Here is a 114296-nt window from a genome sequence, read left to right on the forward strand (position 1 = left end):
CCTTGACGGCATCAGCATCGAAATGCAACCAGGCCGCGCCGGCACCCGCGCGCCGCACCAGGCGCAACTGCAAAACCTGCGCACGCGCCTGGCCATGGTGTTCCAGCACTTCAACCTGTGGAGCCACATGACCGTGCTGGAAAACATCACCATGGCCCCGCGCCGGGTGCTGAACGTGAGCGCCGCCGAAGCCGAGAAACGTGCGCGGCTGTACCTGGACAAGGTCGGCCTGCCCAGCCGCGTGGCGGACCAATACCCGGCGTTCCTGTCCGGTGGCCAGCAGCAGCGGGTGGCGATTGCGCGAGCGCTGGCGATGGAGCCGGAGATCATCCTGTTTGATGAACCCACCTCGGCCCTGGACCCGGAGCTTGTAGGAGAAGTGCTCAAAGTCATACAGACGTTGGCCGAGGAAGGTCGTACCATGCTGATGGTCACCCACGAAATGGGCTTTGCCCGCCAGGTGTCCAGCCAAGTGCTGTTCCTGCACCAGGGCCGAGTCGAGGAACACGGCGGCGCCGAGATCCTCGACCATCCCACCAGCGAACGCTTGCAGCAATTTCTTTCCAACCGTTTGAAGTGAACTCATGGATACCAAGGCCAACGGACCCCATTCTTCCCCTACGCTGGATCGCATCGACGAAGCGATCATCGACGTACTCAGGCATCAGGGGCGTATCACCTACGAAAAGCTCTCGTCACTGGTGCACCTCACCCCCAGGCCCTGTCTGGAGCGGGTGCGCAAACTGGAGCGACGCGGGGTGATCCGTGGGTATGGGGCGATCATCGATGTGCAGATGGTCTCACCGGGGCTGTCGCTGCTGGTGCTGGTGGCCTTGTCCAACCAAAGCGGGCGCTCGGCGCAAAAAGCCTTCGAAGCCTGCGTCAAAGCCTGCCCGCAGGTATTCGAATGCCAGTTGATCAGCGGGCCGTTCGACTACAGCCTGCGCATGCGTTGCCGGGATATGGAACATTACCGGGTGCTGACCGAGACCTGGTTGAACAATGATGAGTTGCACATTGATAAGTTGGTGGCGCATCCGGAGTTGGCGGTGGTCAAGAACACCGCGACCGAACTGGCTTGATCCAGCTGGTTTGTGTGGGAGCTGGCTTGTGTGGGAGCTGGCTTGCCTGCGATGGCGGCCTGACAGCCGACACCTATCTACCTGACACCTTGCGATCAAACTGTGGGAGCGGGCTTGCTCGCGAAGGCGGCCTGACAGTCAACACAGTTGGACCGGGTACATATCCGTTATTTAGGTAACGGCCACCTAGGGTTCCGCCCTGACGTGAACTGCCCCCCGAAAGTTGGACAGGGGACGCTATTGATTTAATGCCTGAGTCCGAAATTGTACCGGGCTCAAGCCATTTAGTCTGAGGCTTATGCGGTCTTGGTTGTAGTAGGCGATGTAATCCTCTATGCCTGATGCCAACTGCTCCACACTCTCAAATGACTCCAAATAGAAAAACTCGCTCTTGAGCGTGCCGAAAAAACTCTCCATGGCGGCATTGTCCAAGCAATTACCCTTGCGCGACATGCTCTGCTCGATGCTCTTTTCGGCCAGCATGTGTCGGTAGATAGGCTGCCTGTACTGCCAACCCTGGTCGGAGTGCAGTATCGGTTTGTCACCTTGATTCAGTCGCCCGAAGGCTTTTTCCAGCATCGTCGAAACCATCCTGAATTCGGGACGTCGGTTGATCTGGTAAGCCAGGATCTCGCCGTTGTACAAATCCATGAGAGGCGAGAGAAACAGCTTTTGCCCCTTCACCTTGAACTCCGTCACGTCGGTTGCCCATTTCTCGTTAGGGGCTTCTGCCTTGAATTCGCGCTTTAGTAGATCAGGCGCAACAAGCCCTTCAGCACCTCGGTAAGAGCGATATTTCTTCACTTTGACCAGCGACTTGAGGCCTATCACCTGCATCAGTCGATACACCTTTTTGTGATTGATCAACTCACCACTGTTTCCAAGGGTCGCGGCGATGCGGCGGTAGCCGTAACGCCCCTTATGCCCGTGATAGACGCTGCGGATGCGATCTTTAAGGCCGGCATGCTTGTCGGTTAGCAGTGTTTTGCTTTGGTAATAGAAGGTGCTGCGTGCCAGTGCCGCAGCACGTAGCAACAGAGCAAGTGGATGCTCATGCCTCAATCCTTGGACGGCCTGCGTTTTTTTGGCTGCGCAGTACGGGGATCCGCTTGGATTAAGGCATCGAGCTTTTTTAGATAGGCATTCTCCGCGCGCAGATAAGCCAGTTCTGCGAGCATTTGTGCAGGGGTCAGTTCTGCGTCCGCAGGAAGAGCAGGACTTGCTTTGGGTTGCCTGGAAGGTTTGCGGGGCATACTGGACTCTTTAAGACGCTGCGGTTGTAGTGCTTCTACACCGCCTTCATCGTACAGCTTTCGCCACTGCCTGATACTACTTGGACCACGGATATCAAACCGTATACAGGCCTGTTGGTCCGACAGTCCATCTTGTTTGATGCACTGCAAAACCTTTAATTTAAACTCGGCATCGTAATGGCTGTACTTGGCGATCAAGCCAGAGGCGCCGTGCTTTTCAAAACCCTTGACCCAGCGTCGCAGGAGCGATGGACTCAAGTCATGCTTAAGGGCCACCTCATGGATGCTACTGGCAGACAGGCACTCTTCAATCAATGATTGCTTGAGCGCTAGGTTGTATTTCGTCATGGAACACTCTCCCGAGGGGGCAGGTGTCCAACATTCGGGGGTCAGTTCAACGGCGGCTCACTTTTGAAAAGCGCAAAAGTAAGCAAAACGCTCATGCCCCACCACTCGGCACCTCGCTTGGGCTCGGTGTGCCCGCAATCCGCCAGTGATTTGGGGGGCCGCCGCCACGCGCCATCCATGGCGCGGGGCGGCTAAACCGGCATCCCTGCCGGTTTACCCCCCAAATCCCTGTCGAATTCCGGCCAGCGTGGTTTAACGGGGCGCCTAAGATCAAGATCAAAAGCAGATCAAAAGCAGATCAAGAGCGGCTCGCTTCGCATCGTGGTTAGCGTTGAGCGCTACAGAGTTATGTAGATACCTATGTGCGATAGCGGTGCATCAGTCACCCCACGTCTGACTGGTCGACCGCCATCACAGGCAAGCCAGCTCCCACATTGACCGGGTTTGCAATTCTTTTGCCTGGCTTGGCCCCTACCAGCTTCGCCTGCCCGTCCTTCTGCTTGCCCGTACGCGCTTCACTGATCAGCCCCGGGATCAACTTGCCCTCCGGTAAATTCTTCCAGAAGCGGCTGGGCAAATGCCCTTCCATCACTTTGGGATTCAACCGCGCCGGGTTGAAGATGTGGCTGTAGTAGGTCAGCCACATGGCGCTGTGGGGGTCTTCGACATTCTGTGCCAATTGCTGCCAGGCCTCGGGGCACTGGCGCTGATGAATCAGTTGCTCGCCGTCGTAATACACCCCGTCGATGGGCGTGGCGATCATCCAGCGATGGCGGCCCATGCGCCCGATAAAATGCTCGCTGGCGCTCTTGAGAATGTCATGGGCCGGCTCATGCCAGGCCACGTACTCCGGCAGTTCCGGCCCCGCCCCGGCCGGCAGCGCGATGAAGCGCACAAACGCGTGCAAGTGGTGAGCCTCCCGGCTGACTTGCTTGATGCGCCGCTGCAATTCGCTGCCAAGCTTGTCCCCCGCGAGCATGGCCGTGCGATCACCATGGCTGACCCGCCACAGCACTTCATACAACAGGCTCCAGCGTTGATCACCGTGATAACAGGCGGCGGACTCCAGTAATTGCAACAGCGCCTTGGGTATGCGCGCCTGAAACGGCCCCAACTCCGGCGGGATCGGTTCATCGGTGGCGAACAGGTCCGCCGCCTGCACCTCGCCCCAGCTCACCTGGCTGGGGTCGACCTGATGGCTGAGCAACCAGCGCGCCTGTTCGCGCCAGGTGCTGAACAGGTTGTCGCATTCCAGGCTGATCATCCCCACAGCCCCATCTGTTGCGGCTGCGGGCGATCACGCAGTTGTTCACGCAGCAACACACTGGTGCTGTCGGCCTGTTGCGGGTGGTAGTCGCTGGTGATGAAAAACGGCTTGGCCTTGGCCAGCACGCAGCGCATGCGCGCCAGGTCTTCGAAGCGGATCTTGCGTTCACGGCGCAGGTCGAGCAGGCGCTGGGTGGTGCGCAGGCCGATGCCGGGGATACGTGCGATCAGGGTAGGCTCGGCGCGGTTCAGGTCCAGGGGGAACACCTCGCGGTGCTCCAGAGCCCAGGCCAGCTTGGGGTCGATATCCAGCGCCAGGTCGCCGGGGCCGGCGAACAGCTCATTGGCGCGGAAACCGTAACTGCGCAGCAGGAAGTCGGCCTGGTACAAGCGGTGCTCGCGCATCAGTGGCGGCGCGGCTAAAGGCACGCTTTTCGGACTGTTGGGGATGGGGCTGAACGCCGAGTAATACACGCGGCGCAACTTGAAATTACCGTACAACGCCTCGGCACCGTGCAAGATGGTGCTGTCGTCGGTGTCGTCGGCGCCGACAATCATCTGCGTGCTTTGCCCGGCCGGAGCGAAACGTGGCGCGCGGGGTTCGTTGAGCACCGTCTGCTCGCCAGTGTAGATGGTCTGCATGGCCTGCTTGATCGAGCCGATCTGCTTCTCGGGCGCCAGGGTTTGCAGGCTGGCGTCGGTGGGCAGTTCGATATTCACGCTGAGGCGATCGGCATAACGGCCAGCCTCGGCGATCAGGGCCGGGTCGGCATCGGGGATGGTCTTGAGGTGGATATAACCGCGAAAGTCATGCTCTTCGCGCAGCAGTTTGGCGACCCGCACCAGTTGCTCCATGGTGTAGTCCGACGAACGGATGATGCCGGAACTGAGGAACAGCCCACTGACGCAATTGCGCTTGTAGAAATCCAGGGTCAGGGTGACCACCTCCTCCGGGCTGAAGCGCGCACGGGGCACGTCGCTGGAGCGGCGGTTGACGCAGTATTGGCAGTCGTAGAGGCAGAAGTTGGTGAGCAACACCTTGAGCAACGACACGCAACGGCCATCGGGCGTGTAGCTGTGGCAGATGCCCATGCCATTGGTGGAACCCAGCCCCGCCTTGCCCTCGGAACTGCGCTTGGGCGCGCCACTGCTGGCGCAGGACGCGTCGTACTTGGCGGCGTCGGCGAGGATGCTGAGTTTTTCAATTAACTGCATGGAAGGCTACCGATACTGGTTTTTTGTACAGTACCAATAGCCACACCTTGTCACAAGTGCCGTCTGTAGGAGCGAGCTTGTGTGGCGAGGGAGCTTGCTCCCGCTGGGGTGCGAAGCGCCCCCAAAAAGCCGGCTCCAGCTGCGCTGTCGAACGGGAGCAAGCTCCCTCGCCACAATAAGGGGATCGGTCAGCTGGCGGTGGCCAGGAGCAAGTCCTGCACCGAACGTCCCTTGTCGCGGTTTCGATCGTTCTCATACAACGACGCCGCAATCTCATCCGCGCGAATCGGCAGCACCGACAGCAAGGTATCGCTCAAGCCATGACTGGCCTGGCTGAAGCCCTGGATGTAGATGCCGGCCTTGCAGCGCTCGTCGGTGACGATGCGGTAGTCGCGGGCCACTTCGAAGTCGCCCATGTAGGCCTCCAGGGGCGCCAGCAGTTCACGGTGCATCTGGCGCTCGTAGCCGGTGGCCAGGATCACCGCGTCGTAATGGTTGAGGCTGGTTTCGCCGGTGGCGGTATTGCGCAGGGCCAGTTCGATGCCCAGCGGGCCCGGGGTGGCTTTCTCCACTACGGTCAGGGTTCGGAACGCCTGGCGGGCGATGCCGGAGACTTTCTGGCGGTAGAAAATCCCGTAGATGCGCTCGATCAGGTCCAGGTCCACCACCGAGTAGTTGGTGTTCTGGTACTCGGCGACCAAACGCTCACGCTCGGCACCGACTTGCTGGAACACCAGGTCAGTGAAAGCCGGTGAGAACACTTCGTTGACGAACGGGCTGTCGTCGGCCGGCTTGAGCGCCGAGCCGCGCAGGATCATGTCGACCTGCACCGACGGGAAGCTGTCATTGAGGTCGATAAAGGCTTCGGCCGCGCTCTGGCCACCGCCAATCACGGCGATTCGCATCGGCTTGCCGTCTACGCACGGCTGGTTGGCCATGCGCTCCAGGTACTGGGAATGGTGGAACACCCGGCTGTCGCCCTTGAGCGCCTTGAAGGCGTCGGGGACACGCGGCGTGCCACCGGCGCTGACCACCACCGAACGAGTGGTGCGCACATGCTGCTCGCCGTGGGCATCGCGGGAGATCACGCGCAACGCCTCGACCTGCTGCTGATGCAGGATCGGCTCGATGGCCAGCACTTCTTCACCGTAGTTGGCCTGGGCCTGGAACTGCCCCGCCACCCAGCGCAGGTAGTCGTTGTACTCCATGCGACAGGGGTAGAAAGTGCCCAGGTTGATGAAGTCCACGAGGCGGTCGTGGGCCTTGAGGTAGTTGACGAAAGAGTACGGGCTGGTGGGATTGCGCAGGGTCACCAGGTCCTTGAGGAAGGAAATCTGCAGTTCGCTCTGGGTGACCAGGGTATTGCCGTGCCAGCGGTAGTCGGCTTGTTTGTCGAGAAACAGCACGTCCAGCTTGCCCTGGGCCTTTTCACGCTCCTGCAGGGCGATGGCCAGCGCCAGGTTCGAAGGGCCGAAACCGATCCCGATCAGGTCATGAACCGCGGGCGAAGCAATTGCCTGTGTCATTCCAGTGTCCTCTGGATAAGCCCCTTGGCGATGGGGCGGGAATACCTTCATGGCCTGAACAACAGGCCGTGTGTTGATAGGAAACGAGGACAGTGAAATAAAATTTAACTAACTGGCGATCAGTGCGCTTCCCACTCGCGCATGCGCACCCGGCAGTGCTTCATCGCGTTGACGATGTGTTTTTCCACCAGGCTGCGGGAAATGCTCAGGCGTTCGGCGATTTGCAGGTGGGACAGGCCTTCGAGTTTGCGCAACAGGAAACTGTCGCGACAGGCCGCCGGCAACTCGGCCAGGGCGCGTTCGAGCATCTCCAGGCGCTGGCCCTGGTCGTGGCTGGCCTGGGGTGAACAGGCGGCGAAGCGCTCTTCGCTGTCCAGCACCTCCAGGGGTTCGGCCTGGCGCAAGGCGTTGCGCCGATGGCCGTCGATCACCAGGTTCAAGGCGGTGCGGTACAGGAAGGCGCGGGGTTGTTCGATCGGGGTGTCGCTTACGCGCTCCAGCACCCGCACATAAGCGTCATGCACCACATCTTCGGCCACCTGACGGTTGCCCAGCTTGGCGTTGAGGAAACACACCAGCTCGCGATAGTAGTTTTCCAACATGACTCCTGACCCCACGGCCTTATTACCAACGACACCCACCCCCTGTAGGAGCGAGCTTGCTCGCGAAAAACCCAAGAGCACATCCCCTTACCTGAATGCACCCGCAACCATTGGCGGTGTTGCCATCACCGATGATGGCAGTTTGAGCATGTGCAATTTATAGTAATTCTCATCTACTTTTAAAGAACTCTCTCGTCAGCGGTCGAATTTTTTCTCCCACTGAGCTGTAACTACTTATGTAACAGCCTAAATTCCCGGGCATTTTCCTCGTTTACCTGTCAGCTCTGCGCGACTGCGCCCCGAACTTTCCTGGCTGGAAGCTACCGATGAAACGCCCTCGACCTGCCCGACGCGCCCTGCTTGTGGTGGCGTGCCTGATTCCCATCGTTGCGTTTGCCACCTGGCAGGGCCTGACGCCGGGCCGCGACGCCCTGGCCACCGTCACCGTGACCCGCGCCGACATCGAAAACAGCGTCACCGCCCTGGGCACCCTGCAACCGCGCCGCTATGTGGACGTCGGCGCCCAGGCCTCCGGGCAGATCCGCAAGATCCACGTCGAGGCCGGCGACCAGGTCCAGGAAGGCCAATTGCTGGTGGAGATCGACCCCGCCACGCAAAAAGCCAAGCTCGACGCCAGCCGCTATGCCATCGAAAACCTGCAGGCCCAGTTGCAGGAGCAGAAAGCCCAGCACCAACTGGCCCGCCAGAAGTACCAGCGCCAGCAGCGCCTGAGTGCCGGCAACGCCACCCGCGAAGAAGACGTGCAGACCGCCAAGGCTGAACTCAACGCGACCCAGGCGCGGGTCGAGATGTTCCAGGCACAGATCCGCCAGGCCCAGGCCAGCCTGCGCAGCGACGAGGCCGAGTTGGGCTACACGCGCATCTACGCGCCAATGACCGGCACCGTGGTGGCCGTGGACGCGCGCGTCGGCCAGACCCTCAACGCGCAACAGCAAACCCCGCTGATCCTGCGCATCGCCAAGCTGTCGCCCATGACGGTGTGGGCGGAAGTCTCCGAAGCCGACATCGGCCATGTCAAACCCGGCATGAGCGCGTACTTCACCACCCTGAGCGGTGGCAGCCGGCGCTGGACCAGCACCGTTCGCCAGATCCTGCCGATCCCGCCCAAGCCCTTGAACGAAACCCAGAGCAACGGCAGCCCGAGCAGCACCAGCAAGAGCGGCACTGGCCGAGTGGTGCTGTACACGGTGCTGCTCGACGTAGACAACGCCGACAACGCGCTGATGGCCGAGATGACCACCCAGGTCTTTTTCGTCGCAAGCCAGGTTAAAGATGCCCTCACCGTACCGGTCGCAGCCTTGCAAGGCGTGCCTGGCTCCACAGCGCAAATCGCCCGGGTGGTGGCCAAAAACGGTGCCATTGAAGACCGCGAAGTACGCCTGGGCATCAGCGATCGCCTGCGCGTCGAAGTGCTCGGCGGGCTGAACGAGGGCGACCACCTGTTGATTGGCCCGGCTGACAGCCATGGGGGCTGAATTGACCACGCCGCTGATTGAACTCAAAGGCATCCGCAAATCCTACGGCGGCGGCGACAGCCCGCAGGTCGATGTGTTGCGCGGCATTGACCTGTCGATCCATGCCGGCGAGTTCGTCGCCATTGTCGGCGCGTCGGGTTCGGGCAAATCGACACTGATGAACATCCTCGGCTGCCTCGACCGCCCCACCGAGGGCGACTACCTGTTCGCCGGGGAAAACGTCGCCCACCTGGGCAGCGACGAACTGGCCTGGCTGCGCCGCGAAGCCTTCGGTTTTGTGTTCCAGGGCTACCATTTGATTCCCTCAGGCTCGGCCCAGGAAAACGTCGAGATGCCGGCGATCTATGCCGGTATCAGCGCCGCCGAACGCCATGCTCGCGCCAACGCCCTGCTCACCCGCCTGGGCCTGGCCGAACGCACCGGCAATCGGCCGCACCAGTTGTCCGGTGGGCAGCAGCAACGGGTGTCCATCGCCCGCGCACTGATGAACGGCGGCCATATCATCCTCGCCGACGAACCCACCGGTGCCCTCGACAGCCACAGCGGCGCCGAGGTCATGGCCTTGCTCGACGAACTGGCGAGCCAGGGCCATGTGGTCATCCTGATTACCCACGACCGTGAAGTGGCAGCGCGGGCCAACCGCATCATCGAGATTCGCGACGGCCAGATCATCAGCGATTCAGCTGACACCCGCGCGGCCACACCCAGCGTGGCGGCCGGCGCCTTGCACGCCGTAGACCTGCGCCAACGCCTGGCCGACGGCGCCGAGCACAACGGTGCCTGGAAAGCCGAATTGCTGGACGCGGTGCAAGCCGCCTGGCGGGTGATGTGGATCAACCGTTTTCGCACGGCGCTGACGCTGCTGGGCATTATCATCGGCGTCGCGTCGGTGGTGGTGATGCTGGCGGTGGGCGAAGGCAGCAAACGCCAGGTCATGGCGCAGATGGGCGCGTTCGGCTCCAATATCATCTACCTCAGCGGTTCTTCGCCCAACCCGCGTACGCCGCTGGGGATTGTGTCCCTCAACGACGTCGCGGCCCTGGCGACGCTGCCTCAGGTCAAGCGCATCATGCCGGTCAACGGCACCGACGCGGGTGTGCGCTTCGGCAACGTCGACTACATGGCCTACGTGGGGGGCAACGACACCAACTTCCCGGAGATTTTCAACTGGCCGGTGGTCGAGGGCAGCTATTTCACCGAGGCCGACGAATGCGCCGCCGCCACAGTCGCCGTGATTGGCGCGCGCATCCGGCAAAAGTTGTTCAAGGACGTGGCCAACCCCATCGGCCAGTACATCCTGATCGAGAACGTGCCCTTCCAGGTGGTCGGCGTACTGGCGGAAAAAGGTTCCAGCTCCGGCAACAAGGACAGTGACGACCGTGTCGCCATTCCCTACAGCGCCGCCAGCGTCCGCCTGTTCGGCAGCTACAACCCCGAATACGTGGCGATTGCCACCACCGATGCGCGCAAGGTGCATGAAGCCGAACGCGCCATCGACCAGTTGATGTTGAAGTTGCACAACGGCAAGCGCGACTACGAGCTGACCAACAATGCCGCGATGATCCAGGCCGAAGCGCGCACCCAGAACACCCTGTCGCTGATGCTCGGCTCGATTGCGGCGATTTCGCTGTTGGTGGGCGGCATCGGCGTGATGAATATCATGTTGATGACCGTGCGCGAACGCACCCGTGAAATCGGCATCCGCATGGCCACCGGAGCACGCCAGCGCGACATCCTGCGCCAGTTCCTCACCGAAGCGGTGATGCTTTCGGTGGTCGGTGGCCTGTTCGGTATTGCCCTGGCCTTGCTGGTGGGCGGCGTGCTGGTACTGGCTGACGTGGCGGTGCAGTTTTCCCTGGTGGCGGTGCTCGGTGCGTTTGGCTGTGCGCTGGTCACCGGTGTCGTATTCGGCTTTATGCCGGCCCGTAAAGCTGCCCGGCTCGATCCGGTTAAGGCGTTGACCAGTGAATAAACGATCCATCACCCCGCCATTGTCAGCGCTCAGCTTGTGCCTGTTGCTCACGGCTTGTGGCGCTAACCCGCCCGCCATCGACAGCGGCATCGCTGCGCCCGCCGCCTGGCACTATGCCGAGCGCGAGGCAAACCAAGCCACCAACCAACGCTGGTGGACGCAGTTTGGCAGCCCGGCGCTGAACCGCCTGATCGACCAGGCCCGCCGTGACAGCTTCGACGTGGCGGCGGCCATGGCGCGTGTCCGCCAGGCCCAGGCCACGGCGGTGATTGCCGGCGCACCGTTGTTGCCGGAGCTGAAGTTCAACCTCGGCGCCAGCCGTCAACGGCTGTTGCGCGGCAGCGGCAACTCGGAGCTGGACGCCACCGAGAGCAACAGGACCGTCACCAACTATGACGCCAACCTCACAGCCAGCTACGAAATCGACTTCTGGGGTGGCCGCGCCGCTGCCCGCGACAGCGCCGTGCACAGCCTGCAGGCCAGTGAGTTCGATCAGGCCAACGTGGAGCTGACCCTGCTCAGCAACGTCGCCGACCGCTACGCGCAAACCCTGGCCGCACGCCAGCGCTTGCAGATTGCCGAGCTCAACCTGGCGAATGCACGCAATGTACTGAACCTGGTGCAGACCCGCTTTGATGCCGGTTCCGCCACGGCCCTGGAACTGGCGCAACAGAAAAGCCTGGTGGCCGGTCAGCAACGGCAACTGCCACTGATCCAGCAATCGGCGGAAGAATCGCAAATCACCCTCGCCGCCTTGCTCGGCCAGCCCGTGCAGGCCCTGGAGCTGGGCACAGAACCCTTCCAGACACTGAGCTGGCCAAGTATCGGGCCCGGCGTGCCCAGCCAGTTATTGAGCCGGCGCCCCGACCTCGCCCAGGCCGAGGCCCAGTTGGCGGCGGCCAGTGCCGACGTCACGGTAGCCCGTGCAGCCATGCTGCCGACGGTGACGTTGGGCGCAACGCTCGGCTCGGGCGCGTCCAAGGCCGAAGAGATTCTGCGCAGCCCCTTCTACACCCTGACGTCGGGCCTGATGGCGCCGATCTTCAACAATGGCCGGCTGAGCGCCGAACGCGACAAGGCTCGGGCGCGCCAGGATGAACTGCTGCAAACCTACCGTGGGGCGATCATCAACGGCTTTGCCGATGTAGAAAAAGCCCTCAGCAGCATCACCCGCCTGGACCAGCAACGCCACTGGCAAACCGAGGAACTGCAACAGGCGCAGAGCGCCTTCCAGATTGCCCAAAGCCGCTATGAAGCCGGCGCCGAAGACCTGCTCACGGTACTGGAAACCCAACGCACCCTCTACGACGCCCAAGACCAGAACGTGCTGCTGCGCCTGTCGCGTCTGCAAGCCAGCATCGCCCTGTACAAGGCATTAGGCGGTGGCTGGAACACCGATATCTGATAAACGAAACTCATATTTCATACACGAGCTGTTTCTTCACCTTACATTTTCCACCCCAAGGTCCTTGGTAAAAAAGCCGTTATCACACGGATGCCCGGGACCTCATGATGAAACCCAGCGTTGTTGTAAAAAGCCTGGCCTGCGTTGGCGGCTGGCTGATCACACACCTGGCGCTGGCCGAGCCCTTGATCGCGCCCACCGCGATCGACTGGCTGCTGGACTGCCCCCTCACTGCAACAGCGCGCCTGGACCCGGAAGTGGTTGGCCGCACCCAATGCGGCCTGGTCAGCGTGCCCCGCGACCATGCCGCCCCCCAGCGCGGCCGCATTCGCCTGAGCGTGACACGGGTAGGCGCACGGCAGCCGCTCAACCGCGAAGGTGTGGTGTTCATCCAGGCAGGCGACCCTCAACAGGCCAAAGACGCACCGTTCGTCCTTCACCTGGCCAGTCGCTGGGAGTCGCTTGCCACCCAGGCCTATCGCACCCTGGTCGACCGTTATGACGTGATCGAGCTGAGCACCCGCGACCTGCGCCAAGGCAACGGCGTGGAACAGGCCGCGCAGGACATGGAGTTCGTGCGCGGGCAACTGGGCGAGGCACGCCTCAACTACCTGGGCAACGCCGCGGCCACCCGCCTGGGCAGCCGCTATGGCACGCTGTTTCCCGAGCGCGTCGGGCGCATGGTGCTGATCAATACCGAACCTGGCGAACCACTCGCCACCGGTGTCGAGCAACTCTTGCTCAAGGAGTCGGCACACGCAGGCGCCGACGGCTGTGTGAGCCGTTGGTTGGGGGATTTCCTCGCTTACGGTAAACAGCCGCCTTCGTCCGCACGCTGCCTGGACTTGGGCGCCTGGGAATAACCTGCGCATTTACGACCCCTATTCACCGAAAACGACCCCTTGCGTTGACGCCCCTGCCCAATCGTTATTAAGTGCTATTTATCCGCATTAATACGATAAATCACCACCATGCTGAGTCGACCGCTACGCCGCAAACGCCAGAAGCTGTCCGATGTGATTGTCGAGTCGGTCAAGCGCTCGATCGTCACCGACGCCTTGAAGCCCGGCGACCGCCTGCCCACTGAACGCGAGCTGATGGAAAGCTTCCAGTGCTCCAAGGGCTCGGCGCGCGAAGCGCTCAAGGCGCTGGAGGTCGAAGGCCTGGTGAGCACACGCACCGGCCCCAGCGGCGGGGCGTACTTGAACCAGGCCGGCACTGAACCGGCCAGCCGCGCCTTGCGCAATTACCTGCACTTCCAGCACCTGGACGGCGAGCAGGTCTACCAACTGCGCAAGGTCATCGAAGTGGAACTGGCAGTGTCGGTGCTCGGGCGTTTGAGCGAAGACGATTACATCGCCCTGCAAGCCAACGTGGATTTTTGCAGCGCCCCCGAAGACAGCGAAGCCGGCCAGCGCGAACAGCGCCTGGCGGAACTGGAGTTTCACAACCTGTTGGCCCAGGCGTGCCCCAACCCGCTGCTGAGTTTCATGGCGCAGTTTCTCAACGACCTGCTGCGCGACCTGGTGGTGCTGAAAAAAGCCTACAAGCCCAAGCGCAAGCAATTCGACGCGGCCAACCTGGACTATCACAAGCAACTGCTGATCGCCTTTCGCGCCGGGGATGAAAGCGCGGTGCGCAGCTTGATGCATGAACACATGTGCGATGCCGAACACCATATGACCGCGCTGGAAGGCCAGGTGAGCCCGCACTTCCTACTGGAGTTCGACCACTCATAAGCACACCAAAAATCCAATCTGGGAACCCGATCAATGTGGGAGCTGGCTTGCCTGCGATGGCATCGCCTCGGTCCCCCCTGTAACACCGAGGCGCCTGCATCGCAGGCAAGCCAGCTCCCACATCCAATAACAAGCCTGCCCACAGGCCCTTGCTCCACCGTATCGCCCTTGCCGCTCCTGCCAATAACTAAACCAGGGAGTCACCCCATGCAGCGTCGTACGTTATTGAAAGCCAGCCTCACCGCAGCCGCCGCCCTCAGCCTTCCGCTGAGCGTGCGTTCGGCATTCGCCGCCGAGCCCTTTACCTTTTACGGCCTCAAGTCCATGTCTGGCGCCTTTGCCAGCTATGGCAAATTTGCCGACATGGGTTCGCGCCTGGCGGTGCAACAACACGCCCAGTTGCTCGGCCGCCCGCTGAACTACAAAGTCATCGACACCGAAGGCAACGCCGGCAAGGCGGTGCGCAAGGTGCAGGAGGCCATCGCGCAGGACGGCGCACGGTTCTTCCAGGGCTGCACGCTGTCGTCTTCCGCCCTGGCAGTGGCCAAGGAGGTGGACAAGGCCAGCGGTGTGTTCATGACCCCGGTGGGCGCCGATGAAGTTACCGGCAAGGACTGCAACAAGGCGACCTTCCGCTGGTCGGTGCCCACCTACGGCGCGATCCGCGAGACCATGGTACCGCTGATCAAGTTGCTGCCGGACGCCAAGCGCTGGTACACCATCACCCCGCAATACGTGTTCGGCGAAGCCTTGCTTGAAGGCGCCAAAAACGTGCTCAAGGAACATGGCCTGGAACACGTGGGCAACAGCTACCACTCGCTGCAGGAACAGGAATTCTCCGGCTATCTGACCAACGCCATTTCTACCAAACCCGATGTGCTGGTGCTGCTCAACTTTGGCAGCCAATCGTCCAACACCCTGCGCCAGGCCGTGAACTTTGGCATCAAGGAGCGCATGAAGGTCTTGCTGGTGTGGTCTGCCGGCCTGGATCAGTTCCAGGAACTGGGCAGCGATGTGCTCGAAGGCGTGTACCTCGGCGCGCAGTACTGGCACCAGGTCGACACCCCGCTCAACCGCGAACTGGTCAAACTCACCCAGGCCACCTACGGCATCAACCCCACCTACCCGCTGGCCGCCGATTACATCAGCACCAAAGTCATGCTCGACACCATCATCGCCACCGGCAGCTTCGACGGCCCGACCGTGGCCAAGGCCATGCAGGGCTTGAGCTACGAAGGCCCCACCGGCAAGGAGTCGATCCGCGCCGGCGACCACCAGGTGATCAAGGATTACTACCTGCTGATCGGCAAGGCCAGCGGCGACATGGCCGACAAGGACGACCTGGCCAAAGTGCTCAGCGCTGGCCAGTCGTTCCCTGCGGTCGAGGCGACGGGCTGCACGCTCGGCTGACCGTTTAATTTTGTCGCGCAGGGCCGTGCAAGCGGCCGTCTGCGGAGGGTGCCTGCATGCTTAATCTGTACCTGTTCCAGATTCTCAACGGCCTCGGGTTGGGGATGATCTACTTCCTGATCGCGGTGGGGCTGACGATCATTTTCGGCCTGCTCAACTTCGTCAACTTCGCCCACGGCGCGTTCTTCCTGCTCGGCGCCTACATCTGCTACACCGCCGTGAGCCTCACCGGCAGCTTCTGGCTGGCGCTGCTGATCGCGCCGCTGGTGGTGGCCGCGCTGGCCTGGGTGATCGAGCGCTTGCTGATCCAGCGCATCTACCACTTGCCACACATGTTCCAGATTCTGGTGACCTTGGGCATCGCCCTGATCATCCAGGAAGCCAGCGTGATGATCTGGGGGCCGGTGGGCAAAAGCGTCGCCGTGCCGGAACTGTTGCGCGGCGTGCTGGTGGTGGGGGATTTCGTCTACCCCTACTACCGCCTGTTCCTCATCGTGTTTTCCGGGCTGGTGGGCCTGGGCCTGTGGCTGCTGCTGGAACGCACGCGCTTCGGTGCCTTGGTGCGCGCCGGCAGTGAAAGCACCGAAACCGTGTCGCTGCTGGGCACCAATATTTTCCGTTTGTTTTCCATGACCTTCGCCCTTGGCGTGGCCCTGGCCGGTGTCGCCGGGGTGCTGTTCGCGCCCTTGCGCGGCGCCCAGCCCTTCGTCGGCCCGGAGATTCTGGGCATCGCCTTCGTGGTGGTGGTGATCGGCGGCATGGGCTCGTTCAGCGGTGCGCTGGTCGGCGGTTTGCTGGTGGGCGTGGTGCAAAGCCTGATGACCACACTCTGGCCCCAGGGTGCGAGCCTGATGATCTACGGCGCCATGGCCGTGGTGATTCTGGTGCGCCCTTACGGCCTGTTCGGGAGAGCCTGACATGAGCGAGAAAAACCCCCTGCCGTTCGCCAAGACCCAATCCAGAGCCATGTTGCTGTGGGTGCTGGCCGTGCTGATCGGCCTGCCGTTGGTGCTGCCCTCGGCGACCCTGGCCACCGAGATCCTGATCTTCGCCATGGCCGCCCTGGCCTGCAACCTGCTGCTGGGCTACACCGGGCTGCTGTCCTTCGGCCAAGGCATCTTCTTTGGTGCCGGCGCTTATTGCGCAGCGCTGCTGATGATCCACCTGCAACTGGGCCTGTTCACCGCATTGCTGGGCGCAGCGTTGGCCGGCGGCGTGCTGGCCTTGCTGGTGGGCGCCCTGGCGATTCGACGCACCGGCATTTACTTCGTGATGCTCACGTTGGCGTTCAGCCAGATGGCTTACTTTGTTGCCTACACCCTGAGCGACTGGACCGGTGGCGACAACGGCCTGCTCAGCGTGCCGCGCCCGGAAATCCGGGTGGGTGACACCGTGCTGCTGTCTCTGGCCGATGCCCGCGCGTTCTACGGTTTCGTCGCGGTGCTGTTCCTGCTGATCTTCATCGGCGCACGCCGGGTGATCGCCTCACCGTTTGGCAGCACGCTGATGGCGATCCGCGAAAATGAAACCCGCGCCTCGGCCATCGGCTACGACACGCGGCACTTCAAGATCCTGGTGTTCGTGCTGTCCGGCGCGGTCACCGGGATTGCCGGGGCGCTGTACGCCATGCTGCTGCACTTTGTGCCGCTGTCGAATATCGACCTGGCGATGTCCGAGAACATCCTGATCATGACCATCGTCGGCGGCACCGGCTCGCTGTTCGGCTCACTGCTGGGCGCCGGCTCCATCGTGCTGTTGGGGGATTTTCTCTCCGACCTGTGGCCGCGCTGGCTGATGCTGCTGGGGGTGATCCTGATCCTGGTGGTGATCTTCATGCGCGGAGGGTTGTGGGGCGGCTTGGCGTCGCTGTTCGAGAAGCTGCGCGGCACGCGCAAACCCGCAGTCGTCGCCAAGGAGGACGGGCTATGAGTATCCTGCTGGAAACCACAAATCTGGAGCTGGCCTACGGCGCGTTCCATGCGGTCAATGGCGTCAACCTCAAGGTCGAAGCCGGCACCATCCACACCATCATCGGCCCCAACGGCGCTGGCAAGACCAGCCTGTTCCACTGCCTCACGGGTGAGCGCCAGGCCACCGCCGGGGCGATCCATTTCGACGGCAAGAACCTGATGCGCAAGCCCGCCCACGGCCGCGTCGGCCTGGGCATGGCGCGTTCGTTCCAGCTCACCAGCCTGTTCCAGAACCTCAGCGTGCGCGAGAACCTGCGCCTGGCCGCCCAAGGCCGCGACGGCGTGCGCGCCTTGAATTTCTGGCGTCGGGTAGACAGCAAGCGCGAGCACCTGGAGATGGCCGACAAGGTGCTGGAACGCCTGCAACTCACGGCCCGCGCCGACACCCTGGCCGGTGAGTTGTCCCATGGCCAGCAACGGGTGCTGGAGGTGGGCATGTCGATCTGCTCCAAACCCAAACTGTTGATGCTCGACGAGCCCACCTCGGGCATGGGCATCGACGACATCCCGATCATGACCCAACTGATCAGCGACCTTGGCCGCGACCATACGGTGCTGTTGATCGAACACAACATGAGCATTGTCATGTCCATCAGCCAACGCATCACGGTGATGAGCCACGGGCAGATCCTGGTGGAAGGCACGCCGGAATTCGTGCGCGCCGATGAACGTGTGCGCACTGCCTATCTTGGGGAGGCTGCCTGATGCTGATCGTCGAGAATATCCATTCCTACTACGACAAGAGCCATGTACTGGAGGGTGTGTCGCTGCGCGTCAACCCCGGCGAACTGGTGACTCTGCTGGGCCGTAACGGCGCCGGCAAGACCACCACCCTGCGCAGCATCCTCGGCATCATCTGCCCGCGCCAGGGCCAGATCCACTTCAACGGCCAGGCGCTGGTGGGACAAAAGATCTTTGAAATTGCGCGCCAGGGCTTGGCGCTGGTGCCGGAAAACCGCGGGATTTTCCGCCTGCTTACGGTGGAGGAAAACCTGCGCATCGCCGCCCGCAAGCACAGCCGCTGGCAACTGGAAGACGTGTACGCCATGTTCCCGCGCCTCAAGGAGCGGCGCAAAAACGCCGGCCACGCGTTGTCCGGCGGCGAACAGCAGATGCTCGCCATCGCCCGCGCCCTGCTTAACGACCCCAAGCTGCTGATCCTCGACGAACCCACTGAAGGCCTGGCCCCGGTGATCGTCGACGAACTGGTGAAGATCCTGCGCAAGGTCAAGGACGAGGGCCTGCCGGTGTTGCTGGTGGAACAGAACCTGATGGTCTGCGACAAGCTCGCCGACCGCCATTACGTGCTCGAACAGGGCCGCGTGGTGTACGAAGGCAGCGCCGCTGACTTCCGCGCCGACCCGAGCATCAAAAACCGTTACCTGGCCTTGAGTGCCTGAGTGGAGATTCCTGATGAACAGTCTTGCGCAACCGCTCCAGAGCAATGCCCCGCTGATCAACCGCGACCGCTTGTGGCGGTCACTGATGGACCTGGCCCAACTCGGCGCCACGGCCAAGGGCGGCGTGTGTCGCCTGGCCCTCACCGACCTCGACCGCCAGGCCCGCGACCTGTTCGTGCAGTGGTGCGAAGCCGCCGGGTGCAGCGTCAGTGTGGATGCCATCGGCAATATTTTCGCGCGGCGCCCTGGACGCGACCCCGCCCTGCCGCCGGTAATGACTGGCAGCCATATCGACACCCAGCCCACCGGTGGCAAGTTCGACGGTTGCTACGGGGTGATGGCCGGGCTGGAAGTGATCCGCACACTCAATGACTTGCAGATCGAAACCCAGGCGCCCATCGAAGTGGTGGTATGGACCAACGAAGAAGGTTCACGCTTCCCGCCGTGCATGATGGGCTCCGGGGTATTTGCCGGGAAGTTCGACTTGCAGGACACCCTCGACAAGCTCGACGACCAGGGCCTGTCGGTGGGTGCCGAATTGCAGCGCATCGGCTATGCCGGTTCGCGTGCGGTGCTGGGCCATCCGGTGGGGGCGTATTTCGAGGCGCATATCGAGCAAGGCCCGGTGCTGGAAGACCAGGCCATTACCCTGGGCGTGGTGATGGGCTGTTTGGGCCAGAAGTGGTTCGACCTGACCCTCACCGGCGTGGAGGCGCATGCGGGCCCTACGCCCATGCACCTGCGCAAGGACGCCCTGGTGGGCGCTGCCGAGGTGGTCAGTGCGGTCAACCGAATCGCCCATCAACACCAGCCTCACGCCTGCGGCACCGTCGGCTGCCTGAACCTGCACCCTGGCTCGCGTAACGTGATCCCCGGCCAAGTAAACATGACCATCGACCTGCGTCACCTGCACGCCGACAAGCTGCAAGCCATGGTCGATGAAGTGCGCGCAGTGATCGAAGACTCGGCCGCCCGCCACGGCTTGACGTTTGAACTGACGCCCACCGCCGACTTCCCGCCGCTGGACTTTCACCCGACCTGCGTCAATGCCGTGCGCGAGGCTGCCCAGGCATTGGGCTTGAGCCATATGGACATTGTCAGCGGCGCCGGGCATGACGCGATCTTCGTCGCAGAATTGGGCCCGGCAGGGATGATCTTCGTGCCGTGCGAAGGCGGCATCAGCCATAACGAAATCGAAAACGCCGCACCGGATGACCTGGCAGCGGGTTGCGCAGTATTGCTACGCGCCATGGTCAATGCGGCCCAGGGGGATCTGGCATGAGTGAGATTGGCCAACTGACAGCGGTGCAGCTGTTGCAGCATTTTCGCGACAAAAGCTTATCCCCCGTGGAGGTCACTGAAGATGCGCTGCTGCGCATCGAGCGCTATAACCCGGTGGTGAATGCCTACTGCCATGTCGACCCGCAAGGCGCACTGGACGCTGCGCGAGCGTCGGAACAACGCTGGTTGAAAGGTGAACCCTGCGGCGCGCTGGATGGCGTGCCGGCGTCGATCAAAGACCTGACGCTGACGGTCGGCATGCCCACGCGCAAAGGCTCACGCACCTCATCCGCCGACGGCCCATGGGACTTGGACGCGCCCTTCGCGGCCTTCATGCGCAAGGCCGGCGCAGTGCTGCTGGGCAAAACCACCACCCCGGAATTCGGCTGGAAAGGCGTGACCGACAACCCGCTGTACGGCATCACCCGCAACCCCTGGGACACACGCACCACCGCCGGCGGTTCCTCCGGAGGCGCCGCGGCGGCAGCGGCGTTGAACCTCGGCGTACTGCACCAGGGCAGCGACGCCGGCGGCTCGATCCGTATTCCCTGTGCGTTTACCGGCACCTTCGGGATCAAGCCGACCTTCGGCTATGTGCCGCAATGGCCAGCCAGCTCCATGACCATCCTGTCGCACCTGGGCCCGATGACGCGCACCGTGGAAGACAGCGTGCTGATGCTGCAAACCGTGGCGCAGCCAGATGCACGGGACGGCCTGATCGGCGCGCCGCGAACCACGCCCTGGCTCGTTCCAGGAACGGACTTGAAGGGATTGCGCGTCGCCTACAGCCCCACGTTCGGCTATGCGAAGGTCGACCCGCAGGTCGCCCAGGTGGTGGATCAAGCCGTGCAGGGCCTGGTGCAACTGGGCGCCCATGTCGAACAAATCGACCCTGGCTTCAGCGACCCCCTGGAGGTGTTCAGCACCCTATGGGCTGCCGGCGCAGCACGCCTGACCGGCACAATGAGCGAGGCGCAAAAGCAACAGCTCGACCCCGGTTTGCTGCGCATTGCACAGCGGGGCGAACGCTTGAGCCTGAATGATTTCAACACGGCCCTGGAAGCCCGAGCGGCGCTGGTGGCACGGATGGCCGCGTTCCATGAGCATTACGATGTGCTGGTGTCGCCGATGATGCCAATCACCGCGTTCGAAGCCGGACACAACGTGCCGCCGGGGTCGGGGATGACAGAGTGGATGCAATGGACGCCGTTCACCTACCCCTTCAACCTCACCCAACAACCGGCGGCGTCAGTGCCCTGTGGGTTGGCAGCAAATGGCTTGCCGGTGGGCTTGCATGTGGTGGGCGCGCGGTTTGCCGATGAGCAGGTGTTGAGGGTGTGTCACGCGTATGCCAAAGCATTCCCCACAGAACACTTGCACACACCGAGAAGCCCGACCTGAAATACCCACAACTGTGGGAGCTGGCTTGCCTGCGATAGCCATAAGTATCTACACAACTTAGTGGACTGTAGCAGCCCACGGTAACCACGATGCGAAGCGAGCCGCTCTTGATCTGCTCTTGATCTGCTTTTGATTTTGATCTTAGGCGCCCCGTTAAACCACGCTGGCCGGAATTCGACAGGGATTTGGGGGGTAAACCGGCAGGGATGCCGGTTTAGCCGCCCCGCGCCATGGATGGCGCGTGGCGGCGGCCCCCCAAATCACTGGCGGATTACGGGCACACCGAGCCTAAGCGAGGTGCCGAGTGGTGGGGCAAGAGCCCTTTTGGTTACTTTTGGGGCTCTTTTCCAAAAGTGACCCGCTGTCAGAGCGGAACCCTAAGTGGCCGTTACCGCAGGAATGGATATGTACACAGTCCAACTGTGTTGACTGTTAGGCCGTCTTCGCGAGCAAGCCCCACAGTTTGACCGCGGGATGTCAGGTAGATAAGCGTCGGCTGAAAGGCCGCCATCGCAGGCAAGCCAGCTCCCACAGGTTTGACCGCATTCCTTTACACTGCCCCCCATTCATCACCCGGGGGACTTCATGGACATCGAACTGGCACGCACCTTCCTCGAAATCACCCGCTGCGGCAGCCTGGCCGCAGCGGCCGAGAAACTGCACGTCACCCAGACCGCCATCACCGCCCGTGTGAAGAACCTGGAAAGCCAGTTGGGCAGCACACTGTTCGTGCGCAACCGTGCCGGTGCGCGGCTGACCGCCGACGGCGAGGCCTTCGTGGTGTACGCCAACCAGTTGCTGCAAACCTGGGAAGCGGCGCGCCGTGACCTGCCGTTGCCCGACGGCTATCGCAACGTGCTGCATATCGGCGGTGAAGTCAGCCTGTGCAACCCGTTGATGCTCGGCTGGGCCAAGGCGCTGCGCGAGCACATACCAGGCCACGCGCTGCGCACCGAAGTGCGTGAAGGCGAGTACCTGCTACGCCAACTGGAGCTGGGTGTGCTCGACGCCGCCTTGGTGTTCCAGCCGCAATACTGGCCGGGCTTGCAGGTGGAGCAGGTGCTGGAAGAAAAACTGATTCTGGTGCAACTGGCGAGCAAACCCGAGCCTTACGTGTATATCGACTGGGGCCAGGGTTTTCGCCAGCAGCACGACGCCGCCCTGCCCGACCGCGCGCGTGCTGCGGTGAGTTTCAACCTGGGGCCGCTGGCGTTGCAGTACATTCTGGAAAACGGCGGTGCGGGCTACTTCCGCACACGGGTGGTGCAGAGCTACCTAGACAGCGGCGTGATGCAGCGCGTGCCCAAGGCGCCGGAATTCAGCTTTCCGACCTACCTGGTGTATTCGCGGGCGCGGGATTCGGCGGTATTGCAACAGGCTTTGGAGCTGCTACGCGCAGTGGTGAAAGCCGAAGGCGACTGGTCGCAACGCTGGGACCCGCTGATTTGAATCACTCTACGCCTGCGCACATGCTAGCCTGCTGGTGTTTCCCCTCGCAGCCTTACCGATGAACAAGAAAAAGTCCGTCACCATCAGCGACATTGCCAAACGGGTCGGCATGACCACCATTACGGTGTCCCGGGCCTTGAGCAAACCCGACCTGGTCAAACCCGCCACCCTGGCGCGCATTCTGGAAGTGGCCCGCGAGCTGGACTACGTGCCCAACGCCTTCGCCCGTGGGCTCAAGCGCAGTGAAAGCCTGATCATCGGGGTCATCACCGCTTCGGTGGACAACCCGTTCTACAGCGAGATGATCAAGGCGATTTCCCGCGAGGCCAAACAGCACGGCTACACCATCATGCTGGTGGACACCGATGAGCTGGAGGAACTCGAAAGCAAGGCGGTGGATACCCTGCTGGGCTACCGCGTGGCCGGTATCATCCTGTCGCCGGTCTCCGACGAGCCCAGCTACCAGCCCGATTATCTGGAACGCCTGAGCAACGGCAAAACCCCGGTGGTGCTGCTCGATCGCACGATCCACGACAGCCCGTTCAGCCGCGTGGTGCTCGACAATTACCACAGCGGCCTGCAAGCCGCGCACTACCTGTTACGCCAGACGCCGAACCTCAAGCGCCTGCTGGTGCTGACCGGCCCCGAGCATTCGCGCATCAGCGTGGAGCGCCTCAAGGGCCTGCGGGAAGTGCTGGCCGCGCACCCCGACATTCAGGTCGAGGTGCAGGCGGGCGACTACACGCTGATGCCGGCGTACCTGCATACCCTCGATTACCTGGCCGCACACTCGGCGCCGGATGCGATCATGGGCTTCAACCAGTTGATCACCCTCGGCGCCCTGCGCGCCTTGCGCATGCACAACATCGCCCATGACAGCCTGACCATCTGCGGCATCGACCGCCTGCCCTTCGCCGATATCTTTGGCGTGCCCATCGCCTGCGTGGCCCATGACGCATCCCTGGCCGGCAGCAGTGCCGTGCGCTTGCTGCTCGACCGCCTGCAAGACCCGCACAAGCCACGGGACAAAGTGGTGATCGCCGGGCAGTTGGAAAACGGCTAGCGGCTGGTGTAGCCGCCGTCCACCGGCAGGCTGACGCCACTGATCATGCTCGCCGCGTCACTGAGCAGGAACAGCACCGGCAGCGCCACTTCCGCCGGTTGCGCAAAACGCCCCAACGGAATCGCAGCCAGTGCTGGGTCGCGCTTGGCCGGGTCGGACCAGGCCATGGCTGCCATCGGGGTCAAGGTCACGGTGGGGTTGACGCTGTTGACGCGTATGCCAAAACGGCCCCACTCGGCGCATTGCACACGGGTGATTGCATCCAGCGCGGCCTTGGAGGCGCAGTAGCTCAGGTGATCGTCCAGCGCCACCAACGATGCCTGGCTGGAGACGTTGACGATGCTGCCGGCAATGTCCGCCTCGATCATCTTCGCCGCGACCCGGCTGGCCACTTGCGCAGCGGGGCGGGCGTTGACGCTCATCACCTGATCGAAGGCGTCGGCGCTGATGGCAGCGGCGGGTTCCAGGCGTGAAATCCCGGCGCAATTGACCAAGCCGTGCAGGGGCGGCAAATCTTGCAGGGTTTTGTCGAGGGTGATGCTGTCAGCGATGTCCACGCACAGGGTGTGGCACCCCAATGTCGCCAACGCCTGGGCGTCGCGACCAAGGGCGAAGACTTCGGCGCCGCTGGCGATCAGTTGCTGGGCGATTTCGCGACCGATGCCGCTGCTGGCACCGGTGACGAGGATGCGCTGGTGCGAGAAGTCGAAGGTAGTGGTCATAAATAAAGATCTCAAAACCAATGAAGATCCACTGTGGGAGCTGGCTTGCCTGCGATAGCGGAGTGTCAGTCTCCTTATCAGGTGCTGATACACCGCTATCGCAGGCAAGCCAGCTCCCTCATTTTTGGACCGTGTTGAATCAGGTGGCTTGCAAGTTATGCATGACCGGTTTCAGGGCCGGATACAGCTTCAGGTACTCGGCAAACGCCCGGTCATAAGTCATGACATTCTCCCGCTTGGGCTGCGCTCGCAATTGCAACTGCACCCAGCCGGTGTCCATCTGCCCATCACTCACCAGCCCCACCGTATGCGCCGCCAACAACGCCGCGCCCAGGGCCGCTTCTACCTCCTGCACGATGGTGTACACCGGGTAGCGTGTGACATCGGCGATGATCTGCATCCACAGGTCCGAATGGCTCGCCCCGCCCACCACAATCAGGCGTGGGTCCAGGGAATGCGCGCCCTGGGTGCCCGCCTCGATATTGTGACGCAGGGCAAAACTCACGCCCTCCAGCACCGCGCGGTACAGGTGCACGCGGCTGTGGTAGAGGTTGAGCCCGACAAAACTGCCGCTGGCGCGGTCATCCCACACCGGGCTGCGTTCGCCCATCAGGTAAGGCAAAAACACCACGCCTTCGCTGCCGGCCGGAATCTTCATCGCGCTCTGCTCCAGCAGCGCCAGGCTGTCTTGGCCCGTGGCCTGGGCCTGCAGTTCTTCGGCCTGGCAGAACTGCTCGCGAAACCAACTGACCGAGGCCCCGGCGGTGATCGCACCGCCGAAGATGTACAGGTCGCGGTGGCCGTTGTAGACATGGGGCATGCTCACCAAACCATGGCGCGCATCCACCTGCTGGTTCAGGTAGCCCCAGCACATGCTGGTGCCGATCATCGCCACATGATTGCCTGGCTGAGTGACACCCGCCGCCAGGGTCGCCATGGCCGCGTCCACGCCCCCAGCAAGGATCGGCGTGCCCGCCTGCAAGCCCAGGCGTGCGGCCCAGTCTGCGCGCAAACCACCCACCACCTCGCCGGAATACAGCAACCGCTCGGGCATCATCGACTGCTCGATACCCAGCGCATCCAGCATCTCGCCTGACCAGTTGCGCGCCGCCACGTCGTAGACGCCGCCGATATTCCCGGCGCTGCTGTGGTCCACCGCCAACTCGCCGGTCAGGCACCAATTGATGTAGCTGTTGGGCGGCAACAGGTAGCGGGTATTCGCCCACACCTGCGGTTGGTGCTGCTTGAGCCAGAGCATTTTGGTGAAGCCGTAGTAGCTGTCCACCGAGTTGCCGGTGATGGCGAACAAGCGCTCCAGGTCCACGTGCTCGCGCACCCAGGCCACCTGCTCGCCGGCGCGGCGGTCCATCCAGATCAGGCACGGGTGCAGCGGCGTCATCTGCGCATCCACGGCAATGCCCGAACCGCCGTACAAACTGCTGATGCACAGCGCCTTGACCTGCGGCGCCGGCACCTCGGCCTTGGCCATGCACTGGGCCACGCAGGTTTGGACGGCATCCAGCCACACCTGCGGCCACTGCTCGGCCCAGCGCACTTTCGGGGTGTCCACCCGGTAGCCGTGGCTGTGCTGGGCGATGATTGTGCCCTGGGCATCCACCAGCAGCGCCTTGGTGCTTTGGGTGCCAATGTCTACACCGATGACGTAGTCCATCTCAGAGCACCGGCTTCAACAGCACCTTGATCGACTTGGTCGAATTGGCCAGTTCAAACGCCTCGGCCCAGTCGTCCAGCGGGAAATCATGGGTGACGATGCCTTGGGAGGTGACCAGGCCGCGCTCGAACAGGTCGATGGCGATCGGGTAGCAATACGGGCCGAGGTGCGCGCCGCGTACGTCAAGTTCCTTGCGGTCGCCGATGATCGACCAGTCCACGCTGGTCTCGGCGCCAAACACGCTGAACTCGACAAAGCGCCCGAGCTTGCGGATCAGGTCCAGGCCCTGGGTGACGCCGGCCGGTACGCCGGTGGTTTCGATATAGACGTCGCAGCCGTAGTTGTCCGTGAGGCCGTTGATGATCTCGCGGGCGTTGTCACGGGCCGGGTTGATTACCACATCGGCGCCGAATTTTTTCGCCAGTTCCAGGCGCTCGTCGACCATGTCGATCACCACCAGTTTTTTCGGGGTCTTCAGCGCAGCGACCTGGACCATGCACAGGCCCAGGGTGCCCGCGCCGGCAATCACCACCACGTCGTCGAGCTGGATATCGCCACGGTTGACGGTGTGGATCGAACAGGCCATTGGCTCCACCAGCGCCGAGTCTTCCAGGGACACCGACTCGGGAATCTTGTGCACGATGGCAGTCTTGGGAATGCGCATGTATTGGGCCATGCCGCCTTCGGCCACTTCGCGCTGGAAGCCGAAGATGTTGTGCACTTCGCACATCCAGTACTTGCCCGATTTGCAGAAGCGGCACTTGCCACACGGCACGATCTGTTCGGCGATGACCTTGTCACCCACCTTGACCTCAAAGTGCTCCTCGGCGCCCTCGCCGGCTTCGACCACGTAGCCGAAAAATTCGTGGCCCGGTACCACCGGCGCCTTGACCCAGGGGTTGTCGCCGCCCCAGAACATCGCCGCGCCCGAGTGGCACTTGCAGTCACTGGCGCAGATGCCGCAGGCGGCGATACGGATCACCAGCTCATTGGCGCGGGCCTGGGGTTTGCCGATGCGCTCCAGGCGGTAGTCTTTCGGGCCGTGGCAGACGACGGCTTGCATGTGAGTGTGCTTGTCCATGTGTTCGGTCCTGTGTAGTGAGGTATTAACGATGGCGCTGACGGCTGATAAAAATCGCCAGCAAAATGATCCCGCCCTTGATCACGCTCTGCACGTAAGGCGACACGCCAAGCATGTTCAAACCGTTGTTCAAGACGCCCAGCAGCATGGCGCCGAGCAAGGTGCCGACGATCACCCCGCGCCCGCCGGCAATCGACGCGCCACCCAGTACCACGGCGGCAATCGCATCCAGCTCGAACGACACGCCGGCATTCGGCTGGCCGCTCATCAGGCGCGAGGTAAGCACCAGCCCGGCAATCGCGGCGGTGAAGCCGCTGATGCCATACACCAGCAGCTTGAAGCGCGCCGCACGCACCCCGGACAAGCGCACCGCTTCTTCATTGCCGCCGATGGCATAGATGTAGCGGCCGATCCGGGTGTGCTGCAGCAGCACATAGGCCGCCAGGTAAGTGATCAGCATGATCAGGATCGGCACCTGCAGGCCAAACACACTGGCGCGACCGAAGAACGCGAACCACTCTGGCAAGCCGGAAATCGGGTAGCCGTCGGTGTACATCAGCCCGAACCCACGGGCGATGCCCATGGTCGCCAGGGTGACGATGATCGGCGGCATGTGCAGGTACGCCACGAACAGCCCGTTGCCGATGCCGAAGGCCACGCCCACCAGCAGCCCGACGCCAATCGCCAAGCCCGGCGGCAACCCGGCGACCATCAGCCCGGCGGTCAAGGTGCCGGACAACGCCATCACCGGCCCCACCGACAAGTCGATGCCGCCGGTAAGAATCACGCAGGTCATGCCCACCGCGATGATTGCGTTGATCGACACCTGGCGAGCGATGTTGGAGAGGTTGCTGGCGGTGAGGAAGGTGTCGCTGGCGAGGATCATCACCAGGGTCACCACCACCAGCCCGACAAAGGGATAAAACGCGGGCGAGCGCAGCAGCCGCGCCAGGTTCAGGCGCAACCGGCCGGTGCCGGCGGTGTTAATGGACGTATTCACTTGAGCCCCCTGTTGCATGGCGCATGACCTCTTGAGGATTGACGGCGGACGCTTCCAGTACCTTGACGATCGCGCCCTTGTGGAACACGGCGACGCGGTCGCACATGCCGATGACTTCGGGCAGCTCGGAGGAAATCATGATGATCGCGTAGCCCTGTTCGGTAAGGCTGCGCATCAACGCGTAGATCTGCGCCTTGGCACCCACGTCGATGCCGCGGGTGGGTTCGTCGAACACCAGCACGTCGCAGTGATGGTTGATCCAGCGGGCGATCACGACTTTTTGCTGGTTGCCGCCGCTGAGGTTCACCACAAGGCTTTCGCCACTGGGCGCCTTGATCGACAGCTGGCGCATCAGCGCGTCGACACTGGCGCATTCCTTGGCCTTGTCGATCAGGCCGGAGGCGTGCTGATATTTGGGCAAATTGTTCAGGGAGATATTTTCGCGAATGCTGAAGGCGGTGATCAGCCCTTCGCTCTTGCGGCTCTCCGGCAGCAGGCCGATGCCGTGGGCCAGGGCTTGGGCCGGGTCGTCGAGGCTGACTTTTTCCCCGCGCAGCCACACGTCTTTGCTCACCGTGGGCAGCGCGCCCATCATGCCCAGGGCCAGCTCGGTGCGGCCCGAACCCACCAGGCCGGCAAAGCCCAGGATCTCGCCCTTGTGCAAGTCGAACCGGTTGTGAGGGCCGTTGCGCACCAATTGGATGTCCTTGACCTCCAGCAGCAACGGGCCGCGTTCGCTGCTGGGCTTGGGTGGAAAACTGCACTCCAGGCGGCGGCCGACCATCATCTCGACCAGGTGATCGATATCGCTGTCGGCCACTTCGGTAACGCCTGCATTGCTGCCGTCGCGCAGCACGCTGATGCGGTCGCAGACCTGGAAAATCTCTTCCAGATGGTGGGAGATAAAAATCACCGCCACGCCCTGGCGCTTGAGTTCGCGCATGATCTCGAACAGCAACTCGGCCTCACTGGGCGTCAGCGTCGCGGTCGGCTCATCGAGCACCAGCAGGCGTGCATCCAGGGCCAGGGCCTTGGCGATTTCGACAAACTGCTGCTCGGCCACACTCAGGTGCTTGACCGCGCAGTGCAGGTCAATGCTCACCCCGAGGCGCTCGAACAACGCCTGCGCGGCCTCGGCCATTTCGCGCTTGCGCAACAGGCCGAAGCGGTTGCTCAGCTCATGGCCGAGGAAGATATTTTCTACCGCCGTGAGGTAGGGAATCAGGCTGAATTCCTGGAACACAATGCCAATGCCGGCGGCAATCGCATCCCGATAGGTCGCAAACTTTCGAGCCTGCCCGTCGATAAGAATCTGCCCTTCGTCCTGATGCTCGACACCGCCCAGAATCTTCATCAGGGTGGATTTGCCCGCGCCATTTTCCCCGAGCAACGCATGGATTTCGCCGCGCTCCACATGCAGGTTGATGGCCTTGAGGGCCTGTACCCCCGGGTAACGCTTACAGATATTTTCCAGCTTCAGAAGACTGCTCATACCGCCGACCTCGCACTCAGAAGGAAGACCTGGGCCCCACGCATTGCGTGAGGCCTGGGGGATTTACCAGCTGAAGTCCTTGGCCTTGGCCTGATCGATCAAGGTGATGTCCACCGGCACGCTGGCCGGTACCTGGGCGCCCCACTTCTTGGCCAGGGCAATGCCCAAGGCAAGGCGGATCTGGTCGCGGGGATATTGGGCCGAGGTGGCGATGAAATGGCTGCCGGGTTTCTGGATCGCCTTGATCGCTTCCGGCGCCCCGTCGACGCTGACCAGCTTCACGTCCATGCCGCTGGCTTCGATGGCCGAGAGTGCGCCGAGGGAGCCATTGTCATTCACGCTGAAGATGCCCTTGAGGGTGGGCTGGGCCTGCAACATGTTTTCGGTGACGGTCAGGGCCTGGTCACGCTCCTGCTTGCCGTTCTGGATGCTGACAATCTTGATGTCCGGGTGCTTGGCCACCGCCTCTTTGCAGCCGCGCACACGTTCGAGGATCGGCACCACAGCGATGCCGTCGAGAATGGCGATATTGCCTTTGTCACCGATGGTTTTAGCCAGGTACTCACAGGCCTGGAAACCGGCGTCGAAGTTCTTCGAGCCCACGAACGAATCCAACGGGCCATCTGCCTGGGCATCCACCGCCACCACTACGACGCCGGCAGCATGGGCCGACTTGACGGCCGATTGCACGCCGACCGAATCAGTAGGGTTGATCAGCAGGATGTCGATGCCCTTTTGCAGCATGTCTTCGACATCACTGACCTGCTTGGACACGTCGTGGCGGGCGTCGGTGATGATCAGCTTGGCACCGATGGTCGCGCCGGCTTCTTCCAGGGCGTTTTTCATGGTGACGAAATAGGGGTTGTTGATTTCCTGGAACGAGGCGCCGATGCGGATGGGCTTGGCAGCGTCGGCAAACGCGGGGCTCGCGCTGCCCAGGGTGATGCTGGCAGCCAGTAAACACAGGGTTTTTGGGAGCATTTTCATGGCGTGGGTCTCTGTTTTGTTTTTATTTTTAGAGCAAATGTTATCGTTAACATTTTGTCAGAAACTAACAAGTAAATCGGACCTGTGCAAGCCTCCACTGGTCGGTCGTGGTCAAAATGTGGGAGCTGGCTTGCCTGCGATGGCGCAGTGTCAGTCTCCATATCTGGCACTGATACACCGCTATCGCAGGCAAGCCAGCTCCCACAGGGGTATAGGTTGCCGGTCAAAACTCGCACACCTCCGTTACGCCAACTAAGCTCAGCCTCAAATAAAAACACAGCGAGCAGCCGGCCATGCCCCACCCCACCGAGACTTTCCGCGCCCGTTATCGCGCAAGCGTCAACCCGCATTACAACCCCTGGCTGCACGCCGCATTCGTGCTTGGCTACGGCATCGCCTGCATCACGCTGGCCTGGTCGTCCACCGCCGATATCACCGCCCTGCAGTGGCTGACCGTGCCCTTGACCCTGCTGTTCTTCAACTTGTGCATCTACCTTGTGCACCGCCACCTTGGCCATCACAAACATGCGTTCTCCAGGCTGTTCTACGCACGCCACACTGGCGATCACCATAGTTTCTTCACCCCCGATCACATGACCTACGACAGCCCCCGGGACTGGCGCGTCATCCTGTTTCCAGCCTGGCTGATCGTGCTGCACAGCCTGGCCATCACCCTCCCCGCCTGGTGGCTGCTCAGCCAACTGAGCGCCAACGTTGCCGGGTTGTTTGCAGGCTGCATGATCCTCGGTTACCTGCTCTACGAAGTGTTCCATGCCTGCGAACACCTGCCTGCAGAACACCCCGTGGCACGCCTGCCGTGGATTCGCCAGATGCATCGCCTGCACGCCTTGCACCACCGTCGTGAGCTGATGCAGGGGCGTAATTTCAATATTGTGCTGCCGTTGATGGACTATCTGTTTGGCACTTTGCATTGGGAACCCACGGAAAAAAAAAGGGGCAGTCCAACTGGACTGCCCCCCGCTTCACACACATAGATCAATCAGCGCACGATGGTCTGGCTGCAGATGTGGCCGAGGCTGACGTATTGGACGTTATTGCCACCCACGCCCACACCTGGGAACTCCCTGAGCTCGATGCGCCAGCCGCCCTCGTTGAACCAGGTTTCCCAGTTGTAGGTCTGGCCCGAGGCGCTGTCCGGGTAGCGCACTTTGTAGTCGCCAGAGCAGGTGCCCAGCGCGACATTCCCCGAGGCTGCACCGGTGATGCCGGTCTTGGCCTCATAGTCGACCCAGTTGTAAGTGCCGCCAAAATGCTTGTCGACCCGCAGCACAGGGGTGACGCCGCGCAGGGGTTCGCCGGTGCTGTCTGACCACTGGGTGCTCCAGCTCAGATTGCGGGCCGCCTGGGTGGCCAGTTGGAAGATCGAGCTGGGAATCCGCACCACGTTATCGCCGTTCACATTGTGCTGGTTCAGGCGTGGCGCCGAGCCGAGGGTCAGCTTGTATTGAGCCTGAGGGTTCAATGCCACCGCCGGGTTGGCCCGCACGCGCACCTTGACCGTGTAGCCCGGCGTCAGGTTGGGATAGGTAGAGGTGGAGCCCTGCGGGACTTCCACCCACTGGGTGCCATCGAACCGCTCGAAGATCCACTGGTTACGCGTGCCCGCACCGTCATCGCCCAGGAACATGCCCACACCTTGGCCACGCAACGAGACGAAGGAGAAGTAATCCACGTCATTGACGCTGTCGAGGTTACCGGTCACCTGGTTCAAGGCATCCGGCAGCGCGAACGCGGTTTGCTCGGTGTCGTTAGGCTCGTAGGCATCCACATTGCTGTCCACCGCCACACCAAAACTGAACTGCGAGTTGCTCGCGGCATTGGCCACCATGAACCAGTAGTAGTCACCGGCCGGCAACACGCCGTTGAGGTATTCATCGGCACTGCCGGGGTTATCCGAGGTGCCCAGCGGCGTCAGGTTGCCTTGGCCGTCGTCATGGAACAGCGTCAACGACATATCCGTGCCGGCACTCTGGTTCAGCAGCTGTACCTGGATTCGCGCGTTTTTCGGCAGGTTGAAGTGGTAAGCGATTTGCGCGCCGGTCTCCACACCGGTGAGGGTGTAAAGAGTGTTGATATCCAGGGTAGGAAACAACGGCGTGAAGGCTGCAACCGCGGCCTGTTTCATGTGCGCCGAGTCAGGTTTTTCCAGCTGGCCAACCGGGGAGTCAATCGCCACATTAGCGGCGGCCGCCTTGCTTTTTTTGACGACGTTGGACTGCCCGGCCTTGGCAGCATTGAGCTTTTGCTTGAGCTCGCCCGAGACGCTGGCCTTTTCCAGCGTGCCGCCAGGTTTCAATGCTTTGTCCACGGCCTGCTTGACCGCCTGCGCGCTGAGTTTTGCCGGGGCTTGCTCGGCCAGGGCAAAGGCCGAAACGAAGCAAGAGGCCGCCATGGCCGCGCCCAGAATGAAGGCTTTTTTCGATTTCATTTTTTATCCATCCATAGTTAAAAAATTGAAGCTCAGGTAACCGGTGACATCCGGTCACCTGGGATGGGCTGTAGGATAATACTGTATTCATGTACAGTATTTTTTAAAAAATGTGAGCCTCGGAATTCAGGCTCAAGAAGCGAGAGCATCTCTAAAGCCAGGTACACCAATAGCCCCAACTGATCGCCCAAATCATCGCGAGCCGATAGGGCCATACAGCCCAACGCTTGAGCGCTGGCGGAATGACGGCTAACTCTGCCTCGGTCATGTAACCGTCTTTGACGGAGCGTTCTGGCGCGCGGAGGATATCAATCACGAGACACATGCGATGAAACCTGGCAAACCGCTGGTGTCGTCCCCAGCGTTGCTGATATTTACGCACCTGCACGTTTTCAATGAAGTAACTTTCCAACTCCTCGAGTTTTGTTCGTTCGACAAAAAGTATCAGTCCTAAAACCACAAACGTCCCGATGATCATCACAGCGGTATAGGCGACAAAAAAATCCACGCTTAAGCCCCCTCTGGCTGGAATATCAAATCACCGTTGTGCTCTACAATTTTTCCGCCGAGGAACGCCCCGCCATCCCCGCCCTTCTTACCGCCTATATACCCTGCCGTCGCCCCTCCAATTATTCCGCAGGTCAGAGCACCGGATCCTCTCGTGGCGACACCTAGAAAAATGTGGCAGGCCCGGCGTGTTAATTCAGCCCCTATTACCCCTGCGCCAGCCGCCCCTGCCACACCCCCCACCAACCTCCCAGTCTCCACATACTTCGCTCTGTTGCATTGCGCCTCCCTTCCCACCACACACGCCTCCTTCATTTCCAAACCCGCCACGCCCACATCCAACGCCAACCCCAGATATGTTCCTTGCTTTAACCATTTCGACATCTGCGTAATCGTTTGAACCCGCCGCACATACCCCACAATTTCGCCTTGATGCAGATAGCTGTTGGTCGAGATCCCAAGCGCTCCCTTCAGCGGTTGATTGCCACGCAACCCCGAGCCAAATCGTGCAGCCCCTTGCAGTTGCATATCCAAAACGCCAAACATTCTTTGACGCTGTCGTATGAACGACTCTCTGTCCAAACCACCGTCCTTCAATTGGCGATGCAGTTGCTCGATTTCCTTCAAAGTCTGTGCAACCGCCTGCAGGTGCCGGCTCCAAGCCGACGTCGCACTGCCGATGCCTATCGAGCCATACCCCAGAATGCTCTGCGCCAAATCGTAATTTGTGTTTCCTGCTCTATCGAGCGGCACGTTCTGGTCCAGTTGGCGACTAATCGCTTCAGCGTGGCGCATCAACCAGGCTTCTTCGATTGAGCAATAGGCACTGGACATTTCTGGAACGATCACCAACTCACCCGGCCTCACCATTCCTTGGCGCAGGTGTTTATTCAGCACATCAAAATGATCTGCGCCCTGCAACAAGCCTGCGTGCCATAGCTGTGATTTCAAAAATGAGTAGGGTGTAGCCTGTTGATTGATGTAGCCGTACGCCATGTCCTGGATTCCGATACCGAGAGAGATGGCATCGAAATATAAGCAAGCGCCTACAGCCCGGACACAAGCAGGCGGGGGTCAAAAAGTACGTTTGGGAAGTTGCCTACACAGCAAAAGATGAACGCCTACAGAAGCGCCCCTAATACCCCGTCATCTCCAAATACCCCACCCCACCCTCAAACCGCACCGGCCCTTCCCAGTACGGAATACCCAGGTCCATCCACGCCTTCGGGTTGACGGCCTCGGTGGTGATATCCAGCTGTTTGCCGGGAATTTTCAGCGACCAGCGTGTGGGAATGTTGCGCCCGTCGATGGCCGTGGTGGTCAGCGGTGTGAGTTGGATATCGCTGTTGTGCAAGGTCTCGGTGTGGCCCTGGGCGTCGATCCAGGTGCCGGTGAGGTAACCGTCGCTGTCTTTCTCCCGCACGCGAAACAGCATCAATTGCTCGCCGCAGTCCAGGTGCAGGGAGAACCAGTCCCAGCCGGTCTGGCTGGCGGCCAGGGGCTGGCTGCTCCATTCGCGGTCGAGCCAGGCTGGGCCGCTGACCTGGTAGGTGTGGCCGTCGAGGCTGACGCTGCCGCTGGCGGTGAAAAACGGTTGGCTGTAGTAGTACGACGCCTGGCCCTGGTCGGATTTGCGGCTGTAGCCGCCATCGCCTTGCAGTACCAATGGACGGCTGGAGGTGAGGCGCAGGTCGTAGGCAAATTGCGCGCCGCTGGCCTTGAGTTGCATGTCGGCCAGGGGGCTGGCGGTGCCGGGGCGGCTGGCGAAGTTCCAGTCGTCGATCCAGGCGTTGAACGGCTCTGCCTGAGCCCCAGCCTGGCCGACGCCACCCCGAGCCAGGCGTTCGGCGGCGTAGTGGTGGGTGGCCGAGGTGACGGCGGCGTGGCCGAGCCACACGGTTGAGTCGCGCCAGCCAGGTTCAACAGGGCCGGCCTTCAACGCGTTACGAAACAGCGTCCATTGCACGCCGAAGACATTGCCCTGGGCGTCCTTGAGGTTGGCGGTGACGTACCACCATTCGATACGAAAGCCGTCATGGGGCCCGTGGTCCTCGGGGAAGCTGAAGACTTTGCCGGGCACCACCTGGGCAAAGTCCGCCGCATCGCTGCCCAGCCCGGCGAAACTATCCTCGGGTGCGGGCGCCTGGTCGCACCCGCTCAACAGTAACCAGGCGATGCACGCCAGTGCCTTAATCTTCATGGGCGAACGTCCTCAACAAATCCGCCGGGCGGCTGCGGTACAGCTGCCATAACGGCCAGGCCGACGCGAGCAAGGTGGCGAGCATCGCCAGCCCCAGCAATTGCGCAAGCTGGCCGGGGAATACCTGCAGCGGCAGGCGCCAGCCGAAAGCCTGCACGTTGATCACCGCATCCAGGCACCACGCCAGCAACAGCCCCAGCGGCAACGCCAGGATCAACGTGAGTACCGCCAGCAGCCAGGTCTGGCCGAGGTTGAGCAGCATCAATTGTCGGCGCGTCACGCCCAGCGCCCACAACGGCGCGAGCTGGCCCAGGCGGCTTTGGCTCTGGGTCAGCAGGCTGATGAACAACGCCACGCCGGCGACGCCAAGGGTCAGGCTGTTCAACGCCGCGGTGGCGGCGAAGGTGCGTTCGAAGACCTGGCTGGACCAGCCCTTGAGTTGCTGTTGATCGACGATGCGGCTGTCTTCTAGGGCGAACTCACGCTGTACTTCACGGATCAGCGGCGGCACGTCGGCGGGGGCCACCCGCAGGTTGAAGCGTGCCGGTGAGAGCGTCGGCCAATGCGCCAGCAAGTGCTGGGCATTGACCAGCAGATGGCCCTTGGGGTTGCCGTAGTCGGCGTAGATGCCGACGATCTTCGGCGCCCAGGTGCCCTGCGGGGTGGGGATGGAAACCGTATCGCCCAGTTGCACCTTCAGGCGTCGCGCCAGTTGTTCGCTGAGCATGAGGCTGTCGTCTTGCAGCAAGCGATCCCAAGGCGCGTCCGCCGCCTCCAGCAGCGGCCAGTGTTGACGATAAGTGGGGTTGTCGACCACGCCGAACACCTCCGCGGGCCAGCCTTGCAGTTGCACCGATACTTGCCAGGCGGGCAATACGGCCTGCACCAAGGGCTGGCGGGTCAGCCATGCTTTGAGTTGTTCGGCCTGCTGCGGATTTTGCGGGTTGAGGTACAGCTCGGCGGTGAGGCGCTGCTCCAGCCAATGGGTGAAGGTCTGGCGAAAGCCCGAGGTCATGGAGCCGGCGCCGATATTCGCCGCCAGGGCCAACAGCAACGCCATCAGCGCCAGGCTCAAGGCCGGCAGTTGCTGGCGGCAATCGGCCAGGAACCACTGGCCCAGCACCGAGCGACTGCGCCCCAGCACCGCTTTCAAAAAACCGTTGAGCAGCACCGGTAACGCCAACGCCGCGCCCAACAATAAGGCCGCCATCAGCACAAACCCGGCGGCCAGGCTATCGCCCAGCCACAGTGCCAGCACCGCGATCACCAGGGCCGCGGACGCCACCCACCCTTGGCGCCGCAACCAGCGCCCATGGGCTTGATGCCAGGCCTGGGCGTTGGCCAGCGCCAGTAACGGCAAACGCGCCGCGCGCCACAGGCTGCTGGCCCCGGCGAGCAGTGCGCCCAGCAGGCTCACGCCCAAACCAGCCAGCCACCACCAGGGGCTCAAGTTCAATTGGCCGGCGACTTCGGCGCCGTACAGGCCGCGCAAACTGGCGGCGACATCCGGCAGTAACAGACTGGCCAGCAAGTAACCGCTGGCGATACCGAGCACACCGCTCAACAGCGCCAAACACCCCAGTTCAATGCCCAGGCTCAGGATCAGCATGCGTGCGCTGACCCCACAGGCACGCAAGGTTCGCAGCAGGCCACGGCGCTGCTCCAGGGCCAGACCGATGGCCGCATGCACGATAAACAGCCCCACCACAAAGGATAAAAACCCCACCGCATCCAGGTTCAGGTGAAAGCTTTCGGTGAGGCGTGACAGGTTGTTGTCCTCGCCCTGCTTCAGTTGCAACGCGGCGGGTGGCGTGGGGTGGCGCGCGGCGAAGGTGTTGTCCACCAGTAAGCGCGACAGGCGCCCAGGCATATTGAGCAGGGGTTGGGCAAAACTGATATCGGTCAGCAGCAGGCCAGGCGCCATATCGGCCTCTACCTGCAACGGTGGCAGGCGTTGCCCGGTGGACGTCAGCGGCTGCTCGCCCGCCTGCAACCCCAGCGCCTCTAACGTTTGCGCAGCGACCCAGGTACGCCCTGGCGGCTCGAAAAACGCCAGCATCTGCGCCTGGCTCAAGCGTTGCCCCGCCACGCTGCCGCTGCCGGGCAACGACACCGGCTCGATACCCATCAGTTGCAGGCGCTGTTGATCATGCCCCTGGAGCACCACCCGGCCCTGCACCACCGGGGAGACCGGCCACCCGGCGCGGCGCAGCTCGGCAAACAGTGCTTGGGGGAAACTGGCGGCGTCCGGCGCAACCAGGCTGGCTTGGGGTTCGCCACCGATCAATTGGCTGGCGCGTGCGTAGCTGTCCCGCGCCTGGCTGTTGAGGGCCTGCACGCCGGTGAGGAGCGCGGTGGCCAGCCACAGGCCGGTGAGCACGCTGAAAAACTGCACCGGATGGCGCCGCCAGTGGCTCAGCAATGCGCGCAGCGTCCAGTAAAACAGCGCCATCTCAGCGAGCGTCCATCGGCACGACACGGCCACGGTGCAGCATCACTTGCCGGTCAAGCCGTGCGGCCAGGCGCGGGCTGTGGGTGACCATCAGCAGGCTGGTGGGGCTGTCACGCAACAGGTCCAACAGCAGTTGCAGCACTTCATCGCTGGTGGCTTCGTCGAGGTTGCCGGTGGGCTCGTCGGCCAACAACAAACCCGGCCGCGAGGCCAGCGCCCGCCCGACGGCAACCCGTTGCTGCTGGCCACCGGAGAGTTGTTCGGGGTAACGCCGCAGCAAGTCACCCAGCCCCAGGCGCTCCACCAATTGCGCTTGCCAGTGCGGATCAAAACGCCCCGCCAGCCGCGCCTGGAACGCCAGGTTGTCTTCCACGCGCAAGCTGCCGATCAGGTTGAACTGTTGGAAAACCAAGCCGATTTGCGTACGGCGCCAATGGGCCAGTTGCCCCTCGTTGAGCTGGTCAAGGCGCTGCTCGCCGATGCGGATGCTGCCGCCGTCCACTCGATCCAGCCCGGCCACCAGGTGCAGCAAGGTGCTTTTGCCGCTGCCCGATTCACCCATCAGCGCCAGGCTGCTGCGCTCGCCCAGGTGCAGGTCGACGCCGGCCAGGACGGCCAGCGGGCCTTGCGGGGTCGCGTAGTTTTTAACAACACCTTGCACCTGCAACATAAGAACGCTCATCTGAAGGACCCGCAATGAGAATAACGGCTGATGCTCCTGCCCACGCAAATTTTTCACACGGATTTCACCGCCTGCCCATCCAGCGCACTTTAAAGTGCCCGCCAACTCGTGGTAACCCACAACTTTCTTAGTTAACCCAAGTGACACTCTTAACATGCACGTGTTCAGCAAAAAGACAGCAGCGCTGTGACAGTCTCCTGCCTCACTAAGGGCAACTGCCCCGTCATGCAGCCGTTTTATAAACACAATAAACAGTGCCGAGGGTGAACCGCGTGGCAGACATGATCCTGGCCAACCGCCAACCTAAAAGGTCTAGGTTAAAACGCCTGAGAAAATACCGCCTGCACCTGCTTGGCCTCAGCGTCACCGCCTTGTTGTTGGCGGGCTTTTTAATGTGGCCCAGCTCACCCCTTGACCTGGGCGTGGGCAATCGCCTGCTGACCTCCGGGGTGCTCGCCAGCTGGCGCGAGGGTGAACTGGTGGTGTTGGTGCGCCATGAAGAGCGCTGCGACCGCTCGGCCAACCCCTGCTTCGGCCCCGCCGATGGTCTGACCATCAACGGCACTCAACGCGCCGTCGAACTGGGCAAAGCCTTTGATTCATTGGGCATGGCGGTGACCGACGTGCTCAGCAGCCCCACCACGCGAACCGCCCAGACGTCACTGTTCATGTTCGGCAAGACCGAGCTGTCCCCCGGCCCGCTGGCCATCTGCGGCGACGCCATGGGCGATGAAATCCTCGGCCACAAACAGCCGGGACGCAACCTGATGCTGATCACCCACAGCGCCTGCATGAGCGACTTCCAGACCAGCCTCGGCTTCCCCCACGCAGCCGCCGCCGAGTACGGCAGCGCACTGTTCGTCAAGGTGCTGCCCAACGGCACCTTCAAGGCCATGGGCACAATGAATATCGAAGAGTGGACCGCCGCACTTAAACAACTTTAATTACACTTGTTTACATATTAAGCCACAACGTGTTCAGCAAAACGACAGCCCCGTTATGGCATGTTTAGTCGCGCCTGTAAGTTATGTTTTCCTACAACTATTTAGTGACCCTTTACGATGCTTCACCCTATTAAGTTAATACCGCCACTGCCCGTATTTGAACGTTATGGAGCGATGTGCGCATGCCCCGCATAAACCCTCTGGCCTGGCTATTGCTGGGCGTTGCTGTGTTCATCTTGTTGCCCCTGGGTTTTCACGGTTTATGGGCGCCAGACGAAACCCGCTACGCCCAGGTCAGCCAGGAAATGCTGATGAGCGGCAACTGGGTGGCGCCGCACTTCATGGGCGTGCGTTATTTCGAGAAGCCCGCAGCCGGCTATTGGTTCATCGCCCTCGGCCAGGCAGTGTTCGGTGAAAACCTCTTCGGCGTGCGCATCGCTTCAGTGCTGAGCACCAGCCTGAGCGTGGTGCTGGCCTACCTGCTCGCCCGTCGTTTGTGGAACGACCCACGCAAGAGCTTTGCCTGTGCCCTGCTCTACATGAGCTTCGGCCTGGTGGCCGGGCAAGCCGGGTATGCCAACCTCGACCCGCAATTCACCCTGTGGGTGAACCTGAGCCTCGTGGCGTTGTGGTTTGCCCTGGACTGCCGCACCTCACGCGAACGCCTAGGTGCCTGGGCAGTGTTGGGCGTGGCCTGCGCCATGGGGTTCATGACCAAGGGCTTCCTGGCCTGGCTGCTGCCGGTCTTGATCGCCGTGCCCTACCTCGTCTGGCAGCGGCGCGTCGGTGAGTTGATGCGCTACGGGCCGTTGGCGGTACTGGTTGCCGTGCTGGTATGCCTGCCCTGGGCCCTGGCGATCCACCTGCGCGAACCGGATTACTGGCATTTCTTTTTCTGGCATGAGCACATCCGCCGCTTTGCCGCCGACAACGCACAGCATGCGCGGCCGGTGTGGTTCTTCCTGCCGATCATGGTGGTGGCGTGCCTGCCGTGGGCTGCCTTGTTACCTGGCACCCTGCTCAAGACCTGGCAGGAAAGGCGCCAGCCGGCGATTGCCTTTCTCGCCCTGTGGCTGCTGCTGCCCCTGGGCTTTTTCAGCCTGAGCAAAGGCAAGTTGCCGACTTACATCATGCCGTGCCTGTTGCCCCTGGCGTTGTTGATGGGCCACGGTTTGATCGACCTGATCAAGCAAGGCAAGCCGCGTACGCTGGTCATCAACGGCGCGCTCAATTTCGTGCTTGGCATGACGGCCATGGTGGCGCTGATTTACCTGCAAATCACCCGCCCGCTGTACGCCAATAGCCACGCAGAGATGTTCAACCTGTCGCTGACGTTTATCGTGCTGCTGGGCTGGATCCTCGCCAACCTGCTGCAAGCGGTGCGCCCGTTGACGTTGTGGGCAATGCCCGCCCTCGGCATTGGCTTGCTGGTGGCACTGCTGCCGGCGGGCATGCCGGCCCTGATCGAAGATAACGAAATGCCCGACCAATTCGTGCTGGAACATCTGGCCGAACTGCAACCTACCCGTGCTTTGCTGAGCAATGACCTGGGCCTGGCATCGGCCTTGACCTGGCGCCTGCGCAGGCCCGACGTGGCGTTTTATAACACCCAGGGCGAGCTGCGTTACGGCTTGAACTACCAAGACGCGGCACAGCGCAAGGTCACACCGGACAGCGTCCAGGCCTGGTTGGCCGAGGCACGCCAGCAGGGTTCGGTCGGCGTGCTGATGCAGGTCAAGAGCACCAGCGAACACCGCGAAGAAGGGCAATTGCCTCCCGGTGGAAAACGTTATCGCAAGGGCGACCTGGTGCTGACGATTTACCCCCAACACCCTTGAATGCAGCGCCTGCCACAGGGAACATCCCATGAGTTTCTGGAAAACCGAACGCGGCGCCCTGGTGTTACTGCTGGGCGTCTCGGCCTTGCTGCTCTTGCTGGGCCTGGGCAGCCGCGACCTGTGGGGGCCGGAAACGCGCTGGGCAAATATCGCCTTGCAGATGCTGCAAAGCGGTGACTATTTCGACCCGTACCTCAAAGGCACGCCGTATTACGACAAACCCCTGCCCTCCTACTGGCTGATCACCGGGTTTGCCCACCTACTGGGCGGCCTCGGCCCGTGGTCGCTGCGCCTGTCATCGGTGATTGCCGCGTGGTTGAGCATCTGGCTGGTGTACCTGATCGGTGAACGCTTGTTTCGCAAAGGCACCGGGCTGATCGCCGGGTGGATGCTCGCCACCACCTTCTACTTCCTGTTCTGGGCCCGCGTGGCCACCGCCGATGTACTCACCGTGTGCGGCGTGCTGGCCGCGGTGTGGTGGTATTGGCGCGGGCCGGATGACACACGGCTGGGGCGCTACACCGTATTTTTCCTGTTGCTGGCCGCCACCTCACTGTTCAAGGGTTTGATCGGTGTGGTGCTGCCGGGGCTGGTGCTGTTGCCACACCTGCTCAGCGAACACCGCTACAAACGCCACCTCAACCTGCGCCTGGTGCTGGCCCTGCTCATCGCAGGCATCGTGTACGCGATACCCTTTGTGCTGTCCCACCGCTACGGCGCCCCCACTTACGGCGAGAGCGGCCTGGAGCTGGTGTTCCGCGAAAACGTGGTGCGCTTCTTCGACCCCTTCGACCATATGGGGCCGATCTACACCTACCTGATCTACCTGCCGGCCTACACCCTGCCCTGGGCACCCTGCTGGTTACTCGGCCTGTGGCTGGCCGTGCGCAACTGGCGCAAGGCGCCGCCCAACGTACGCTGGCTGGTGTGGGGCCTGGGCCTGTTGTTTATATTCTTCACCGCCAGCGGCAGCCGCCGCAGCTACTACGTGTTGCCGCTGGTGCCCTTTGCCCAACTGCTCGGCGCCTGGTGGCTAAGTGAACGCCTGCACAAAAAACCTTCGAGCTGGCCGCGCTGGCAAACAGGCTTTGGCCTTAGCGCAGGCCTGCTCTTGCTGGTGCTGGGCGTGATCTACCCCTGGACCAACGGCAACGGCGGCGTCACCCGCTTCGCCACCGACCTGCAAGCCCAGGCAGAAAAAAGCGCGCCCTGGAACCAATGGCAGCTGGTGCTGGTAGAGGTCGACAACAAACTGCCCATGTACCTGCAAAACCACGGCAAGCCCTTCTACTACGTGAGCGAAACCCAGGACTTCCCGCGCCAGGGCAACAGCGCCGCGTTCATGGCCTGGCTGGAAAAAACCAGCGGCCAGGGCTTTGATCCGCAACGCACGATAATCGTCGCGCAGTATTCCAAGGACGAGCCGGCGCCGTTGGCGTTTCTGGGGGTGGATCATCAAGTGGTGACGACGCAGCCGGATAATGGGGAGCGGTTGTTCAAGGCGCGTGAGGGTGGGAGTGTGGCGTTTGTTCCGGGGATGCGCTGAGGCACTGTGCTTGCTGGCCTTTTGTCATGGTTTGTAAAGGGCCAGCAAGCCGTGTCCCTTTAAATTGCAGGACGTTTCCGAGACAATCCCCGCCGCCTTGTGCCGGTTGGAATCGGTGGCTAGTCTGCGGTCTGTCACTGCTCATCAGTGATCGGGTTTAGTCGCTCGTATCTTCCAACACGGCATGGTCTCCATGAGTTTTATGGTGGCTGTGCGTAGGGCACCTTCGGGTGCGCCGGATGTTTCGTGTTGGGCCGGTCGACTAACCTGCGTACAGCCGCCACCCTCGTTTAGTCGCGACGGGTGTCGTCTCCTAATCCAACGCGGAGCTACACCATGAATAAAGTCCTACCCGATCCACCCCTCGACCCTGCAAAAGACCGTGCCGCGTTCAACCGCGCCATCGACCACTACCTGCCCAGCCAGGGTTTCCACAACGTCAACGACGATCTTAGTTTTGAAGATGCCTTGCTCTACACCGCCAGCTTGCTCGACAGCGCTTCGGCAACGGCGCTCGACTGTGGCGAGCTGCTGGATAGCCCGGGGCGGGCGAAGATTCTGGCGGTGTGGCATTTGTTGGAGATTGCCAAGACCACGGTAGATCGCTCTATTGAGTGCGTGAAGCCTTTGAAGCCAACAACTTAAAATGTAAAAGCGGGCCTAGCCCCATTTTGTAGGAGCGAGCTTGCTCGCGAAAAACCTCAACGATAACGCGCGCCTCCTGAATAAACGCCGCGCCTGTGAGTTTTTCGCGAGCAAGCTCGCTCCTACAGTGGTATTGATGCAAATACCTTGGTAGTTCAGGCGAACCGAGTCGATGCCATCGCGCGCTAGCCAGTTCCCACATGGGTTCGCAGGGCATCAATCGAATCAATATCGCGGAGAAACCCGTTCCCATTTCGCAAGCGTTCAGACACAGCTACCAGCCTCTCAAGTTCTGGGCAGACTCGCCGCGTGAATAAATGCCTCATCCAAAGTACTGCCGCCGTACCTGCTCAAAAATCCCTCGGCATTGGAAAACCGATTAAAGCGTTGTTGGCTTAGCATGTAAAAGTCATCGCAGTGAGTGGCGATCTCGTCAATGTTATGCGACGACACAAGTATCGCCACACCTTCCGCCGCCGCGCCCTCCAGACACCGCCAAATGTGATACCGGAATTCCGGGTCAACCCCTGCAGTGGGCTCATCCAAAATCACAAGGTCTGCGTTAACGGACAATAACGACAAGGTGAAAAACCAACGCTTTTCGCCATAGCTGCAAAGGGATGATTTCTTCTTCCAGATTTCGCAATAGCGTTCAGCGATACCAGGGCTCCACTTTTCAATTTTTTCCAAGGCGTGCCGCTGGGTAACGCGCGTATCGGAGCAAAAAAGCATCATCATGTTAAAAACATCGAACATTCGAAATACGGGAGGCGTTGCGATGATCTGTGACAGGTAAAGTAGCTTGGAAAATGAATGTTGCACTTCACCGCCATTCAATTTCTTCAGGCCACAGATTACGTCAAAAAACGTAGTTTTTCCGGAACCATTAGGCCCCAACAAACCTGTCATTGTGCCGGCGTCGACTTCCAATGAGGCACTCTTGAATAAAATATGCTGACCATACCTAACGTCCAGTGCATCCACGATTAGCCGTTTCATCAGTACCGACTCCAAACGGGGTTGATGAGTAAAAACCGGAACACAAACCACCCTGTGACAATGATCATTCCTAAAATCGACGCGACCAACATAGCGGACCCGGTCACCCCCACCAACATCAGGCGATTGGCCCACACCATCGGATTAAAAAGGCCGATTACGTTAAATAGTGAATACGAGGTGCTAAGGCTACCGATACCCAGCGCCAACATAGAGACTGATAATATGGAGAAAAGAGTATTAGTATTTTGAAAGCCTATGGGCACCAGCGTCAACAATAAGGATGGCGTAGAAAAAAGCAAAAAACACATATAGAAACGACCAACAATAACCAACCACTCTTCTAGGACCATCAAACCAAAATAGCCCCGCGTCAGCACATAAAACACTGAGCAATAAATCACCGACATAAATGAGTACGCTAAAAACTGCCCAGTGAGAAAGGTGATCTTGGTACGCTTTGTATACACAAAGGAACGCAAAAAACCACTCTCTCTTCGCCCCACTATATAAAACGCCAAACCAAAAAGTGCCACGCTTGAAGAGATGAAAGCGTAAAACCATGAAGTGGCAGATGCGTAGTCGCGAACCTGCTCTTCGCCAGAGTACTTGGCATACGTTATCAAGTAGAACGTTACTACTGGGGATATCACGACCCACAGAAGCGCAACCGGCTCCTTTAACTGTTCTTTGATAAAAAGTTTAGCCAGCAAGAAAGGCAGAGATAATAGATAGATACGCATAGCTCACCTCATGAAAACGGTACCATTTCATCCAAGCGAAACGAAAACAAAGAAATGCAGACTGAAGTAACATCCATAATTTAGTAGACAAAGAGAAAGATGCAACGAAAATAATTTTCTACTGTAGGAATCAAGACACATCCGATTAGGAAATTTCACTCATTAAAATCAGAAAACCAAAAATTTCCAAAAAGAAAAGTGAATAAATCAACTTTCACAGACCCAATTATCCTTTCACAAAATAACAACTTAGAAATCTTCAACCTCTAGACTCAACAAACATTCTGGTGAGTTCTGCGTAGGAAACCGCGCAAAGCCCCAATAACAAGGATTGATAAATCCGACAAATGGTCCGCACCTAACCATGTCGAGTTACACAATGAATAAAGTCCTACCCGGTCCACCCCTCGATCCTGCAAAAGACCGTGCCGCGTTCAACCGCGCCATCGACCATTACCTGCCCACCCAGGGTTTCCACAACGTCAACGACGACCTGAGTTTTGAAGATGCCTTGCTCGACAGCGCTTCGGCAACGGCGCTCGATTGCGACGAGCTGCTGGATAACCCAGGGCGGGCGAAGATTCTGGCGGTGTGGCATTTGTTGGAGATTGCCAAGACGACGGTAGATCGCTCTCTGTAGGAGCGAGCTTGCTCGCGAAAGACTCACAGGCGCGGCGTTTATTCAGGAGGCGCGCGTTATCGTTGAGGTTTTTCGCGAGCAAGCTCGGTCCTACAGTGGTATTGATGCAAATACCTCGGTAGTTCAGGCGAACCGAGTCGATGCCATCGCAGCATAGGTATCTACACAACTTTGTAGGTTGTAGCAGCCAACGGTAACCACGATGCGAAGCGAGCCGCTCTTGATCTGCTTTTGATCTTAGGCGCCCCGTTAAACCACGCTGGCCGGAATTCGACAGTGATTTGGGGGGTAAACCGGCAGGGATGCCGGTTTAGCCGCCCCGCGCCATGGATGGCGCGTGGCGGCGGCCCCCCAAATCACTGGCGGATTACGGGCACACCGAGCCTAGGCGAGGTGCCGAGTGGTGGGGCAAGAGCGTTTTGCTTACTTTTGCGCTTTTCAAAAGTGAGCCGCTGTCAGAGCGGAACCCTAAGTGGCCGTTACCGCAGGAATGGATATGTACACGGTCCAACTGTGTTGACTGTCAGGCCGTCTTCGCAGGCAAGCCAGCTCCCACATTTGGATCGCAGTGCGTCAGTTAGAACAGCGTCGACTATCCGGCCGTCACGGGAGCAAGCTCCCTCGCCACAGGTCCCGCGTTGGCTCTAAATTGTGTAGATGCCTATGGCAATCGCAGGCAAGCCAGCTCCCACATTGGATCGCAGTGCCTGAGTTAAATCCGTCGACGGCGGTTGAGTTGGGGGATGGCGGTTTGGGGTGCTTCTACACGCGGGGCCTGCGCCGCTGTTTTTGCGGCCAGTTGCGCCAGCGTGGGCTGGCTGAACAGGGTGCGCGCATCCACGTCCAGCCCGGCCTTGCGCAGGCGGGCGACGAGGTTCACGGCCAGTAGGGAGTGCCCGCCCAGTTCAAAGAAGTGGTCATGACGCCCTACCCGTTCGAGTTTCAACACCTCGGCCCAGATCCCGGCCATCAGGCTTTCCACCTCGCCCACTGGCGCTTCGTAGGCTCGGCTGAGCACGGCTTCCAGCCCCGGTGCCGGCAGGGCGTTACGGTCGAGTTTGCCGGCGGGGTTGAGGGGCAGTGCCTCGAGTTGCACGAAGGCGGCCGGCACCATGTATTCCGGCAGTTGCTCCAGCACATGCTCACGCAAGGCTTGCAGGCTCGGCGCCTGGCTACGCAGGGTGAAGTAGGCCACCAGGCGCTCATCGCAAATCAATACGGCCACCTCATGCAACGCAGGGTGGGCGGCCAGGCATGCTTCGATCTCGCCCAGTTCCAGGCGCACGCCGCGCAGTTTGACTTGGAAGTCGTTGCGCCCGAGGAACTCAAGATTGCCATCGGGCAGGTAACGCACCAGGTCGCCGGTGCGATACAGGCGGTCGCCGGGCACGAAGGGGCTGTCGATAAAACGTTCGGCAGTCAGCTGTTCCAAGCCCAGGTAGCCACGGGCAACGCCGACGCCGCCGATGTGCAACTGGCCGCTGATGCCCATGGGCACCGGTGCATCATGGGCGTCCAACACGTACAGGCGGGTGTTGTTGATGGGGCGGCCAATCGGCAGTTGCAGGGCAGGCACCGGCGCGCCAGGTTCGAGGGTCCAGGCGCTGCTGTCCACCGTGGCTTCGGTGGGGCCGTACACGTTGTGCAAACGCACCCTCGGCAAGCGCGCCTGTACGCCCCGGGCCAGGGCGGCGGTGAGTTCACCGCCGCCGCACAGCACATCGGTGAGGCTGGTGCACAGGGCCGATTCGTCCAGGTCGAGAAACTGCTGCAACATGGCGGGCACGAACTTGATCACGCTGATCTGCTGCGTGCGAATCACCTGCGCCAGGTACGCCGGTTCACGGTGCCCATCGGGCCGCGCCAACACCAGGCGCATGCCGTTGCTCAACGGCCAGAACAGCTCCCACACAGAACCGTCGAAGCTGAATGGCGCGCGCTGCAACAAGGCGCCGCCTTCGGCGTTCGGGCACAGCTGCGAGCCCCACTGCAGCAGGTTGCCCAGGCCGCGATGCTCGATCATCACGCCCTTGGGTGTGCCGGTGGAACCCGAGGTGTACATCACGTAGGCGAGGTTGGCGACGCTCAAGCCTGGCACTTGTGGGTTGTCGATCGGTGCATGGTTCCAGGCGCAGTGGTCGAAGTCGATCAGCGGGATCGAGACATCGGCCACCACTTTGCGGGTGGCGGCCTGTATCAGCAACGCCACCGGCTGGCTGTCGGCGAGGATGTAGGCCAGGCGCTCGCGCGGGTAACCGGGGTCGAGGGGCACATAGGCACCGCCCGCCTTGAGAATGCCCAGCAAGCCCACCACCAGATCCAACCCTCGCTCTACGCACAATGCCACTCGCGCGTCAGGCTGTACCCCGTGCTCGCGCAAGTGGAAGGCCAGTTGGTTGGCGCGTTCGTTGAGCTCACGGTAGGTCAATGCCTGCTCATCCGTCTGCACCGCGATGGCATCGGGGATTCGCCGCGCATGGGCTTCAAACAGCGCTTGCACGGTCAACGTGTGCGGGTAGTCGGTGGCGGTCGCGTTGAAGTCCACCAGCAACCTGTGCAGTTCGCTGGCGGGCAACACTGGCGCCTCGCGCAAAGGCATTTTCGGCGTGTTTTCCAGTGCGTCCACCAGGCCGTTCAGCGTGGTGTCCAAGTAGTCCAAGACCCGTTCAGCGCCGACTGCGCGCGGCGTCTTGGCCTTGAGCCGCAAGCCGCTGCCCAGGTCATCCACCGTGAGCATCAACGGGTAACTGAGGATGTCTTCACTGCTGAGCAAGGCAATGCCCGGCACCAGGTTCAGTTCGGGGTCAGCCGAGGTGTGACGGTAGTTGAGCAGGCTGTTGAACAGCCCGGTCACCCCACTGCAGCGCTGGGCCAATGCCAGCGATGCCTGTTCATGGGCGAGCAAGGCGCTCAGTTGTGCGTGGGTGTCGTGCAGCGCCTGCGCCACGTTTTGCCCGGCCAGGCGCAGGCGCAGCGGCAAGGTGTTGATGAACATGCCCAAGGCCCGCTCGGCGCCCTCGCCGGCTTGCAAACGGCCAAGCAGCACGGTGCCGAACACCACGTCTTCGCGGCCCGCGACACGGCTGAGTACCTGCGCCCAGACCAGGTGGAACAGGCTCGCAGCACTCACCCCCAGGGCTCGGGCCTGGCTGCGCAGGCGCAGATTGAGCGTGTCGCTGAGCGCACGCTGCGCCTCTTCGGTTTCGTCGCGATTGGCCTGGCGCTCCTGCAGGCCGAACGCCAAGGTCGGCTCATCCACATCCGCCAGACGCGCTCGAAAGAACGCCTCGTGCGCTGCCTGGCGAGCCGTTGAACGGCTCTGCGCCACCATGTTGCGATAAGGCACGGGCGCGGGCAGTTGCGCCTGTTGGCCCAGCAAATGGGCGCGAATCTCGTCCACCAGCAGCGTGGTCGACGTGGCATCGTTGACCAGATGATGAAAGCGCAGCCTGGCGACCCAGCGCTGGTGCTGGGGCTCCTCGGCGTAATCCAGGGCCATCAGCGGCGCCTGGCGCAAGTCCAGCGGTTGCGCCGGTTCGCGCAGCGCTTCGACCCGCAGCTGCGCCTGGCGCCACACCACCTGCATCGGTTGCTCAAGGGCATCCCACGCCAGGCTGGTGCGCAAAATATCGTGGCGATTGATCACCTGTTGCAGGGCACTGGCGAAGGCCTCCAGTTGCTCGCGGCGCGCAAAGCTGAACAGCGCCTGTTGCTGGTACGGGTCGTGCGCGTCGGTGAGGTGGTGGTAGAGCAACCCTTCCTGCAACGGCGCCAGCGGGTAGATGTCCTGCACGTTGGCGGCGCCACCGGGGATGCCGGCGACGATGCGGTCGAGGCTGGGCTGATCGAGTTCGGCCAGAGCGAGCAAATCCTGGGTGATATGGGTGCAACCGGCCGGGATTCGATTGGCCGGCACCGCCTGTTCGTGACCACCACACGCCGCCGCCAGCGCCGCCACGGTAGGCTGGCCGAACAGCACCTGCACATCGGCGCGCAGGCCGGCCTCGCGCATGCGCTGCACCAGCTGCACCGCTAACAGTGAATGCCCGCCCAGCTCGAAGAAATGGTCATGGCGGCCCACTGGCTGCACATTCAGCAACTCGGCCCAGATCTGCGCCAGTGTGGTTTCCACGCCCTCCCGTGGCGCTTCGAAGCGGCGGGTAATAAAGGCGTCCTGGGTCGGCGACGGCAAGGCTCGGCGGTCGAGCTTGCCGTTGGCGGTGAGGGGCAACGCGTCGAGGCGCACATAAGCCGCGGGCAGCATGTAGTCCGGCAACGAAGCTTGCAGGTGAGTGCGCAGTGCTTCGATTTCCACAGGCTGACGTGGCACACACCACGCCCATAATTGCCCGTCGCGAAACTGCACCACTGCATCCTGAAGCGCCGGATGGCTGGCCAGGGCCGACTCGATTTCACCCAGTTCGATGCGCACGCCACGGATTTTTACCTGGTCGTCGTTGCGCCCCAGGTAGTCGAGATTGCCGTCTGGCAGCCAGCGCGCCAGGTCGCCGGTGCGGTACAGGCGAGCGCCGCTGAATGGGTCGTCGAGAAAACGTTCGGCGCTGAGTTCCGGACGGTTCAGGTACCCCCGCGCCACGCCCTTGCCGCCAATGTACAACTCCCCCGCTACGCCAACCGGCACCGGGCGTTGTTGCGCGTCCAGCAGGTAGACCTGGGCATTGGCGACCGGCGCGCCGATATGCAACGGCTGGCCCACCTCGACACGTCCCGAGGTCGCCACCACCGTGGCTTCCGTGGGGCCATAGTTGTTCACCACTGCGAACGTCTGCGCCTGGGTGAAGGTGCGCAGGCGGTCGCCGCCGATCAGCAAGGTGCGCAAGGTGGGATGCCCCTGCCCCTGGCTGAACGCGTATTCGGCCACCGGCGTGGGCAGGAAACACACCTCCAACGGTTGCGAGCGCCACCAGTGAAGCAACGCGTCGATATCTTCTGCGCCTTCATGGGCTGGTGGCAGGTGCAAGGTCGCACCCACGCACAACGCCGGCCAGACCTCCCAGGCCATGGCATCAAAACCAAAGCCTGCGACGCTGGCGGTGTGGCTGCCCGCGTGCAGGTCGAATGCCTGGCAATGCCAGTCCACCAGGTTCGACACGCTGTGATGTTCAACCATCACGCCCTTGGGCAAGCCGGTGGAACCCGAGGTGTAAATCACATAGGCCAGGTTCGACGGCGTGACCGCAACCTGAGGGTTGCTGTCGATGGACGCATTGCCAGGCTCCAGCGCGATCACCGGTACCGTCGAGACGGGCAGACGCTGGCGTAAATCGCGCTGGGTCAGGATGGCCACGGGCGCGCTGTCGTGCAGCAGGTACTCCAGGCGTTCGGCGGGATGGGCCGGGTCCAGCGGCACGTAGCAGGCGCCGGATTTGAGGATCGCCAACAGCCCCGCCAGGGTGTCGAGGCCACGCCGAGCCAGGATCGCAACACGGTCATCGGGCAGTACACCGAGCGCCACTAATTGGTGGGCCAGCGTATTGGCCTGGCGGTTGAGTTGGGTGTAGCTCAGTGCGCGGTCCTGATACACCGCCGCAATAGCGTGGGGCGTACGTACGGCCTGGGCTTCAATGCGTTGATGCAGGGTTTGCGGCATGGCGTTGGGCTGCGCAGTGGCGTTCCAGTGCTGCAATCGGGCCTGCTCCTCGGGCAGCAGCATACAAAACTCACCGATGGGCAGCGCAGTGTTCTCCAACCCCTGCTCCAGCAGCCCGATGAAGCGCTGGGCCAACGCCTGCACGTCGCCCGCCTGGAAATACGCTTCGTTGTAGACGCAATGCAGCCACGCATTGTCCTGGTAACGATGGCTGCGCAGGTGGATGGCGAGCGGTAGCGCTTCATGCTGATTGGAGACCTTGATCGCGCGGGCCTGGACTTGGCCAAAGCGCAGGTCGTGGTCGTCCTGCTCGAACGATACCGACACGTCAAAGAGTTGCCCGCGATCCGTTCGGCGCAGGCCCAGCTCACGGTTCATCTCACTCAACGGGAAGCGCTGATGACGAAAGTCCTGCTTGAGCTGATCACGGATGCCCCGCACCAGGGCGCCGAAAGACGCGCCCTCGCTGAACGCAAAACGTACCGCGCTGACCTGGGTGAACAGGCCCACAGTGGCGCGAAAACGCGCGTTGGAGCGGTTGAGAATCGGTAGCCCCACCGCCCATTCCTGCCGTTGGCTGGTGCGGGTGAAATACACATACATCGCCGCCAGCAACACATGAAAGGCCGACGCCTGGTAGTGGTGGGCGACCTGCTCCATGCGGCTCTGCAACTGCACCGGGAAGCCTTGCACCCAGGTGTTGCTCGACGTCTTGGCGTTGTGCCTGGGGGTGAGCAGTGGTTCGGGCAGCACTTGGTATTTGCCCAGCCAATAGTCGCGGTCGCGGGCGTAGCGAGCCGATTGCAGGTAGCGCTGGTCGGTGTCGATAAAGTCGATGTAGGACGGCGCCAGCAGCTCGGTGTCGCGTCCCTGTTCCAGGGCGCTATAGAGCTGCGCGAGGGATTGCAGCATCTGGCCGAAGCCCCAGCCGTCGAGGATCAGGTGATGGGCCTGGGTGCCAAGGCGGTAGTGATCATCGTCAAGTTTGACCAGGAAAAACCGGCACAGTGGTTCGCCGCTCAGGGCGTAGGGCCGGGCCATTTGCGCCTGCATCAAGGCTTGGGTTGCCGCCGATGGGTCGGGCAGCGCGGAGAAATCATGCAGCGCCATTTCCACCCTCAGCTCAGGGGCGAATGTTTGCCCAGGCAGGCCATTGGCGTCGGTGTGCAGTTGAGTGCGTAGTGCATCGTGACGGGCCACCAGCAGTGCGACGGCACGCTCCATGCGCTCGGGCTCGACGGTGCCGGCAAAATCCAGGTAGCCGCCAATGTTGTACAGCGGCGAATCGCCCACGCGCAGTTGGTCGAGCCAAATGTCTTGTTGGGGGCCAGTGAGGGGGAAGCGGGCCGGCAGGCTGGAGGAATGCTGCATAAGATCCTTCTCATGGGGGGCAGGCACTGGCCGCGCAGAGGTGGCCCATTACACCGAAGTGGCCGGATTTGAGCATGGGCGCCGGGGGGTGTCTGACACCCGAAACCCGGACATTCAAATGGATGGATAGGCCTTGGCCGAACGTTCATGACTGGAACGATTAAAGCGCTGTAGGAGATTGGCTATAGCTGATCCTTACAGCGCCTTTGGATAACCCCTTTAATTTATAAATTCTTCATTTCAATCAACATGTTAAACAACACTAAAAATAACTTACGCCTGTACGTAGCCGGCTTTAATCATGAGAAACGTCGGTTTAATGGCGCAGTTTTTATGGCAGCTTGTGTCCCTCGTTTCCGCTACATACGTAGGACAAATCCCTATGGCTAAATAACATCTCGAACGCCGAGTTACGTTCAAGCAGTACGGAGCGCCCTGTGCAGGCCCTGGGCAACCGTTGACGGTTTTCGACATCAAGGATGAGATGGCTATGAGTCTGAGCTCAAGTATTGGCGACACATGCGGCCCGCATTTTTATGCCGAAATGGGCGAGTTGATTTCAAACAGCGGCGACGAACATTTCGCCGCCACCATGCTGCAGCTGGTGGGCAAGTGGGTACCGGTTCATCTGGTGGACCTCAGCGAATGGACCCTGGATGAACTGCGCGACCGCGTGATGGACATCAAGTTACTGGGCAGCGCCGGGGTGAAAAAGGATTTATCTGTGCCCCAGACCCTGCATGCGCTGAATGACCACCCGTTGCTGCAGCAGATGCTGCACATGCAAGACCCGCTGCTGATCCAGATGAACGCCAAGGCCAACAGCACGCACCCACGCGGCACCTCGCACCAGTGCAACCTGGTATCGCGCCAGGGCAATCGACGCTGTGTGATTTCGTTCTACCGCCCGCCAACCCTGCAAGGGTTTTCCCTGGCTGAGTTGTCGTTTCTCAAGTGCCTGTCGGACACCCTGTTGCCGCTGATGGAGCGACACGCCCAATGCCTGCGCCAGGCGCCACACGCCGAGACAGAGCCGGCCCATACCCTGCTGGAACAATCGCAGTTGCAGCGCGAGTTCTACAAGCGCTTGTCTTTAAGCGACATCACCCTTTCGGCGCGGGAACAGGAGGTGTGCCTGGGCCTGCTGACCGGCGGCACCGTGCCGCAAATCGCACAGAAACTCAGCGTCAAAAACAGCTCGATCGAGACCTACCTCAAGCGCGCCGCCGCCAAGCTGGGCGTGAGTGGCCGGCATGGCCTGGCCAAATGGATGGTGGGCGCCTGATGAACAAACAGACGCTGTGCACCCTCGGCATGGCCTGGATGCTCGGCGGTTGCTCGCTGATCCCCGAGTATCAGCGGCCAGCGCCGCCGACGCCGGCGCAGTACCCTCAAGGCGGTGTTTACCGACTGGCGCAGGCTGGCAGCTTGGCGCAGAACCCGGACTGGCAGCAGCTGTTCCACGACCCGGCGCTGCAACAGCTGATTAATGATGCGCTGGTCAACAACCGCGACCTGCGGGTGGCAGCCCTGAATGTGCAGGCGTTCCAGGCGCAGTACCGTATCCAGCGCGCGGATTTGTTCCCGGCGATCTCCGCCACCGGCGCCGGCAAGCGCCAGAAGTTGCCAGGAAGCGTGACCGGCACCGGCAAATCGGCGATTACCTCTAACTACTCCGCCACCTTGGGCCTGAGTGCCTATGAACTGGATTTGTTCGGCCGCGTGCGCAGCCTCAGCGAACAGGCGCTGCTCACTTACCTGGGCAGCGAACAAGCGCGGCGCAGCGCGCAATTGAGCCTGGTGGCCAACGTCGCCAATGCCTACCTCACCTGGCGGGCCGATCAGGAACTGCTGGCGCTGGCCGAGCAAACCTTGATGGCCAACGACCACAGCTGGCAATTGACCCGCCGCAGTAAAAGCGCAGGCAAAGCCTCGGCGCTGGACGTGGTACAGGCGCGCACAGCAGTAGAAAGTACTCGCGCCAGCGTGGCCCGCTATGAGCGCCAGGTGGCCCAGGACCTGAACAACCTCACCCTGCTGGTGGGTGGCCCAGTGGATGAACACTTGCCCGCGCGCCCGCTGGCCGATGACCTGGTCGCCCGCGTCCCCGCCGGTTTGCCCTCCGACCTGCTGCAACGCCGCCCGGATATCCTCCAGGCCGAATACCAGCTGCAGGCGGCCAACGCCAATATCGGTGCGGCCCGTGCTGCGTTCTTTCCTTCCGTGACCCTCACGGCAAACGCGGGCAGCACCAGCACGGAGCTGTCGGGGCTGTTCAAGGGCGGCTCGGGCAGTTGGACGTTCCAGCCGCAGATCAACCTGCCGATCTTTAACGCCGGCAGCCTGCGCGCCAGCCTGGATTACGCCAAGCTGCAAAAAGACATCACCGTGGCCCAGTACGAAAAATCCATCCAGGCTGCCTTCCAGGAAGTGGCCGACGGCCTCGCCGCACGCCAGACCTTCAACGACCAACTGGCGGCGCAACGGGATTTCGTCGAGGCCAACCAGACCTATTACAACCTGGCCCAGCACCGCTACCGCAGCGGCGTGGACAGCAACCTGACGTTCCTCGATGCGCAGCGTTCGCTGTTCAGCGCGCAACAGGCGCTGATTGTGGACCGACTGGCGCAGTTGGTCGCCGAGGTGAATCTGTATACGGCGCTGGGTGGCGCGTGGACGCAATGGCCAAACCTGGCGGCTGCGCGTTAGAGCAACTTGAGTCCAAACTCGGCATGACGATTTGGGTCGCGCTTATCCAGTGGCTGTTTGTGCCCATAACTGTCCAGGAAGCCGCCCACAGCGGCCATCGAGTGAAACCCGCTGTTGACCGTGCCGATGGCGCCGTTGAGGAAGTCCTGGAGGGTTGCGGGCGCCACGAAGTCTTTCAAGCCCAGGCGACGCAACGCCTGCCCCGGATACTCGCCATCATTGAGGCTACGTATGGCGGCGGCAAAACTCTTGTTGGCCTCCCCGTCATTATTTTCGAGGTAGGCGCGCTTGGCACTGACAGCGTATAAAAACTGCGCATTGACCAGAACATCGTTGGGCCGGTCGGTGCCGAAGTTGGCGCCGGCCTTGGCCTGCTTCAGTTCGTCATGGGTGATATGCAGTTTGAACCCATCGCGCATGACAATGCGATAGCCGCTATCGGTGGCCTCAATGGTTTTGTAAATACCGTAAGGGTTATGGCCGAACCTCATCATCGCGGCCTTAATCGCGGATATCGTCACGCAATTACCTTCGGCTAGTTGGTAAAAGTCTTTGAAAATATCAGTGGGCTTGATGCCGGTATTCGCAGGCGTACCTTTCAAGAATTCGTCACGTCTGACGGTGCGCTTATCGGGGACCTGCACAGGCAAAGGGGGTGGATCGACTTCAGGTTTTAACCGTGCGGATAACAGCGCCAACAAGCGCTCCAATTCGCCGACCAGGCGACTGAGTTGTTCAGAAGCTCCAGTTGGGGCAGATGCGTTGGCGGAGGGCAAAACACGTGCAGAAGTGACGGCGTCGCTTGCCCTGGCATGACCAAAAGCAGCAGTGTTAACAGAAGACACTAACATGTTGAATAACCCCTATTATTCACTAAACACTTTAAATCACCCGCGAAGCGTGACCACCTTCAATGACGGTGAAACCGGCGTGTTATATAACTGCCCCTCCATCACGCCTTCAATAATCACGCCGTTCTTGTTTCTTGCGCCCTTGTCCAACGGGACTCCGACCTGCGTGCCCAATGCACTGGCATCGATGACCTGCAGATGTTCTTTAAGCCCCAGATAGGACAGCGCCGTATCACCGTCGATGCCGCCTCCGGCCCCCGACAGCACACCGGGATAAGTGCGATGGGCGTGGTACGCACTGTCTTTGCCGTACAGGCTCATGAAGGGGTCCGTTGCGCTGTCGCGCTCAAGCTCCAGGTATTGACGCTTGCTCATCACAGCAAACAGAAATTGCGCATCCTTGACCATGCCTTCATCGCCGCCACTGAACTTTGCCGCCTTGGCCGCCAGTTCAAGTTCTTCAACGGTGATTGACAGTTTGAAGCCGTCGCGCATCGTCACGTCATAGTGGTCACCCTGTTTGACGACGTGCTTGAAAATCCCGGCTGGGCTTTGCCCGAACGTGGCCATGGCAACCTTGATCGCGGCCACGTGCTCCTCTCGGCCCAAGGCGCCCAGATAAGGAAAGTTCTCATACGTGGCACGCAACCCATTGCGCAGATCGTCAGGCTTTTGACCTTTGGGTTTTTCAGACATAAACGCAGTGATTGGCTCATAGTTTTTATCTGAGAACATCTCAATAAGTTCGGTATCAAACGCGTTACGGGTACTGGCCAGGTTCAACCGATTCATGAACGGGGCCAATTGTTCTTTCCACTCACGCCTGATGGTTGGCACGGTCTGCGGTACAGGCACGGTATTAACCAGTGGCCTATGGGGCGAACTCACAACAGGGGTTGGGTGAGCCGCAACGGGTGGCTGGGGTTTCGGTACTTCATTCTCCCTGCTCATCCAGGTTTTAAGTGCCACGACTAATGTGCCCAGCAACTTCAACAGCTCTCCCAGTTCTGCATCACGGTTTGAGTTAACGCTCGGGGCAATCGGATAATGTGCCGGTAATTTGCCAAAGTGATTGGGTCGATCTGTAACTGCCTGATCAAGGCTTTTATCAGGCGCTGTGAACGTTGAGTGTGCAGGCGAATAAGCAAGCTGAGTGTGCGTGAGCATGGTAGGAAGTCTCATTTGACCGAAGGAGGAGAATCGAAAACCATCGAGCGTTACTTGCCCACCGCCGCTGCGGAAAGCCTGCACTGAACAAGTACTCATGCGTGGCCAGGCGGTCGGAAAAGTTCCTGCCAGACAGGTAACAACATCCTTCTCGTTCAAAGGACCACTATCAGAAAATTCCGCAGCGTTGCGCTTTTTTTCCGAACAGTCCTCAGCGCATCGCCGACTGACGCAACCGATATTCCCCCGGCGTCATCTGCGCGTGCCGCAAGAAAAACCGGCTGAAATACGCCGGGTCCTTGAACCCCAGTTGGTAGCAGATTTCATTTGCCGAACTGCCGGTAAACAACAGCAGGCGCTTGGCTTCCTGCATCAGCCGCTCAAGGATCAGGCGCTTGGAGGGCAGGTCGGCGATGCGCCGGCACACTTCATTGAGCCGCGCCTGGGTCACGCCAATACCCTCGGCATAACGCGCCAACGGCCAATGTTCCAGGTAGTGGGCTTCGATCAGCTCGTTGAAGCGATGGAAGATGCGCAGGTCTTCATGGGCTGTCGGGCGTGCCGGCTGGGCGTGGGCGCACAGGCGCAGCAGGCGGATCATGATCAGCCTTGTGAGGCTGTCGAGGGCGGCGGCGCGCCCTGCCCGATCAGCGTTGATCTCACTGCACAGCGCCTCGAAGAGTTGCTCCAGCCCCTCGGCGTCGCCAGTCAAGGCGACACAGGCCGCACCGGAGGCAAGGCTGGGGTCGGCGTCGATCAAACTCCATACCAGCTGCTGGCGCACCGTCAACACATGCCCATCGGCATCGGCTTCGGTGACAAAAGCGTGAGCCACCGTGGGCGGCGTGAGGAAAAACATCGGCCCCGATTCAACGTACTGACGGTCATCCAGATACACCCGCACCGCGCCACTCTTGACGTAATGCACCTGGAAAAACCGGTCATGGCGATGCACGGCCATATTGCGCCCGAAAAAACCCGCCAGGTTGCCGAGCTTGTCGTAATGCACCTCGGCGTCGCTGTAGCGCTGGTCGTAGACCTGCCCGATGTTGATGTTGGGGATCGGCTTCACGGGGTTCACTTCTTGTTGTTTTGAGGCCAGCGCAGTGTGCCACGCTTGACGGTAGTTAACATATTAATTATAACGTTAACAACTTAACGAACTGCCTATGCAGCCGTCGTCACCGCCAGGAGAAACGCATGAGCCGTACCCTGCATGATGTTGCCAGCGGCACCCTGTTCGGCGTTGCGCTGAACTACCAGGGCCTGCTGGACCAGCATCTCGCCGCCTTCCAACAGGCGCCCTACCAGAAGCCGCCGACCAAGCCGGTGTTGTTTATCAAGACGCCCAACACCCGCAACGCCCATGGCGGCATCGTGCTGCAGCCTGCGGGCGAGCGCCTGCAACCGGGCCCGGCGCTGGGCGTGGTGATCGGCCAGCGCGCCAGCCGTGTCAGCCTGGAGAACGCCATGGCCCATGTGGCCGGGTATGTGGTGGTGAATGAATTCAGCCTGCCGGAAGACAGCTACTACCGCCCCGCCGTCAAAGCCAAATGCCGCGATGGGTTTTGCGCCCTGGGCCCGCAGCTGGTTGCGCGGGATCAAGTCGCCAACCCCAATCAACTGAGCCTCAAGCTGTTCGTCAATGGCGAGCTGCGCCAGGAAAGCTCCACCGCTGACTGGGTACGGGACATCCCGCAATTGATCGCCGAGATCAGCGAGTTCATGACCCTGTACCCCGGCGATGTGCTGATCACCGGCACCCCGGAAGGCCGCGTGGATGTACAGCCAGGCGATCAGGTCGAAGTCGACATCACCGGCATTGGCCGCCTGAGCAACACCATTGCAGCGGAGGCATCGGCATGAAACGCGCACGTATCCGCTTTGAAGGTGCAACCCACAACGTGCTGGTGCAAGCCGACTGCAGCGTACGCCTGGAGGATGGGCGGTTGCTGGCCGAAGACCAGGTGCAATGGCTGCCACCCGCCACCGGCAACATGTTCGCCCTGGGTTTGAACTACGCCGACCACGCCGCCGAACTGGCCTTTACGCCACCGACCGAGCCGCTGGCCTTTATCAAATCGGTGGGCACCTACACCGGCCACCGCCAAGTTACCTGGCGCCCGGACAACGTCGCCTACATGCACTACGAGTGCGAGCTGGTGGCGGTGATCGGCAAGACCGCGCGCAACGTCAAACGCGCCGACGCCCTGGACTACCTGGCCGGTTACACGGTGTGCAACGACTATGCGATCCGCGACTACCTCGAGAATTACTACCGCCCCAACCTGCGCGTGAAAAACCGCGACGCCACCACCCCGGTCGGCCCGTGGATCGTCGACGTGGCCGATGTGCCCGACCCAGGCAACCTGAAGCTGCGCACCTGGATCAACGGCGAACTGCGCCAGGAAGGCAGCACGAAAGACATGATTTTCGATATTCCCTACCTCATCGAATACCTGTCCAGCTTCATGACCCTGCAACCGGGCGACATGATCGCCACCGGCACGCCCGAGGGCCTGGCCGATGTGGTGCCGGGCGATGAAGTGGTGGTGGAAGTCGAAGGTGTGGGCCGCCTGGTCAACCGTATTGTCAGTGAAACGGAGTTTTTCTCCGCGCGCAAAGAGGCTTGAGCACCATGATCAAACACTGGATCAACGGCCGTGAGGTCGAAAGCAAAGACACCTTTATCAACTACAACCCGGCCACCGGCGAGGCCATCGGCGAAGTGGCCAGCGGCGGCGCCGAAGAAGTTGCGCAAGCGGTAGCGGCGGCCAAGGCGGCGTTTCCCAAGTGGGCCAATACGCCAGCCAAAGAGCGCGCACGCTTGATGCGCAAACTGGGTGAGCTGATCGAACAGAACGTGCCCCACCTGGCCGAGCTGGAAACCCTGGACACCGGCCTGCCGATCCATCAGACCAAGAACGTGTTGATCCCGCGTGCCTCGCACAACTTCGATTTCTTCGCTGAAGTCTGCACCCGCATGGACGGCCACACCTACCCGGTGGACGACCAGATGCTCAACTACACCCTGTACCAGCCGGTAGGCGTGTGCGGGCTGGTGTCGCCGTGGAACGTGCCGTTCATGACCGCCACCTGGAAGACCGCGCCGTGCCTGGCGCTGGGCAATACGGCGGTGTTGAAGATGTCGGAGCTGTCGCCGCTGACCGCCAATGAACTGGGGCGTCTGGCGGTGGAAGCCGGGATCCCCAACGGCGTGCTCAATGTGATCCAGGGCTACGGCGCCACCGCCGGCGATGCCCTGGTGCGCCACCCGGACGTGCGGGCGATTTCCTTTACCGGCGGCACCGCCACCGGCAAGAAAATCATGCAGACCGCCGGCCTGAAAAAGTACTCCATGGAACTGGGCGGCAAGTCGCCGGTGCTGATTTTTGAAGACGCCGACCTGGAACGCGCCCTCGACGCCGCACTGTTCACGATCTTCTCCCTCAACGGCGAGCGTTGCACCGCTGGCAGCCGGATCTTTATTCAGGAAAGCGTCTACCCGCAATTTGTCGCCGAGTTCGCGGCGCGGGCCAAGCGCCTGATCGTCGGCGACCCCCAGGACCCGAACACCCAGGTCGGCTCGATGATCACCCAGGCCCATTACGACAAGGTCACCGGCTATATCAAGATCGGCCTGGAAGAAGGCGCCACGCTGCTGGCCGGCGGCCTGGAGCGCCCGGCCAACTTGCCTGCGCACTTGAGCCGCGGCCAGTTTATCCAGCCCACGGTGTTTGCCGACGTGAATAACCGGATGCGCATCGCCCAGGAGGAAATCTTCGGGCCGGTGGTGTGCCTGATCCCGTTCAAGGATGAAGCCGAGGCCCTGCAACTGGCCAACGACACCGAATACGGGCTGGCCTCCTACATCTGGACCCAGGACATCGGCAAGGCCCACCGCCTGGCGCGCGGTATCGAAGCGGGCATGGTATTTATCAACAGCCAGAACGTGCGGGATTTGCGCCAGCCGTTCGGGGGGGTCAAAGGCTCGGGCACCGGCCGTGAAGGCGGCCAGTACAGCTTCGAAGTGTTTGCCGAGATCAAGAACGTGTGTATTTCCATGGGCAGTCATCACATTCCGCGCTGGGGCGTCTGAAGCCCGCATTGCCTGTAGGAGCGAGCTTGCTCGCGAAGCACCCACAGGCACCGCTGGCTAACTGAAGCGCTGCGTTATCGTTGACGTTTTTCGCGAGCAAGCTCGCTCCTACAAAAAAACAATTATTCAGGAGAGTCATCATGGGCGAAGTGGTTCTGGCAGCGAAGATCTGCCACGTACCGTCGATGTACCTGTCGGAACTGCCCGGCAAGCATCACGGCTGTCGCGAAGCGGCGATTGCCGGGCACAAGGAAATCGGCCGGCGTGCCCGCGAACTGGGGGCCGACACGGCGGTGGTGTTCGACGTGCACTGGCTGGTCAACAGCGGTTATCACGTCAATTGCGGTGAACAGTTCCAGGGCACCTACACCAGCAACGAGCTGCCGCACTTCATCAAGAACATGGACTACGCCTACCCCGGCTGCCCCGAACTGGGGGAGCTGATCGCCGCCGAAGCCAACCTGGCCGGCGTGCGCAGCATGGCCCATAACATCCCGAGCCTGGAGCTGGAATACGGCACCCTGGTGCCCATGCGCTACATGCACATGGGCGTACCCGACGCAGAGAAATTCAAGGTGATTTCCATCGCCGCCTGGTGCGCCTGGCATCGCCTGGAAGACAGCTTCGCCTTCGGCGCCGCCGTGCGCCGGGCGATTGAAAAGAGCGACCGCAAGGTGCTGGTGCTCGCTTCCGGCTCGCTGTCCCATCGGTTCTCGGACGACCGCGAGGCTGAGGCGAATATCCACAACTGGACCCGCGAATTCGACAAGCAGGTGGACCTGCATGTCGTGGAAATGTGGAAGCAAGGCCGCTTCAAGGAGTTCTGCGCCATGTTGCCCGACTACGCCGAACACTGTTTTGGCGAAGGCAAGATGCACGACACCGCCATGCTCCTGGGCCTGCTGGGTGGGCCGGATTATGCCAAGCCGGCCGAGATCATCACGCCGCCGTTCGGCAGTTCGGGCACCGGCCAGATCAACGCGATTTTCCCGCTTTAACCCTGGGAGAGCCCCATGCCGCACTTTATCGCTGAGTACACCGACAACCTCGAACCGCAGGCCGATTTGCCCGGCCTGTTTGAAAAAGTCCACCGCGTGCTGGGCGACAGCGGCGTGTTTCCGTTGGGCGGCATTCGCAGTCGCGGCGTGCGCCTGGACACCTGGCGCATGGCCGACGGCAAGCACGACTATGCCTTTGTGCACATGACCCTCAAGGTTGGCCATGGGCGCGACCTGGCAACCCGCGAGGCCGTCGCCCAAGCAGTGTTCGCGGTGATTACCGAGCACTTCGCCCAGCTGCAGGCGCAGCGCTTGTTGGCGCTGTCGTTCGAGATGATAGAGCTGCACCCGCAGCTCAACTTCAAGCAGAACAATGTGCACGCGTTTTTGAACAACCCGGCGAACTGAAACGGCCCCGCGGATCCAAGCGCGCTGCGTTTTCGTTGACGTTTTTCGCGAGCAAGCTCGCTCCTACAACAACAAAAAGAACACCACCATGAGCACAGCCCATTCCACTGCAAGCCTGCAGCTTGCCGAGCACGACCGCACCCATCGTTTGGTGACTTGGCGCCTGATGCCCTTGTTGCTGGTGTGTTACCTGTTTGCCCATCTGGACCGCATCAACATCGGCTTTGCCAAGATGCAGATGAGCAGCGACCTGCACTTCAGCGACACCGTGTACGGCTTCGGCGCCGGCCTGTTCTTCATCGCCTACGCGCTGTTCGGCGTGCCCAGCAACATCGCCCTGGACCGCGTCGGGCCACGGCGCTGGATCGCTTGCCTGATGGTGGTGTGGGGCCTGCTCTCCACCGGCATGCTGTGGGTGGAGAGCGCGCGCGGGTTCTACGTGCTGCGCTTTTTGCTGGGGGTGGCCGAGGCCGGGTTTTTCCCCGGGATCCTGGTATTTCTCAACCGTTGGTACCCGGCACGCCGTCGCGCCCAGGTCACTGCCTTGTTTGCCATTGCGGTGCCCATGGCCGGGGTGTTGGGCGGGCCGATTTCCGGGGCGATCCTGGAGAACTTCCACGACGTCGGCAGCCTGCGCGGCTGGCAGTGGATGTTCCTGATCGAAGGCGCGCCCGTGGTGCTGCTGGGGCTGGTGGTGCTCAAGTGGTTGCCGGACAGTTTCGAGTCGGTGCACTGGCTGAGCGCCGAGCAAAAACAGCAACTGCGCACCCAATTGAGCAACGAGGAACAGCGCAAGACCATCACCTCATTCGGCGGCATCCTGCGTGACCCGCAGGTGTGGCTGCTGGTGGCGGTGTACTTTGCGGTGATGCTGGCGGTCAACACCCTGGCGTTCTGGATGCCCACCCTGATCCATGGCGCTGGCATCGGCCGTGACAGCCAGGTCGGCTTGCTCAGCGCCGTGCCGTACCTGGCCGGCTGCTTCTTCATGCTCGGCTGCGGGCGCTCGTCCGACCGCCACCGCGAGCGCCGCTGGCACCTGTGCGTGCCATTGCTGATGGCGGCGTTCGGTATCGCCGTAGCGGGCCTGGCGCCCGGCAATGCGCTGCTGGTGATGAGCGGGCTGGTGGTCGCCGGCATGGGCGCCAGTGCCGCGCTGCCGATGTTCTGGCAACTGCCGCCGGCGTTTCTCTCCCACACCACCCAGGCGGCGGGCATCGCCATGATCAGCTCGTTCGGCAGCATCGCGGCGTTCCTCGCGCCCTACCTGATCGGCTGGATGCGCGACGCCACCCAGAGCGCCAGCCTGGCCCTGTACGTACTCGCCCTGTTTATCGCCCTCGGTGGCTTGCTGGTGCTGCGCACCCAGGCCGCCATCGTCAACCCACACTAGAGACCGTTGCCATGCTCGACTCCCAGCAAATCCTCGCGGCTGCCGCAAACCTGGACCGCGCCGAACGCAGCCGCGAACAGGTGCGCCAGTTTTCCCTCGACTACCCCGGCATGACGATCGAAGACGCCTACGCCATCCAGCGTGAATGGGTCGCGCAAAAGATCAAGGCCGGGCGCACGCTCAAGGGCCACAAGATCGGCCTGACCTCTCGGGCCATGCAGGTGTCGTCGAATATCACCGAACCCGATTACGGCGCCCTGCTCGACGACATGTTTTTCGACGAAGGCAGCGACATCCCCTTCGAGCGCTTCATCGTGCCACGGGTTGAAGTGGAACTGGCCTTCATCCTCGGCAAGCCGCTCAAGGGCCCCAACTGCACGGTGTTCGATGTACTCGACGCCACCGAATGGGTGATCCCGGCGCTGGAAATCATCGACGCCCGCATCCAGCAGGTCGACCCGCAGACAAACGCCACCCGCAAGGTGTTCGACACCATCTCCGACAACGCCGCCAATGCCGGTGTGGTGCTCGGTGGCCGCGCCGTGCGCCCCACCGAGATCGACCTGCGCAAGGTGCCGGCGGTGCTGTATCGCAATGGCGTGATCGAGGAGTCCGGGGTGTCGGCGGCGGTGCTCAACCACCCGGCCAAAGGCGTGGCGTGGCTGGCCAACAAGCTGGCGCCCTATGACGTCACTCTGCTGCCCGGCCAGGTGATTCTCGGCGGCTCGTTTACCCGCCCGGTCGCGGCCCGCCCTGGCGATACCTTCCACGTCGACTACGACCTGCTCGGCTCGATTGCCTGCCGCTTCGTCTGAACCCAGGAGTGCTGTCATGGACATGCCTGTCAACCACTTCAAGCAACGCCTGCACAACGGCGACGTACAGATCGGCCTGTGGCTGGGCCTTGCCAACGCCTACTGCGCGGAACTGGCCGCCAACGCCGGTTTCGACTGGCTGCTGATCGACGGCGAACATGCGCCCAACCAGTTGGGAGACATGCTCGCGCAATTACAGGCCATCGCGCCCTACCCCAGCCAGGCGTTGATTCGCCCGGTGATCGGCGAGACGGCGCTGATCAAGCAACTGCTGGATATCGGCGCGCAGACGCTGTTGGTGCCGATGGTGGAAAGCGCCGCCCAGGCTCGGGAACTGGTGCGCGCCCTGCGCTACCCGCCCCAGGGTATTCGCGGGGTCGGCAGCGCCCTGGCCCGCGCTTCGCGCTGGAACAGCATCGCTGATTACCTCGACCGGGCCGATGCGCAGATGTGCCTGCTGGTGCAGATTGAGAACGCCGAGGGCCTGGCCAACCTGGACGACATCGCCGCCGTCGACGGCGTGGATGGAGTGTTTATCGGCCCGGCAGATCTGAGCGCGTCGATGGGCCATCGCGGTAACCCTGGGCATCCTGAAGTGCAGGCGGCGATTGAGGATGCCATCGTGCGTATCGTCAAGGCGGGTAAGGCGGCAGGGATTCTCAGTGCGGATGAAAATCTCGCACGACGCTATATCGCGTTGGGGGCGACGTTCGTGGCGGTGGGGGTCGATACCACGGTGTTGATGCGGGGGCTGCAGAGCCTGGCCGGGAAGTTCAAAGACGTGCCTGAGGCTACCCATACCGGTGGCGTCTACTGAGATTCAATGTGGGAGCTGGCTTGCCTGCGATTGCCATAGGTATCTACACAACTGTGCAGTTCCCCGCAGCCACCGGTAACCACGATGCGAAGCGAGCCGCTCTTGATCTTGATCTGCTTTTGATCTTAGGCGCCCCGTTAAACCACGCTGGCCGAACGCAGGCTTGAATTCGTGGGTAACCCGGCAGGACGCCGGGTTAGCCGCCCCGCGCCATGGATGGCGCGTGGCGGCGGCCCACGGATTCAAGCCTGTGTTCGGGCACACCGAGCCTAAGCGAGGTGCCGAGTGGTGGGGCAAGAGCGTTTTGCTTACTTTTGCGCTTTTCAAAAGTGAGCCGCCGTCAGGGCGGAACCCTAAGTGGCCGTTACCTAAATAACGGATATGTACGCGGTCAAATCCAACATCCAGGTCAGCTGTCAGGCCGTCTTCGCAGGCAAGCCAGCTCCCACAGTTTGAGCGCGGGGCGTCAGGTAGATAGGCGTCGGCTGTCAGGTCGTCACGGGAGCAAGCTGCCTCGCCACAGGTTCGGCGTCGCGCCGAAGTTGTGTAGATACCTATGCTGCGATAGCGGTGCATCAGCGACAAATAAGCCAGCTGACCCGGCGCTATCGCAGGCAAGCCAGCTCCCACAGTTGATCGGTGGTGGTTCAGCAATCGAGTCAGCGCTTGATGTTCTTCAAGTCATCCAGCAACCCCAACAGCATCTGGAATTTCTCTGCGCCCAACTGATCCTGCAAACGCTGGTAGTTGGCCTCCATGCACTGGCTCATGGACTCGAAACTCGCCTTGCCCTTGTCCGCCAGGGTAATCAGCACCCGGCGCTGGTCCTGTTCGGCCTTGCGCCGGTGCACCATGCCGGCCGCTTCCATGCGCACCAGCACGCCGGTCATGCTCGGCTTGAGAATGCAGGCCAGTTCCGCCAGTTGATAGATCTCCAACTCACCGTGCTGTTCAAGGATGCGGATGATGCGCCATTGCTGTTCGGTCAGGCCGTGTTCATTCAGGGAAGGACGGAAAAAACTCATCGCGGCCTCGCGCGCTTGCAGCAAGGCCAGGGTCAGGGATTGTCGAGGTGTGGACATAGGGCTCAGGGTCACGAAGTATTTAGTTAATAGTTTAACGAAACTCTAACATTCCCGGCCGGCGAGCGCGCTATAACTTGTATGTGCCCTCGCCCATGGCGCGCTGAATCAAAAACCCGGGCACGCAGGATCAAGACTTCCAGCCCGCCAAGGGCCCTAATGGAGGCATCCGCTTTAGCGCCTTCCTTCACTTTTTCAGGCTGCGCCATGATCAACATCGAAACCCCCACGTACTACACCGCCACCAAGAAATACAACCTCAGCTTCCCCACCCTGGAACAGGATATCGACGCAGACGTCGTGGTCATCGGCGGCGGCTTTTCCGGGATCAACACGGCCCTTGAGCTGGCGGAAAAAGGCATCACCAACGTCGTCGTGCTCGAAGCGCGCTACCTGGGCTTTGGCGGCACGGGCCGCAACGGTGGGCAGATCATGGCGGGCATCGGCCATGACCTGGAGAAGATCAAGAAGGACGTGGGCGAAGACGGCCTGCGCCAAGTGTTCGAGATCAGCGACCTGGGCGCCGACATCATCAAGAACCGCATCGCCAAGTACAACATCGACGCGGACTTTTGCCACGGCTACGGCTACATGGGCTTCAACGCCCGCCAGGAAAAAACCCTGCGTGCCTGGGAGAAGGACTTCAAGTCGATCAACAGCCAGCACGAAATCCGCTTTCTCGGCGGCTCCGACGTGCAGCAGATCATCGGCTCCACCGCCTACACCAGCGCCCTGCTGCACATGGGCGGCGGGCATGTGCATTCACTGAACCTGCTGCTGGGCGAAGCCACCGCGCTGGTCAGCCATGGTGTGAAGATCTTCGAAAACAGCCCGGCCCTGGAAGTCAGCTATGGCGAGCGCATCACCGTGCGCACCGGTCGCGGTTCGGTACGCGCCAGCAAGTTGCTGTGGGCCTGTGACAGCTTCCTCAACAAGCTGGAGCCGGAACTGCACCGTTCGACCATCAACACCTACGCGTTCCAGATGATGACCGAGCCGTTGTCCGAGGAGTTGATCCAGCGCATCAGCCCGATCCGTGGGGCCTACAGCGATATCCGCCCGGTGATCGACTACTACCGCGTGACCAACGAAAACCGCCTGCTCTTCGGCGCCGCCACGCCGTTGGTGGAGCACATTCCAGGCGATCTGAAAGCCTGGAACCGCCAGCTGATGCTGAAGATTTTCCCCTACCTCAAGGACGTGAAAATCGACCTGGCCTGGGGCGGCCCAATGGCGTGCAGCCCGAACCTGTTCCCGCAGGTGGGCACCTTGCCGGGGCGCAGCAATGCGTTTTTCGTGCAGGGCTATTCCGGCTTTGGCGTCACCCCCAGCCACATCATCTGCAAGGTACTGGCCGAAGGCATGAGCGAAGGCTCGGCGCGTTATGACCTGGTCAGCTCGATCCCCCGCCCCACCATCATCGGCAAGGACGCGATTCGCCCCCTGCTGCTGACGGCGGGCAAATCCTGGCACCAACTTTCCGGCTACTGGAACGGTCGCCGCTAACCCCTGTAGGAGCGGGCTTGCCCGCGAAAAACGTCAACGATAACGCGGGCCTTCAGGTAAATCGCGCTGTCATGACGTTCTTCGCGAGCAAGCTCGCTCCTACAAAAATCTCGTATTTATCAGGAGCATCTGCCATGACCCTTACCGCTATCAAACACAACGTCCAGCTGTCGGAACTCGACGCCTGGGGCACCGTGGCCGACCTCGGCTCGCAAATCCTCGAAGGCGAAGTACGCGCCTTCGGCAAGATGACCTTCGGCGCGCCCACCGATGCGGTCAGCAGTGCGTACTTCGGCACCACCCAGGGCAAGTTCCGGATGGTTTACCCGTTCGCCGAACAGGCCACGATAGTCACCGGCGAAGTGGTACTCACCGATGAATCCACCGGCCAGTCCACCCGCTACAAGGCCGGGGACAGCTGGTTCGTAACCAAGGGCACGCCCGTGCTGTGGGAAGTGGTCAGCGAGAGTTTCGTCAAACACTACTTCGCCGTCGTGTAAGGGAGGTGTTGCCATGTCGAATTCATCTGACTGGATCACCGTAGGCGCCCTGGCTGAGGGGTTTGCGCCTGAGGCGTTCATTCTGCCGAACCTGGCCGACCTGGCCGGCCAGACCTTCACCCTGCATTTTGCCAATGGCTGGCAGATCGAACACCGCTTCGAACAGGAGCGCCTGGCCTGGCACGCCGCCGATGGCCACTCCAGCGGCAGCGCCGCCTACCGCGCCAGCTCGATTCGCCCGGGCCTGTACCTGGTGGACTTTATCAAGCACGAGGCTGGGCAAAGCTGGTCGATCAGCCTGGTGCTGGACACGCCAAATGCCTCCTTTACCGCCGTGATTGGCCGTATGCCAGAACCGGCAGAGACCCACGAAGGCCTGTACCACCGTGCCCTGGCCGGCAAGCCGCTGACCTCGGTACAGGTCGACTTCCTCCACGGCAGCCTCGACCGGCCGTGGCAGGACGGCCACTGCCTGCACGCCCCCACCGAAGAGTTGGTCGGCCTGCGCAACCACTATCGCTACAGCCCCAGCGAGGTCTACGAGCACATCTACCTCAACCCGCGGTTCTACGCCTGGCAATGCCTTGAGGGCGTGGAGAAAGGCCTGTGCGACACCGACCGCTGCCATTACTACAAGATCGCCGAACAGCTGTACCTGTTCGTCTGGCAGGAGAAGATCGTGCCGACCCTCGGCCTGGTGCTGATCGACCTGCAACAGCACCGCAGCGACGGCAAGATCTTCGGCTATGCCGGGGCGTCCTTCGACGCGCTGTCGAACTTCCCGATCAGTTCCTATTGCCAGGTGCTCAACCACACGGAGTACCCCCGTGACTGAGCCGCGCACGGTGGTGATCACCGGGGCCGGCACCGGCATCGGCGCCGCCTGCGCACGCTTGTACGCACAGGAAGGCGCGCATCTGGTGCTGATCGGTCGGCGTCGTGTGCCACTGGAACAGGTGGCGCAGGACACCGGCGGGCTGATCCTGGTGGGCGATGCCGCCTGCCCGGACACCTGGGACGGTTTCATCCAGCAAATCCGCACCCACTTCGGGCGCCTCGATGTGCTGCTGGCCTGTGCCGGTGGCCACGGGCTGGGCAGCGCGACCCAGACCAGCCTCGCTACTTGGGAAGGCGCGCTGCGCAGCAACCTCGACAGTGCGTTCTACAGCGCTCGCGCCTGCCTGCCGCTGTTGCAGGAAAGCGCCGGGAACATGGTGCTGATTGGCTCCATCGCCTCATTGGCAGCAGGCCCCGAGGTGTGTGGCTACACCACTGCCAAGCATGCGCTGCTCGGGCTCAACCGCTCGCTGGCCCGTGACTATGGGCCCCATGGCGTGCGGGTGAACGCGGTGTGCCCAGGCTGGGTGCACACGCCGATGGCCGACGCCGAGATGCAGCCGTTGATGGAGGCGTACGGCGAGACCTTGCAGCAGGCCTATGCGCGTGTGTGTGCCGATGTACCGCTGCGGCGCGCCGCCCATGCCGACGAGATCGCCAAGGTGTGCCGCTTCCTGGCCAGCGACGACGCCTCGATCATCACCGGCGCCACCTTGGTGGCGGACGGTGGCTCCAGCATCGTCGACGTGCCGACGCTGGCGTTTACGCGTTTGGAGCCTGCCCATGACGAATGACCTGGATTTCAGCGGCCAGCTCGTGCTGGTCACAGGCGGCGCCCAGGGCATTGGCCTGGGCATCGTCCAGGCCTTTGCCGAACGCGGCGCGCGGGTGGTGATTGCCGACCGCCTGCTTGAACAGGCTGAAGCCGTGGCTGCCGGGTTGTGCGCGCAGGGGCATCACGTTGAAGCCGTTGGCGTTGACCTGGCGGATGCCGAAGCAGTGTTCGCTTGCGTCCAAGGCTTGGCGCAACTGGATGTGCTGGTGCACAACGCCGGGTACTTTCCGCTGACCGCCTTTGCCGACATCACCCCAGCGATTCTGGAGCGCACCCTGGCGGTGAACCTGTCGGCGCTGTTCTGGCTGACCCAGGCAGCGCTGCCGAGGTTTCGTGCGCAAGGCCGGGGCTGCGTGCTGGTGACGTCTTCGGTCACCGGCAACCGGGTGGGTTATCCGGGGCTGAGCCACTATGCGGCGTCCAAGGCCGGGGTGAATGGGTTTATCCGCAACGCAGCGCTGGAGCTGGCGCCGTTGAATGTGCGGGTCAACGGCGTGGAGCCCGGCATGATCGCCACCCCGGCGATGGATAACCTGGGCGATGCGGCCGTGAATGACAGCATCGCCCGCCGTGTGCCGCTGGGACGCCTGGGCGCAGCGGCGGATATTGCCGGGGCCATGGTGTTTCTGGCTTCCGACCTGGCGGGCTATATCACCGGGCAGACGCTGGTGGTGGACGGCGGCGCTACCCTTCCCGAAACCTGACACCCGATCGTTCCCACGCTCTGCGTGGGAATGCATCCTGTGACGCTCCGCGTCACGACTTCTGGGGCGGGACGCCGAGCGTCCTGGGCGGCGTTCCCACGCGGAGCGTGGGAACGATCACGCTTGCACCGCCTGCAACCGGCTCGAACGAAAATCCTTGGGCGACACCTCGAACTGCTTCTTGAACGAGCGGCTGAAATGCGCCGAGTCGGTAAAGCCCCATTTGTAGGCAATCGAGGTAATCGACTCACTGCGCAGAAACGGGTTGGTCAAGTCATCCGCACTGCGCTTGAGCCGTGCACGCTGGATGTAGCGGCAGACGCTGTCGTCCTGTTCTTCGAACAAACGGTACAGGTGCCGCACCGAGATATTCAGGCGGTTGGCCAGGCCGATCGGGCTCAAGCCTGGCTGGCTCAGCGACTCGTCGATGACCTTCTGCACATAACTGCGCAGGTTATTGCCCTGCAACGCGGCCACGCCTTCGCGGCACTCATCGCCCTGCTCCAACGCCGAACCCAACAGCGAGACGAACGCCGCTTGCAGCGCTTCCACTTGCGTGGCGTCTTCGTCGGTATCGTCCTTGCACAATTGGTCCATCAGCACATGCAGCATGCGCCCACAGGCTTTGGTCGAGGAGATCTTGCCGAAGGCCCGCGCCTGGCCACCCAGGTGCTTGCACACCGCAGTGCGCGGCAAGGACAGCGAGGCGTGTTCGATCAGGCCGAAGGGGGTAATTTCGATGGCGCCCACCGAGTCCATCAACAGCATTTCGCCGGGGGCCAGTTGCACCGTCTGGTCGTTCTGGGTGATTTGCGAATAGCCGCTGCGCTGGCTGACCAGGAAACATTCCTGGTCGTTGTCATGGTCGGCGTGGTGCGTCGGGCGCCTGATCAGCCCGGCATTGGTGCGCAGGATGGCCAGGCCACGCGACAGGTTGTGGATCTCGCCGATAAACAGCGAACGGTTGAAAGCCAGTTCGGTATCGAAGTGGCCGCACGCGGCGCGCAGTTCGCGGTTCCAGCTGTCGAGCCCGTCGGGTGCATGCTGTGGGATGCTCATGGGTGTCTCCGCAGTGGCGTTATTCTTGTTGTTCTGGTGTAATAGTTAACATGTTATCTATATGCACGCAACAACAAACCTGTTTGCCCTTTGCAGAAGCACTAATGATGCCAATCAGAGACCCGACAGTACCCGCCTCAACCCGGCCAGGGTTGCCAAGAGATACCCGCGTTGCTCGGCGCTCAACGCAATGTAGCGCCGGAACGCCGGCATACGGTTGACCACCTCGCTGCCACCCATATGCTCCAGGCGCACGCACCATTGCTGGTCGTGCAGCTCGATGCGCAGGCGCTTGAAATCCAGCGGCATCAACGCCTGGAACAACGCACTGTCCGCCTGTAAACGCGCCTGTAATTCACGGCCCAGTGCCTGGTTGCCCGCGCGGCGCCGCACATGAATACCGCTGCGCCGGATCGCGCCACCATGGTGCACCTCAAAGCGGGCGGTGCCACCCGCTGCAGCAGGAACGCGCAGGACACATTCGGTCAGCACCAGATGCATCAACAGCTGCGACTCGGTGCGCTCGACAATCTCGAAGGCCACACCGTCCACTTCAAGGGTGGCCAGGCCCAGATCACGCCGCAGGTGAGCCAGGGTCACCCCCGGCTGGTACCCGCTGGGTGCGCGGTCGGCACGAAACAGCTCAAACAGTTTTTGCCGCAAAGTCGTTATAACCGTCATGGGCAACCCCCGGTTCATGGCTGAATTCCTTGGCCAACACCTCTTCCACGCAGGCGGGCTTGAAGGGGTTGACCTTCTGCACCACCAGGGTCCAGAACAGCGCATAGGTGGCCGTCACCCCGAGCATCACACCAAACGGCACGTAGATGTCCGCCGGGTTCATGCCGGGCGGAGTGATAAACCACATGCCCAGCAGGATGCCGATGCTGGAGACGATCTGCGGCAGCGGGAACCACGGCGAGCGATAGGCCCGAGGCAAGTCCGGACGCCGAATGCGCAAGATCACCACCGACAGCGTCACCAACAGGTAGGCGAAACTCCACGCGCACACCGCTGCCAGCACCAGGTGCATGATGTTGTCAGTGTTGCCGCCCAGGTACAGCGCGTGCAGACACGGGATCAACATCGCCACCAGGATGCACAACAGCGGCGTCTTGAAACGCGGGTGCAGGTAGGTGAACACCTTGGGCAAGGCGCCATCCACCGCCATGCCGTAGAGAATGCGCGGCACGCCGGCCATCAGGGTATTGATGGTCGCAGCGCCAGCGAACAGAAAACCGATGCCCAGCCACAACGGGCCGATCTGCCCCATCACCTGTTCGGCAAACCGGGGGATGGCCATGGGCGTGTCCAGCAGGTGCACACCGGAAGCCGCATCGAGCACCACGTTTTCCACCTGGCGCTTCATCGCCGCGCCATAGATGAACATGCAGGTGGCCACGCCCATCAGCCCGAGCATCATCGCCCGTGGCATCACCTTGGCCGATTGGCGCAGGTCCGGCGCCAGCGGCGTGACGAACTCGCAGCCCACGAACATGAACATCGCCATGCCCACCAGCGACAGCACGGTGACCAGGTCGGTGCCCACCAGCGACTCACCGAACCAGCCATCCAACTGCACCGCCGGCGCGGCGATCAGGCCCAGTACGCCGAACACCATCAGGGTGGTCCACATGCCGAAGGTCAGGATGATCTCCGCGCGGCCAAATGCGCTGACGCCAAAGGCATTCAGCACACCGAACACCAGCACGAAACCGACGCCAAGCAACCACGAGCCGCCGGCCGACTCAGCCAAGGTATTGAGGTGTTCGAAGTTCACCAGGGCCATGACCCCGGCGAGGATAGTTTCGGCGGTGCCGGCGAACACATGCACGATCAGGTAGGCCGACAAGGTCCCGGTGATCGCAAAGAACCGGCCCATGCCGCAGTTGATGTAGTCGTACACCGAACCGGTGGTGGGCAGTATCGAGGCAGCCTCGGCGAAGGTGGTGGCCTGGGCCAGCATCATCACCACGGCGATCAGCATCGCCAGGGCAAACGCACTGCCACCGATGCCAAAGCCCATGGTGGCGGTGAGGATCACCGGGCTGGCCATGATCAGGCCGATGGTGCTGGCCAACGCAGTGGGAAAACCTACCGTGCCCCGGTTGAGGTGTGCGGTGAGTCGGTCGTTGATCGACATGGAGGGGTCCTCGAAGCGGTTTTTTTAATGTGTCGGCACTCTGCGCCCCACTCCCGTTGATCGTCTTGCCCCTGTCTGCCGCCGGTTTTGTTGCTGCCTGCCAGGGCGTGTGGCCTGGCGGCCAGAGTCAATTGCCTGGCACGCAGGGAAAAGACTTGGCCTCATACCGCTCGCCCTAATGCGCCCTCACTCTTAACCAAGATGGGGGCAATAACAATGGAGCACACACTGAAAAACCGCCGCCTGCGCCAGGCGGTCGGCCTGGGCGTGGCACTGCTGGTGGGCCAGGCGCAGGCCATCGAGTTGTATGCCGACGCCGACACCCAGGTCACCGGCAACTTCCTCGCCGTGTACGGTATGTTCAACAGCCCGAAGAACTACGATGGGCGCAGCGGCGGCTCCACCTGGCGCGAAGCCTTCATCAAGTACGGTTTGAGCGTCGAACAAAGCCTGGGCCACCTGGGCGGCGTGTATGGCACGGCCAACCTGGTGAGTTCCGGTACCTGGGGCGATGGCGATGCGGCAGGGCTCACCAACGGCACCGAGCGCACCACCAAGTTTGACGAGGCCTTTGCCGGCTGGCGCTCTGGCGAGTTGTTACCGGCGCTGGGCAAGGACGGCCTGGACCTGTCGTTCGGTCGCCAGATCATCATGCTCGGCGACGGTTTTATCCTTAACGACGACGGCCCCAACCTGGGCAATGGTGTGGGCGATGGCGAGTTCAATCGCGGCGGCGCCTACTACATCGCCGCGCGCCATGCCTTCGATAAGACGGCGGTGATTCGCCTGGGCGGCAAGGACGGCGTGCATGGCAGCCTGATGTGGATCAAGTCCGACAACCGCGCCCAGGCCCTCACCGAAATGGCCGCCGGCACCCTGGAATACACTGCCGCGCCGGGCACCCTGGGGCTGACCTACATTCACGGGATCGATGTGGATGAGCGCTTCGCCACCGACCTGCAGCGCCAGCGCAAAGGCATGAACCTCTACAGCCTGCGCGGCGCCGGGAGTGCCGGTATCGACAACGCGCACTTCGCCTTCGAACTGGCGCGCCAAAGCCGTCGCGACGGCCAGGAAAATGCCGGCTACGCCGAAGCCGGCTACACCTTCGCCAACCTGCCGTGGTCACCGGACCTGACCTACCGCTACGCCCGTTATTCGAAGAACTGGGACGGCATGTTCTCAGGTTTCAACCGTGGCTACGGCACCTGGGTGCAAGGCGAAGTGGCGGGCAACTATTCCGGCCCCTTCAACAGCAACACCGCCGTGCAGCACGTGGCGCTCAAGGTCAAGCCACTGGAGAACGTCACCCTTGGGGCGCTGTTCTTCGACTACAACACCGTCAGTACCCGTGACCAACCCAATCTGGATGGCCGCGAACTAGACCTGTATGCCGAATGGGCCGTCAACGAGCACCTGATCATCACGCCGCTGCTCGGCCTGTACAAACCGAATAAATCAGCCGAAAACGGCGGCAATCAGGTCGGTGGCAACGGCACCAATGTCTACAGCCAACTGGTGGTCGCCGTGCCGTTCTAAACCGCCTCGGGCGCGCACGGAGGCAGCGCCCGGACCTCGGCATAGGCGCCCTGATGATAGAGCAGCGGCGCACGGCCAAAGTCATCAAAGGCCACCACCTTGCCGATCATGATCCAATGGTCACCGCCGTCCACCTGCTGGTATTTCTCACAGTGAAAACGCGCCGAGCAATCGGCGAACACCGGCGAGCCACCCTCCCCCGGCTCGTATTCGATCAGGGCGAAGCGGTCTTCACGGGGGCGCGCGAAATTGTTGGATAGATGCACCTGGTCCGCCGCCAACACATTCACCGCAAAGTGACTGGCCTCCTCGAACACCGCATGGCTGTTGGAGCGTTTGTCGATGCTCCACAGCACCAGCGGCGGGTCAAGGGACACCGAGTTGAAACTGTTGGCGGTCACGCCCACCTTGCGCCCGGAGGCGGTGGCGGCGGTAACCACGGTCACGCCAGTGGCGAAGTTGCCCAAGGCGCGACGAAAGGCTCGTGGGTCGAATACGTCAGACATGCAAGACTCCCGGGTGGCCTCTATGGGCCGCCCTGATTGTTGTAGGGAAAACGCGGCTACACCATGCTCGGGTCGGGTTCCAGGCCCATCAGCTCACGGCCGAGGATCTGCGCGCACACGTCATAGTCGGTGTACGCATGGGCGCCGGTCATATGGGAATCGCGGAACAGGCGCTGCATTTCGTTGTGTTCGAACCAGGCATTGCCACCGGCGGCGGCGAACAGGCGGTCTACCGCTTCGATGCACATCTTGGTGGCGTAGGCCTGGTTGGTGCGCCAGAACGCCAGGGTTTCTCGCGTTGGGTAGCGTTGGGCGGCGCTGTGTTCGGCGTGGTCTTGCCAGGTCTTTTCCAGAAACGCCCGGGCGGCGGCCACTTGGTGGGTGGACTCGGCCAGGCGCATCAGCGCCGGGGTCGCGGCGCCGACGGCAGCCCCGGTGTAGGCACGTACGCGGTTTTTGGTTTTTTCGCGGAACACCTCCAGCATGCGCTCGGCCACGCCGAGGCTGACGGTGGAAAAACCACTGGCGAAATACGGCCGGTACGGCGCGTAGAAAATCTGACTGTCTGGGTACAAGCCAAAGCCTGCGGACTTGCCTTCCATCATGTCCTTGGCCTTCTGGATCCGGTGCTCCGGCACCCAGGCGTTGTCGATGATCAGGGTCTTGGTGCCGCTGCCTTTCATGCCGGCCGCAAACCAGTCATCGCGGATCTGATAGTCACTGCGCGGCAGCACGGCAAAGCAGTAGTCCTGGGTGCCTTCGGCATTCTGGCGACGGCAGCCGACAATCGCCCATTCGCCATGGTCACAGCCGCTGCTCCAGCCCATCTCGCCGCTGAAGTACACGCCGCCCTCGCCCTCGGTCACCCGGCCGAACGGCGCGATACTGCTGCTGGCCGTGGCATCCGGGTTGGCGCCCCAGATTTCCTCCTGCAACTGCGCCGAGAACAGCGCCAGTTGATGGCTGTGGGTGCACAACAAACTCATGGCCCAGGCGGTGCTGGCGCAACTGCCGGCGAGTAAGGCGATGCAGTCGGCGAATTCGGGCAGCGACAGTTCCAGGCCGCCGAATGCCTTGGGCTGGAAGGCGCGGTGCAGGCCGATGCTTTTGAGCAGCGCGATATTCTCATCCGGCACTTGGCGCAACTGTTCGGCACGGCTGGCGTTGGCGGCAATGGCAGGCAGAAGAGGCTTGAGGTCTTCGAGGAGCGGGTTTGGCTTTTTCATGGACGGCCCTGCTTATTATTGGAAGTCCGGCAGGCGCTCCAAATCGTGGAACGGCGCGGGATGCAGGGCCAGTATCGACCGGCTTGCGCCAGCACAACATGCACGTTCGGCAGGCAAGGTTGTACTTTTCACAGGCACGGCAGGCACAGGCATAAAACCTGGCAGGCACAGTCAAGCCGCGTACCTGCGCGTTGGTTAACCTCGAGTTTTCTTTTGTGAACTGCCAGGAACCTGCCATGAGCGATATCCCGCTGCTGCCTCACGTCGAAGCCTTTTTGCGCCGCCGTCATGGGCTATTCATCGACGGCGCCAGTGTGCGCAGCCACGCCGATGCACGCCTGAGCGTGACCAACCCCGCCACCGGCCAGGTGATCGCCGATGTGGCCGACGCAGACCTGGCGGATATCGACGCTGCGGTCGCTTGCGCCAACCGGGGTTTCCAGTTGTGGTCACAGACCGCACCGGCCATTCGTGGCAACGTGCTGCTGAAACTGGCCGACCTGCTGGAGCACCACCGCGAAGAACTGGCGCAGATCGAAACCTGCCAGTCGGGCAAGATCATCCAGATTTCCCGCGCCTTTGAGGTCGACCAGGCCGCGCACTTCCTGCGTTACTACGCAGGTTGGGCCACCAAGCTCAGTGGCCAGACCCTCACGCCGTCGCTGCCTTCGTTCAATGGCGAACGCTACACCGCCTTCACCTTGCGCGAACCGGTGGGCGTGGTGGTAGGCATTGTGCCGTGGAATTTCTCGACCATGATCGCCATCTGGAAGCTCGCCTCGGCGCTGGTAACCGGCTGCAGCATCATCATCAAGCCCAGCGAATTCACGCCGCTGACCCTGCTGCGCATCGCCGAACTGGCCATCGACGCCGGGTTGCCGGCGGGCGTGCTCAACGTGCTGACCGGTGGCGGCCATGTCGGCAAGGGGCTGGTGGAACACCCCGGCACCCACAAGGTGTCGTTCACCGGCTCAGTGCCCACCGGTATTGCGGTGGGCCGCAGTGCCATGGGCGCAGGCCTCACCCGCGCGACCCTGGAACTGGGCGGCAAGAACGCCGCCGGCTTCCTGCGCGACATGGATGTAGACAAAGCGGTGGATGGCATCATCGAAGCGGGCTTCTTGCATTCTGGGCAAATCTGCGCGGCGGCTGAACGCTTCTTCGTGCACCGCTCGCAGATCGACGCCGTGCTGGAAAAGCTCAAGGCACGCCTCAGCCGCCTGACCATCGGCTCGCCCCTGGACGAACACACCGAATTCGGCCCCGTGACCCACCAGCAACACCAACACAAACTGCTCGGCTACTTCAACCAGGCCCGCGCCGAAAACAACACGATCATCCACGGCGGCCACCTCATCGACCGCCCTGGCTGCTACATCGAACCCACCGTGATCCTGGCCAATCACCTGCACGACACTTTGCTCAACGAAGAAACCTTCGGCCCCATCGCCACCTTCCTGCCCTACGACGATGAAGACGAATTGCTGGCCATGATGAACCACGGGCCCTACGGCTTGAGCGCCAGCCTGTGGACCAATGACCTGGGCAAGGCCCTGCGCATGATCCCGGCCGTCAAGGCTGGCACCGTGTGGGTGAACATGCACACCTTGCTCGACCCGGCAGTGCCGTTTGGTGGCAGCCGGTCTTCGGGGCTTGGGCGGGAGTTTGGCAGTGCGTTTATTGAGGATTACACCGAGCTTAAATCGGTGATGATTCGGTATTGAATGGCTGTAGGAGCGAGCTTGCTCGCGAAAAACGTCAACGATAACGCGTGCATCCTGAATAAAGGCGGCGGCGATGGTTTTTTCGCGAGCAAGCTCGCTCCTACAAAAAACCTAGCTGAACGGAACCACCGCCTCCGCCTCAATCTCGATCAACCACTCAGGCAACGACAACCCACTGACGATAATCCACGAAGACGGCGGCGGGTTGTGCGCGAAGCGCTGGCGCAGAGCCTCGGCAATCGGCTCCTGCTGCTCTCGGGCAGATTCGACAATATACAAGCGCAGCATGATTACATGAGACAGATCACCGCCCACCGCGGCCAGCACCTTTTCGACATTGTCCAACGCCGTGGCCGTTTGTTCGGCAACCCCTGGGCCCACCGTACGCTCTTGAGCATCCACGCCCACCTGCCCCGACAGCATGATTCGCCGGCCCTCTGGCACTTCCATGGCCTGGCTGAAACCGTATTGCAGGGAGTTGAATACCGTCGTGGGATTAATGACCTTTCGTTGCATGACCAATCCTTGTTGTCAGTAGGAAAACAAGGCTAACCCAAAGAAACCGCTCAGGATGATGGTTCAACATCCAGCAACATGTTCGTGGGTCAAGCGCTGAACCTTGAGTGCCCGCTGGCCTGATGAAAACGCGCAAACCCAACAGGCAATCACAACCCCCTGTAGGAGCGAGCTTGCTCGCGAAAACCCCACAGGCGCCGCGCTTACTCAGGAAGCCCGCGTTATCGTTGACGTTTTTCGCGAGCAAGCTCGCTCCTACATGGGGTATTCGGCGTACCCGCAACGGTGCGGTTGTCGGACCGCTCTTACACAACTTTCGGGTTGCGTCCGATGAACCTCGCCGCTAACCTTCGCGGGTCGCTGCAAAATCAGCGAATGGGTGTGGTAGCCCAGTTCTTTCATAGACCCCAAAAACGCTCAAGGGCGTTTTTTTATGCGGGCTGCTTTGTGGCGGCTGTGCATGGGAGGCTTCGGCCTGCCGGGTTTCTATGACCGGTCTACCACCCCGTGTACAGTCGCCTCCTTACTTCGTGTGGTAGCGAAATGGAGGTGCTCATTCATAGGAGCTTCGCCATGAAAAAAGTCACACCCAATCCCCCACCATCCCCCTCGGATGACAACCCGCAACTACCCCCCGATGTCATCTTCACCGTCCGCCCCGGACTCAGCACCGAAGCCGCCTTGAGCAATGCCAGCGAAATGCTGGAGTCCGCGACTGTCTGCGCCTACGACTGTGCCGAACAGCTTGACGGTCACCCCCGCAAGCAGGTGCTGGCGGTGGTGCAGATGATCGAGATTGCGCAGTTGCTGGTAAATGAAGCGCTGAACCGTGAGTGCCCGGCGGCCTGATGAAAACGCGCAAACCCAACAGGCAATGACGTCCCCTGTAGGAGCGAGCTTGCTCGCGAAAAACCCACAGACGCCGCGCTTACTCAGGAAGCCCGCGTTATCGTTAACGTTTTTCGCGAGCAAGCTCGCTCCTACAGGGCATTATCGTGCCAGGCTACCAGGTGCCCATCGCCAGGCTGTGCGGTGAAAACTCCGCGAATTTCCAGCGCAAGGCCAGCGCTGCCGGGCGGCGAACCACATGTTCCACCGTCACCGTCCACAAGCGCTGCGCGCCATCGAACTCAGCCACTTGCGGCCCACCCAGGATCAACGAAGTACGCCCGGCCACTTGCAGCACGTCGCCGGTCTCAAAATCCACAAACAACAACCCCGCCACCGGGTTGGCGTGCAGGTTGCCGAGGGTGTTGAAGAACAGGTTGCCGGCAAAATCCGGGATGGTCAGTACGTTGCCTTCCACGCGCACAAATCCCGTATTGCCACCTCGATGGGAGACGTCCACCGAGCGTTCGCCGTGCAGGTCGACGTAGCTGGCAACGAAGAAGGTGTCGGCGTGGCGGATCAGTGCTTGAGCCGCATCGTCAAGGCGGTTGCTACGCTCGGCCAGGTTGCCGGGTTTGCGCGCAATGCCGGCGACGGGGCGCAGTTGGATGTACTTGGGGCAGTTGCCGAAGGTGTGCACCACGTCGACCGTGAAGCCCTCGTGCTCAAGCGTTCCAATCCGGCCATTCATGCGGTTGCGGCGGCGGGTGTTGAGGTCGATGCCCAGCAGGCCAATGGCCGAGCCATCCGTTATTCCAGCCCAGGCGGGATCAGTTTTGGAAGGCAGGCTGTCGATCTGCAGCGTGTGCGGATCCGGTGAGTGCGCGAACCCTGGTGCACCCTCCAGCATCGTCGCCCAGGGGATGCCCTGTTCGTCCACCACACCCGCGATCAAGTACGGCAGCAGCGGATAGAAATCGCGGTGCTGCTCAGGCAAATGATCACGAATGACCTTGGGCCCGATCATGGCCATGCGTTCAAAAACGCCGGCACTTTCCTGCATGTGTCGTTCGCCGACATGCCAAGGGGTTGGTTCAATCGAGTGCATGGCGCTCACCGCCGGTTAGATACTGAAGATGCTGCGCCCACGTCGCGATGGAGAGAATGCCCACCCTGGGCAATCCACCATTACGCCAACTGAAACGCCGGATGCTCGCGCAACGCCGTGACGCAGTAGTCGACAAAGCTGCGCACACGCATCGACGCATGGCGGCCTTCGCGGTAGACCACATGCACCGGCTGCGGCGGCAACTCGAAGGTAGGCAACAGGCGCTGCAACTGGCCGCTCGCCAGGTGTTCGTGCAGCGGGTAACTCAAGGCTCGCATCACGCCCGCCCCCTGCACCGCCGCATTGATCGCCCCTTGGACGGTGGCGCAACTCAGCCGGGCGCGAGCCTTGAGGGTGTAATGCAGGAAATCCCAGTGCACCGGGTCGGCGCTGGCAATCAGATGATGCTGTTTGAGTTCAGCCGGATGCCGGGGCTCGCCCCGGGTCGCCAGGTAAGCGGGGCTGGCGCAAAGGACAGTGCCCACCTGCCCGACCTGCCGCGCAATCAGCGACGAGCTGGGCAATTCGCCGACCAGCACCGCCACGTCCAGCCCCTCTACGTGCAGGTTCGGGTAATAGTCGTGGTAATGCGCGTTAACGCGCACCGCCGGGTAGCGATCCGCATAGCCGGCCAACAGCGGCGCCATGACATAGCGGCTGAACAGCAGTGGCAGGAATATCCGCAGGTCGCCCTGGGCCTGCACATGCAAACCGTTGGCCGAAGCCTCGGCCGCGTCCACCGCTGCGAGCAGGCGCACGCAGTCGGCAAGGTAAGCCTGGCCTGCGTCGCTCAAGCTGACGCCGCGGGTGCTGCGTTGCAGCAACACCACGCGCAGGCGTGCCTCCAGGCGCGCAACAGCACGTACCAGCGTCGGCCCGGAAACCTGCGCATAACGTGCCGCCGACGCCAGGCTGGGTTGCCCGGCCAGCGCTGTAAACAGCTGCATATCGCGAAAACGCTCCATCAGGCGCGCTGCTTGGTCGCCGCGTTCAGGGCCGGGTCCTGCCCGAGGCGCTGGCTGAGGAAATCCACAAAAGTATTGACCTTGGCCGGTACGCGGCCGTTTTGCTGGAACACCACGTGGATCGGCAGCGGCTCCGGTTCGAAATCCTCCAGCACCAGCTCCAGCTCACCCGCCGCCACCGCTGCGGCGACTTGATAAGACAGCACCCGCGTCATACCCCAGCCCAGGCGGGCCAGGTTGATCGCGGCATTGTTGGCGGTGACCACCAGGCGTGGCTCGATCGGTACCTTCAGCGGCTGGCCGGCGTCAACGAATGTCCACTCACTGACCCGTTGGCTGGACGATGAGGTGACAAGCTTGGCCTCACGCAACTGCTCGGGGCACTGGGGCCGCCCGTGTTGGTCAAGATAAGCCGGCGATGCGCACACCACCCGGCGTACTTCGCCGACCTTGATCGCTTGCTGTCCGGATTGGTGCAGGTGGCCGATACGCACCGCTACATCCACACCTTCGTCGGTCATATTGACCACCCTGTCGACCAGCAAGGCGTTGATACTCACGAACGGAAAACGGTCCAGATAATCCCCCAGTACCGGCGCCACATACAGCTCGCCAAACAGAACCGGTGCGGTCACCGTCAACTGACCGCCCGGGATGGAATAACTACCCGCCGCCGCTTCCTCGGCCTCATCCAGTTCGGCAAGGATGCGTCGGCAATCTTCCAGGTAACGCTGGCCGGCTTCGGTCAAGTGCAGGCTGCGGGTGGTGCGCGCCAGCAACTGGGTGCCGATGCGTTGTTCCATGGCGGCAATGGCCCGAGTCACGCTGGGCGGCGAGGTGTTCAGGCGGCGCGCGGCAGCCGCGAAGCCCTCCTCCTCGGCCACTGCCAGGAACACCTGCATTTCATGAAATCGGTCCATTGGCGCCCCTCGGTTGTTATTGCGATTGCAGCCCCACCGCCGTACGCGGCATGCCAACGAAACCCGGCAGTGCTTCGATGCTGGTCAGCCAGGCGCGTACCTTAGGGTAGTCGGCCAGGGACACATTGCCTTCCGGCGCATGGGCCACGTAGGTGTAGAAGGCGATATCGGCAATGCTGGGCTGCTCACTGGCGAGGAAACGGCTCTGGCTCAATTGCTGCTCCATCACGCTCAGCAAGGCATGGGCACGGTTGATTGCGCTGACCGTATCCACCTCGGCGCCAAACACCGTGGCCAAGCGCGCCGTGGCAGGCCCGGCATGGAGTGGGCCGGCGGCGGCCGAGAGCCAACGTTGTACCCGCGCTTGGCCGACAAGGTCACTCGGCAGCCATTGGCCGTTGCCGTAGGTGCTGGCCAGGTAGAGCAGGATGGCGTTGGAGTCGGCCAGTACCGTGCCGCCGTCATCAATCACCGGCACCTGGCCGAAGCTGTTCAGAGTGGTGAGAAACTCAGGCGTTTTATGCGCCCCTTGCTTGAGGTCCACCAGCACAAATTCACTCGCCAGCCCCAGCAGGGACAACATCAGCTCGACCCGGTGGGAGTGGCCGGATAGGGGAAAACCATAGAGTTTGATCGCAGGCTGGGTCATGACAGGCTCCAAATGAGTGGGTATCGACGCCAGGGATGTTCTACCGCTGCCCTGTCTGGCGGAATGACCAGGATTCACAATCCAGCATTTCATCCAGCGAAACAATCCCGCGTGCATACCTCAGCCAGGCTTGGTGCGAGCATTTCATAAAAAAATTCAAACTATCGCCCTGCCCATCGTTCACACGTTCACGTGCAACGTTAAGTAGGAGGCAATATGCAGTACCGACAACTGGGTCATTCCGGCCTGCTGGTATCGGAAATCATCCTGGGCACCGTGCCCTTTGGCGGTCGCGCAGAATTTGAAAAATGCGGTGCGGTGGACGTGCCCCTGGCCAAGCGCATGTTCGATATGGCGTTCGACGCCGGGGTGAACATGGTCGACACCGCCGACCTCTATTCCCACGGCCTGGCCGAAGAAGTGGTGGGCAAGGCGCTGGGCGACAAGCGCAACGAGATTCTGCTGGCCACCAAGGGCCGCAGCCCGGTGGACGACAACCCCAACAACTCCGGCTCATCGCGCTACCACTTGATCCGCGCGTGCGAAGCCAGCCTCAAGCGCCTGGGCACCGACCACATCGACTTGTACCAACTGCACAATTGGGACGGCATGACGCCAATCGAAGAGACCCTGGAAGCCCTGCGCCTGTTGGTGGGTTCGGGCAAGATCCGCTACTTCGGCACCAGCAATTTCACCGCCTGGCAGATGATGAAAACCCTGGGCAAGGCCGAACTGCACGGGATGCTCAAGCCGATTACCCAACAGATCTACTACACCCCGGAATCCCGCGAGGCCGAGTACGAGTTGCTGCCCCTGGCACTGGATCAGCAAATCGGCACGCTGGTATGGGGGCCGATGGGCGAAGGCCTGCTGACCGGCACCACCCGACGCGGGCACAAGCCGCCGGCCAATACCCGCCAGGGCAGCGGCTGGCCGGAACCCTATGTCCACGACCAGGAACGTGCGCTGGACATTATCGAAACCCTCGCCGCCGTCGGCGATGAACACAGCGTCTCGGTCGCCCGCACCTGCCTGGCCTGGCTCAAGGATCGCCCGGGGATCACCTCGCTGATTGTCGGCGCCCGTACCGAAGCACACCTGCGCGACAACCTGGCGGCCACCGAACTGAAACTCACCGAAGCGCAGTCGGCGCGCATCGAGGCTGTCACGCGTCGTCAGCCGTTGTACCCCTATTGGCACCGCTTTACCGCCGGGATTGATCGTTTTGATCCAGCGGAGCAACCGTTCCTGGCCGAGCATCAAAAGACCCTGGATGCTCGATGAATTAAGCGAACGCAATGCTCAAGGCAACGAAGATCCAATGTGGGAGCTGGCTTGCCTGCGAAAGCGGTGGTGCAGTGATAGATGCAGCGACTGACCCACCGCTTTCGCGAGCAAGCCCGCTCCCACAGTTGGAACGCGGGGCGTCAGGTAGATATGCGCAGGCTGTCAAGACGTCACGGGAGCAAGCTCCCTCGCCACAGGTTCGGCATCGCCATCTACACAACTTTTTTGGGCTGTAGCAGCAGACGGTAACCACGATGCGAAGCGAGCCGCTCTTGATCTTGATCTGCTTTTGATCTTAAGCGCCCCGTTAAACCACGCTGGCCGGAATTCGACAGGGATTTGGGGGGTAAACCGGCAGGGATGCCGGTTTAGCCGCCCCGCGCCATGGATGGCGCGTGGCGGCGGCCCCCCAAATCACTGACGGATTACGGGCACACCGAGCCTAAGCGAGGTGCCGAGTGGTGGGGCAAGAGCGTTTTGCTTACTTTTGCGCTTTTCAAAAGTGAGCCGCCGTCAGGGCGGAACCCTAGGTGGCCGTTACCGCAGCAATGGATATGTACACAATCCAGCTGTGTTGACTGTCAGGCCGTCTTCGCAGGCAAGCCAGCTCCCACATCCTGTGGGCGAGCTTGCCCTCATGCCGATGAGTTAGGCGAATACAATGCTCAAAGCAATAAAGCTCAACGCTTGGGTGACACCCCAGCGACGCGCGCCATCGCCGCCGGGTCGAGCATTTCCAGACACCGGCACAGGGAATTGAAATCCGGCGATTGCGACAACGACAGATGCAACGTCTGGCTGGCCGACACCGGCACTACCGACCGCTGCGCGCACTGCCCGTCGTAGATCAGCGCATGCAGGATCATCGGGTTTTCCCGGCAGAACTTCAGCAGGTCGACCTGGCGCGAACGCACCAGCGCGGTGTTGATAATCAACAGGTCGAACATCACACCGTTCGAACGCGTCAACGCCTGCACCTCGTCGAACGAGCTCAAGGGGGCGATGCGGTAGTAGCCCAACTGGTTGAGCATCTTCTCGATCTTGACCCGCTGCAGATGCTCTCCATCGGCGATCAGAAAACGTAACGCTTTATTGGGCATAGGCAAACCTGGCAGATGGGCAGCGACGACGATCCTTCAACGCTCGCTACGTTACCCGCCAAGGGTGAAGCCTGGCTTTAAGACGATTCCGAAACGGCAACGAGCCGCGAGCCTCGCAAGTGATTAGACTGGCGTGCAGACCACGCCACCCCGTTCTTCGAGACCCAGCCCATGCGCAACCTGTTCCTCGCCAGCCTCTGCTTGCTCACCACCGCCCTCGCAGGCTGCCAGCAACGCCCGCCGGCCAATGACCAACTCGACGCCGTGCTCTGGACCCAGACCTCCATCGAGCACGAGTTGATCTACCGCCAGCTCTTCGCCAATGCCACCCGCCAACTGGATGTCGCCCTGGCCGACCCGAGCTGGGACGCCCTACCCTTTGCCCCACGCAACCTGGCCGGCCTGCCCCCGGCGGTAGTGGTGGACATCGACGAAACCCTGCTGGACAACGTGCCCCTCAACGCCCGCGACATCATCAATAATCAGGTCTATTCCTATGACCGCTGGAACACCTGGGTCGAGCAAGCCAAAGCCCAGGCATTGCCAGGCTCGGTGGCGTTCCTGCAGGCAGCCAGACAAAAAGGCATCCAGGTTTACTACCTCACCAACCGAGAACACAGCCAAGTCGCGGCCACCGCAAAAAACCTGCGTTTGCGCGGCTTTCCGATTAAGAGCGACGCACAGATCCTGGCGGCCAGCACCCCCACCGGCCACTGCGAAAGCGCAGGCTACGGCAAGAACTGCCGCCGCCAGTGGGTCGCCAACCATGCCCGCGTGCTGTTGATGGCCGGAGACTCGCTGGGCGATTTCGTGCAAGCCGAACACAACACCCTGGATGCACAGCGCAAGGCCGTCGAACCCTATGTGAACTGGCTAGGCCAGCGCTGGTTCCTGTTGCCCAACCCGAGCTACGGCAACTGGTACAGCGCGCCGTATGGGGACGATGAGAGCTTGCCGTTTGCGCAGAAACGCAGGCTCAAGCAGCGGGCGTTGCTGTTGCAGAAATAGGGTGTGTGTGGCTTCCACGGGAGCCATTCAAGCTCGAAAAGTGATGACTCAGACTTTAACGTTCTGCCGAATATTCCAGCCAAACTTCACCGGCCCTCCCTCCTTGGCGCCATCGGCCTTCTGCGGCTGGTAGCTGAACTCGACAGTAGCGAAGTTCAAGGCGATACGGTCGTACAGCACATCGCCGGCCTTTTCTGCGCTGGTGCTGTAGGACACCACCATAACCTCCTTGAGCGTCATCACCAGATACGCCACCGGGCTGGCCCCTCCCGCCTTGCGAACCACCAGCCTGGCTTCGGGATAATGCTTACCGCTTGCACAGGCCATCATCAGGTTGGGGCTGGATTTGTCCAACGGTTTAACCAGGTTCAGGTTGGCAAAATCCGCCTTGCCGGCACCACCGCCGGTACCGGCGTGCATCGACCCGGTCTGCGACACGCCCCATGCCCATTCGGTAATATCAATTTCGTCGCGATGGGCCTGGTCCCGTGACTCACCCTTGATGTCGCCCAATTTCAAAAACATATCAACGGCCATGTTGGCTCCTTGTCCTAGCGTACGTCGGTAATGACTTGGGTCGCACTGTTGATCAGGCGGAGCGAGCGTACAAGACGGGGAAATGGGATTGGGAAGTGCCTGTCTTCAGAAGGCGAAACATCCGACATTAATTTGCATCATCACCTCTTTACCCTCTCGACTCCCACACCATCAGGAGTTAAGGAATGACGGCCAGCCTGTTCAGGGATGGATTCCCCTCGGCCCATCGCACTACACGCCAACGTCTTGAAAGCAGCCTCGACCTGCACCGGTTGTTCTTCGCTATTGACAGCGACCCTGCACTAATCGGCGCGGGAGTGGTGTATATCGACCAGGCATTCAACGTGGTGACGTTGCGCGAATTTAAAGCGGTGTGTCGTGTACATCCGATCAAGGTGGTATTGCGTGAGGCGCCCCGGTATGTGGGCCCGGTGGAGTTCAAGCGGATGCTGGAGCATGAGCCGCGAGAGTCGAAGTTAGTCTCGGAGGCGATGAATACGGCGCTAACGTGTGCCGGAGCGCTGCTAAGCTGGGTAGCCATTACTAGTGGCGTTGCACTAATACCTTTCACTGCGGGGGTCAGCGTAGTGATCTCGTTTATTGGGAAGGCAGCCCTAGTTGCAAGCGGCGCTCAATGTTTCATCGGGTTAGGGCGTGCGGGCGCTGAGGTGCTAGTTCCACGGGACCTTGATAAGTTGAATAACGAAGCCTGGTTTCAGGCCGTAGCCGCGCTGTTGGATGCTATTGCATTGCTTGGCGTTGCCACCTCAGCCTTAACCGTAACCAAAACAGTCAACACCACGCGAAAAGTCACCGGAAAATCCTTCACCCAGGTGCTCAGAGGTCTGAATCGACAAGAAAGGGTAAAGCTCAATAATGAGTTGCTCAGACTCCAAGATCCCCGGTTAATACCAAAAATGCTCAAGATTAAACAAGCCAACAAGGTGCTCCCCAAGCGAATCAGCGCCACGAAAATGCGACAGGCTACCGCCAACCACATACAAGAGACGTTAGCCGCAGCGCTCGGCCTCACCGGTAGTGCAATATCCGGTAACGTCAAAACATTGGCCATTGGTATCTACGAAGAAGTCCCCCAATAAACAATTTAAGGCAAACCTCGTAGAGCGACTTTTATGATAGTGATCAAGGTTCTCAAGGCCCTCGCAAGCACTAGCGATCAAACCTTTCTGGATCCTTCATTTTTTGCTATTTCGTTGGAAATCCAAGCAACACCAAGCGTCATAGCGATAAGAAAAATTTCAACAATAGCGAGCCAAATCAGGGTCATCCAATACTGCTTTGGTTGCTCCAGAAGCGTGTAAGTGGCGCAAGGCCCTACACGGCTGAAAGCCACAATCACGCCGCGAATTAACCCATCAACTATCTGGTAGCCTAAAAGCCCCGTACAAACGGCGAGAGCCGCTGTGACGCACCAGAACGACCGACTGTAAGAACGTTTCATGGAGCTTCTCCTGAGCCCAAAATCCAGGCGGCATTCTGCCTGGAATGGGTAAAGAATCAGCAAAAGGAAACCATTTAACTATTTAGACTACAACCTTAAAAGAAATGACCTACACGTCTGAGCGCGGAACTCACACCGCCCTGGCCGCAATCGCCTCCACCTCCACCAACGCCCCCGGCAACGGCAGCGCCACTACTTGCAACGCGGTGCGCGCCGGTTTGTTCGGTTGCTCGGGCGTGCCAAAGAACTGGGTATAACCGCGCTGCAACCCGGCAAAATCCAGCTTGCCATCAGTCTCTTCGGCGCCGACCAGAAACACCCGTAACTGTACGATGTCGCCCAGGTCCAGGTCGTGTTGGCGCAGGATCTGACGCAGTTTGTTGAACACTGAAACGCTCTGCACTTCAGTGTCGCCATACACCCCAGGTACCTTCGGGTCGGCGGGGTCCGGTAGCGTGCCGCTGACAAACACCAGGCTGGCCGAGGCCGGCACGGTGACGGTTTGCGAGATGGGGAATTCGCCGACGCTGGTGCGTTGGATGCTGTCGCTCATGGTGAGGCTCCTCAGGATGCGGCCAACGCCGCGAGTTGGTGTTGTTGGGTGATGCGCTCGGCCAGTTGCGCGACCACATGGCGCGCCGAGTTGGCTGCCGATTCCTGCCAGATCCCCACGCCGCTCTGCACCAGGCCGTCGCCGGCGAAGTACACCCGGCCATGGGGCTGTTCAAGCAGGGCGTGGGCCTCGGCGGGGAAGTGTTCGCGTTGCAACCACGGGCCTTCGCTGTAGGGGATCTGCTCCCAGGACACCGCCAGAGGACTGCGCAAGTGCCTGGAGTAACCTGGATGCAACAGCTCCACGGCTTGCCGGGAAGCGGCGTACTGCTGATTGAGGGGCTGGCCGCCAAACACGTCGGCGCCCTCGCCGGTCACGTAACCGGCCACCAGCACGCCTTCGCGGGTGTTGAGGTCGTTGCTGGGGTACCACAGCAGGCGCGCCGGGTGCTCGATCCACGACAAGCCGCCGTAGGTACGGTAGTCGGTCTCCCAAAAGCGCGGGGATTGCCAGGCCACCTTGGTCGCCTGGTCGTTGCGGGTGCTGAGCAAGGCCGCCTTGACCGGCGCGCTGAAGTCGGTATCGAGCCTGGCCAGCAGGGGCAGCGGCACGGTGGAGACCAAAAAGTCGCCACGCACCACCTGTTCACGGCCACTGCGCTGGTCGTGGTAGGTCACCGCCACGCCGTCCTCCAACTGCCGGATCTGCCGCACCTGCGCGCCCAGTTGCACCTGCTCCTGCACGCGTCGGTAGAACGCGTCGGTGATGCGGTCCATACCGCCCACCGGCTGGAACATGGTGGCCGAAAATTCCGGGAACTCGGTGTGCAGTAAAGCCCCCCACAGTTCCGGGTGCAGCAACCGCTCCAACGTTAACGGGCTGCGGCGGGCGGGCAAGGCGCCAGGGTGAGCGACGGATTCAAGGTGCCCCGAACGCAGGGTGCCCTCAAACGCCAACGCCTGGGACAGATCGCCATAGACCTGCAAAAAAGCCAGCAGGCGCGTGCGCTCTTCGCCACTCAGTACATCGTCAAGGGCATCGCGTTGCACCGCCTTGGCCAACAAGCCGGATAAATGCCCACGCGTATCGTTGAGCGCCTGGCCGACACTGAACGCGGCCTGGCTGAGGTCTGGCCGCACCTGGGCACCATGACTGCTGTTGACCAGCACTTCCAGGGGCACGCCCAGCTCACTGCAATAGTCGAGGATCGTGCGGTGCTGGCTGGGAATGCGTGCCGGCCCGGCGTTGAAATACTGGCCTGGGTCAAACCCCACCGTCTGCGAGCGACCGTCCTTATAGTCCACGCGGTCGCCGTTACGCAGGGTCCAGGTGCGGCCACCCACGCGCTCGCGGGCCTCCAGCACCTGTACGCTGAAACCGGCGCGCGTCAACTCCAGCGCAGTGACCAACCCGGCAATCCCGGCGCCCAGCACCAGTACACGGGTGCCCTGCCCCAGGCCGTCCTTGAGTTTCAGTGGTTGCGGTCGACGGTGTGACGATGGGCCCAGACCCAACACTGCCAGTGCATCCTTGACCGCTTTCTCACCGCCCACCGCTGCGATACTCGACAGCGCTTCACGTCGTGTCAGTCCCATGTCTGTGCCTCCTTAATCCGGCAGCCCAGGCGGGTTGATCAGCGACTGGTCGACCCGTTCCACATCCAGGCCCCAACGTTGCAGCACCTGCGCATATTGCCCCCCGGCAATCGCACCTTGCAGGGCGGTGTGAATCGGTTTGACTAGGCCGTTGTCCTTGCGCGTGGTCACCGCGATATCCGCCTGCAACGGCCAACCACCGTTGACGGTGCCGACGCGCTTGATGCCGCCGGTGATCGCCGCCGAATAGGCGTACACCGAGTTCGGCCCGAACAGCGCGTCGCTGCGCCCCGACTGCACCGCCAGTTGTGCGGCGGCCTGGTCGTCGAAGTACTGCAACAGCGCAGGTTTTAGGCCGGCTTTCTCATTGGCCTCGTTCCAGGCCAGCAGGACCTTTTCCTGGTTGGTGCCAGAGCCGACGATGATCTTCAGCCCGGCAATGTCCGCCGCCTGCTTGATCTCACTGATCTTGCTGGTGCTCTTGACGTAAAAGCCGAGCACATCCTGGCGGTAGGTGGCGAAGTCAAAACGCTTTTTGCGCGCCTCGGTCACGGTGACGTTGCTGATCACCGCGTCGTATTTGCCCGAGCTGACGCCCAGGGGCCAGTCTTCCCAACTGGTTTGCACCACGTTGAGTTGCAGGCCAAGGCTGTCGGCCACCAGCTGGGCGGTGTCAGCCTCGCTGCCGATGGTGGTCTTGTCGTCACTGGCCAGCAGCGCCAGCGGTGGCCCGGCTACGCCTGACACGGCCACGGTGAACTTGCCCGGCTGGGCGAACTTGAAGCCCGGCGGGATCTGCGCGATGGCCGCTTCATTGCGCGGCGCATGGATGCGCGGTCGGTCGGGGCTGAGGTCCACCTGTTGCACGGCAAATGCGTTGTGGGCAGCGGCCCCGGCAATTGCCAACAGGACGACACGGGCAGTGGTGATAAACATGGGCAGTCACTCCTTGAACTAAAGCACTTTGCCGAGAAAGGCCTGGGTGCGGGGATGTCGGGGTTGGCGCAGGATCTGTTCGGGCGGGCCTTCTTCGATCAGTTGGCCGTCGCAGAGGAACACCACGTGGTCGGCCACTTCGCGGGCAAAGCCGATCTCATGGGTGACGATCACCAGGGTCACGCCCAGTTGGGTCAGGCCCTTGATCACGTCCAGCACTTCACCCACCAGTTCCGGGTCGAGGGCCGAGGTGGGCTCGTCGAACAGCAGCACTTTGGGGTCGAGCGCCAAGGCCCGGGCGATGGCGACACGTTGCTGTTGGCCGCCGGAGAGCTGGCGCGGGTAGGCGTCGGCCTTGTCCGCCAGGCCGACCTTGGCGAGTAATTCATCGGCCTTGTCACGGGCCTGCAGCCGGCTCCAGCGCTTGTGCGCCAGGGGCGCTTCGGCGATGTTTTCCCAGGCGGTGAGGTGGGGAAACAGGTTGAAGTTCTGGAACACGAAGCCCACGTCGATACGGCGCTTGAGAATCTCGCGTTCGGTGAGTTCAAAAAGCAGCTCGCCTTTGCGCCGATATCCGACGTACTCACCGTCGATGGTGATATGCCCGCTGTCGATCTTCTCCAAATGGTTGATGGTGCGCAGCAAGGTGGACTTGCCCGAGCCGGACGGCCCGAGGATCACCGTGACCTTGCCAGGGTCAATGCTCAGGTCGATATGATCGAGTACCTGCTGGTTGCCAAAGCGCTTGCCCACGCCCTGGATCTGAATGCGCCCGGCGCGTGCTTCAGGCATGGGCCTTCTCCTTGAACCAGCGGCGCACGCGCTGCAACGGCGTGGGTGGCAGCACCCGCGCGGTGCCCCGGGCGAAGTGGCGCTCGACGTAGTACTGGGCGCTGGTGAGCACGGTGGTGATGATCAGGTACCAGACCGTGGCGACGATCAGCAACGGGATCACCGCCTGGGTGCGGTTGTAGATGACCTGCACGGTGTAGAACAGCTCGGGCAAGGCCAGCACGTAGACAATCGAGGTGCCCTTGACCAGGCCGATGATTTCGTTGAACCCCGACGGCAAGATCGAGCGCAGCGCCTGGGGCAGGATGATCCGGAAGATGCGTCGAGAGGCCGGCAACCCCAAGGCCGCCGCGGCTTCATGCTGGCCGGCATCCACGCCGATCAGCCCACCGCGAATGATCTCCGCCGCGTAGGCCGCCTGCATCAGGCTCAAGCCCATGACGGCCACGGTAAATTGGCTGAGCACATCCACCGTCGACCACTCGGCGAACACCAGGTCGGTGAACGGCACGCCAAGCACGATATGGTCGTACAGGTAGGCAAAGTTGTAGAGGATGATCAGCACCAGCAGCGCCGGCATCGACCGGAAGAACCAGATATAGCCCCAGGCCAACGCCGCCAGCAACGGCGAACCCGACAACCGCGCCAGGGCCAGCGCGGTACCCAGCAAGATGCTGAACACTGTGCTCAGCAGCGTCAGCAGCAACGTCTGGCCCAACCCGCGCAGCACCGAGGGCGAAAAGAACCACTGGCCGAACACCCCCCATTCCCAGCGCGGGTTGGTGGCCAGGGAGTGCACAATGCCGAGTAATACCAGCGCGGCGAAAATCGACCCGGCCCAGCGCCAGGGGTGCCGGGCCGGCACCACGCGCAGCGCCTTGATCGGCGTGGCAGCACGGCGCTTGCGCAGCGGTTGGGCGCTGACTTCATCAAGCAGGTCATAGGGTTTGGCGACAATGGGCATGTTCTTTTCCTCGCAGGCCTCAGAAGGCGTAAGTCAGCCGGGTGTAGTAATACCCGCCGGTAAAACCGTAGGGCGAATAGGTGCCGTAGCTGGCAACCATGGTGCTGCTCGGCACCCCTTGTTTCTTGGGATAGAGGTCGAACAGGTTCTTGGCGCCGATGGCGATGTTCAGGTCTTTGGTGAGGCTGTAGCCAAGGTCGAGGTCGGTGATCCAGCGGGCGTTGTAGACCCGGTCCAGGTCACGATTGGCCGATGAGTTCACTTCCTTGTACGAGCCGTAGCGGGTCAGGGCCAGGTTGAGGTTGAAGCGCTCGATGCGCCAGTCACCGCCCAGGATCAGCTTGGTGTTGGGTTGCACGCCGGTGATCAGGTTGCGCGCCTGGCGGTCCATCAGGTCGTAGGAGGTGCCGAGGATGTCAGTGGATGCCTTGTAGTTGAGGATTTTGGTCTGGTTCCAGTTGAACGCAGCGGTCCACTTCAGCGCGCCGAACGCGCCCAGGTCCTGGTTGTAGCTGCTGACCAGGTCCAGGCCTTTGGTGCGAGTGTCGGCGCCGTTGATAAAGTACTGGCCGCCAGAGGTGGAGTTGATGCCGTTGTTCTGCAATACCTGGGTGACTTCCGGGCCCAGCAAGGTGCCGGTAAGGGTGATGCGGTCACGCAGGTTGATCACGTAGGCATCGGCGGTGAAGCTCAGGCGGTCGGTGGGTGTGAGCGTGAAACCGAGGCTGAAGTTGGTAGAGCGCTCGGGCTTGAGCTCCTGCGCGCCTAGTGCCTGGGCCGCCGCCGAACCCACCGGCAGCACGCCATAGTTGATCGACTGATACACCCCATCGACGACGCCATAGGTGGTGGAGCGCGCACTGAACAGACTGTTGGCCAGGGACGGCGCACGAAAGCCATTGCTCACCGTGGCGCGCACCGCGAACTGCGGGGTGAAGTCGTAGCGGGTGGTCAGCTTACCGCTGCGGGTGGCGCCCACGCCCTCGTTGTAATGTTCATAACGCACCGCTGTGCCGACGTACCAGTTAGGCAAGGGGTTGAAACCCACGTCCACATAACCGGCCAGGCTGTTGCGCGAGGCGCTGCTTTCTTCGTCGGGTGAAATACCATTGGTGACCTGCGCCCCGGACGACGCGCAGTTACCTGGCGCCACGCAGTAACCGCCATTGGCATAGGACGCGTAATCGCCGGCTTGCACCTCGTAGGTGTCGCGCCGATGCTCGAAGCCGTAGGACAGGTCCAAGGGCTTTTGCAGTCCGATGTCGAAGCCACGCTTGAAGTCCAGGTTGGTGGTCAGCTCGGTGGAAATCCAGGTGCCGGAGGTGAAGCTGTTCGGCGTCGCTTGGCCCAGGGAAGGGTTCTGGTTGTGGGTGGTGCCCTGCTCCGCTTCGTTGCGCCCGTAGGTGGTAGACAAGTCCCAGTCCCACTCGCCCACAGTGCCCTTGCCACCGAACGCCGCCTGGAAGTCGTCCTCGTCGATGTACCAGGTGGGCGTATACCCGGCCGGGTAACCGTTGGGCCCGATAGTGATGGTGTTGGTGATGGTCGGCAGGCGGAAGTTCTGCCCCTGCTCAGCCTTGCGTCGCGAGTAGGTGGTAAAGGAGTAGAGGCTGAAGCTGTCGTCGATTGGCAACTCGGCGTTGTAGCCCAGGGTCAGCAAGTTGGTCTTGGGCGTACCGTAGCCGCCATAGGTGGACTTGCCCGCCAGGCCATAGGCTTGCTCATAGGTGTAGCCGTTGGCGCTGGCCTTGTTGTCATCATTCTGGCTGCGCGCATCCAGGGCCAGTTGTACGATGCCGCCGTTGCCGATTTCGAAGCCCTTGTTGAGGCTTTGCTGCACGGTCTGTTTCTTGCCGTCGTAGCCAAGGCCGGCGTTGGTCACCGAGGTACCGCGGGTGTCGGCCTTGAGGATCACGTTGATCACCCCGGCGATGGCGTCGGACCCATACTGGGCAGCCGCCCCATCGCGCAGCACTTCGACATGGTCGATGGCGCTGATGGGGATCAGGTCCAGGTCAGCCGGCGCCGCGCCGGTGTTGATGCCGTTGATATTCAAGGTGGCACTGGTGTGGCGGCGCTTGCCGTTGACCAGCACCAACACTTCGGCAGCGCTCAAGCCCCGCAGGTTCGGTGCCCGGGCAATGCCGCTGGCGTCCCAACCGGTTTTTTCCGGCAGGGTCAGCGACGGGATCACCGCGCTCAACGCCTCCATCAACCCGGGCTTGCCGGTGTTTTGCAATTGCTGGGCGCTGACCACGTCAATCGGCACCGGGCTGCTAGTGACCGTGCGCTGCTCGGCGCCACGGTTGCCGGTCACAACGACCGTAGACAAAGTGCTGTCATCCTGGGCCTGTGCCGCCGCGGCGAACAGCGACAGGGTCAGGGCAGCAGTAGGTTGCAGAATGTGCTTCATATCCATTCCCAGCTTTTTCCAAATCGCAAAGTCGAGCAGGCACGCGCCGGGCGCGGCGGAGCCAATGTTCAAAGGGGCGATACGGCGTGGGCTAGGTGTGGGGCAAGCGAGGGGTTTGAAGTGGCAACATACGTTGAGCTCCCGTCCAACGACTCTGCGGCGGCGGGAGGATTACCCGGTCAGGCGCGCAGAATCTGAATCACGCTGGGTACCATCCGAGGTCAGGGGTAGGCTGTTGGGATCAAACATAACGGAATGGATTTTAAAAATATAATGCTATTTGGGCATAAGCTAATATTCTCTACTTTCATTATTTTTAAAAATAATTATTCATAAAAGTGATTTTTCATCTAAGCGCGCAGAACGCTCAAAATGTGAGAGGGGGCGTGCTCCCGATGACAGTGGGCCAGCCAAAATGCATTTACTGACACGCCCCCACCGCAACGGTAACTACCGACGGTAACCACGATGCGAAGCGAGCCGCTCTTGATCTGCTTGTGATCTTGATCTCAGGCGCCCCGTTAAACCACGCTGGCCGAACACAGGCTTGAATTCGTGGGTAACCCGGCAGGACGCCGGGTTAGCCGACCCGCGCCATGGATGGCGCGTGGCGGCGGCCCACGGATTCAAGCCTGTGTTCGGGCACACCGAGCCCAAGCGAGGTGCCGAGTGGTGGGGCAAGAGCGTTTTGCTTACTTTTGCGCTTTTCAAAAGTGAGCCGCCGTCAGGGCGGAACCCTAAGTGGCCGTTACCGCAGCAATGGATATGTACACAATCCAACTGTGTTGCCTGTCAGGCCGCCTTCGCGAGCAAGCCCGCTCCCACAGTTGGATCGTGGGGTGTCAGGTAGATAGGTGTCGGCTGTCAGGCCGTCATCGCAGGCAAGCCAGCTCCCACATTTTTGATCGCGGGGTGTCAGGTAGATAGGTGTCGGCTGGTAGGCCGCCATCGCAGGCAAGCCAGCTCCCACAGTTAAATTATGGGGTGTCAGGTAGAGAAGTGCCGGCTGGCAGGCCGTCATCGCAGGCAAGCCAGCTCCCACATTGGTACTCGGTACAGCCAGGATCATTGAGCCGGTCGCAACAGCTGCATCTGCTGGCGATAATCATCCGTCACCTGCCGCGCCTGGCTGCTGCTGGTAATCACCCTCGGCGTAATCAGCACAATCAGCTCCGTGCGGTCCTTGGACTTGCCGGTATTGCCAAACAACCAGCGCAACCCCGGAATCTTCCCCAGGTAAGGCACGGCGCTGACACTCTCAGCGTTGTCCTGCTTGATCAACCCACCGAGCAACACCGTCTGGCCACTCTGAACCGCCACCTGGGTCGATACCGAGCGCGTGGAGATACGCGGGTTCACCGGCGCCTCACTGCTCCCCGTCGGGTTCTGGGCATCACTGACCTGTTGCTGAATATCCATGTACACCAGCCCGCCCGGATTGATGCGCGGCACCACATCCAGAATAACCCCCGTCTGCACATATTCGACACTGCTCAAGGTGGTGTCGGCGTCGCCGGTATTGACGGTGGTCTGGCTGATGGGAATGTTGTCCCCCACCTGGATCTGCGCCGGCTGGTTGTTCATCACCACCAGCGATGGCGCCGACAGCACCTGGGTGCGGCCGTTGGTTTCCAGGGCGTGCAGGGCCACTTGCAGGTTGGAGCTGACGAAGGAATAGAACAACGAGTCCGCCGCCCCAAGCCCTGCCCCGCCACCGCCCAGGGCGCCTTGGCTGCCGGAGGCGTTGGCCACCGTGGTGCTGGTGGAATTACCGGCCAGGCGGCCCAGGTACCACTGCACGCCCAGGTCCAGTTCGCCGGTGAGCTTGACCTCCAGGATGCGTGTCTCGATCTGCACTTGCAGCGGTGGGTTGTCGAGGCGTTTGATCGCCGCTTCGATCTCTTTCCATTGCGCCGGGCGGGTGCGCACCAGCAGTTGGTTGCTGCTCTTTTGCGCGGTGATGCGCGTGCCCGCTTCGAGGTCGCTGGTGGGCGATGCCGGGGTGTTTTCGGCAGGCTCGGCTTCAGGTTCTGAAGCTGCGGGCACGGGCGCGTTGGCCTGCAAACCGGCACTGGTGGACGAGGACAAGGTGGTAGTACGCAACCCCGGCGCTACCTTCGCCGGGGCGTCATCCTTGATCGCGCCATTGCCGTAGATCTGCCGCAGGTACTTGGCCAGATCAGCGGCCTTCATATTGCGCACGTCGTACACATACATCTGCGGCTCGTTGCCGCCGCCCTCGTCGATGGTGCGGATCCAGTCGCCCACTTCGCTGAGGTACTGGGGCTGGGAAGAAATCGCCACCACCGAGTTGGTGCGCTCCACCGGCAAGAACCGCAGCATGCCGGCCAGGGGCGTACCGCTGTCCGCGCCGAACATGGCTTGCAGCTCGGGCATCAACTCGGCCACCGAGGCGCGTTGCAGGCCGAACACCGCCACCGACATGCCCTTGAGCCAGTCCACATCGAAGGTGTCGATGGTGTCCTGGTAGTTGGCCAGTTCTTCAGGCGTGCCGGCCAGGCTCAGGACATTGCGCGCCGGGTCCACCAACAAAAAAGCGTTTTCACGGGCGAAGGGCTTGAGCAGTTTCTGCATCTCGGTGGCCGAGATATAGCGCAGTGAAAACAGGCGTGCCGAGAGGCCGCTGGCCGGTTGCGCCACGCGCATCTGCGGCACCAGCTTACCCGCCACTGCCTGGTTGGCCGGCAGGATCACATAGCGGTTGCCCTGTTTGATCATGGCGTTGTCGGTCCATGACAGCAGGGTTTCGAGAATCGACAGCGCCTGCTGTTTGTCCACGGGTTTGGAAGTGGAGAAGCTGACAGTACCTTTCACGCCCTCGGCGATGCTGTAGTTCTCGTGCAGGAGGTCGCCCATCACGCTGTTGATCACGGCCTCGATGGGCTGGCCGGCGAAGTTGAACACGATGTCGCCGCCCTGCTCCGGCACGTTTACAGGCGCCTTGGGCTGGCGCACAAACGCTTGATTGCCACGAATCAACTGGCGCTGTGGCGGGGCCTGGGTGGCAGATGGAGGGCTTTGGGCCACTGGCGTCTGAAGCGGCGGGCGTTGTGCGCCGGTGCCCTGCAGGGCCTCGCGCAGCAGCTCGTCGTCCGGGTCGAGGGTGTCGGGCAAAGAGCCACAGCCGCCCAGGGAGACGGCGGTAGCCAGGCAAAACAGCGAAGTGCGCATATCGATCAAGGGAGAGACTCGCGGGGATGTGAGATCAGGGGTAACCGCTTACCGTAGAGGCTCAGGGTTTGGGTGCGCCCGTCCAGGGCAAAACGGGCGTATTGCGGGGTCAGGTGTTCCAGGCGCCAGCCGTTGGGCAACGTCTGGCCCAAGCGCACCGTGAGCGTCGGGCCACCGGCTTGCTTGAGCATGGCCATTTGCAGGTTGCCGGTGATCATGATGCCGCTGAGGGTCAGATTGGCCAGGCTCGCCACCTGGGTTTTACCCACCTCCCGGTCCGGCCGGCGATCCGGGCTGAACAGTGGCGCTTGCCAGGTGCCGGCAAGGTCTTGCAACGCCGGCGTGGGAGCGGCCTGCAACTGGAACGAGGGCGGCGCGTGCACCGGCGCCTCGGGCAACCACCGCGGGGCATCGCCGATGCTGCTGAGGATCATCGCCATCAACAGCCCCAAAAGCGCGGCCACGCCGAGCCAGCCCCATTCCAGAGGGCGCAAGGGGCCGATCATGGTGCCACCCGCGCCGGTTGCAGGTAGCCGCGCACCAGCAATTGCACCGCCAGCTTGCCTGCCCCGCCATTGGCCGGCGCCTGTTTGTCACGACGAATATGCAGCTCATCAACGAACAGAAAAGGCGGCTGATATTCCAGCCCATGCAGGATTGCGGTCAGCGGTTCGATGGCGCAATTGAGCGTGAGGCTGACCTTGACCTGACGATAGGGCTCGCTGTCGTCCTGTTCAGGCGTGATCGGCTTGCGCTGGGTGAGGTTGCAGCCGCCGCCGAGGTTGGCGTGGCTGTTGATCAGGTCGGCAAGACGCTGCATCAAATCGGCGGCGACCACGTCAGGGTCGTCCCCCGGCAACAGGCTGGCGCTGCTGGCCGGGTCTTGCTGTGCTTGCGAAAGCTGTTCGCGCAAGGCATCGCCCTGGCGTATGACGCTGGCATAGCGCTGCTGCTGTTCACGCAACTGTTCGGCCTGTTCGCCCATGGCCCGCAGTGGCCCGGCGAACCAGCTGTCGATCAACAGCCAATAGGCCGCGCCGAGCACCAAAGCCAGGGTCAACAAGGCGGCGCCGCGGCGTTCACGGGGTGTGAGGGGTCGGCGCATCGGCGGCCTCCTGGCGTAAGTGGGCACGCAAGGCAAACTGGTCCTTGCCGGTGCGTGCGTCGGGTTGGATCACCCCTTCGAACTGCGCGTTGTCCAAGCGCTGGCAGCCTTTGATGCGGCTGATCAGGCCACTGGCCTTGGCGCTCTGGCCGGAGAAACTCACTTCGCCGTCCTTGACGTCCAATTGGTCGAGCCAGGTGTCGGCGGGCAGGCAACTGGTCAAGTCATTCAGCAGCGCGGCCAGGGGCGGTTGCGCCCGTTTACGCTGGGACAGGTACTGCGCCGCACCACGGGTATTGAGCAGTTGCTGGCGCAGGGCGTGCACCTGGGCGACCTCGGCTTTTTGCTGTTGGACAGTGGCGCGCATGCTGTCGAGTACCCGCTGGCGGTCGTTGAGCCACAGCAGCATCGCCGCGATCAGCAACGCGCCACACAACCACGGCAGGCTGCGCTGCAATTGCTTGCCGGCGGGACGCGAGCGCGGGCGTAACGGCGCAGGCAGCAGATCAATGCCCAAGCCCGCCACATCCACGCGGTGTGGGTAGAGGCCGAGGGCAGCGCAATCGGTGAGAATCTGGTCAAGGCGCTCGCGCAGAATCGCCACCACCCTCACCTCTAGATGGCTGGGTGTGCGCCGCTCCTGACGGGCGACGAAGTAGAGCTGCTCGGCGTCAAACGGGGTGTAACGGTCCAGTTCATAGCCAACCACTTCCATGAGGTTACGTGCAGCGGCCAGAGGCAGTTGCACGCTTTGCTGTAACACCGCGTCGGGGGCAAGTATCAGCACCTGACGCGCATTGCCTGGCACCACCGGCGCCGTCAGCGGCCAGTGATGAACCTGCTCGGGCGGTTCCTGGAACACCAGCCACTTCGGCACACAACCGCGCAGCTCCGTGAGCCACAGGCGCCAGCCTTGTTGCAGCAGGCTGCCGCGCCAATAGCGGGCAATCGGTTCGCGTTGAATCATTCTTGCCACCGCACTACCCGGTAGGGCTGTGCGCTGTCCTCCGCAGGGCTCAATAAAAGGGTGAGTCGCAGGCGTGCCTGATAGCCGCCGGGGCGTTCGGCGCGGCTGTCGATTTCCACGACCTGGCCGGGGTCGACGCCCTCGGTGTCCTGGCGTGGCAGGTTCAACGCCTTGCGCATCAAAGGGCTGGCGAATGCCGGAGCGGGCCGGTCGAGGTCGCTCCACAAAGTGATTTCTGGCAACAATTGGCTGTAGAGCGCCTGGGTCATGCCGGGGAGTTGACGCACTTCCTCCAGCACCCGAAACGGCGCCAGGCCCTGTTGGCGGCGCGTCTCAAGGGCCTTGGTCAACTGCTGAGCCTGGGCCGGTGTAGCACCGCAGGCCAGGGCCAGGCGCGTGACGTCTTGGAGAGCGGCGTTGACCAGGTACAGCTTGCCGCGCTCACTGCGCACACTGACCTGTAAGCGCCCATCGTCGAAGGCCAGCGCAATAGAACGCCCGTCCGCCACCCACTGCCCTTGCGCCATGACCTGAGCGATACCGGCCTGGGCGGCCAACACTGTCTGGGTGTGCTGGCGCAGCCACAGCGCCTGGCGACTTTGCAGTTGCACCCACCCGGCCAGGCCACCCAGCAATACGCTGAGCAAGGCCAGCACCCACAGCACCAGCAACAGGGCCGCGCCGCGTTGGCGCTTCATTCTTCGCTGCTCGCGCTGGACAGGTTCAGGCGCAGCGCAATCACCTGAGTAACCCACGGCACCGGCCCGTCGACGGTGGCGTCGATGCGCACCGCTGTGGGCAAGCGCCGGGGCCAGGGCCACGGGCTCAACCAGTCGGTGGGTTGGCCCAGTGGCGATATACCGCGATAGCTGAACTGCAGCGCCTCGACGTTATGCAAAAGCACCTGCGGCTCATCGCGCTGCGCGTTGGCCTGCGACGCCCTCTGCGAAAAAGCCACCTGCAGATCCTGCCCGACACGTTGCAGGGTAAAACCTTGGATACCGCCACCCAGTACACCGGGCAAAGTCGCCACAAACTGCAGCCGTTCCGGCATGCCGATCAAGAAACCCTCGGCCTGGCTGTCGTCGTCAGTGAGTTTCAACGGCAGCGCCTCGCTGATCGAGGTGCGCAAAAACTGTTGGGCGGCGCGCATTTCATCCAGGCTGGCGGTGTAGGCCTGGGCCTTGGCCACCGCCCGATTGGCTCCCAGCAACGCTGCGCTCACCAGCAGCAACAACACCGACAGCAAGCTGAGCACCACGAGCACTTCCAGCAACGTGAAGCCCTGCTCACGGCGCTTCACAGGCGTGCCTTCAAGGTGCTGAAGTGCGCCTGATGCACGCCTTCACGTACGCTCAGGTCCACACGAAACAGGTGCGACTGTTGGCGGGTGCTGGTCAGTTGCCACTGGATGCCATCGAGTTCGCCTTGGCGGGTTCCCTCCGTCAGCGGGCCGGCGGTTTCCTGGTCCAGCAGCGTGAGCGCGGCATGGGTGAGGCGGTCGCTGTGGGCCACCTGGGACAACGAACGCGCGCTCTGGCCGAAGGCAACCAGCAATACGCTGCTGCACACCGCCATCAACGTCAGGGCGGCGAGCATTTCCAGCAAGGTGAAACCGGCCTGGTGCTTCATGGCAGCGCCTTGGACTGCACACTGCCGGTGAGCCAGCCGATGTCGATGCGCCAACGCCGGCTACCGTTGGCCAGCAGCAGGTTACCGCCGGTGGAACTGCCGTCGGGATAGAACACTACGGCGGCCCCGGCCTGCTCGGCACTGTGCAAGGTCACCTGCACCTGCGCCGGCCACTGCTGTGACGCACGCCCTGGGGCCTGGAACGTGCGGCCCTGGAGGTCGAATTGAGTGTGCGCCGCCTGGCCGCTGACGATCGCGCTCGCCCGCGTGGCGCGCAGCGCCTCGACCATCTGCGCGACCACCCGCCGCTCCTTGGCCACCTGCAACCCTTGTCGTACACCCAGCCCCAACAACCCGGCAGCGATGCCGATCAATACAATGACCACCAGCATCTCCAGCAGGGTAAAGCCTCGCTGGGCCACGGGCGGGTTACTCCCAGTTGCCCAGGTCGGCACTGTAGCCTTCACCGCCGGGTTGGCCGTCCTGGCCGTAGAAGATCAGGTCGAAGGCGCCGTGCTCACCGGGGAAGCGATAGCCGAACCCATGGCCGAACGGGTCTTTCAACTCCGAAGGCTTGGCGTAGGGGCCGGCCCAGTTGGACGCACTGGCGGGCTTGTCGAGCAGCTGTTGCAGGTTGTTGGGCGGTGCGCCCACGTCCAGGGCGTAGCTGTCGATCTTCATGCTCAAACTGGCCAGTTGCGCCTTGCCCGCGCCGTACTTGCCCTTGTCTACATTGCCACCGACCTGGCGCACCACAATGGTCGCGACAATGCCCAGCAGCACGATCACCGCCAGCATTTCCAAAAGGGTGAAGCCGCCTTGGCGGTGTCGGGTTTTCATCGGTTCTGCTCCTTGAAAGTTCATATATGGCTGGTGAGGCTCATCAGCGGCAGCATGATCGCGAGCATGATCACTGCCACCAGTACCGCCATGACCACGGTGAGGGTCGGCACCATTGCCGCGAGCAAGCGTTCGATGGCGCGCTTGGCCTCGACGTCGAAGATGTCGGCGATCTTGAGCAGCATGCTGTCCAGTTCACCGGCCTGTTCACCGACTTCGATCATGTGCAGTGCCAACTCAGGTAGCAGCGGCTGGCGACCGAACGCATCGGCCAGGGTGCCGCCGCCCTTGACCCGTTGCGCTGCCAGCGCCACTTGCGCCTGGAGCGCACGGTTGCTGCAAACCTGCCGGGCGATCACCAGCGCAGGCAGCAGCGCCACGCCATTGCTGAGCAACGTGCCGAGGATGCGGGCCAGGCGGGCGGCTTGCACCCGTTGCAACAGCGGGCCGATCACGCGGATGCCCAGCAGGTGGCGGTCATAACGCTCACGGCGGAGGGGATCGCGCAGGCGCGCTGCCAGGATCCAGCCACAGATCGACAACCCGGCCAGCACCACCAGGCCATAGGCGCCGAGGAACTCGCCAAGCCCCAGGATCACCTGGGTGATCAGCGGAATCGGTACGCCGAGGTCTTGGAAGATCGGCACGAATTGCGGCACCACATAAGCCAGTAACAACGCCAGGGAACCCAGTACGCCCACCACCAGGAATGCCGGGTAGATCAGCGCATTGATCACCTCGCCGCGCAGTAACTGGCTGCGCTCCAGGTAGTCGCTGAGCTGGCGCAGGGTGCCCTCCAACACCCCGCCGGCCTCACCGGCGCGCACCATGCTCAGGTACAGCGGGGAAAACGTACCGCCCTCCTCCTCCAGCGCCGCCGACAGCGGTTTGCCGGCCTTGACCTGGTCGCGGATGCGCTCGATCAAGGCCCGCACCTGAGGATGGCGCGCTTGCTTGAGCAACAGGTTTAAAGCGCGTTCGAGGGGCTGGCCGGCGCCCAGTAGCGTGGCCAGTTGTTGGGTGAAACTCACCAGCGCTGCGCCCTTCAACTGCCCGCGTGCCTGGCGCAACAAGGGGCCGCTGGCCGTTTCGATGTGCAGCAGCAACCACCCGCGCTGATGCAAGACGGCGACAGCGGCCGCCTGGTCAATGGCTTGCAGCGTGCCGCTCTGGGCCACGCCCTGGCTGTCCAACGCGCGGAACTTGAACAGGCTCACGCGTCGTCACCACGGGTGACGCGCAGCACTTCTTCCAGGGACGTGACACCGGCCAGGGCCTGGCGCAAACCGTCTTCATACAAGGTGCGCAAACCGGCGCGGCGGGCGGCGTGTTCGAGGCTGGCAGCGTCGGCATGGCCCATCAGCAGGCCACGCAACTCATCGTTCATTACCAACAATTCAGTGAGGGCGCTGCGACCGTGATAATCGCCGCGGTAAAGCAGGATCGGGCGCTGCTCGGTCAGGCGATCCAGGCCGTGCTCCTGGATCAATTCCGGCGGGGCCTGGAAAGCTACCCGCGTGGCAGGGTCCAGGCGGCGCACCAGGCGCTGAGCGAGGATACCGCTGACCGTGGAGGCAATCAGGTAGCTTTCCACGCCCATGTCCAGCAAGCGCGTGATGCTCGCTGCGGCGCTGTTGGTGTGAAGGGTCGAGAGCACCAAGTGACCCGTGAGGGAGGACTGCACAGCGATACGGCAGGTTTCCAGGTCGCGGATTTCGCCGATCATGATCACGTCCGGGTCCTGGCGCACGATGGCGCGCAGCGCTCCGGCAAAGTCCAGGCCGATGGCCGGCTTGACCTGGATCTGGTTGATGCCTTCAAGCTGGTATTCCACCGGGTCTTCCACGGTGATGATCTTGCGTTCGGCGGTATTGAGTTGCGACAACGCGGTGTAGAGCGTGGTGGTTTTGCCCGAGCCCGTAGGCCCGGTGACCAACAGGATGCCGTGGGGCCGCGCCAACAGGTCCAGAAAGGCCGCCAGGCGCGGGCCATCAAAGCCCAGGCTGGGGAAGTCGAACTGCACGGTTTGCCGGTCCAACAGGCGCATCACCACCGACTCGCCAAAGCTGGTGGGCACCGTGGACACCCGCAAATCCAGCGCCTTGCCCTGAATGCGTAGCATGATGCGCCCGTCCTGGGGCAAGCGCCGTTCGGCAATGTCCAGGCGCGCCATGATCTTCACCCGCGAGATCACCGCCGCCGACGAACTGGCCGGCGGCGCTTCGGCGTCGTGCAGCACGCCGTCGATGCGGTAGCGCACCTTGAGTTGGTTTTCGAAGGGTTCGATATGGATATCCGAGGCACGCTGTTCCACCGCGCGCTGCAGGATCAGGTTGACCAGGCGAATCACTGGCGCTTCGGAAGCCATGTCCTTGAGGTGTTCGATATCTTCCAGGGCGCCCCCCTGCTCATCGAGGTTTTCGATCAGGCTGCCCATGGCGGAACGGCCCTGGCCGTAATAGCGCTCGATGAGTGTGTCGACTTCAGTCCGCGAACCGATGGCCAGCCACACCGGCACCTCACAGGCATACGCCAGGGCCTGGAACGGATATAACTGCGCGGGGTTGGCGGCTAGCACACGTAACCCACCCTGCTGCCAAACCATGGGCACTACCTGGTAGTGACGCATGAAGCGCTCGGTGAGCACGGGAAGCGGGTCGAGCAACGGCGGCGCGACGTCGGCCAACAGCAGTGGCGCACCCAACAAATCAGCCCAGGCGCGAGCCAGTTCGACTTCGGACACCAAGCCCAGGCGCGTGAGTAAACCGAGCAGGTCGCCAGGCTCAGTGGATAAACGCTGGGCGCGTTCCAGATCAGCGGTTTTGAGCCCGGCGTGCTGCATCAGCCACGCGCACACTTGGTCGGTGTGCGGGATCTGCATCTTGCAAGCATCGATGGGCGCTGACGACATCATTGAGGAATATCTAACGTTGCGAAAAGTATGGCTATTTAGAACTACCGAACAATGCCATTAGTTCGCCATAGCCCAGGCAGGCGTTAGCCGGGTGTATCGACTGGAAGTTATAGCCCTAGTTCCGGATGAGGGGGTAATTAAATACAAAACATTGCCAAATGCACTGATTTAGAGCGTTAGCAGCCAATAGCCACTAGTTGCACTTAGCCATAATTGCGGGTCGTTCAGGTGCTCTCTCTTTCAATTAACTGACAGTGCAAAAGATTCAAGCGCTCAACTTCCTCATTGGTGGCTAATACACCCAGACTTTGCAGAACGCGTGTGGCAGCGAGTACACCAATCTCCAACGCGGGTGGCTGGAGGGTGCTGAGGCTGGGCAGCAACATGGGGGCAAACGGGTAGTCGCCAAATCCCAATACGGCGCAGTCCTGGGGAATGCTCAGCCCGGCGCGTTGACCGGCCAGCAAACCACCGGCGGCGAGGTTATCGTTGGCGAAGAAAATCGCGTCGGGCGTGATCGTCTGCCCCATCAGCGCGTCCATGGCCTGCTTGCCAGCTTCGAAGGGCGCACGGTCGGCGTCCGGCACAAAGACCCACGGCTGCACACCCAACTCGGAGAGGGTCGCGGTAAACCCATCGCGCCGCTCCAATGCGCTGAAGTCGCCCACGGCACTGTTTTGTACGAAGGCGATGCGCCGATAGCCCTTGCCGTGCAAGTAGCGCGCGGCGGTGACGCCCACTTCATAATGGGAAAAACCCACTTGCAACGGCGCGCGTTCTGGCACGTAGTCCCAGGTTTCGACGATCGGTATATCTGCCTCGGCGATCATCTTCTCGGTGCCAGGGCTGTGAAAGCGGCTGGTCAGCACCAGCGCTGCCGGCGACCAGCCGAGAAAGGCACGCACCGCGCTTTCTTCCTGTTCGATGCTGAAATAGCTGGAGGCCAACAACAGCTGGTAACCGTGACGACTGAGGGTGTCGCTGAAGCCCTGCAGCGTATTGGCAAAAATCGGCCCCGAGATATTCGGAATCACCATCGCGACGATTTTGCCTCGCGCAGAGGCCAAGCCACCGGCCACCAGATTGGGCACATACCCCAATTGCGCCACCACCTCGGCGATACGCTCGCGGCGCTCGGGCGAGACCTGTTCAGGTTGGTTGAAGTAACGCGACACGGTAATGGCCGACACCCCGGCCTGGCGTGCCACGGTGTTCAGGGTGACGCGTCCGGCGCCCCGGCGTTTGCGCGGTTTGTGTTCATCCACGGCACAATCCTCAAAAAGGAATATAAAACTAATTTTTTAGTATTTGACGCTCTAAACAGTCGTCTTCAATAATCCAGATGTTAGCGCTAACAAAGCGCACTGTCTGCTACTCGCTCGAGCGAATGCCCAAGACATTTTCACAGGCGCTGACGGTCGCAGAACCGCAGCGGACCAGGGTATTTTTTCGAGCGGGCACAGCATGCATAACTTTCCACGGCACACCCAATTGTTGCTTCTGGCAGGCCTCTGCGCCCTGCCCGTCTGCGGCGCTGTTGCGGCTGACGCGCAGGAACCCACGCTTCAATCCGTGACAGTCACCGCCACCCGCCGCGAAGAATCGCTGCAAAAAGTCCCGGTGGCCGTCTCGGTGCTCGAGGGCGAGCAACTGGAGCGTGACAATCGCAACGGGGTGGCGAGCATCGCGCAGCAAGTACCGTCGCTGAACTTTCGCACCGGCGCGTCGAACAAGGACACCTCATTGTTCGTGCGCGGCGTGGGCACCATTTCTACCTCGCCGGGCGTTGAGCCAACGGTGGCCACGGTGATTGACGGCGTGGTCTATGCACGCCCCGGCCAGGCCACGCTCGACCTGTTGGACTTGGAGCGCATCGAGGTGCTGCGTGGCCCGCAAGGCACGCTGTTTGGCAAGAACGCGTCGGCCGGTGTGCTGAATATCACCAGTAAGGCGCCGACGGCCCAGACCCACGGCTTTATCGACCAGTCGTTCTACAGCGGCAATGAAAGCCGCACGCGCTTTGGCATCGGCGGCAGCCTGGTGCCGGAGGTGCTCAAGGGCTCGATCAGCACCTTGTTCGGCAGCTACGACGGTAACGTCGATAACCGCCACAACGGTCAGGAGGTTAACGGTTATAACCACAAGGGCATTCGCGGCAAGCTGGAATTCACCCCCAACGATGACGTGACACTGACCCTGATCGCCGACTACATGCAATCCCACGATGACGCGCCCAATGGCGTGGTCAGCAAGTCCCTGAGCCCGGCGTTCAGCAATGCCTTGAGGCCGGTGCGCGCCTCAAGTGACAACCGCGATATCAACACCGATACCCGCAGCCATGTGGAGGACATCAACAAGGGCTTGTCGGCGCAGCTGGACTGGAACCTGGGCGACTACACCCTCACCTCGATCACCGCCTGGCGCGGCTGGGACAACACGCAATATCAGGATGGCGACCGTCTGGGCACGGTCACCGCCGCGTTCCCCGGCACCGCCGACAAAGGCGACCTGGCATTCGACCAGTACTCCCAGGAGCTGCGCCTGGCGTCGCCAAAAGGTGAGTTCCTGGAGTACGTCGGCGGCCTGTTCTACATGCATGGCAAGGATGAAGAGACCTATCAGCGCACCCTCACGACAACTGCGCGTGTCGACCGTGGCATTGCCGACTACAGCACCACCAGCGACAGCTACGCGGCGTTCGGCGAGACCACGCTCAACTTCACCTCGCGTTTTCGTGGCATCGCCGGGTTGCGTTACACCCATGACGACTTGAAGTACGACCATCGCCGCGTGTCCACCTCCCCCACCACCGTCAGCGGCATTCAACCGGCGACGTCGAGTTCAGGTTCGGTAGACGAGGATGGTTGGTCCGGTCGCCTAGGTGTGCAGTACGACCTCAGCGACAACATCACCAGCTACCTCACCTACTCGCGTGGCTACAAAGGCCCGGCCTATAACGTGTTCTTCAACATGCAGCCGCGCGACACCGACGCGCTTAAGCCGGAGACCTCCAACACCTGGGAAGCCGGGATCAAGGCCACTGCCTGGAACAACCGCCTGACCACCAACCTGGCGGTGTTCCACAGTGACTACGACAACTACCAGGCCAACTTTTTCGACACCGTCGCCGGCCAAGTCGTAACGCGCTTGATCAACGCCGGCAGCGTAAGCACCGAAGGCGTCGAGCTCGATTACGCGCTGCAAGCCACCCAGCAACTCAAGCTCTCCGGTGCCCTGGCCTACACCCGGGCGCGCATCGATCAGTTCGCGTGCCCGCCAGGCGCAGCGGCGACCTGCAACGTCAATGGCAAGCCACTACCGTTCAGCCCAGACTGGAAAAGCTACGTGCGCGCCGACTACAGCATCCCCTTGGATAACGGCCTGGATATCGAACTGGGCACCGACTACAGCTGGCAGAGCGAAGTGCAGTACGACATCAGCCAGAACCTGGACACCAAACAAGGCGCCTACGGTATCTGGAACGCCAGCGTGGCCCTGGCCGACTACACCAACGGCTGGCGCGTGGCGCTGTTGGCGAAGAACCTCGCCGACAAATCCTACTCACCGCTGCTGGCCAGCGGCGGCAACTACATCTACCGCGCCGTACCCCGTGACGATGAGCGTTACTTCGGCGTGCAATTGCGCAAGGATTTCTAGCATGGGCCGTCAACTCAAACTCGGCGCCTTCCTGATGGCTACCGGGCACCACGTGGCCGCCTGGCGCCACCCCGACGTACCGGCGAACGCTGGCCTGGACTTCGCCCACTACAAGCATTTGGCACGGGTGGCGGAAGCGGCGAAGTTCGACGCCCTGTTCGTGGCCGACAGCATTGCCGCCGCCACCGGCGAGGTCGCCAGCCAGATGGCGCGCTCGGATCATTTCGAGCCGCTCACCCTGCTCTCGGCCCTCAGTGCCGTGACCGAACATATCGGCCTGATCGCCACCGCCACCACCAGCTACAACGAGCCGTACCACGTGGCGCGCAAATTCGCCTCCCTGGATCACCTCTCCGGCGGCCGCGCAGGCTGGAACCTGGTGACCTCGGACAACGCCGCCGAGGCGCTGAATTTTGGTCGCGACGAGCACCTGGGGCATGCCGAACGCTACAGCCGCGCACGGGAATTTCATCAGGTAGTGACGGGGCTGTGGGACAGCTGGGACGACGACGCCTTCGTGCGCGACAAGGCCAGCGGGCGCTATTACGAGCCAAGTAAACGCCATGTGCTGGACCATGTGGGCGAACACTTCCAGGTCAAAGGCCCCCTGAACGTGGCGCGCTCGCCCCAGGGCCAACCGGTGATCGTGCAGGCCGGCTCCTCGGAAACCGGCCGTGAACTGGCCGCGCAGACCGCCGAAGTGGTGTTTACCGCGCAGACCTCATTGGCCGACGCGCAGGCCTTCTACAGCGACCTCAAAGCTCGCCTGGGCCAATACGGGCGCGAGGCCGATTCGCTGAAAATCATGCCGGGCGTGTTTGTGGTGGTGGGCCAAACCGAAGCCTTGGCCCAGGCCAAATTCGAAGCGTTCCAGGCGCTGGTCGAACCCGAGGTGGGAGTGGCGCTGCTGGGGCGCATGCTGGGTAATTTCGACCTATCCGGTTACCCGCTGGACGAGCCGATGCCCGAGCTACCCTTGACCGACAGCGGACAGCGCAGCCGCCAGCAACTGCTGAGTGAACTGGCCCAACGCGAACAACTGACGCTGGCGCAACTGGGCCGACGCATTGCCGGTGGACGCGGTCATTACAGCGTGATCGGCACGCCGGTGCAGATCGCGGATGAGCTGCAGCGCTGGTTTGAAGAAGGTGCGGCGGATGGGTTCAATATATTGGTACCGCACCTGCCGGGTGGGCTGGAGGATTTTGCCCGCTGGGTGATTCCCGAACTGCAGCGGCGCGGCCTGTTTCGCAACGAATACACCGGCACTACACTGCGTGAAAACCTCGGGTTGGCGCGCCCGGTCAGCCGTTACAAGACGGCTCTATCATGAAGCCCCAGGTAAGGCGGCAGCCAGAACGGCACTGCCGCAAACACCCCGTACAAGCCAGAATGTGCCGAACTTACAAATCTCCACGATGAACGACATGTACCTTATTGCCATCTGGATCACGCAAGTATGCGCCGTAGTAACCTTCACCATACTGCCGACGTAAGCCGGGCGCTCCCTCATCCGATCCGCCCGCATGAAGCCCGGCGGTATAGGCAACGTCTACCGCATCTGGAGAGGGAGCTGAGAAAGCGACCATGCTGCCATTCCCTGCCCTGGCTCCGTTGCGATCATAAGGGCTATACACATAAAAGCGAGGAAGAGCGCTATCTGGCTTGACCCAGCATGCCGACGTCGGTCCACCATCAGGAGTTACGGTGCGGCGACACAGCCCCAAGGGGATCAGTACGGCGTCGTAAAAAGCGGCAGCCTGATCAAGATCATTTGTTCCAACAGTGATGTGACTGAACATCCGCGACCCTCCTTTGTTTTTGATGCGGAGGATTCTATCGTGCCTTTCCAAGTGGGCACCGCTCATTGGGTGAGAAGGCGGCGCTCAACCTTAAGAAGAAAATAGGGCTCACGCTTGGCGTACTGGTCAACCCGTATGGGCACGGGCCGGCGAGAGTGAGTACACCCGTCAGGAAGA

Annotated in this window: 100 protein-coding genes and 1 pseudogene (1 of these 101 only partly in view); 45 read left to right on the forward strand and 56 right to left on the reverse strand. The window is 61.8% G+C overall.

Annotation, left to right across the window (positions count from 1 at the left end):
- On the forward strand, nt 1–580 hold the 3' portion of the coding sequence (locus V8689_RS17585) for an ABC transporter ATP-binding protein (RefSeq protein WP_228391100.1). It extends 251 nt beyond the left edge of the window; only the last 580 of its 831 coding nucleotides appear in the window; its start codon lies off the left edge, out of view; the stop codon is at nt 578–580.
- Nucleotides 581–584: 4 nt separating this feature from the next.
- Nucleotides 585–1082 (forward strand): Lrp/AsnC family transcriptional regulator, encoded by a 498-nt coding sequence (locus tag V8689_RS17590; RefSeq protein ID WP_003192319.1) that lies wholly within the window; start codon nt 585–587, stop codon nt 1080–1082.
- 237 nt (nt 1083–1319) lie between these two features.
- On the opposite strand, the gene V8689_RS17595 is transcribed toward V8689_RS17590, so the two are convergent.
- The 5 genes from V8689_RS17595 to V8689_RS17615 form a co-directional block, all read right to left on the reverse strand.
- Nucleotides 1320–2683 (reverse strand): IS3 family transposase gene (locus V8689_RS17595; RefSeq protein WP_155717239.1). Its coding sequence is split into 2 segments (ribosomal slippage): nt 1320–2218 and nt 2218–2683, totalling 1365 coding nucleotides; the frame shifts between segments, so codons are not numbered across the junction.
- A 382-nt stretch (nt 2684–3065) separates the two neighbouring features.
- Nucleotides 3066–3947: a TIGR03915 family putative DNA repair protein gene (locus tag V8689_RS17600; protein ID WP_056787312.1), complete on the reverse strand. Its 882-nt coding sequence runs from the start codon at nt 3945–3947 to the stop codon at nt 3066–3068.
- Nucleotides 3944–5164, reverse strand: coding sequence for a putative DNA modification/repair radical SAM protein (locus V8689_RS17605; protein ID WP_056787309.1), 1221 nt, complete (start codon nt 5162–5164; stop codon nt 3944–3946). The genes V8689_RS17600 and V8689_RS17605 overlap by 4 nt, the downstream gene beginning before the upstream one ends.
- A 188-nt stretch (nt 5165–5352) precedes the next feature.
- Nucleotides 5353–6690 (reverse strand): lysine N(6)-hydroxylase/L-ornithine N(5)-oxygenase family protein, encoded by a 1338-nt coding sequence (locus V8689_RS17610; protein WP_056787307.1) that lies wholly within the window; start codon nt 6688–6690, stop codon nt 5353–5355.
- Between the two features lie 119 nt (nt 6691–6809).
- Nucleotides 6810–7292 (reverse strand): sigma-70 family RNA polymerase sigma factor, encoded by a 483-nt coding sequence (locus V8689_RS17615; RefSeq protein ID WP_056787304.1) that lies wholly within the window; start codon nt 7290–7292, stop codon nt 6810–6812.
- Nucleotides 7293–7618: 326 nt separating this feature from the next.
- Between V8689_RS17615 and V8689_RS17620 the strand changes: the two genes are divergently transcribed.
- The 14 genes from V8689_RS17620 (at nt 7619) to V8689_RS17685 (ending at nt 23878) form a co-directional block, all read left to right on the forward strand.
- A complete protein-coding gene (locus V8689_RS17620) occupies nt 7619–8788 on the forward strand; it encodes an efflux RND transporter periplasmic adaptor subunit (RefSeq protein WP_056787301.1) in 1170 nt (389 codons plus the stop codon).
- Nucleotides 8778–10760 carry a MacB family efflux pump subunit gene (locus V8689_RS17625; RefSeq protein WP_150073254.1) on the forward strand — a complete coding sequence of 661 codons (1983 nt, stop codon included), beginning with the start codon at nt 8778–8780 and terminating at the stop codon, nt 10758–10760. The genes V8689_RS17620 and V8689_RS17625 overlap by 11 nt, the downstream gene beginning before the upstream one ends.
- On the forward strand, nt 10753–12165 hold the full coding sequence (locus tag V8689_RS17630; RefSeq protein ID WP_056787299.1) for an efflux transporter outer membrane subunit: 1413 nt from the start codon (nt 10753–10755) through the stop codon (nt 12163–12165). Before V8689_RS17625 ends, V8689_RS17630 begins: the two co-directional genes overlap by 8 nt.
- A gap of 107 nt (nt 12166–12272) precedes the next feature.
- Complete coding sequence (locus tag V8689_RS17635; RefSeq protein WP_056787336.1) at nt 12273–13028, forward strand: hypothetical protein; 756 nt, start codon at nt 12273–12275, stop codon at nt 13026–13028.
- A 108-nt stretch (nt 13029–13136) separates the two neighbouring features.
- Complete coding sequence (locus tag V8689_RS17640; RefSeq protein ID WP_056787297.1) at nt 13137–13904, forward strand: FadR/GntR family transcriptional regulator; 768 nt, start codon at nt 13137–13139, stop codon at nt 13902–13904.
- A 207-nt stretch (nt 13905–14111) separates the two neighbouring features.
- Complete coding sequence (locus V8689_RS17645; RefSeq protein WP_056787294.1) at nt 14112–15314, forward strand: ABC transporter substrate-binding protein; 1203 nt, start codon at nt 14112–14114, stop codon at nt 15312–15314.
- A 56-nt stretch (nt 15315–15370) separates the two neighbouring features.
- Entirely contained in the window at nt 15371–16231 is an 861-nt protein-coding gene (locus V8689_RS17650) for a branched-chain amino acid ABC transporter permease (RefSeq protein WP_020301305.1), read from the forward strand.
- A 1-nt stretch (nt 16232) separates the two neighbouring features.
- The gene (locus V8689_RS17655; protein ID WP_020301306.1) at nt 16233–17243 is read left to right on the forward strand and encodes a branched-chain amino acid ABC transporter permease; all 1011 of its coding nucleotides are present in this window, start codon (nt 16233–16235) and stop codon (nt 17241–17243) included.
- On the forward strand, nt 17240–17989 hold the full coding sequence (locus V8689_RS17660) for an ABC transporter ATP-binding protein (RefSeq protein ID WP_056787291.1): 750 nt from the start codon (nt 17240–17242) through the stop codon (nt 17987–17989). The genes V8689_RS17655 and V8689_RS17660 overlap by 4 nt, the downstream gene beginning before the upstream one ends.
- Nucleotides 17989–18684 (forward strand): ABC transporter ATP-binding protein, encoded by a 696-nt coding sequence (locus V8689_RS17665; RefSeq protein ID WP_056787290.1) that lies wholly within the window; start codon nt 17989–17991, stop codon nt 18682–18684. Before V8689_RS17660 ends, V8689_RS17665 begins: the two co-directional genes overlap by 1 nt.
- Nucleotides 18685–18697: 13 nt before the next feature.
- Complete coding sequence (locus tag V8689_RS17670) at nt 18698–19966, forward strand: Zn-dependent hydrolase (protein ID WP_056787288.1); 1269 nt, start codon at nt 18698–18700, stop codon at nt 19964–19966.
- Complete coding sequence (locus tag V8689_RS17675) at nt 19963–21366, forward strand: amidase (RefSeq protein WP_056787283.1); 1404 nt, start codon at nt 19963–19965, stop codon at nt 21364–21366. The genes V8689_RS17670 and V8689_RS17675 overlap by 4 nt, the downstream gene beginning before the upstream one ends.
- A gap of 585 nt (nt 21367–21951) precedes the next feature.
- Nucleotides 21952–22815, forward strand: a complete 864-nt coding sequence (locus tag V8689_RS17680; RefSeq protein ID WP_056787282.1) for a LysR family transcriptional regulator — start codon at nt 21952–21954, stop codon at nt 22813–22815.
- 58 nt (nt 22816–22873) lie between these two features.
- The gene (locus V8689_RS17685; RefSeq protein ID WP_056787279.1) at nt 22874–23878 is read left to right on the forward strand and encodes a LacI family DNA-binding transcriptional regulator; all 1005 of its coding nucleotides are present in this window, start codon (nt 22874–22876) and stop codon (nt 23876–23878) included.
- On the opposite strand, the gene V8689_RS17690 is transcribed toward V8689_RS17685, so the two are convergent.
- The 6 genes from V8689_RS17690 to V8689_RS17715 form a co-directional block, all read right to left on the reverse strand.
- Nucleotides 23875–24600, reverse strand: a complete 726-nt coding sequence (locus V8689_RS17690) for an SDR family oxidoreductase (protein ID WP_056787277.1) — start codon at nt 24598–24600, stop codon at nt 23875–23877. The genes V8689_RS17685 and V8689_RS17690 overlap by 4 nt on opposite strands.
- A 139-nt stretch (nt 24601–24739) precedes the next feature.
- A complete protein-coding gene (locus V8689_RS17695) occupies nt 24740–26272 on the reverse strand; it encodes an FGGY-family carbohydrate kinase (protein WP_056787274.1) in 1533 nt (510 codons plus the stop codon).
- Between the two features lies 1 nt (nt 26273).
- On the reverse strand, nt 26274–27353 hold the full coding sequence (locus V8689_RS17700) for an alcohol dehydrogenase catalytic domain-containing protein (protein WP_034128169.1): 1080 nt from the start codon (nt 27351–27353) through the stop codon (nt 26274–26276).
- Between the two features lie 25 nt (nt 27354–27378).
- A complete protein-coding gene (locus tag V8689_RS17705; protein ID WP_056787272.1) occupies nt 27379–28371 on the reverse strand; it encodes an ABC transporter permease in 993 nt (330 codons plus the stop codon).
- Nucleotides 28337–29845 (reverse strand): sugar ABC transporter ATP-binding protein, encoded by a 1509-nt coding sequence (locus V8689_RS17710; RefSeq protein ID WP_056787332.1) that lies wholly within the window; start codon nt 29843–29845, stop codon nt 28337–28339. Before V8689_RS17710 ends, V8689_RS17705 begins: the two co-directional genes overlap by 35 nt.
- 63 nt (nt 29846–29908) lie before the next feature.
- The gene (locus V8689_RS17715) at nt 29909–30832 is read right to left on the reverse strand and encodes a substrate-binding domain-containing protein (protein ID WP_032896420.1); all 924 of its coding nucleotides are present in this window, start codon (nt 30830–30832) and stop codon (nt 29909–29911) included.
- A 293-nt stretch (nt 30833–31125) separates the two neighbouring features.
- Here V8689_RS17715 and V8689_RS17720 point away from each other — a divergent pair, with 293 nt between their 5' ends.
- Entirely contained in the window at nt 31126–31827 is a 702-nt protein-coding gene (locus V8689_RS17720) for a sterol desaturase family protein (RefSeq protein WP_056787269.1), read from the forward strand.
- Nucleotides 31828–31832: 5 nt separating this feature from the next.
- Here V8689_RS17720 and V8689_RS17725 read toward each other — a convergent pair whose 3' ends face one another.
- The 6 genes from V8689_RS17725 to V8689_RS17750 all read right to left on the reverse strand — a co-directional run bounded on the left by V8689_RS17725 (nt 31833) and on the right by V8689_RS17750 (nt 39110).
- Entirely contained in the window at nt 31833–33281 is a 1449-nt protein-coding gene (locus tag V8689_RS17725) for a hypothetical protein (RefSeq protein ID WP_056787267.1), read from the reverse strand.
- A 151-nt stretch (nt 33282–33432) separates the two neighbouring features.
- Nucleotides 33433–33789: a hypothetical protein gene (locus V8689_RS17730; protein WP_056787264.1), complete on the reverse strand. Its 357-nt coding sequence runs from the start codon at nt 33787–33789 to the stop codon at nt 33433–33435.
- A gap of 2 nt (nt 33790–33791) precedes the next feature.
- A complete protein-coding gene (locus tag V8689_RS17735) occupies nt 33792–34784 on the reverse strand; it encodes a hypothetical protein (protein WP_056787261.1) in 993 nt (330 codons plus the stop codon).
- A 139-nt stretch (nt 34785–34923) separates the two neighbouring features.
- Entirely contained in the window at nt 34924–35988 is a 1065-nt protein-coding gene (locus V8689_RS17740) for a lipocalin-like domain-containing protein (RefSeq protein ID WP_056787259.1), read from the reverse strand.
- Entirely contained in the window at nt 35978–38440 is a 2463-nt protein-coding gene (locus V8689_RS17745) for an ABC transporter permease (RefSeq protein ID WP_056787256.1), read from the reverse strand. The genes V8689_RS17740 and V8689_RS17745 overlap by 11 nt, the downstream gene beginning before the upstream one ends.
- Before the next feature lies 1 nt (nt 38441).
- A complete protein-coding gene (locus V8689_RS17750; RefSeq protein ID WP_003192369.1) occupies nt 38442–39110 on the reverse strand; it encodes an ABC transporter ATP-binding protein in 669 nt (222 codons plus the stop codon).
- Nucleotides 39111–39385: 275 nt separating this feature from the next.
- Here V8689_RS17750 and V8689_RS17755 point away from each other — a divergent pair, with 275 nt between their 5' ends.
- The 4 genes from V8689_RS17755 to V8689_RS17770 all read left to right on the forward strand — a co-directional run bounded on the left by V8689_RS17755 (nt 39386) and on the right by V8689_RS17770 (nt 44095).
- Nucleotides 39386–40066 carry an Ais protein gene (locus V8689_RS17755; protein WP_056787254.1) on the forward strand — a complete coding sequence of 227 codons (681 nt, stop codon included), beginning with the start codon at nt 39386–39388 and terminating at the stop codon, nt 40064–40066.
- A gap of 182 nt (nt 40067–40248) precedes the next feature.
- Nucleotides 40249–41904 (forward strand): lipid IV(A) 4-amino-4-deoxy-L-arabinosyltransferase, encoded by a 1656-nt coding sequence (gene arnT, locus V8689_RS17760; RefSeq protein WP_056787252.1) that lies wholly within the window; start codon nt 40249–40251, stop codon nt 41902–41904.
- Between the two features lie 28 nt (nt 41905–41932).
- Complete coding sequence (locus V8689_RS17765; RefSeq protein WP_056787248.1) at nt 41933–43450, forward strand: ArnT family glycosyltransferase; 1518 nt, start codon at nt 41933–41935, stop codon at nt 43448–43450.
- Between the two features lie 336 nt (nt 43451–43786).
- Complete coding sequence (locus tag V8689_RS17770) at nt 43787–44095, forward strand: DUF6124 family protein (protein ID WP_034134265.1); 309 nt, start codon at nt 43787–43789, stop codon at nt 44093–44095.
- Nucleotides 44096–44380: 285 nt separating this feature from the next.
- Here V8689_RS17770 and V8689_RS17775 read toward each other — a convergent pair whose 3' ends face one another.
- Entirely contained in the window at nt 44381–45094 is a 714-nt protein-coding gene (locus tag V8689_RS17775; protein WP_056787244.1) for an AAA family ATPase, read from the reverse strand.
- Nucleotides 45094–45837 (reverse strand): hypothetical protein, encoded by a 744-nt coding sequence (locus V8689_RS17780; protein WP_056787241.1) that lies wholly within the window; start codon nt 45835–45837, stop codon nt 45094–45096. Before V8689_RS17780 ends, V8689_RS17775 begins: the two co-directional genes overlap by 1 nt.
- 379 nt (nt 45838–46216) lie before the next feature.
- Between V8689_RS17780 and V8689_RS17785 the strand changes: the two genes are divergently transcribed.
- A complete protein-coding gene (locus V8689_RS17785) occupies nt 46217–46477 on the forward strand; it encodes a hypothetical protein (RefSeq protein WP_056787237.1) in 261 nt (86 codons plus the stop codon).
- A 712-nt stretch (nt 46478–47189) separates the two neighbouring features.
- On the opposite strand, the gene V8689_RS17790 is transcribed toward V8689_RS17785, so the two are convergent.
- Nucleotides 47190–53459, reverse strand: coding sequence for an amino acid adenylation domain-containing protein (locus tag V8689_RS17790; RefSeq protein ID WP_434520576.1), 6270 nt, complete (start codon nt 53457–53459; stop codon nt 47190–47192).
- Nucleotides 53460–53949: 490 nt separating this feature from the next.
- Here V8689_RS17790 and V8689_RS17795 point away from each other — a divergent pair, with 490 nt between their 5' ends.
- Nucleotides 53950–54744: a helix-turn-helix transcriptional regulator gene (locus V8689_RS17795; RefSeq protein WP_150073368.1), complete on the forward strand. Its 795-nt coding sequence runs from the start codon at nt 53950–53952 to the stop codon at nt 54742–54744.
- The gene (locus V8689_RS17800; RefSeq protein WP_056787329.1) at nt 54744–56168 is read left to right on the forward strand and encodes an efflux transporter outer membrane subunit; all 1425 of its coding nucleotides are present in this window, start codon (nt 54744–54746) and stop codon (nt 56166–56168) included. Before V8689_RS17795 ends, V8689_RS17800 begins: the two co-directional genes overlap by 1 nt.
- On the opposite strand, the gene V8689_RS17805 is transcribed toward V8689_RS17800, so the two are convergent.
- From V8689_RS17805 to hpaA, 3 genes are read right to left on the reverse strand one after another with little or no spacing between them, the layout of a single operon-like run.
- Nucleotides 56165–57019: a hypothetical protein gene (locus V8689_RS17805; RefSeq protein ID WP_223816953.1), complete on the reverse strand. Its 855-nt coding sequence runs from the start codon at nt 57017–57019 to the stop codon at nt 56165–56167. The genes V8689_RS17800 and V8689_RS17805 overlap by 4 nt on opposite strands.
- A 36-nt stretch (nt 57020–57055) precedes the next feature.
- Nucleotides 57056–58345, reverse strand: a complete 1290-nt coding sequence (locus V8689_RS17810) for a type III secretion protein (RefSeq protein WP_223816954.1) — start codon at nt 58343–58345, stop codon at nt 57056–57058.
- Nucleotides 58346–58397: 52 nt separating this feature from the next.
- Entirely contained in the window at nt 58398–59258 is an 861-nt protein-coding gene (gene hpaA / locus V8689_RS17815) for a 4-hydroxyphenylacetate catabolism regulatory protein HpaA (RefSeq protein ID WP_056787229.1), read from the reverse strand.
- A gap of 128 nt (nt 59259–59386) precedes the next feature.
- Here hpaA and V8689_RS17820 point away from each other — a divergent pair, with 128 nt between their 5' ends.
- From V8689_RS17820 to hpaI, 8 genes are all read left to right on the forward strand, one after another.
- Nucleotides 59387–60052, forward strand: coding sequence for a fumarylacetoacetate hydrolase family protein (locus tag V8689_RS17820; RefSeq protein WP_056787226.1), 666 nt, complete (start codon nt 59387–59389; stop codon nt 60050–60052).
- Nucleotides 60049–60819, forward strand: coding sequence for a fumarylacetoacetate hydrolase family protein (locus tag V8689_RS17825; RefSeq protein ID WP_019821191.1), 771 nt, complete (start codon nt 60049–60051; stop codon nt 60817–60819). Before V8689_RS17820 ends, V8689_RS17825 begins: the two co-directional genes overlap by 4 nt.
- 5 nt (nt 60820–60824) lie before the next feature.
- The gene (hpaE, locus tag V8689_RS17830) at nt 60825–62285 is read left to right on the forward strand and encodes a 5-carboxymethyl-2-hydroxymuconate semialdehyde dehydrogenase (RefSeq protein WP_056787224.1); all 1461 of its coding nucleotides are present in this window, start codon (nt 60825–60827) and stop codon (nt 62283–62285) included.
- A 140-nt stretch (nt 62286–62425) separates the two neighbouring features.
- Complete coding sequence (hpaD, locus tag V8689_RS17835) at nt 62426–63283, forward strand: 3,4-dihydroxyphenylacetate 2,3-dioxygenase (RefSeq protein ID WP_003192392.1); 858 nt, start codon at nt 62426–62428, stop codon at nt 63281–63283.
- A 15-nt stretch (nt 63284–63298) separates the two neighbouring features.
- Entirely contained in the window at nt 63299–63691 is a 393-nt protein-coding gene (locus tag V8689_RS17840) for a 5-carboxymethyl-2-hydroxymuconate Delta-isomerase (RefSeq protein WP_056787221.1), read from the forward strand.
- Between the two features lie 88 nt (nt 63692–63779).
- Entirely contained in the window at nt 63780–65084 is a 1305-nt protein-coding gene (locus tag V8689_RS17845; RefSeq protein WP_056787218.1) for an MFS transporter, read from the forward strand.
- 11 nt (nt 65085–65095) lie between these two features.
- A complete protein-coding gene (gene hpaH / locus V8689_RS17850) occupies nt 65096–65899 on the forward strand; it encodes a 2-oxo-hept-4-ene-1,7-dioate hydratase (RefSeq protein ID WP_056787216.1) in 804 nt (267 codons plus the stop codon).
- 16 nt (nt 65900–65915) lie between these two features.
- Complete coding sequence (gene hpaI / locus V8689_RS17855; protein ID WP_056787213.1) at nt 65916–66716, forward strand: 4-hydroxy-2-oxoheptanedioate aldolase; 801 nt, start codon at nt 65916–65918, stop codon at nt 66714–66716.
- A gap of 659 nt (nt 66717–67375) precedes the next feature.
- On the opposite strand, the gene hpaR is transcribed toward hpaI, so the two are convergent.
- The gene (hpaR, locus tag V8689_RS17860; RefSeq protein WP_056787210.1) at nt 67376–67798 is read right to left on the reverse strand and encodes a homoprotocatechuate degradation operon regulator HpaR; all 423 of its coding nucleotides are present in this window, start codon (nt 67796–67798) and stop codon (nt 67376–67378) included.
- Nucleotides 67799–68005: 207 nt separating this feature from the next.
- Between hpaR and V8689_RS17865 the strand changes: the two genes are divergently transcribed.
- The 5 genes from V8689_RS17865 (at nt 68006) to V8689_RS17885 (ending at nt 72180) form a co-directional block, all read left to right on the forward strand.
- Complete coding sequence (locus V8689_RS17865; protein ID WP_056787207.1) at nt 68006–69304, forward strand: NAD(P)/FAD-dependent oxidoreductase; 1299 nt, start codon at nt 68006–68008, stop codon at nt 69302–69304.
- A gap of 134 nt (nt 69305–69438) precedes the next feature.
- Nucleotides 69439–69804 carry a cupin domain-containing protein gene (locus tag V8689_RS17870; protein ID WP_056787204.1) on the forward strand — a complete coding sequence of 122 codons (366 nt, stop codon included), beginning with the start codon at nt 69439–69441 and terminating at the stop codon, nt 69802–69804.
- Nucleotides 69805–69817: 13 nt separating this feature from the next.
- The gene (locus tag V8689_RS17875) at nt 69818–70639 is read left to right on the forward strand and encodes a molybdenum cofactor biosynthesis F family protein (RefSeq protein ID WP_056787203.1); all 822 of its coding nucleotides are present in this window, start codon (nt 69818–69820) and stop codon (nt 70637–70639) included.
- Entirely contained in the window at nt 70632–71435 is an 804-nt protein-coding gene (locus V8689_RS17880; protein ID WP_056787200.1) for an SDR family NAD(P)-dependent oxidoreductase, read from the forward strand. The genes V8689_RS17875 and V8689_RS17880 overlap by 8 nt, the downstream gene beginning before the upstream one ends.
- The gene (locus tag V8689_RS17885) at nt 71425–72180 is read left to right on the forward strand and encodes an SDR family oxidoreductase (protein ID WP_056787198.1); all 756 of its coding nucleotides are present in this window, start codon (nt 71425–71427) and stop codon (nt 72178–72180) included. Before V8689_RS17880 ends, V8689_RS17885 begins: the two co-directional genes overlap by 11 nt.
- A 117-nt stretch (nt 72181–72297) precedes the next feature.
- On the opposite strand, the gene feaR is transcribed toward V8689_RS17885, so the two are convergent.
- From feaR to V8689_RS17900, 3 genes are all read right to left on the reverse strand, one after another.
- Nucleotides 72298–73239 (reverse strand): transcriptional regulator FeaR, encoded by a 942-nt coding sequence (gene feaR, locus V8689_RS17890; RefSeq protein ID WP_056787194.1) that lies wholly within the window; start codon nt 73237–73239, stop codon nt 72298–72300.
- Between the two features lie 114 nt (nt 73240–73353).
- Complete coding sequence (locus tag V8689_RS17895; protein ID WP_056787191.1) at nt 73354–73920, reverse strand: DUF3156 family protein; 567 nt, start codon at nt 73918–73920, stop codon at nt 73354–73356.
- A complete protein-coding gene (locus V8689_RS17900) occupies nt 73883–75382 on the reverse strand; it encodes an APC family permease (protein WP_003192412.1) in 1500 nt (499 codons plus the stop codon). Before V8689_RS17900 ends, V8689_RS17895 begins: the two co-directional genes overlap by 38 nt.
- A gap of 216 nt (nt 75383–75598) precedes the next feature.
- Here V8689_RS17900 and V8689_RS17905 point away from each other — a divergent pair, with 216 nt between their 5' ends.
- The gene (locus V8689_RS17905) at nt 75599–76921 is read left to right on the forward strand and encodes a hypothetical protein (RefSeq protein ID WP_056787189.1); all 1323 of its coding nucleotides are present in this window, start codon (nt 75599–75601) and stop codon (nt 76919–76921) included.
- Between the two features lie 32 nt (nt 76922–76953).
- Here the strand turns inward: V8689_RS17905 and V8689_RS17910 are convergent.
- Both V8689_RS17910 and V8689_RS17915 read right to left on the reverse strand, forming a co-directional pair.
- Nucleotides 76954–77427, reverse strand: a pseudogene (locus V8689_RS17910) (flavin reductase family protein); the annotation flags it as partial.
- 56 nt (nt 77428–77483) lie between these two features.
- Entirely contained in the window at nt 77484–78653 is a 1170-nt protein-coding gene (locus V8689_RS17915) for a p-hydroxyphenylacetate 3-hydroxylase oxygenase component (RefSeq protein WP_056787186.1), read from the reverse strand.
- 236 nt (nt 78654–78889) lie between these two features.
- On the opposite strand from V8689_RS17915, the gene V8689_RS17920 reads away from it, so the two are divergent.
- Nucleotides 78890–80377 carry an aldehyde dehydrogenase family protein gene (locus V8689_RS17920; protein WP_056787183.1) on the forward strand — a complete coding sequence of 496 codons (1488 nt, stop codon included), beginning with the start codon at nt 78890–78892 and terminating at the stop codon, nt 80375–80377.
- A gap of 111 nt (nt 80378–80488) precedes the next feature.
- Here V8689_RS17920 and V8689_RS17925 read toward each other — a convergent pair whose 3' ends face one another.
- Nucleotides 80489–80893 (reverse strand): RidA family protein, encoded by a 405-nt coding sequence (locus V8689_RS17925; protein WP_056787180.1) that lies wholly within the window; start codon nt 80891–80893, stop codon nt 80489–80491.
- A gap of 573 nt (nt 80894–81466) precedes the next feature.
- Here V8689_RS17925 and V8689_RS17930 point away from each other — a divergent pair.
- A complete protein-coding gene (locus tag V8689_RS17930; protein ID WP_056787178.1) occupies nt 81467–81742 on the forward strand; it encodes a DUF6124 family protein in 276 nt (91 codons plus the stop codon).
- Nucleotides 81743–81896: 154 nt separating this feature from the next.
- Here the strand turns inward: V8689_RS17930 and V8689_RS17935 are convergent, their stop codons facing one another.
- The 4 genes from V8689_RS17935 to V8689_RS17950 all read right to left on the reverse strand — a co-directional run bounded on the left by V8689_RS17935 (nt 81897) and on the right by V8689_RS17950 (nt 85363).
- Entirely contained in the window at nt 81897–82829 is a 933-nt protein-coding gene (locus V8689_RS17935; RefSeq protein ID WP_056787176.1) for a pyridoxamine 5'-phosphate oxidase family protein, read from the reverse strand.
- Between the two features lie 80 nt (nt 82830–82909).
- Nucleotides 82910–83794, reverse strand: a complete 885-nt coding sequence (locus tag V8689_RS17940; protein WP_056787174.1) for a LysR family transcriptional regulator — start codon at nt 83792–83794, stop codon at nt 82910–82912.
- Entirely contained in the window at nt 83794–84714 is a 921-nt protein-coding gene (locus tag V8689_RS17945) for a LysR family transcriptional regulator (RefSeq protein WP_056787171.1), read from the reverse strand. The genes V8689_RS17940 and V8689_RS17945 overlap by 1 nt, the downstream gene beginning before the upstream one ends.
- Nucleotides 84715–84730: 16 nt before the next feature.
- Nucleotides 84731–85363, reverse strand: coding sequence for a glutathione S-transferase family protein (locus tag V8689_RS17950; RefSeq protein WP_056787169.1), 633 nt, complete (start codon nt 85361–85363; stop codon nt 84731–84733).
- 216 nt (nt 85364–85579) lie between these two features.
- Between V8689_RS17950 and V8689_RS17955 the strand changes: the two genes are divergently transcribed.
- Nucleotides 85580–86647, forward strand: coding sequence for an aldo/keto reductase (locus V8689_RS17955; RefSeq protein WP_056787166.1), 1068 nt, complete (start codon nt 85580–85582; stop codon nt 86645–86647).
- 683 nt (nt 86648–87330) lie between these two features.
- On the opposite strand, the gene V8689_RS17960 is transcribed toward V8689_RS17955, so the two are convergent.
- Entirely contained in the window at nt 87331–87750 is a 420-nt protein-coding gene (locus V8689_RS17960) for a hypothetical protein (RefSeq protein WP_056787163.1), read from the reverse strand.
- Between the two features lie 171 nt (nt 87751–87921).
- Between V8689_RS17960 and V8689_RS17965 the strand changes: the two genes are divergently transcribed.
- On the forward strand, nt 87922–88758 hold the full coding sequence (locus tag V8689_RS17965; RefSeq protein WP_056787160.1) for a 5'-nucleotidase, lipoprotein e(P4) family: 837 nt from the start codon (nt 87922–87924) through the stop codon (nt 88756–88758).
- 48 nt (nt 88759–88806) lie between these two features.
- Here the strand turns inward: V8689_RS17965 and V8689_RS17970 are convergent, their stop codons facing one another.
- On the reverse strand, nt 88807–89295 hold the full coding sequence (locus V8689_RS17970) for an Hcp family type VI secretion system effector (protein ID WP_056787157.1): 489 nt from the start codon (nt 89293–89295) through the stop codon (nt 88807–88809).
- A 185-nt stretch (nt 89296–89480) separates the two neighbouring features.
- On the opposite strand from V8689_RS17970, the gene V8689_RS17975 reads away from it, so the two are divergent.
- The gene (locus V8689_RS17975) at nt 89481–90395 is read left to right on the forward strand and encodes a hypothetical protein (RefSeq protein ID WP_056787153.1); all 915 of its coding nucleotides are present in this window, start codon (nt 89481–89483) and stop codon (nt 90393–90395) included.
- Nucleotides 90396–90472: 77 nt separating this feature from the next.
- Here the strand turns inward: V8689_RS17975 and V8689_RS17980 are convergent, their stop codons facing one another.
- From V8689_RS17980 to V8689_RS18070, 19 genes are all read right to left on the reverse strand, one after another.
- Nucleotides 90473–90757, reverse strand: a complete 285-nt coding sequence (locus tag V8689_RS17980; RefSeq protein WP_056787151.1) for a hypothetical protein — start codon at nt 90755–90757, stop codon at nt 90473–90475.
- 130 nt (nt 90758–90887) lie between these two features.
- Nucleotides 90888–91310: a RidA family protein gene (locus V8689_RS17985; RefSeq protein ID WP_032896335.1), complete on the reverse strand. Its 423-nt coding sequence runs from the start codon at nt 91308–91310 to the stop codon at nt 90888–90890.
- Between the two features lie 11 nt (nt 91311–91321).
- Nucleotides 91322–92905, reverse strand: coding sequence for a flavin monoamine oxidase family protein (locus tag V8689_RS17990; protein WP_056787148.1), 1584 nt, complete (start codon nt 92903–92905; stop codon nt 91322–91324).
- 12 nt (nt 92906–92917) lie between these two features.
- Nucleotides 92918–93841 (reverse strand): ABC transporter substrate-binding protein, encoded by a 924-nt coding sequence (locus tag V8689_RS17995; RefSeq protein ID WP_056787146.1) that lies wholly within the window; start codon nt 93839–93841, stop codon nt 92918–92920.
- Nucleotides 93842–93859: 18 nt separating this feature from the next.
- Entirely contained in the window at nt 93860–94633 is a 774-nt protein-coding gene (locus V8689_RS18000; protein WP_034128215.1) for an amino acid ABC transporter ATP-binding protein, read from the reverse strand.
- A complete protein-coding gene (locus V8689_RS18005; RefSeq protein WP_056787143.1) occupies nt 94626–95597 on the reverse strand; it encodes an amino acid ABC transporter permease in 972 nt (323 codons plus the stop codon). Before V8689_RS18005 ends, V8689_RS18000 begins: the two co-directional genes overlap by 8 nt.
- A 19-nt stretch (nt 95598–95616) precedes the next feature.
- Nucleotides 95617–98010: a TonB-dependent receptor plug domain-containing protein gene (locus tag V8689_RS18010; protein WP_056787321.1), complete on the reverse strand. Its 2394-nt coding sequence runs from the start codon at nt 98008–98010 to the stop codon at nt 95617–95619.
- A gap of 1065 nt (nt 98011–99075) precedes the next feature.
- Complete coding sequence (gspD, locus tag V8689_RS18015) at nt 99076–101202, reverse strand: type II secretion system secretin GspD (RefSeq protein WP_056787141.1); 2127 nt, start codon at nt 101200–101202, stop codon at nt 99076–99078.
- A gap of 5 nt (nt 101203–101207) precedes the next feature.
- Entirely contained in the window at nt 101208–101708 is a 501-nt protein-coding gene (locus V8689_RS18020) for a hypothetical protein (protein WP_056787136.1), read from the reverse strand.
- Complete coding sequence (gene gspM, locus V8689_RS18025) at nt 101705–102307, reverse strand: type II secretion system protein GspM (RefSeq protein WP_056787133.1); 603 nt, start codon at nt 102305–102307, stop codon at nt 101705–101707. Before gspM ends, V8689_RS18020 begins: the two co-directional genes overlap by 4 nt.
- On the reverse strand, nt 102282–103274 hold the full coding sequence (locus V8689_RS18030) for a PilN domain-containing protein (protein ID WP_056787131.1): 993 nt from the start codon (nt 103272–103274) through the stop codon (nt 102282–102284). Before V8689_RS18030 ends, gspM begins: the two co-directional genes overlap by 26 nt.
- Complete coding sequence (locus V8689_RS18035; protein WP_056787128.1) at nt 103271–103972, reverse strand: hypothetical protein; 702 nt, start codon at nt 103970–103972, stop codon at nt 103271–103273. Before V8689_RS18035 ends, V8689_RS18030 begins: the two co-directional genes overlap by 4 nt.
- Nucleotides 103969–104577, reverse strand: coding sequence for a prepilin-type N-terminal cleavage/methylation domain-containing protein (locus tag V8689_RS18040; RefSeq protein ID WP_056787125.1), 609 nt, complete (start codon nt 104575–104577; stop codon nt 103969–103971). Before V8689_RS18040 ends, V8689_RS18035 begins: the two co-directional genes overlap by 4 nt.
- Nucleotides 104574–104906, reverse strand: a complete 333-nt coding sequence (locus tag V8689_RS18045) for a type II secretion system protein (RefSeq protein ID WP_056787123.1) — start codon at nt 104904–104906, stop codon at nt 104574–104576. The genes V8689_RS18040 and V8689_RS18045 overlap by 4 nt, the downstream gene beginning before the upstream one ends.
- A complete protein-coding gene (locus tag V8689_RS18050) occupies nt 104903–105328 on the reverse strand; it encodes a type II secretion system protein (RefSeq protein WP_056787120.1) in 426 nt (141 codons plus the stop codon). The genes V8689_RS18045 and V8689_RS18050 overlap by 4 nt, the downstream gene beginning before the upstream one ends.
- Before the next feature lie 7 nt (nt 105329–105335).
- Entirely contained in the window at nt 105336–105746 is a 411-nt protein-coding gene (gene gspG, locus V8689_RS18055) for a type II secretion system major pseudopilin GspG (RefSeq protein ID WP_019821138.1), read from the reverse strand.
- Between the two features lie 20 nt (nt 105747–105766).
- Nucleotides 105767–106963: a type II secretion system inner membrane protein GspF gene (gene gspF, locus V8689_RS18060; RefSeq protein ID WP_056787117.1), complete on the reverse strand. Its 1197-nt coding sequence runs from the start codon at nt 106961–106963 to the stop codon at nt 105767–105769.
- Nucleotides 106960–108657, reverse strand: a complete 1698-nt coding sequence (locus V8689_RS18065; RefSeq protein WP_056787317.1) for a GspE/PulE family protein — start codon at nt 108655–108657, stop codon at nt 106960–106962. The genes gspF and V8689_RS18065 overlap by 4 nt, the downstream gene beginning before the upstream one ends.
- Before the next feature lie 227 nt (nt 108658–108884).
- Nucleotides 108885–109925 (reverse strand): LacI family DNA-binding transcriptional regulator, encoded by a 1041-nt coding sequence (locus V8689_RS18070; RefSeq protein WP_056787115.1) that lies wholly within the window; start codon nt 109923–109925, stop codon nt 108885–108887.
- A gap of 199 nt (nt 109926–110124) precedes the next feature.
- Here V8689_RS18070 and V8689_RS18075 point away from each other — a divergent pair, with 199 nt between their 5' ends.
- Entirely contained in the window at nt 110125–112317 is a 2193-nt protein-coding gene (locus tag V8689_RS18075; RefSeq protein WP_056787112.1) for a TonB-dependent receptor, read from the forward strand.
- Nucleotide 112318: 1 nt separating this feature from the next.
- Nucleotides 112319–113650, forward strand: coding sequence for an LLM class flavin-dependent oxidoreductase (locus V8689_RS18080; RefSeq protein WP_056787110.1), 1332 nt, complete (start codon nt 112319–112321; stop codon nt 113648–113650).
- Between the two features lie 70 nt (nt 113651–113720).
- On the opposite strand, the gene V8689_RS18085 is transcribed toward V8689_RS18080, so the two are convergent.
- Complete coding sequence (locus V8689_RS18085) at nt 113721–114119, reverse strand: VOC family protein (RefSeq protein WP_081089309.1); 399 nt, start codon at nt 114117–114119, stop codon at nt 113721–113723.
- Nucleotides 114120–114296: the final 177 nt, after the last annotated feature.

The sequence above is a fragment of the Pseudomonas sp. AK181 genome (genome assembly GCF_051122975.1).
GTDB classification, from domain to species: domain Bacteria; phylum Pseudomonadota; class Gammaproteobacteria; order Pseudomonadales; family Pseudomonadaceae; genus Aquipseudomonas; species Aquipseudomonas lactis.

Excerpts from the sequence above, each read along its gene's own strand:
- hpaR (WP_056787210.1), bottom strand. The coding sequence starts at position 67,798 with ATGTCCACACCTCGACAATCCCTGACCCTGGCCTTGCTGCAAGCGCGC.
- V8689_RS17715 (WP_032896420.1), bottom strand. The coding sequence starts at position 30,832 with ATGAAAATGCTCCCAAAAACCCTGTGTTTACTGGCTGCCAGCATCACC.
- V8689_RS17640 (WP_056787297.1), top strand. The coding sequence starts at position 13,137 with ATGCTGAGTCGACCGCTACGCCGCAAACGCCAGAAGCTGTCCGATGTG.
- V8689_RS17960 (WP_056787163.1), bottom strand. The coding sequence starts at position 87,750 with ATGCCCAATAAAGCGTTACGTTTTCTGATCGCCGATGGAGAGCATCTG.
- V8689_RS17885 (WP_056787198.1), top strand. The coding sequence starts at position 71,425 with ATGACGAATGACCTGGATTTCAGCGGCCAGCTCGTGCTGGTCACAGGC.
- V8689_RS17920 (WP_056787183.1), top strand. The coding sequence starts at position 78,890 with ATGAGCGATATCCCGCTGCTGCCTCACGTCGAAGCCTTTTTGCGCCGC.
- V8689_RS17945 (WP_056787171.1), bottom strand. The coding sequence starts at position 84,714 with ATGGACCGATTTCATGAAATGCAGGTGTTCCTGGCAGTGGCCGAGGAG.
- V8689_RS17925 (WP_056787180.1), bottom strand. The coding sequence starts at position 80,893 with ATGCAACGAAAGGTCATTAATCCCACGACGGTATTCAACTCCCTGCAA.
- V8689_RS17735 (WP_056787261.1), bottom strand. The coding sequence starts at position 34,784 with ATGGCGTACGGCTACATCAATCAACAGGCTACACCCTACTCATTTTTG.
- V8689_RS17820 (WP_056787226.1), top strand. The coding sequence starts at position 59,387 with ATGAGCCGTACCCTGCATGATGTTGCCAGCGGCACCCTGTTCGGCGTT.
- V8689_RS17720 (WP_056787269.1), top strand. The coding sequence starts at position 31,126 with ATGCCCCACCCCACCGAGACTTTCCGCGCCCGTTATCGCGCAAGCGTC.
- V8689_RS17790 (WP_434520576.1), bottom strand. The coding sequence starts at position 53,459 with ATGCAGCATTCCTCCAGCCTGCCGGCCCGCTTCCCCCTCACTGGCCCC.
- V8689_RS17865 (WP_056787207.1), top strand. The coding sequence starts at position 68,006 with ATGATCAACATCGAAACCCCCACGTACTACACCGCCACCAAGAAATAC.
- V8689_RS17975 (WP_056787153.1), top strand. The coding sequence starts at position 89,481 with ATGACGGCCAGCCTGTTCAGGGATGGATTCCCCTCGGCCCATCGCACT.
- V8689_RS18005 (WP_056787143.1), bottom strand. The coding sequence starts at position 95,597 with ATGCCCATTGTCGCCAAACCCTATGACCTGCTTGATGAAGTCAGCGCC.
- V8689_RS17695 (WP_056787274.1), bottom strand. The coding sequence starts at position 26,272 with ATGGACTACGTCATCGGTGTAGACATTGGCACCCAAAGCACCAAGGCG.
- V8689_RS17900 (WP_003192412.1), bottom strand. The coding sequence starts at position 75,382 with ATGTCGATCAACGACCGACTCACCGCACACCTCAACCGGGGCACGGTA.
- gspM (WP_056787133.1), bottom strand. The coding sequence starts at position 102,307 with ATGCGCCGACCCCTCACACCCCGTGAACGCCGCGGCGCCGCCTTGTTG.
- V8689_RS17645 (WP_056787294.1), top strand. The coding sequence starts at position 14,112 with ATGCAGCGTCGTACGTTATTGAAAGCCAGCCTCACCGCAGCCGCCGCC.
- V8689_RS17805 (WP_223816953.1), bottom strand. The coding sequence starts at position 57,019 with ATGTTAGTGTCTTCTGTTAACACTGCTGCTTTTGGTCATGCCAGGGCA.
- V8689_RS17775 (WP_056787244.1), bottom strand. The coding sequence starts at position 45,094 with ATGAAACGGCTAATCGTGGATGCACTGGACGTTAGGTATGGTCAGCAT.
- arnT (WP_056787252.1), top strand. The coding sequence starts at position 40,249 with ATGCCCCGCATAAACCCTCTGGCCTGGCTATTGCTGGGCGTTGCTGTG.
- V8689_RS17990 (WP_056787148.1), bottom strand. The coding sequence starts at position 92,905 with ATGGGACTGACACGACGTGAAGCGCTGTCGAGTATCGCAGCGGTGGGC.
- hpaE (WP_056787224.1), top strand. The coding sequence starts at position 60,825 with ATGATCAAACACTGGATCAACGGCCGTGAGGTCGAAAGCAAAGACACC.
- V8689_RS17875 (WP_056787203.1), top strand. The coding sequence starts at position 69,818 with ATGTCGAATTCATCTGACTGGATCACCGTAGGCGCCCTGGCTGAGGGG.
- V8689_RS18065 (WP_056787317.1), bottom strand. The coding sequence starts at position 108,657 with ATGTCGTCAGCGCCCATCGATGCTTGCAAGATGCAGATCCCGCACACC.
- V8689_RS17725 (WP_056787267.1), bottom strand. The coding sequence starts at position 33,281 with ATGAAATCGAAAAAAGCCTTCATTCTGGGCGCGGCCATGGCGGCCTCT.
- V8689_RS17930 (WP_056787178.1), top strand. The coding sequence starts at position 81,467 with ATGAAAAAAGTCACACCCAATCCCCCACCATCCCCCTCGGATGACAAC.
- V8689_RS17800 (WP_056787329.1), top strand. The coding sequence starts at position 54,744 with ATGAACAAACAGACGCTGTGCACCCTCGGCATGGCCTGGATGCTCGGC.
- V8689_RS17955 (WP_056787166.1), top strand. The coding sequence starts at position 85,580 with ATGCAGTACCGACAACTGGGTCATTCCGGCCTGCTGGTATCGGAAATC.
- V8689_RS17895 (WP_056787191.1), bottom strand. The coding sequence starts at position 73,920 with ATGACGGTTATAACGACTTTGCGGCAAAAACTGTTTGAGCTGTTTCGT.
- V8689_RS17770 (WP_034134265.1), top strand. The coding sequence starts at position 43,787 with ATGAATAAAGTCCTACCCGATCCACCCCTCGACCCTGCAAAAGACCGT.
- hpaI (WP_056787213.1), top strand. The coding sequence starts at position 65,916 with ATGGACATGCCTGTCAACCACTTCAAGCAACGCCTGCACAACGGCGAC.
- V8689_RS17605 (WP_056787309.1), bottom strand. The coding sequence starts at position 5,164 with ATGCAGTTAATTGAAAAACTCAGCATCCTCGCCGACGCCGCCAAGTAC.
- V8689_RS17690 (WP_056787277.1), bottom strand. The coding sequence starts at position 24,600 with ATGACCACTACCTTCGACTTCTCGCACCAGCGCATCCTCGTCACCGGT.
- V8689_RS17950 (WP_056787169.1), bottom strand. The coding sequence starts at position 85,363 with ATGACCCAGCCTGCGATCAAACTCTATGGTTTTCCCCTATCCGGCCAC.
- hpaD (WP_003192392.1), top strand. The coding sequence starts at position 62,426 with ATGGGCGAAGTGGTTCTGGCAGCGAAGATCTGCCACGTACCGTCGATG.
- V8689_RS17635 (WP_056787336.1), top strand. The coding sequence starts at position 12,273 with ATGAAACCCAGCGTTGTTGTAAAAAGCCTGGCCTGCGTTGGCGGCTGG.
- V8689_RS17870 (WP_056787204.1), top strand. The coding sequence starts at position 69,439 with ATGACCCTTACCGCTATCAAACACAACGTCCAGCTGTCGGAACTCGAC.
- V8689_RS17700 (WP_034128169.1), bottom strand. The coding sequence starts at position 27,353 with ATGGACAAGCACACTCACATGCAAGCCGTCGTCTGCCACGGCCCGAAA.
- V8689_RS17740 (WP_056787259.1), bottom strand. The coding sequence starts at position 35,988 with ATGAAGATTAAGGCACTGGCGTGCATCGCCTGGTTACTGTTGAGCGGG.
- V8689_RS17675 (WP_056787283.1), top strand. The coding sequence starts at position 19,963 with ATGAGTGAGATTGGCCAACTGACAGCGGTGCAGCTGTTGCAGCATTTT.
- V8689_RS17670 (WP_056787288.1), top strand. The coding sequence starts at position 18,698 with ATGAACAGTCTTGCGCAACCGCTCCAGAGCAATGCCCCGCTGATCAAC.
- V8689_RS17825 (WP_019821191.1), top strand. The coding sequence starts at position 60,049 with ATGAAACGCGCACGTATCCGCTTTGAAGGTGCAACCCACAACGTGCTG.
- V8689_RS17680 (WP_056787282.1), top strand. The coding sequence starts at position 21,952 with ATGGACATCGAACTGGCACGCACCTTCCTCGAAATCACCCGCTGCGGC.
- V8689_RS17710 (WP_056787332.1), bottom strand. The coding sequence starts at position 29,845 with ATGAGCAGTCTTCTGAAGCTGGAAAATATCTGTAAGCGTTACCCGGGG.
- V8689_RS18045 (WP_056787123.1), bottom strand. The coding sequence starts at position 104,906 with ATGAAGCACCAGGCCGGTTTCACCTTGCTGGAAATGCTCGCCGCCCTG.
- V8689_RS17980 (WP_056787151.1), bottom strand. The coding sequence starts at position 90,757 with ATGAAACGTTCTTACAGTCGGTCGTTCTGGTGCGTCACAGCGGCTCTC.
- V8689_RS17845 (WP_056787218.1), top strand. The coding sequence starts at position 63,780 with ATGAGCACAGCCCATTCCACTGCAAGCCTGCAGCTTGCCGAGCACGAC.
- V8689_RS17685 (WP_056787279.1), top strand. The coding sequence starts at position 22,874 with ATGAACAAGAAAAAGTCCGTCACCATCAGCGACATTGCCAAACGGGTC.
- V8689_RS17745 (WP_056787256.1), bottom strand. The coding sequence starts at position 38,440 with ATGGCGCTGTTTTACTGGACGCTGCGCGCATTGCTGAGCCACTGGCGG.
- V8689_RS17665 (WP_056787290.1), top strand. The coding sequence starts at position 17,989 with ATGCTGATCGTCGAGAATATCCATTCCTACTACGACAAGAGCCATGTA.
- V8689_RS17590 (WP_003192319.1), top strand. The coding sequence starts at position 585 with ATGGATACCAAGGCCAACGGACCCCATTCTTCCCCTACGCTGGATCGC.
- V8689_RS17970 (WP_056787157.1), bottom strand. The coding sequence starts at position 89,295 with ATGGCCGTTGATATGTTTTTGAAATTGGGCGACATCAAGGGTGAGTCA.
- V8689_RS17650 (WP_020301305.1), top strand. The coding sequence starts at position 15,371 with ATGCTTAATCTGTACCTGTTCCAGATTCTCAACGGCCTCGGGTTGGGG.
- gspD (WP_056787141.1), bottom strand. The coding sequence starts at position 101,202 with ATGCGCACTTCGCTGTTTTGCCTGGCTACCGCCGTCTCCCTGGGCGGC.
- hpaH (WP_056787216.1), top strand. The coding sequence starts at position 65,096 with ATGCTCGACTCCCAGCAAATCCTCGCGGCTGCCGCAAACCTGGACCGC.
- V8689_RS17935 (WP_056787176.1), bottom strand. The coding sequence starts at position 82,829 with ATGCACTCGATTGAACCAACCCCTTGGCATGTCGGCGAACGACACATG.
- V8689_RS17625 (WP_150073254.1), top strand. The coding sequence starts at position 8,778 with ATGGGGGCTGAATTGACCACGCCGCTGATTGAACTCAAAGGCATCCGC.
- V8689_RS18075 (WP_056787112.1), top strand. The coding sequence starts at position 110,125 with ATGCATAACTTTCCACGGCACACCCAATTGTTGCTTCTGGCAGGCCTC.
- V8689_RS17985 (WP_032896335.1), bottom strand. The coding sequence starts at position 91,310 with ATGAGCGACAGCATCCAACGCACCAGCGTCGGCGAATTCCCCATCTCG.
- V8689_RS17840 (WP_056787221.1), top strand. The coding sequence starts at position 63,299 with ATGCCGCACTTTATCGCTGAGTACACCGACAACCTCGAACCGCAGGCC.
- V8689_RS17940 (WP_056787174.1), bottom strand. The coding sequence starts at position 83,794 with ATGGAGCGTTTTCGCGATATGCAGCTGTTTACAGCGCTGGCCGGGCAA.
- V8689_RS17780 (WP_056787241.1), bottom strand. The coding sequence starts at position 45,837 with ATGCGTATCTATCTATTATCTCTGCCTTTCTTGCTGGCTAAACTTTTT.
- V8689_RS17705 (WP_056787272.1), bottom strand. The coding sequence starts at position 28,371 with ATGCAACAGGGGGCTCAAGTGAATACGTCCATTAACACCGCCGGCACC.
- V8689_RS17905 (WP_056787189.1), top strand. The coding sequence starts at position 75,599 with ATGGAGCACACACTGAAAAACCGCCGCCTGCGCCAGGCGGTCGGCCTG.
- V8689_RS17995 (WP_056787146.1), bottom strand. The coding sequence starts at position 93,841 with ATGTTTATCACCACTGCCCGTGTCGTCCTGTTGGCAATTGCCGGGGCC.
- V8689_RS18020 (WP_056787136.1), bottom strand. The coding sequence starts at position 101,708 with ATGATCGGCCCCTTGCGCCCTCTGGAATGGGGCTGGCTCGGCGTGGCC.
- V8689_RS17655 (WP_020301306.1), top strand. The coding sequence starts at position 16,233 with ATGAGCGAGAAAAACCCCCTGCCGTTCGCCAAGACCCAATCCAGAGCC.
- V8689_RS17795 (WP_150073368.1), top strand. The coding sequence starts at position 53,950 with ATGAGTCTGAGCTCAAGTATTGGCGACACATGCGGCCCGCATTTTTAT.
- V8689_RS18000 (WP_034128215.1), bottom strand. The coding sequence starts at position 94,633 with ATGCCTGAAGCACGCGCCGGGCGCATTCAGATCCAGGGCGTGGGCAAG.
- V8689_RS17785 (WP_056787237.1), top strand. The coding sequence starts at position 46,217 with ATGAATAAAGTCCTACCCGGTCCACCCCTCGATCCTGCAAAAGACCGT.
- V8689_RS17620 (WP_056787301.1), top strand. The coding sequence starts at position 7,619 with ATGAAACGCCCTCGACCTGCCCGACGCGCCCTGCTTGTGGTGGCGTGC.
- V8689_RS18035 (WP_056787128.1), bottom strand. The coding sequence starts at position 103,972 with ATGAAGCGCCAACGCGGCGCGGCCCTGTTGCTGGTGCTGTGGGTGCTG.
- V8689_RS17750 (WP_003192369.1), bottom strand. The coding sequence starts at position 39,110 with ATGTTGCAGGTGCAAGGTGTTGTTAAAAACTACGCGACCCCGCAAGGC.
- V8689_RS18010 (WP_056787321.1), bottom strand. The coding sequence starts at position 98,010 with ATGAAGCACATTCTGCAACCTACTGCTGCCCTGACCCTGTCGCTGTTC.
- gspG (WP_019821138.1), bottom strand. The coding sequence starts at position 105,746 with ATGAAAACCCGACACCGCCAAGGCGGCTTCACCCTTTTGGAAATGCTG.
- V8689_RS17915 (WP_056787186.1), bottom strand. The coding sequence starts at position 78,653 with ATGAAAAAGCCAAACCCGCTCCTCGAAGACCTCAAGCCTCTTCTGCCT.
- feaR (WP_056787194.1), bottom strand. The coding sequence starts at position 73,239 with ATGAGCATCCCACAGCATGCACCCGACGGGCTCGACAGCTGGAACCGC.
- V8689_RS17615 (WP_056787304.1), bottom strand. The coding sequence starts at position 7,292 with ATGTTGGAAAACTACTATCGCGAGCTGGTGTGTTTCCTCAACGCCAAG.
- V8689_RS17610 (WP_056787307.1), bottom strand. The coding sequence starts at position 6,690 with ATGACACAGGCAATTGCTTCGCCCGCGGTTCATGACCTGATCGGGATC.
- V8689_RS17660 (WP_056787291.1), top strand. The coding sequence starts at position 17,240 with ATGAGTATCCTGCTGGAAACCACAAATCTGGAGCTGGCCTACGGCGCG.
- V8689_RS17600 (WP_056787312.1), bottom strand. The coding sequence starts at position 3,947 with ATGATCAGCCTGGAATGCGACAACCTGTTCAGCACCTGGCGCGAACAG.
- V8689_RS17965 (WP_056787160.1), top strand. The coding sequence starts at position 87,922 with ATGCGCAACCTGTTCCTCGCCAGCCTCTGCTTGCTCACCACCGCCCTC.
- V8689_RS18080 (WP_056787110.1), top strand. The coding sequence starts at position 112,319 with ATGGGCCGTCAACTCAAACTCGGCGCCTTCCTGATGGCTACCGGGCAC.
- V8689_RS18085 (WP_081089309.1), bottom strand. The coding sequence starts at position 114,119 with ATGTTCAGTCACATCACTGTTGGAACAAATGATCTTGATCAGGCTGCC.
- V8689_RS17765 (WP_056787248.1), top strand. The coding sequence starts at position 41,933 with ATGAGTTTCTGGAAAACCGAACGCGGCGCCCTGGTGTTACTGCTGGGC.
- V8689_RS18030 (WP_056787131.1), bottom strand. The coding sequence starts at position 103,274 with ATGATTCAACGCGAACCGATTGCCCGCTATTGGCGCGGCAGCCTGCTG.